At 61.4% G+C, this 109,992-nt stretch carries 112 protein-coding genes and 1 pseudogene (2 of these 113 only partly in view); 50 read left to right on the plus strand and 63 right to left on the minus strand.

The window, feature by feature from the left end:
- The 7 genes from RLEG4DRAFT_RS14470 to RLEG4DRAFT_RS14505 all read right to left on the minus strand — a co-directional run.
- Nucleotides 1-522 carry the 5' portion of an ABC transporter substrate-binding protein gene (locus tag RLEG4DRAFT_RS14470; RefSeq protein ID WP_003577629.1) on the minus strand. 414 nt of this gene lie to the left of the window's left edge, so 522 of the gene's 936 nt are visible here — the first part of the coding sequence; the start codon lies at nt 520-522; the stop codon falls past the left edge of the window.
- A gap of 69 nt (nt 523-591) precedes the next feature.
- Nucleotides 592-1,536: an ABC transporter substrate-binding protein gene (locus RLEG4DRAFT_RS14475; RefSeq protein ID WP_003577630.1), complete on the minus strand. Its 945-nt coding sequence runs from the start codon at nt 1,534-1,536 to the stop codon at nt 592-594.
- Between the two features lie 93 nt (nt 1,537-1,629).
- Entirely contained in the window at nt 1,630-3,405 is a 1,776-nt protein-coding gene (locus RLEG4DRAFT_RS52960) for an amino acid ABC transporter permease/ATP-binding protein (RefSeq protein WP_003577631.1), read from the minus strand.
- A 36-nt stretch (nt 3,406-3,441) separates the two neighbouring features.
- Nucleotides 3,442-3,993, minus strand: coding sequence for a GNAT family N-acetyltransferase (locus tag RLEG4DRAFT_RS14490; RefSeq protein WP_085061903.1), 552 nt, complete (start codon nt 3,991-3,993; stop codon nt 3,442-3,444).
- Nucleotides 3,994-4,001: 8 nt separating this feature from the next.
- The gene (locus tag RLEG4DRAFT_RS14495) at nt 4,002-5,201 is read right to left on the minus strand and encodes a M20 aminoacylase family protein (RefSeq protein WP_003577633.1); all 1,200 of its coding nucleotides are present in this window, start codon (nt 5,199-5,201) and stop codon (nt 4,002-4,004) included.
- A gap of 17 nt (nt 5,202-5,218) precedes the next feature.
- Complete coding sequence (locus RLEG4DRAFT_RS14500) at nt 5,219-6,568, minus strand: LLM class flavin-dependent oxidoreductase (RefSeq protein ID WP_003577634.1); 1,350 nt, start codon at nt 6,566-6,568, stop codon at nt 5,219-5,221.
- Between the two features lie 23 nt (nt 6,569-6,591).
- Nucleotides 6,592-7,584, minus strand: coding sequence for an MsnO8 family LLM class oxidoreductase (locus tag RLEG4DRAFT_RS14505; protein WP_003577635.1), 993 nt, complete (start codon nt 7,582-7,584; stop codon nt 6,592-6,594).
- 218 nt (nt 7,585-7,802) lie between these two features.
- Between RLEG4DRAFT_RS14505 and RLEG4DRAFT_RS14510 the strand changes: the two genes are divergently transcribed.
- Nucleotides 7,803-8,084: a type II toxin-antitoxin system Phd/YefM family antitoxin gene (locus RLEG4DRAFT_RS14510; RefSeq protein WP_003577636.1), complete on the plus strand. Its 282-nt coding sequence runs from the start codon at nt 7,803-7,805 to the stop codon at nt 8,082-8,084.
- Nucleotides 8,084-8,407 (plus strand): type II toxin-antitoxin system RelE/ParE family toxin, encoded by a 324-nt coding sequence (locus RLEG4DRAFT_RS14515; RefSeq protein ID WP_003577638.1) that lies wholly within the window; start codon nt 8,084-8,086, stop codon nt 8,405-8,407. Before RLEG4DRAFT_RS14510 ends, RLEG4DRAFT_RS14515 begins: the two co-directional genes overlap by 1 nt.
- 3 nt (nt 8,408-8,410) lie before the next feature.
- Here RLEG4DRAFT_RS14515 and repC read toward each other — a convergent pair whose 3' ends face one another.
- The 5 genes from repC to RLEG4DRAFT_RS14535 form a co-directional block, all read right to left on the minus strand.
- Entirely contained in the window at nt 8,411-9,712 is a 1,302-nt protein-coding gene (gene repC / locus RLEG4DRAFT_RS14520) for a plasmid replication protein RepC (protein ID WP_003577640.1), read from the minus strand.
- Nucleotides 9,713-9,911: 199 nt separating this feature from the next.
- On the minus strand, nt 9,912-10,901 hold the full coding sequence (repB, locus tag RLEG4DRAFT_RS14525) for a plasmid partitioning protein RepB (protein WP_003577642.1): 990 nt from the start codon (nt 10,899-10,901) through the stop codon (nt 9,912-9,914).
- Nucleotides 10,898-12,115 carry a plasmid partitioning protein RepA gene (gene repA / locus RLEG4DRAFT_RS14530; RefSeq protein ID WP_003577644.1) on the minus strand — a complete coding sequence of 406 codons (1,218 nt, stop codon included), beginning with the start codon at nt 12,113-12,115 and terminating at the stop codon, nt 10,898-10,900. The genes repB and repA overlap by 4 nt, the downstream gene beginning before the upstream one ends.
- Nucleotides 12,116-12,409: 294 nt before the next feature.
- A complete protein-coding gene (locus RLEG4DRAFT_RS40840; protein ID WP_171898201.1) occupies nt 12,410-12,586 on the minus strand; it encodes a hypothetical protein in 177 nt (58 codons plus the stop codon).
- A gap of 495 nt (nt 12,587-13,081) precedes the next feature.
- On the minus strand, nt 13,082-14,167 hold the full coding sequence (locus RLEG4DRAFT_RS14535) for an ROK family protein (RefSeq protein ID WP_003577646.1): 1,086 nt from the start codon (nt 14,165-14,167) through the stop codon (nt 13,082-13,084).
- Between the two features lie 123 nt (nt 14,168-14,290).
- On the opposite strand from RLEG4DRAFT_RS14535, the gene otsB reads away from it, so the two are divergent.
- The 7 genes from otsB to RLEG4DRAFT_RS14570 all read left to right on the plus strand — a co-directional run bounded on the left by otsB (nt 14,291) and on the right by RLEG4DRAFT_RS14570 (nt 21,181).
- The gene (gene otsB, locus RLEG4DRAFT_RS14540; protein ID WP_171898202.1) at nt 14,291-15,070 is read left to right on the plus strand and encodes a trehalose-phosphatase; all 780 of its coding nucleotides are present in this window, start codon (nt 14,291-14,293) and stop codon (nt 15,068-15,070) included.
- A 201-nt stretch (nt 15,071-15,271) separates the two neighbouring features.
- Nucleotides 15,272-16,156, plus strand: coding sequence for a helix-turn-helix domain-containing protein (locus RLEG4DRAFT_RS14545; protein WP_003577649.1), 885 nt, complete (start codon nt 15,272-15,274; stop codon nt 16,154-16,156).
- A gap of 248 nt (nt 16,157-16,404) precedes the next feature.
- The gene (locus RLEG4DRAFT_RS14550; protein WP_171898203.1) at nt 16,405-17,478 is read left to right on the plus strand and encodes an ABC transporter substrate-binding protein; all 1,074 of its coding nucleotides are present in this window, start codon (nt 16,405-16,407) and stop codon (nt 17,476-17,478) included.
- 66 nt (nt 17,479-17,544) lie between these two features.
- Nucleotides 17,545-18,366, plus strand: a complete 822-nt coding sequence (locus RLEG4DRAFT_RS14555; RefSeq protein WP_003577651.1) for an ATP-binding cassette domain-containing protein — start codon at nt 17,545-17,547, stop codon at nt 18,364-18,366.
- On the plus strand, nt 18,363-19,622 hold the full coding sequence (locus RLEG4DRAFT_RS14560) for a sugar ABC transporter permease (protein ID WP_003577652.1): 1,260 nt from the start codon (nt 18,363-18,365) through the stop codon (nt 19,620-19,622). Before RLEG4DRAFT_RS14555 ends, RLEG4DRAFT_RS14560 begins: the two co-directional genes overlap by 4 nt.
- Before the next feature lie 26 nt (nt 19,623-19,648).
- Nucleotides 19,649-20,377 (plus strand): SDR family oxidoreductase, encoded by a 729-nt coding sequence (locus tag RLEG4DRAFT_RS14565; protein WP_003577653.1) that lies wholly within the window; start codon nt 19,649-19,651, stop codon nt 20,375-20,377.
- 39 nt (nt 20,378-20,416) lie between these two features.
- Nucleotides 20,417-21,181, plus strand: coding sequence for an SDR family NAD(P)-dependent oxidoreductase (locus RLEG4DRAFT_RS14570; protein ID WP_003577654.1), 765 nt, complete (start codon nt 20,417-20,419; stop codon nt 21,179-21,181).
- A 65-nt stretch (nt 21,182-21,246) separates the two neighbouring features.
- On the opposite strand, the gene RLEG4DRAFT_RS14575 is transcribed toward RLEG4DRAFT_RS14570, so the two are convergent.
- The 6 genes and pseudogenes from RLEG4DRAFT_RS14575 to RLEG4DRAFT_RS14595 all read right to left on the minus strand — a co-directional run bounded on the left by RLEG4DRAFT_RS14575 (nt 21,247) and on the right by RLEG4DRAFT_RS14595 (nt 26,040).
- Nucleotides 21,247-22,254, minus strand: a complete 1,008-nt coding sequence (locus RLEG4DRAFT_RS14575) for a sensor histidine kinase (RefSeq protein ID WP_003577655.1) — start codon at nt 22,252-22,254, stop codon at nt 21,247-21,249.
- The gene (locus RLEG4DRAFT_RS14580) at nt 22,254-22,958 is read right to left on the minus strand and encodes a response regulator (protein WP_003577656.1); all 705 of its coding nucleotides are present in this window, start codon (nt 22,956-22,958) and stop codon (nt 22,254-22,256) included. The genes RLEG4DRAFT_RS14575 and RLEG4DRAFT_RS14580 overlap by 1 nt, the downstream gene beginning before the upstream one ends.
- A 47-nt stretch (nt 22,959-23,005) precedes the next feature.
- Nucleotides 23,006-24,503 (minus strand): annotated as a pseudogene (locus RLEG4DRAFT_RS14585) (DUF4153 domain-containing protein).
- On the minus strand, nt 24,500-24,670 hold the full coding sequence (locus RLEG4DRAFT_RS40845) for a hypothetical protein (RefSeq protein WP_003577659.1): 171 nt from the start codon (nt 24,668-24,670) through the stop codon (nt 24,500-24,502). The pseudogene RLEG4DRAFT_RS14585 and the gene RLEG4DRAFT_RS40845 overlap by 4 nt, the downstream one beginning before the upstream one ends.
- 293 nt (nt 24,671-24,963) lie before the next feature.
- Nucleotides 24,964-25,152, minus strand: coding sequence for a hypothetical protein (locus tag RLEG4DRAFT_RS38860; RefSeq protein ID WP_003572146.1), 189 nt, complete (start codon nt 25,150-25,152; stop codon nt 24,964-24,966).
- 171 nt (nt 25,153-25,323) lie between these two features.
- Nucleotides 25,324-26,040, minus strand: coding sequence for an Ig-like domain-containing protein (locus tag RLEG4DRAFT_RS14595; RefSeq protein WP_003577661.1), 717 nt, complete (start codon nt 26,038-26,040; stop codon nt 25,324-25,326).
- Nucleotides 26,041-26,487: 447 nt separating this feature from the next.
- On the opposite strand from RLEG4DRAFT_RS14595, the gene RLEG4DRAFT_RS40850 reads away from it, so the two are divergent.
- The 3 genes from RLEG4DRAFT_RS40850 to RLEG4DRAFT_RS14605 all read left to right on the plus strand — a co-directional run bounded on the left by RLEG4DRAFT_RS40850 (nt 26,488) and on the right by RLEG4DRAFT_RS14605 (nt 27,171).
- The gene (locus RLEG4DRAFT_RS40850; RefSeq protein ID WP_003577662.1) at nt 26,488-26,640 is read left to right on the plus strand and encodes a hypothetical protein; all 153 of its coding nucleotides are present in this window, start codon (nt 26,488-26,490) and stop codon (nt 26,638-26,640) included.
- Between the two features lie 39 nt (nt 26,641-26,679).
- Complete coding sequence (rpsU, locus tag RLEG4DRAFT_RS14600; protein ID WP_003577665.1) at nt 26,680-26,913, plus strand: 30S ribosomal protein S21; 234 nt, start codon at nt 26,680-26,682, stop codon at nt 26,911-26,913.
- Nucleotides 26,914-26,976: 63 nt separating this feature from the next.
- On the plus strand, nt 26,977-27,171 hold the full coding sequence (locus RLEG4DRAFT_RS14605; RefSeq protein ID WP_003577666.1) for a hypothetical protein: 195 nt from the start codon (nt 26,977-26,979) through the stop codon (nt 27,169-27,171).
- A 251-nt stretch (nt 27,172-27,422) separates the two neighbouring features.
- Here RLEG4DRAFT_RS14605 and RLEG4DRAFT_RS14610 read toward each other — a convergent pair whose 3' ends face one another.
- Entirely contained in the window at nt 27,423-28,334 is a 912-nt protein-coding gene (locus RLEG4DRAFT_RS14610; RefSeq protein ID WP_003577667.1) for a LysR family transcriptional regulator, read from the minus strand.
- Between the two features lie 96 nt (nt 28,335-28,430).
- Here RLEG4DRAFT_RS14610 and RLEG4DRAFT_RS14615 point away from each other — a divergent pair, with 96 nt between their 5' ends.
- Nucleotides 28,431-29,306: an aldo/keto reductase family oxidoreductase gene (locus RLEG4DRAFT_RS14615; RefSeq protein WP_003577668.1), complete on the plus strand. Its 876-nt coding sequence runs from the start codon at nt 28,431-28,433 to the stop codon at nt 29,304-29,306.
- 159 nt (nt 29,307-29,465) lie between these two features.
- On the opposite strand, the gene RLEG4DRAFT_RS14620 is transcribed toward RLEG4DRAFT_RS14615, so the two are convergent.
- The 10 genes from RLEG4DRAFT_RS14620 to RLEG4DRAFT_RS14665 all read right to left on the minus strand — a co-directional run bounded on the left by RLEG4DRAFT_RS14620 (nt 29,466) and on the right by RLEG4DRAFT_RS14665 (nt 39,246).
- A complete protein-coding gene (locus RLEG4DRAFT_RS14620; protein WP_003577669.1) occupies nt 29,466-29,657 on the minus strand; it encodes a hypothetical protein in 192 nt (63 codons plus the stop codon).
- Between the two features lie 119 nt (nt 29,658-29,776).
- Complete coding sequence (gene ppk2 / locus RLEG4DRAFT_RS14625) at nt 29,777-30,691, minus strand: polyphosphate kinase 2 (RefSeq protein WP_003577670.1); 915 nt, start codon at nt 30,689-30,691, stop codon at nt 29,777-29,779.
- 82 nt (nt 30,692-30,773) lie between these two features.
- Complete coding sequence (locus tag RLEG4DRAFT_RS14630) at nt 30,774-31,613, minus strand: helix-turn-helix domain-containing protein (RefSeq protein ID WP_037093632.1); 840 nt, start codon at nt 31,611-31,613, stop codon at nt 30,774-30,776.
- A 78-nt stretch (nt 31,614-31,691) separates the two neighbouring features.
- Nucleotides 31,692-32,081, minus strand: a complete 390-nt coding sequence (locus RLEG4DRAFT_RS14635) for a hypothetical protein (RefSeq protein WP_003577672.1) — start codon at nt 32,079-32,081, stop codon at nt 31,692-31,694.
- A gap of 221 nt (nt 32,082-32,302) precedes the next feature.
- Nucleotides 32,303-33,955, minus strand: a complete 1,653-nt coding sequence (locus RLEG4DRAFT_RS14640) for a GMC oxidoreductase (protein ID WP_003577675.1) — start codon at nt 33,953-33,955, stop codon at nt 32,303-32,305.
- 84 nt (nt 33,956-34,039) lie between these two features.
- Nucleotides 34,040-35,122 carry an ABC transporter ATP-binding protein gene (locus tag RLEG4DRAFT_RS14645; RefSeq protein ID WP_003577677.1) on the minus strand — a complete coding sequence of 361 codons (1,083 nt, stop codon included), beginning with the start codon at nt 35,120-35,122 and terminating at the stop codon, nt 34,040-34,042.
- Between the two features lie 7 nt (nt 35,123-35,129).
- Entirely contained in the window at nt 35,130-36,014 is an 885-nt protein-coding gene (locus RLEG4DRAFT_RS14650) for a carbohydrate ABC transporter permease (protein ID WP_003577678.1), read from the minus strand.
- Nucleotides 36,014-36,901 (minus strand): carbohydrate ABC transporter permease, encoded by an 888-nt coding sequence (locus tag RLEG4DRAFT_RS14655; protein WP_003577680.1) that lies wholly within the window; start codon nt 36,899-36,901, stop codon nt 36,014-36,016. Before RLEG4DRAFT_RS14655 ends, RLEG4DRAFT_RS14650 begins: the two co-directional genes overlap by 1 nt.
- Before the next feature lie 99 nt (nt 36,902-37,000).
- Nucleotides 37,001-38,233, minus strand: a complete 1,233-nt coding sequence (locus RLEG4DRAFT_RS14660; protein ID WP_003577682.1) for an ABC transporter substrate-binding protein — start codon at nt 38,231-38,233, stop codon at nt 37,001-37,003.
- 59 nt (nt 38,234-38,292) lie between these two features.
- Entirely contained in the window at nt 38,293-39,246 is a 954-nt protein-coding gene (locus RLEG4DRAFT_RS14665; RefSeq protein WP_003577684.1) for a sugar phosphate isomerase/epimerase family protein, read from the minus strand.
- A 222-nt stretch (nt 39,247-39,468) separates the two neighbouring features.
- On the opposite strand from RLEG4DRAFT_RS14665, the gene RLEG4DRAFT_RS14670 reads away from it, so the two are divergent.
- Nucleotides 39,469-40,539 carry a LacI family DNA-binding transcriptional regulator gene (locus RLEG4DRAFT_RS14670; protein WP_003577686.1) on the plus strand — a complete coding sequence of 357 codons (1,071 nt, stop codon included), beginning with the start codon at nt 39,469-39,471 and terminating at the stop codon, nt 40,537-40,539.
- 43 nt (nt 40,540-40,582) lie between these two features.
- Here RLEG4DRAFT_RS14670 and RLEG4DRAFT_RS14675 read toward each other — a convergent pair whose 3' ends face one another.
- Together RLEG4DRAFT_RS14675 and RLEG4DRAFT_RS14680 are read right to left on the minus strand one after the other, a co-directional pair.
- A complete protein-coding gene (locus RLEG4DRAFT_RS14675) occupies nt 40,583-41,014 on the minus strand; it encodes a type II toxin-antitoxin system VapC family toxin (RefSeq protein ID WP_003577687.1) in 432 nt (143 codons plus the stop codon).
- Nucleotides 41,011-41,265, minus strand: a complete 255-nt coding sequence (locus RLEG4DRAFT_RS14680) for a type II toxin-antitoxin system Phd/YefM family antitoxin (RefSeq protein WP_037093691.1) — start codon at nt 41,263-41,265, stop codon at nt 41,011-41,013. Before RLEG4DRAFT_RS14680 ends, RLEG4DRAFT_RS14675 begins: the two co-directional genes overlap by 4 nt.
- 341 nt (nt 41,266-41,606) lie before the next feature.
- Between RLEG4DRAFT_RS14680 and RLEG4DRAFT_RS14685 the strand changes: the two genes are divergently transcribed.
- From RLEG4DRAFT_RS14685 to RLEG4DRAFT_RS14740, 11 genes are all read left to right on the plus strand, one after another.
- Entirely contained in the window at nt 41,607-43,481 is a 1,875-nt protein-coding gene (locus tag RLEG4DRAFT_RS14685; protein WP_003577689.1) for a TPR end-of-group domain-containing protein, read from the plus strand.
- Nucleotides 43,482-43,597: 116 nt separating this feature from the next.
- The gene (locus RLEG4DRAFT_RS14690) at nt 43,598-44,929 is read left to right on the plus strand and encodes a hypothetical protein (protein WP_003577691.1); all 1,332 of its coding nucleotides are present in this window, start codon (nt 43,598-43,600) and stop codon (nt 44,927-44,929) included.
- A gap of 20 nt (nt 44,930-44,949) precedes the next feature.
- Nucleotides 44,950-45,537 (plus strand): hypothetical protein, encoded by a 588-nt coding sequence (locus RLEG4DRAFT_RS14695; protein ID WP_003577692.1) that lies wholly within the window; start codon nt 44,950-44,952, stop codon nt 45,535-45,537.
- A gap of 32 nt (nt 45,538-45,569) precedes the next feature.
- Nucleotides 45,570-45,908, plus strand: coding sequence for a hypothetical protein (locus tag RLEG4DRAFT_RS14700; protein ID WP_003577693.1), 339 nt, complete (start codon nt 45,570-45,572; stop codon nt 45,906-45,908).
- A 382-nt stretch (nt 45,909-46,290) separates the two neighbouring features.
- Nucleotides 46,291-46,722: an acetyl-CoA carboxylase biotin carboxyl carrier protein gene (locus tag RLEG4DRAFT_RS14710; RefSeq protein ID WP_003577694.1), complete on the plus strand. Its 432-nt coding sequence runs from the start codon at nt 46,291-46,293 to the stop codon at nt 46,720-46,722.
- Nucleotides 46,722-48,116 (plus strand): acetyl-CoA carboxylase biotin carboxylase subunit, encoded by a 1,395-nt coding sequence (accC, locus tag RLEG4DRAFT_RS14715; RefSeq protein ID WP_003577695.1) that lies wholly within the window; start codon nt 46,722-46,724, stop codon nt 48,114-48,116. The genes RLEG4DRAFT_RS14710 and accC overlap by 1 nt, the downstream gene beginning before the upstream one ends.
- On the plus strand, nt 48,113-48,538 hold the full coding sequence (locus RLEG4DRAFT_RS14720; protein WP_003577698.1) for a hypothetical protein: 426 nt from the start codon (nt 48,113-48,115) through the stop codon (nt 48,536-48,538). The genes accC and RLEG4DRAFT_RS14720 overlap by 4 nt, the downstream gene beginning before the upstream one ends.
- Entirely contained in the window at nt 48,535-49,242 is a 708-nt protein-coding gene (pxpB, locus tag RLEG4DRAFT_RS14725; RefSeq protein ID WP_003577700.1) for a 5-oxoprolinase subunit PxpB, read from the plus strand. The genes RLEG4DRAFT_RS14720 and pxpB overlap by 4 nt, the downstream gene beginning before the upstream one ends.
- Entirely contained in the window at nt 49,239-50,234 is a 996-nt protein-coding gene (locus RLEG4DRAFT_RS14730; protein WP_003577703.1) for a biotin-dependent carboxyltransferase family protein, read from the plus strand. Before pxpB ends, RLEG4DRAFT_RS14730 begins: the two co-directional genes overlap by 4 nt.
- A 21-nt stretch (nt 50,235-50,255) precedes the next feature.
- Nucleotides 50,256-51,023, plus strand: coding sequence for a 5-oxoprolinase subunit PxpA (locus RLEG4DRAFT_RS14735; protein ID WP_003577705.1), 768 nt, complete (start codon nt 50,256-50,258; stop codon nt 51,021-51,023).
- 60 nt (nt 51,024-51,083) lie between these two features.
- Nucleotides 51,084-52,286, plus strand: a complete 1,203-nt coding sequence (locus RLEG4DRAFT_RS14740) for a pyridoxal phosphate-dependent aminotransferase (RefSeq protein ID WP_003577709.1) — start codon at nt 51,084-51,086, stop codon at nt 52,284-52,286.
- 15 nt (nt 52,287-52,301) lie between these two features.
- Here the strand turns inward: RLEG4DRAFT_RS14740 and nac are convergent, their stop codons facing one another.
- Nucleotides 52,302-53,207 carry a nitrogen assimilation transcriptional regulator NAC gene (gene nac / locus RLEG4DRAFT_RS14745; RefSeq protein WP_003577711.1) on the minus strand — a complete coding sequence of 302 codons (906 nt, stop codon included), beginning with the start codon at nt 53,205-53,207 and terminating at the stop codon, nt 52,302-52,304.
- Between the two features lie 231 nt (nt 53,208-53,438).
- Between nac and RLEG4DRAFT_RS14750 the strand changes: the two genes are divergently transcribed.
- The 7 genes from RLEG4DRAFT_RS14750 to RLEG4DRAFT_RS14780 all read left to right on the plus strand — a co-directional run bounded on the left by RLEG4DRAFT_RS14750 (nt 53,439) and on the right by RLEG4DRAFT_RS14780 (nt 59,347).
- Nucleotides 53,439-54,212: an SDR family oxidoreductase gene (locus tag RLEG4DRAFT_RS14750; protein WP_003577712.1), complete on the plus strand. Its 774-nt coding sequence runs from the start codon at nt 53,439-53,441 to the stop codon at nt 54,210-54,212.
- Nucleotides 54,209-54,916, plus strand: a complete 708-nt coding sequence (locus tag RLEG4DRAFT_RS14755; protein ID WP_003577714.1) for an amino acid ABC transporter permease — start codon at nt 54,209-54,211, stop codon at nt 54,914-54,916. The genes RLEG4DRAFT_RS14750 and RLEG4DRAFT_RS14755 overlap by 4 nt, the downstream gene beginning before the upstream one ends.
- Nucleotides 54,913-55,668 (plus strand): amino acid ABC transporter permease, encoded by a 756-nt coding sequence (locus RLEG4DRAFT_RS14760; RefSeq protein ID WP_003577715.1) that lies wholly within the window; start codon nt 54,913-54,915, stop codon nt 55,666-55,668. The genes RLEG4DRAFT_RS14755 and RLEG4DRAFT_RS14760 overlap by 4 nt, the downstream gene beginning before the upstream one ends.
- Nucleotides 55,665-56,429, plus strand: coding sequence for an amino acid ABC transporter ATP-binding protein (locus RLEG4DRAFT_RS14765; protein ID WP_003577717.1), 765 nt, complete (start codon nt 55,665-55,667; stop codon nt 56,427-56,429). Before RLEG4DRAFT_RS14760 ends, RLEG4DRAFT_RS14765 begins: the two co-directional genes overlap by 4 nt.
- Before the next feature lie 32 nt (nt 56,430-56,461).
- A complete protein-coding gene (locus tag RLEG4DRAFT_RS14770) occupies nt 56,462-57,298 on the plus strand; it encodes an ABC transporter substrate-binding protein (protein WP_003577718.1) in 837 nt (278 codons plus the stop codon).
- 89 nt (nt 57,299-57,387) lie between these two features.
- Nucleotides 57,388-58,062 carry a 4-carboxy-4-hydroxy-2-oxoadipate aldolase/oxaloacetate decarboxylase gene (locus RLEG4DRAFT_RS14775; protein WP_003577720.1) on the plus strand — a complete coding sequence of 225 codons (675 nt, stop codon included), beginning with the start codon at nt 57,388-57,390 and terminating at the stop codon, nt 58,060-58,062.
- A gap of 100 nt (nt 58,063-58,162) precedes the next feature.
- A complete protein-coding gene (locus RLEG4DRAFT_RS14780; RefSeq protein ID WP_003577722.1) occupies nt 58,163-59,347 on the plus strand; it encodes a hypothetical protein in 1,185 nt (394 codons plus the stop codon).
- A 95-nt stretch (nt 59,348-59,442) separates the two neighbouring features.
- Here the strand turns inward: RLEG4DRAFT_RS14780 and RLEG4DRAFT_RS14785 are convergent, their stop codons facing one another.
- Genes RLEG4DRAFT_RS14785 through RLEG4DRAFT_RS14820 form a run of 8 tightly spaced genes read right to left on the minus strand, consistent with a single transcriptional unit; the run spans nt 59,443 to nt 67,626 of the window.
- On the minus strand, nt 59,443-60,456 hold the full coding sequence (locus RLEG4DRAFT_RS14785; protein ID WP_003577724.1) for a succinylglutamate desuccinylase/aspartoacylase family protein: 1,014 nt from the start codon (nt 60,454-60,456) through the stop codon (nt 59,443-59,445).
- 30 nt (nt 60,457-60,486) lie between these two features.
- A complete protein-coding gene (locus RLEG4DRAFT_RS14790) occupies nt 60,487-60,831 on the minus strand; it encodes a RidA family protein (protein ID WP_003577725.1) in 345 nt (114 codons plus the stop codon).
- 35 nt (nt 60,832-60,866) lie between these two features.
- Nucleotides 60,867-62,177, minus strand: coding sequence for an alanine racemase (locus RLEG4DRAFT_RS14795; protein WP_003577726.1), 1,311 nt, complete (start codon nt 62,175-62,177; stop codon nt 60,867-60,869).
- Nucleotides 62,170-63,126 (minus strand): amidohydrolase family protein, encoded by a 957-nt coding sequence (locus RLEG4DRAFT_RS14800; RefSeq protein WP_003577727.1) that lies wholly within the window; start codon nt 63,124-63,126, stop codon nt 62,170-62,172. The genes RLEG4DRAFT_RS14795 and RLEG4DRAFT_RS14800 overlap by 8 nt, the downstream gene beginning before the upstream one ends.
- The gene (locus RLEG4DRAFT_RS14805) at nt 63,123-64,064 is read right to left on the minus strand and encodes an ABC transporter permease (RefSeq protein WP_003577729.1); all 942 of its coding nucleotides are present in this window, start codon (nt 64,062-64,064) and stop codon (nt 63,123-63,125) included. Before RLEG4DRAFT_RS14805 ends, RLEG4DRAFT_RS14800 begins: the two co-directional genes overlap by 4 nt.
- Nucleotides 64,061-65,023 (minus strand): ABC transporter permease, encoded by a 963-nt coding sequence (locus RLEG4DRAFT_RS14810; protein ID WP_003577731.1) that lies wholly within the window; start codon nt 65,021-65,023, stop codon nt 64,061-64,063. The genes RLEG4DRAFT_RS14805 and RLEG4DRAFT_RS14810 overlap by 4 nt, the downstream gene beginning before the upstream one ends.
- A complete protein-coding gene (locus RLEG4DRAFT_RS14815) occupies nt 65,020-66,534 on the minus strand; it encodes a sugar ABC transporter ATP-binding protein (RefSeq protein WP_003577732.1) in 1,515 nt (504 codons plus the stop codon). The genes RLEG4DRAFT_RS14810 and RLEG4DRAFT_RS14815 overlap by 4 nt, the downstream gene beginning before the upstream one ends.
- A 21-nt stretch (nt 66,535-66,555) precedes the next feature.
- Complete coding sequence (locus tag RLEG4DRAFT_RS14820; RefSeq protein WP_003577734.1) at nt 66,556-67,626, minus strand: ABC transporter substrate-binding protein; 1,071 nt, start codon at nt 67,624-67,626, stop codon at nt 66,556-66,558.
- Nucleotides 67,627-67,847: 221 nt separating this feature from the next.
- Between RLEG4DRAFT_RS14820 and RLEG4DRAFT_RS14825 the strand changes: the two genes are divergently transcribed.
- The 5 genes from RLEG4DRAFT_RS14825 to RLEG4DRAFT_RS14845 all read left to right on the plus strand — a co-directional run bounded on the left by RLEG4DRAFT_RS14825 (nt 67,848) and on the right by RLEG4DRAFT_RS14845 (nt 73,004).
- On the plus strand, nt 67,848-68,633 hold the full coding sequence (locus RLEG4DRAFT_RS14825) for an IclR family transcriptional regulator (protein WP_003577735.1): 786 nt from the start codon (nt 67,848-67,850) through the stop codon (nt 68,631-68,633).
- A gap of 352 nt (nt 68,634-68,985) precedes the next feature.
- Nucleotides 68,986-70,338 (plus strand): LLM class flavin-dependent oxidoreductase, encoded by a 1,353-nt coding sequence (locus RLEG4DRAFT_RS14830; RefSeq protein WP_003577736.1) that lies wholly within the window; start codon nt 68,986-68,988, stop codon nt 70,336-70,338.
- A gap of 10 nt (nt 70,339-70,348) precedes the next feature.
- Nucleotides 70,349-71,200, plus strand: a complete 852-nt coding sequence (locus RLEG4DRAFT_RS14835; protein WP_003577737.1) for an ABC transporter permease — start codon at nt 70,349-70,351, stop codon at nt 71,198-71,200.
- A 40-nt stretch (nt 71,201-71,240) separates the two neighbouring features.
- Nucleotides 71,241-72,224, plus strand: a complete 984-nt coding sequence (locus RLEG4DRAFT_RS14840; RefSeq protein WP_003577738.1) for an ABC transporter substrate-binding protein — start codon at nt 71,241-71,243, stop codon at nt 72,222-72,224.
- Between the two features lie 9 nt (nt 72,225-72,233).
- Nucleotides 72,234-73,004, plus strand: coding sequence for an ABC transporter ATP-binding protein (locus RLEG4DRAFT_RS14845; RefSeq protein ID WP_003577739.1), 771 nt, complete (start codon nt 72,234-72,236; stop codon nt 73,002-73,004).
- 31 nt (nt 73,005-73,035) lie between these two features.
- Here RLEG4DRAFT_RS14845 and RLEG4DRAFT_RS14850 read toward each other — a convergent pair whose 3' ends face one another.
- The 3 genes from RLEG4DRAFT_RS14850 to RLEG4DRAFT_RS14860 form a co-directional block, all read right to left on the minus strand.
- A complete protein-coding gene (locus RLEG4DRAFT_RS14850) occupies nt 73,036-73,458 on the minus strand; it encodes a type II toxin-antitoxin system VapC family toxin (protein WP_003577740.1) in 423 nt (140 codons plus the stop codon).
- A complete protein-coding gene (locus RLEG4DRAFT_RS14855) occupies nt 73,455-73,721 on the minus strand; it encodes a type II toxin-antitoxin system Phd/YefM family antitoxin (protein ID WP_003577741.1) in 267 nt (88 codons plus the stop codon). Before RLEG4DRAFT_RS14855 ends, RLEG4DRAFT_RS14850 begins: the two co-directional genes overlap by 4 nt.
- 143 nt (nt 73,722-73,864) lie before the next feature.
- Complete coding sequence (locus tag RLEG4DRAFT_RS14860; protein ID WP_003577742.1) at nt 73,865-75,676, minus strand: chloride channel protein; 1,812 nt, start codon at nt 75,674-75,676, stop codon at nt 73,865-73,867.
- Between the two features lie 245 nt (nt 75,677-75,921).
- Here RLEG4DRAFT_RS14860 and RLEG4DRAFT_RS14865 point away from each other — a divergent pair, with 245 nt between their 5' ends.
- Complete coding sequence (locus tag RLEG4DRAFT_RS14865; protein ID WP_003577743.1) at nt 75,922-76,356, plus strand: MarR family winged helix-turn-helix transcriptional regulator; 435 nt, start codon at nt 75,922-75,924, stop codon at nt 76,354-76,356.
- 18 nt (nt 76,357-76,374) lie between these two features.
- Here the strand turns inward: RLEG4DRAFT_RS14865 and RLEG4DRAFT_RS14870 are convergent, their stop codons facing one another.
- From RLEG4DRAFT_RS14870 to RLEG4DRAFT_RS14890, 5 genes are all read right to left on the minus strand, one after another.
- Nucleotides 76,375-77,283 carry a homocysteine S-methyltransferase family protein gene (locus RLEG4DRAFT_RS14870; RefSeq protein WP_003577745.1) on the minus strand — a complete coding sequence of 303 codons (909 nt, stop codon included), beginning with the start codon at nt 77,281-77,283 and terminating at the stop codon, nt 76,375-76,377.
- Between the two features lie 119 nt (nt 77,284-77,402).
- Nucleotides 77,403-78,092 (minus strand): ABC transporter permease, encoded by a 690-nt coding sequence (locus RLEG4DRAFT_RS14875; RefSeq protein ID WP_003577747.1) that lies wholly within the window; start codon nt 78,090-78,092, stop codon nt 77,403-77,405.
- A 12-nt stretch (nt 78,093-78,104) separates the two neighbouring features.
- On the minus strand, nt 78,105-78,830 hold the full coding sequence (locus RLEG4DRAFT_RS14880) for an ABC transporter permease (protein WP_003577748.1): 726 nt from the start codon (nt 78,828-78,830) through the stop codon (nt 78,105-78,107).
- Between the two features lie 12 nt (nt 78,831-78,842).
- Nucleotides 78,843-79,616, minus strand: coding sequence for a transporter substrate-binding domain-containing protein (locus RLEG4DRAFT_RS14885; protein ID WP_003577750.1), 774 nt, complete (start codon nt 79,614-79,616; stop codon nt 78,843-78,845).
- Nucleotides 79,617-79,661: 45 nt separating this feature from the next.
- Nucleotides 79,662-80,441, minus strand: a complete 780-nt coding sequence (locus RLEG4DRAFT_RS14890; protein ID WP_003577752.1) for an ABC transporter ATP-binding protein — start codon at nt 80,439-80,441, stop codon at nt 79,662-79,664.
- A gap of 161 nt (nt 80,442-80,602) precedes the next feature.
- Here RLEG4DRAFT_RS14890 and RLEG4DRAFT_RS14895 point away from each other — a divergent pair, with 161 nt between their 5' ends.
- From RLEG4DRAFT_RS14895 to mctP, 5 genes are all read left to right on the plus strand, one after another.
- The gene (locus tag RLEG4DRAFT_RS14895; RefSeq protein ID WP_003577754.1) at nt 80,603-81,067 is read left to right on the plus strand and encodes an Lrp/AsnC family transcriptional regulator; all 465 of its coding nucleotides are present in this window, start codon (nt 80,603-80,605) and stop codon (nt 81,065-81,067) included.
- Nucleotides 81,068-81,142: 75 nt separating this feature from the next.
- On the plus strand, nt 81,143-82,528 hold the full coding sequence (mctS, locus tag RLEG4DRAFT_RS14900) for a sensor histidine kinase MctS (RefSeq protein ID WP_003577756.1): 1,386 nt from the start codon (nt 81,143-81,145) through the stop codon (nt 82,526-82,528).
- The gene (locus RLEG4DRAFT_RS14905) at nt 82,525-83,196 is read left to right on the plus strand and encodes a response regulator transcription factor (RefSeq protein ID WP_003577758.1); all 672 of its coding nucleotides are present in this window, start codon (nt 82,525-82,527) and stop codon (nt 83,194-83,196) included. Before mctS ends, RLEG4DRAFT_RS14905 begins: the two co-directional genes overlap by 4 nt.
- A 246-nt stretch (nt 83,197-83,442) precedes the next feature.
- The gene (locus RLEG4DRAFT_RS14910; protein WP_003577760.1) at nt 83,443-83,640 is read left to right on the plus strand and encodes a DUF3311 domain-containing protein; all 198 of its coding nucleotides are present in this window, start codon (nt 83,443-83,445) and stop codon (nt 83,638-83,640) included.
- Entirely contained in the window at nt 83,630-85,105 is a 1,476-nt protein-coding gene (gene mctP, locus RLEG4DRAFT_RS14915; protein WP_003577763.1) for a sodium:solute symporter family monocarboxylate transporter, read from the plus strand. The genes RLEG4DRAFT_RS14910 and mctP overlap by 11 nt, the downstream gene beginning before the upstream one ends.
- Nucleotides 85,106-85,173: 68 nt before the next feature.
- On the opposite strand, the gene RLEG4DRAFT_RS14920 is transcribed toward mctP, so the two are convergent.
- Entirely contained in the window at nt 85,174-87,144 is a 1,971-nt protein-coding gene (locus RLEG4DRAFT_RS14920; protein ID WP_003577764.1) for a HAMP domain-containing methyl-accepting chemotaxis protein, read from the minus strand.
- A 503-nt stretch (nt 87,145-87,647) separates the two neighbouring features.
- Between RLEG4DRAFT_RS14920 and RLEG4DRAFT_RS14925 the strand changes: the two genes are divergently transcribed.
- Nucleotides 87,648-89,324 (plus strand): GGDEF domain-containing protein, encoded by a 1,677-nt coding sequence (locus RLEG4DRAFT_RS14925; protein ID WP_003577767.1) that lies wholly within the window; start codon nt 87,648-87,650, stop codon nt 89,322-89,324.
- 39 nt (nt 89,325-89,363) lie between these two features.
- On the opposite strand, the gene RLEG4DRAFT_RS14930 is transcribed toward RLEG4DRAFT_RS14925, so the two are convergent.
- The 7 genes from RLEG4DRAFT_RS14930 to RLEG4DRAFT_RS14960 form a co-directional block, all read right to left on the minus strand.
- On the minus strand, nt 89,364-89,702 hold the full coding sequence (locus RLEG4DRAFT_RS14930; RefSeq protein ID WP_003577769.1) for a hypothetical protein: 339 nt from the start codon (nt 89,700-89,702) through the stop codon (nt 89,364-89,366).
- 96 nt (nt 89,703-89,798) lie between these two features.
- The gene (locus RLEG4DRAFT_RS14935; protein ID WP_003577772.1) at nt 89,799-90,896 is read right to left on the minus strand and encodes an ABC transporter substrate-binding protein; all 1,098 of its coding nucleotides are present in this window, start codon (nt 90,894-90,896) and stop codon (nt 89,799-89,801) included.
- Between the two features lie 49 nt (nt 90,897-90,945).
- Nucleotides 90,946-91,986 carry an ABC transporter permease gene (locus RLEG4DRAFT_RS14940; protein ID WP_003577774.1) on the minus strand — a complete coding sequence of 347 codons (1,041 nt, stop codon included), beginning with the start codon at nt 91,984-91,986 and terminating at the stop codon, nt 90,946-90,948.
- An 18-nt stretch (nt 91,987-92,004) separates the two neighbouring features.
- Nucleotides 92,005-93,501: a sugar ABC transporter ATP-binding protein gene (locus tag RLEG4DRAFT_RS14945; protein WP_003577775.1), complete on the minus strand. Its 1,497-nt coding sequence runs from the start codon at nt 93,499-93,501 to the stop codon at nt 92,005-92,007.
- A gap of 108 nt (nt 93,502-93,609) precedes the next feature.
- A complete protein-coding gene (locus tag RLEG4DRAFT_RS14950) occupies nt 93,610-94,503 on the minus strand; it encodes an NAD(P)-dependent oxidoreductase (RefSeq protein WP_003577779.1) in 894 nt (297 codons plus the stop codon).
- A complete protein-coding gene (locus tag RLEG4DRAFT_RS14955; RefSeq protein WP_003577781.1) occupies nt 94,493-95,047 on the minus strand; it encodes a gluconokinase in 555 nt (184 codons plus the stop codon). The genes RLEG4DRAFT_RS14950 and RLEG4DRAFT_RS14955 overlap by 11 nt, the downstream gene beginning before the upstream one ends.
- Before the next feature lie 13 nt (nt 95,048-95,060).
- A complete protein-coding gene (locus RLEG4DRAFT_RS14960) occupies nt 95,061-95,825 on the minus strand; it encodes an SDR family oxidoreductase (protein WP_003577783.1) in 765 nt (254 codons plus the stop codon).
- 135 nt (nt 95,826-95,960) lie between these two features.
- Here RLEG4DRAFT_RS14960 and RLEG4DRAFT_RS14965 point away from each other — a divergent pair, with 135 nt between their 5' ends.
- Both RLEG4DRAFT_RS14965 and RLEG4DRAFT_RS14970 read left to right on the plus strand, forming a co-directional pair.
- The gene (locus RLEG4DRAFT_RS14965; protein ID WP_003577785.1) at nt 95,961-96,902 is read left to right on the plus strand and encodes a 2-hydroxyacid dehydrogenase; all 942 of its coding nucleotides are present in this window, start codon (nt 95,961-95,963) and stop codon (nt 96,900-96,902) included.
- 10 nt (nt 96,903-96,912) lie between these two features.
- Nucleotides 96,913-97,944, plus strand: a complete 1,032-nt coding sequence (locus tag RLEG4DRAFT_RS14970; protein WP_003577787.1) for an L-idonate 5-dehydrogenase — start codon at nt 96,913-96,915, stop codon at nt 97,942-97,944.
- Between the two features lie 16 nt (nt 97,945-97,960).
- Here the strand turns inward: RLEG4DRAFT_RS14970 and RLEG4DRAFT_RS14975 are convergent, their stop codons facing one another.
- Complete coding sequence (locus tag RLEG4DRAFT_RS14975) at nt 97,961-99,034, minus strand: LacI family DNA-binding transcriptional regulator (RefSeq protein WP_003577789.1); 1,074 nt, start codon at nt 99,032-99,034, stop codon at nt 97,961-97,963.
- A gap of 180 nt (nt 99,035-99,214) precedes the next feature.
- Between RLEG4DRAFT_RS14975 and RLEG4DRAFT_RS14980 the strand changes: the two genes are divergently transcribed.
- The 3 genes from RLEG4DRAFT_RS14980 to RLEG4DRAFT_RS14990 all read left to right on the plus strand — a co-directional run bounded on the left by RLEG4DRAFT_RS14980 (nt 99,215) and on the right by RLEG4DRAFT_RS14990 (nt 101,489).
- On the plus strand, nt 99,215-100,141 hold the full coding sequence (locus RLEG4DRAFT_RS14980; RefSeq protein ID WP_003577791.1) for an SMP-30/gluconolactonase/LRE family protein: 927 nt from the start codon (nt 99,215-99,217) through the stop codon (nt 100,139-100,141).
- A 293-nt stretch (nt 100,142-100,434) separates the two neighbouring features.
- Nucleotides 100,435-100,896, plus strand: a complete 462-nt coding sequence (locus RLEG4DRAFT_RS14985) for a mobile mystery protein A (protein ID WP_003577795.1) — start codon at nt 100,435-100,437, stop codon at nt 100,894-100,896.
- Nucleotides 100,893-101,489 carry a mobile mystery protein B gene (locus RLEG4DRAFT_RS14990; protein WP_003577797.1) on the plus strand — a complete coding sequence of 199 codons (597 nt, stop codon included), beginning with the start codon at nt 100,893-100,895 and terminating at the stop codon, nt 101,487-101,489. Before RLEG4DRAFT_RS14985 ends, RLEG4DRAFT_RS14990 begins: the two co-directional genes overlap by 4 nt.
- A 101-nt stretch (nt 101,490-101,590) precedes the next feature.
- Here RLEG4DRAFT_RS14990 and RLEG4DRAFT_RS14995 read toward each other — a convergent pair whose 3' ends face one another.
- Together RLEG4DRAFT_RS14995 and RLEG4DRAFT_RS15000 are read right to left on the minus strand one after the other, a co-directional pair.
- Nucleotides 101,591-103,711, minus strand: coding sequence for a VWA domain-containing protein (locus tag RLEG4DRAFT_RS14995; protein ID WP_003577800.1), 2,121 nt, complete (start codon nt 103,709-103,711; stop codon nt 101,591-101,593).
- On the minus strand, nt 103,708-104,232 hold the full coding sequence (locus RLEG4DRAFT_RS15000; RefSeq protein WP_003577803.1) for an RNA polymerase sigma factor: 525 nt from the start codon (nt 104,230-104,232) through the stop codon (nt 103,708-103,710). Before RLEG4DRAFT_RS15000 ends, RLEG4DRAFT_RS14995 begins: the two co-directional genes overlap by 4 nt.
- 264 nt (nt 104,233-104,496) lie before the next feature.
- Here RLEG4DRAFT_RS15000 and RLEG4DRAFT_RS15005 point away from each other — a divergent pair, with 264 nt between their 5' ends.
- Nucleotides 104,497-105,408 (plus strand): alpha/beta hydrolase, encoded by a 912-nt coding sequence (locus tag RLEG4DRAFT_RS15005; RefSeq protein ID WP_003577805.1) that lies wholly within the window; start codon nt 104,497-104,499, stop codon nt 105,406-105,408.
- 105 nt (nt 105,409-105,513) lie between these two features.
- On the opposite strand, the gene RLEG4DRAFT_RS15010 is transcribed toward RLEG4DRAFT_RS15005, so the two are convergent.
- The 4 genes in view from RLEG4DRAFT_RS15010 to RLEG4DRAFT_RS15025 are tightly spaced (at most 16 nt apart) and all read right to left on the minus strand, a layout consistent with a single transcriptional unit that may run on beyond the window.
- Entirely contained in the window at nt 105,514-107,517 is a 2,004-nt protein-coding gene (locus tag RLEG4DRAFT_RS15010; protein ID WP_003577807.1) for a CocE/NonD family hydrolase, read from the minus strand.
- 16 nt (nt 107,518-107,533) lie between these two features.
- On the minus strand, nt 107,534-109,165 hold the full coding sequence (locus RLEG4DRAFT_RS15015; RefSeq protein ID WP_003577809.1) for an ABC transporter ATP-binding protein: 1,632 nt from the start codon (nt 109,163-109,165) through the stop codon (nt 107,534-107,536).
- Complete coding sequence (locus RLEG4DRAFT_RS15020; RefSeq protein WP_003577811.1) at nt 109,158-109,985, minus strand: ABC transporter permease; 828 nt, start codon at nt 109,983-109,985, stop codon at nt 109,158-109,160. Before RLEG4DRAFT_RS15020 ends, RLEG4DRAFT_RS15015 begins: the two co-directional genes overlap by 8 nt.
- Nucleotides 109,982-109,992 carry the end of an ABC transporter permease gene (locus RLEG4DRAFT_RS15025; protein ID WP_003577813.1) on the minus strand. The gene runs 997 nt beyond the window's last position, so only the last 11 of its 1,008 coding nucleotides appear in the window; its start codon lies beyond the right edge, outside the window; its stop codon occupies nt 109,982-109,984. The genes RLEG4DRAFT_RS15020 and RLEG4DRAFT_RS15025 overlap by 4 nt, the downstream gene beginning before the upstream one ends.

Raw genomic sequence — 109,992 nt, forward strand, 5'->3', positions numbered from 1 at the left:
GATCCTGAGGCCGGCGGCATCCCTGGGTTCCTTGATTGAGGTGACCGGGCTGTCCGATTTCACGAAGAAGCCATGCAGGCCCTGACGGTAGGTGGAGAAATCGAACTTCTCTTTGCGCTGTTCGGTGACTCCGACATTGGAGATGACGGCATCATACTTGCCCGAGGCAAGGCCGAGCGGCCAGTCGATCCAGGCGACGGGCACGATCTCCAGCGTCAGGCCGAGGCTGTCGGCGATGGCATAGGCATAGTCTGGATCTGCGCCGACCACGGTCTTGGCGTCGGTGGCATAGGTCGCAAGCGGAGGACCGCCCGGACTGACGGCGATGGTGAATTTACCTGGCGTGACGAACTTGAATTCCCCAGGGATCGCCGCGATCGCCGCATCGTTCCTGGCAGCATGAAGCCGGCCCGGCTGCTGCGGGCTGAGGTCAAAATCTTCGGCCGCCTGAGTAGCGCCAAAGGAAAGGCCGGACGCCATGGCGGCAATCAGCAGGGTCCGGAATGCCGGAAAGGCGAGCATCGTCTTCAATCTCCAAATTGTCAGGCTGCGGGACGGCCGGCAGCAATGCTGCCGGCCCGATGGCAATGATCAGGAACCACTCTTCGGCAAGCCGGGCGGATTGGTCTGAGCCTTGTCGATCGCTTCCGGACCGAGATTCCATGTATCGAGAATTTTCTTGTAAGCGCCGCTGGCGATCAAGTCGTTGACAACGTCGGTCAAGGGCGCCGCCAGGCCGCTGCCTTTGCGCGTGGTAACCGCAATCTCGGCGGTGATCGGCCAACCGCCGCTGACGGTGCCGACGAGCTTGGTCTTGCCATTGATACCCGCCGAATAGGCCTGCGTCGCGTTGACGCTGAAAACGGCGTCGGCTCTGCCGGACTGCACGGCAAAATCCTTGACCGCGTCGTCATCGTAATACTGCACCTCGATCGGTTTGAGGCCGGCCGCGACGTTTTCCCGGTCCCACTCCAGCAGGATCTTTTCCTGGTTAGTGCCCGCATCGGTGATGACCTTCAGACCGGCGATATCCTTCGGCTGTTTGAGCGCCGTGATCGGGCTGTCGGCTTTGACGTAGAAGCCGAGCTCATCCTTCCGATAAGTCGAGAAATCGAATTTCTCCTTGCGTTCCTCCGTCACGGTCACGTTCGAGATCACCGCGTCGAACTTGCCCGAAGTCAGCCCCAGCGGCCAATCGGCCCAGGCAACGGAAACCAGATTGAGCTTCAGGCCCAGGCTGTCGGCAATGGCCTGTGCCAGATCGACGTCGTAACCGATGACCGTCTTGGAATCGGAGGCATAATCATGCAGCGGCAGATTGCCGCTCGAACTGATGCCGACGGTGAAGACGCCGTTTTCGACGAACTTGAAGTCCTTGACCTCAGCAACGCGCTTCTCGTTCTCTTCCACCCGCAGCCGGTTCGGCTGCTCGGGGCTGAGATCGAATTTCTGCTGTGCCTGCGCGGAACCGAAGCCGATCGCGGCAATGGTGACGGCTCCTGCTATCAGAAGCCTTGCCCTATCTGTAAATGTCATTTCCCCTTCTCCATTTCATCTTCTGGTTGTGGTCTTGGTCGTTCGGCCGGCGCAGCCCGTCGCGGCCCGGCATTTCACCAGCGCTATCAGGCGCTAGAGAACCTTGGCGAGGAATTCCCGCGTGCGGGGATGGTCCGCTTGGGTGAAGATTCGCGCCGGCGGACCGGCCTCCAGAATACGGCCGCTGTCCATGAAGACGACGGTATCGGCGACTTCGCGAGCAAAACCGATTTCATGGGTGACGATGACGAGCGTCGTGCCGGTGCGGGCCAGTTCCTTGATGACATCGAGCACCTCACCGACGAGTTCCGGATCGAGTGCGGAGGTCGGCTCGTCGAAGAGCAGCACCTTGGGGCGGAGCGCCAGTGCGCGGGCGATCGCCACACGCTGCTGCTGACCGCCGGAGAGCTGGCGCGGATAGGCATTGATCTTGTCGCTGAGCCCGATGCGAGCCAGCAGCTCCTGCGCCAGTTGCACGGCATCCTCGCGGCCGAGGCCGCGAACCTGTATGGGTGCCTCGATGAGGTTTTCGAGCACGGTCAGATGCGGGAAGAGATTGAAGCTCTGGAAGACCATGCCGATATCGGCGCGGCGTTGGAGGATCTCCTTTTCCTTGAGCTCGTAGAGCGTGTCGCCCTTCCTGCTGTAACCGACGAAATCGCCGTCGACGGAGATGAAGCCCTCATCGACTCGCTCCAGATGATTGATGGCGCGCAGAAGTGTCGACTTGCCGGAGCCGGAGGGGCCAAGGATGGCGGTTACGCTGCCGGCAGGCAGGCTGAGCTCGATCTTATCGAGCACCTTCAGAGAGCCGAAACTCTTCGAGATGTTTTGGATGCGCACCGCGCCGCCTGCGGCCCGCAGGACCGCTGCATCCCGGAAGCCGACCTTACGCACGCCGTCTGTCGCCATATCGAGCACAGGAAGCGGACGGCGGAAGCGCTCGAAAAATGCCTGAAAGGGCAGCGGTGTCGGATTGCGCACGGCGCCCTTGGAGAAATAGCGCTCGATATAGCGCTGGGCAACCGACAACACCGTCATGATGATCAGATACCAAACGGTCGCAACCATCAGCAGCGGAATGACTTCGAGATTGCGGCGATAGATCACCTGCACCGTATAGAAGAGCTCCGGCAGCGCCAGCACGTAGACCATCGATGTGCTCTTCGCCAATCCGATGAGTTCGTTGAAGCCGGTCGGCAGGATCGAGCGCATGGCCTGCGGCAGCACGATGCGGAAAGCCTGGCGGCGGCGCGGCAAGCCGAGTGCGGCGGCGGCTTCCAGCTGTCCATGATCCACCGAAAGAATACCGCCGCGGACGATCTCGGCGAAGAACGCCGACTGGTTGAGCGTGAGGCCGAGGAAGGCCGCGGCAAAGGGCGTCAGCAGCTGCACCGTCGGATAGTCGATGAAGACCGTATCGGTGAAGGGAATGCCGATCTTGATCGTTTCGTAGAGATAGCCGAGATTATTCAATATCAGCAGCAGCACGATGACCGGGATCGAGCGCAACAGCCAAATATAGCCCCAGGAAAGACCGGAAAGCAGCGGCGACCTGGAGACGCGCGCAAGCGCCAGAGCCGTTCCCAGAATGGAACCGGATATGGCGGCAAGCACGGTCAAGAGCAACGTCCTGCCGAGGCCGACGAGCACCGGCTCGGCAAAGAACCATTCGGCAAAGACACCCCAACCCCAGCGCGGATTGGTGAAGGTCGAATAGAGCACGGCGATGATAACGAGCGCGGCGAAGATCGTGCCCGCCAGACGGCCGGGATGGCGGGCCGGCACGATGCGGTAACGGGAAAGATCCTGCTTTTCGGCCGTCCTGCTGCCGGGCTCGATGCCCGAAAGTTCGGTCGTCAGTGCCATTGTGCTTCCCTTTAATGATTGTCGGTCTTTCCGTTTTCAGTAATTGGCGCCGGCCACCCGCAAATGCGGCTCGGCGGCCTCGTCTTCGCGAGCCGGCTGAGCGAGATGGGTGATATCTTTCTCGAAGGGCAGGCTCTTGTAGATCTCGGGATCTGCTGTTGTGTCGAAGAGAGCGGTGTAGCCATAGTTCAGGTAGAGCCCGACCGCCTCGGGCTGACGAAACCCGGTCGTGAGGTAAATGCGGGCATAGCCTTGGCGGGCGGCCTGAGTTTCCAGTTCCACCAGTACCTTGCGGGCAAGGCCCTGACGGCGCAGGTCGGAGCGTGTCCAGATGCGTTTGAACTCGGCCGTGCGCTCGTCATAATGCTTGAAGGCGCCGCCGCCGATGGTTTCGCCATTGCGGATCAGCAGCAGAAAATTGCCGTAAGGCGGCGTAAAAGCTTCGGGCGGATAGCGGGTCAGCTCGGCTGCTGCGCCTTCGGCGTTGAAATAGGTGCCGTAGCGGCTGTCATATTCGTGGATCAACTCATCGATCAGCGGCTTGGCGCGCGGATCGAGAGCGCTCGTGTAAAGAAACATATCGCTCATATCGTTCATCACCCGTTGTCATCAGTGAGAAAGGTTTCGGCGAGCCGCACCCAGTAACGGGCGGCGGGCGCGATGATCGCGTCGTTGAAATCGTAATGGGCGCTGTGGAGAGGCGCGCTGTCGCCATTGCCGACGAAAAGGTAGCTGCCGGGATTGGCCTGAAGCATGAAGGCGAAATCCTCGCTCGCGGTTCTCGGCCGGAAATCCTTCTCGACCGCCGCGAGCCCGAGTGCGTCATAGGCGACATCACGGGCAAATGCCGTTTCTTTGGCGTGATTGACCAGCGCCGGGAAACCGAGGCGGTAATTCACATCCGCCTCGGCGCCGAAGCTCTCGGCCTGGGCGCGGGCAAGGGCAGGAATACGCTCCTGCAGCAGCTGGCGAACCGTCTCGCTGAAGGCCCGCATGGTGAGCTTCATCTCCACGCTTTCGGGGATGACGTTCGAAGCCGAGCCGGCATGGATCGAGCCGACGGTCGCGACCGCCATGTCCTGCGGATCGACATTGCGCGAGACGACGCTTTGCAGGGCAGTGATGAAGGAGGCGGAGGCCAGCACCGGATCGACGGCGCGGTGCGGCTCGGCGCCATGACCACCCTTGCCGACGATCTTGATGACTGCCTGATCGACCGAAGCCATGGCCGGGCCGGTGACGAAACCGAATTGCCCCGTCGGCACACCCGGCCAGTTGTGCAGCCCGAAGATTGCGTCGACGGGAAAACGTTCGAACAGACCTTCCGCGATCATCTTGCGGGCGCCCGCGCCGATTTCCTCGGCGGGCTGGAAGATCAGCCGGAGCGTGCCGCTGAAATTGCCGCTTTCCGAGAGATAACGGGCGGCCGCCAGCAGGATCGACGTATGTCCGTCATGGCCGCAGGCATGCATGACGCCGGGATTGCTGCTGGCATAGGCAAGTCCGGTCGCCTCCTCGATCGGCAGCGCATCCATATCGGCACGGATACCGATCCGCTTCTTGCCTTCGCCGCGCTTGAGGCTGGCGACGATGCCGGTGCCGGCAATACCCGTCGCCACCTCGTAGCCCCAGGAGGAAAGGCGGGATGCCACGAGTTTGCTAGTCCTGAGTTCCTGAAATGCAAGCTCGGGATATTGGTGCAGGTCGTGGCGAAGCGCGATGATCTCGTCGAGATAGGCGGCGATGCCCTTTTCGACCGGATCGTTGCTGCGCGGATTTCGAGCGATGATGTCCATGACCGTTCCTCAACGCCTCAAGCGCCGACAGCCTTTCCGTGCTCGACCTGGTCAACGCCAACCGCATACCGGCTTTCACGGAAGGGCAGCCCCAGGTGATCGCGCAGCGTCGCGCCCTTCAGGACGGGATCGAAATAGCCGCGCTCCGTGAGGATTGGCAGGACGTATGTGGCGAAGTCGTCAAAGCCTTCAGCGATGACGGGAAAACCGAGGATAAAACCGTCGGCAGCACCATGGTCCACCCAGCGGATGATCTCATTGGCAATATGCTCCGCCGTACCGATGAAGGCCGCGCGGGGCGTCGCAACATCGAGCGCGATCTCGCGCAGCGTCAGGCCCTTTTCGCGCGCCGTCCGCTTGATGCGGTCGGTGGTCGCCCGGAAGCTGTTCTTGCCGATATCGCCGAGATCCGGGAAAGCCTCATCAAGCGGATAGGCGCTAAAGTCGTGGTGATCGAAGAAGCGGCCGAGATAGGCGAGCGCCTCCTCGATGGTGACGAGATTGCGGATCGCCTGGTACTTGGCTTCCGCCTCGTCAGCCGTCGCACCGACGATCGGCCCGATACCGGGATAGATGCCCACTTCCGCCGCCGGCCGGCCATGCGCAATCACGCTGTCCTTCAGCTGCCGATAGAAGGCCTGTGCCTCCTCGAACGGGCCGCCATTGGTGAAGACGGCATCGGCATGTTTGCCGGCAAGCCTGATGCCGGAATCCGAAGCGCCCGCCTGGAAGACGACCGGCTGGCCCTGCTTTGAACGGCTGATGTTGAGCGGCCCCTCGACACGGAAGAAACGGCCCTTGTGGTTGAGGCGATGCATCTTCGTCTTGTCGGCATAGACGCCGGTTTCGCGATTGCGGACGAAAGCGTCGTCATCCCAGGAATCCCACAGGCCCTTGATCGCATCTATATAGTCCTCGGCGATCTCGTAGCGCAGTTCGTGTTCGGGATGTTCGCGGCTGTAATTGCGCCCCGAACCTTCGAGCGGCGAGGTCACCGCATTCCACCCTGCCCGGCCGCCGCTGATGAGATCGATCGACGCGAACTGGCGGGCGATGGTGAAGGGATCGCTGTAGGAGGTCGAGACCGTGCCGACGAGGCCGATTTTCGACGTCGAGGCGGCGAGCGCCGAGAGGATGGCGATCGGCTCGAACCGGTTGAGGAAATGCGGGATCGACTGCTCGTTGATATAGAGCCCGTCGGCGACGAAGGCGAAAGCGATTCCGGCCGCCTCCGCCTTGCGCGCCGTCTTGACGAAGAAGTCGAAATTGACACTGGCATCCGCCGGTCCGCTCGGATGCTTCCAGGCGTTCATATGACCGCCGGGACCCTGCAGCATGATGCCAAATGTGACGTGTTTCTGAGCCATGGGATCGATCTCCTTGAAAATGGTCAGGCGACGAGGGAAAGCCGCTCCTCGGCGAGCAGCTCGATGGAGGCCAGGCGCTCGGCGACCGAAAGCGCCGGCGTGTCGAGCACGAACTCCTTGACGCCGTAGCGGCGGTGAAGCTCGTCCAATTCCTTGCGGATCTGCTTTGCCGTGCCGTGCAGCACGCTCGGCACTTTCTCTTCGGTGCGGTAATCGCTGACGCCGGCCTGGCGGGCGAATTCGGCCGCCTGCTCCTCGCTGCCGACATTGACGGTCTGGTCATTCGGCAGGAACACCTTGACGATGCGCAGCTGGCCGACGCGCTCGCGGGCATAGTCCTCGCTTTCGGCGGCAAAGGCCGCGAGCGCCAGGATCGGCCGTTTGCCGCCGGATGCCCGCTCATAGGCCTCGAAGGTCCGGCGCAGATTGTCCGGATCGCCGTTCAGGTGACCGGCAAAAACGAGCTCCCAGCCCTTCTTCGCAGCAAGTTCGGCGCTTTCGACGCTGGCGCCGAGCAGAAAACGCTCAGGAGCCGTCGGCGGGAAAGGGGTCGCCTGCGCACCGTCGTAATTCGGATCGGCAGCGAGATAGATGTTGAGATCGGAAAGCTGGTCGGCAAAATCCGGCTTCCTGGACGGATCGACGGCAAGCTGCAAAGCGCGCGTCGAAAGCGGAAACCCGCCCGGCGCCTTGCCGACGCCGAGATCGACGCGGCCGGGCGCCAGCGATGCCAGAAGATTGAAGGTCTCGGCAACCTTGTAGGCGCTGTAATGCTGCAGCATGACGCCGCCGGAGCCGATCCGGATCTTGGAGGTCCTGGCAAGAAGGTAGGCGATCAGCGCCTCCGGCGCAGAGCTCGCCAGGTTAGACATGTTATGGTGTTCGGCCACCCAGAAACGGTGATAACGGAGTTCCTCGGCTCGGGCGGCAATCTTGACCGTCGCCCGCAACGCATCGGCGGCGGTGAAACCCTGTTCGATCGGGCTTTTGTCGAGAAGGCTGAGGAGATAGGTCATGACATCACGATCCGATCGCTGGTTGCAAATCTTAATCTATAAAATCAGTAGACAACCTTCGTTATAAGAAATGCCATTCTCTTTCGCAGAGGCTGCGTGAAAAAAAACGCCGCGCGTGAACTGGAAAGTTGGACGTCCCGAACATCGGGACCGACGTTGAAAGTTGTCTTTTAATCGACCATTTAATGATCTATATTCTGGTCGAAAGGAGGAGCCGCATGAAGCTGTCAGAACAGGTCAAGCCAATCAGCTATCTCAAGGCGCATGCGCCCGAGATCATCCGGACGCTGAAAGATAACCCGCAGCCAGTGGTCATTACGCTGCACGGAGAAGCGAAAGCCATTCTTCAGGATGTCGGACAATATGAAGAAACGCAGGAGACCCTGGCGCTCCTAAAAGTACTGGCGCTGACCAACCGGCAGGTCGAGGAGGGCAAACTGCGCCCTGTTGCTGAATCCTTCGCGCGCATCCGTAAACGTCTGGCCGATGGCCAATCCTGATGGCATATCGTGTTCTTTTCGCCGAGGACACGGAACGCGACATCGAGGATCTCTATCGCTTCATCGCCGGCCGCAACGGCGCCGAGACCGCGGAACGCGTTCTAACTGAAATCGAAAGCGCCTGCGCCGATCTCGAAGAATTCCCAGCCCGCGGAAATATTCCGAAGGAACTGGCGACTATCGGAATCTCAGAATATCGCGAACTCCACCACAAGCCATGGCGCATGATCTATCGCATCCTGGGTACCGACGTCATCGTCTACTGCGTCGTAGACGGACGTCGCGATATGCAGACCTTTCTGGAGCGAAGGCTGATCCGCTGAAGACTATCCGACTTTCCGGCCCACCGCCGCATTGGCCCGCAGAAGCGACATGAGCATCGGGCCGATCGCGAATTCTCCCTTTTCGCTTCGCCGCGTCAGGTCGCGGAGGTAACCACCGGCCGAATTGATATGACCGCCGCGCTCCAGGATACATGCCATCACCGTCGCGGCATTTTCCGGTCCCATCGCATTTGCGGCCTCCTCGTAGGCTGACGGACTGACGCCCAGCATCGATCGAACCGTCACGGCAGCGGTCATCAGCTCGCGCCAGTTGCGAATTTCGCCATTTGGCCCGTAGGCCAGGATTTCAGGGCAGGCCTGCAGAACCAAGCCGAGCGGGAAGGATTTCAGCCCGCCGGCATCATCGCGCGCCCTCGGCCGTCGACCTTGCCCCTCCTGCCTGCTCGGGGGGGCAGTCTCATCCCTCCCCTCTTCCAGCGTCACGGCCCCTCGCTCATTGTCTTGCTCCGGCTTTGCGCCCTGCTTCGTTTCGAAGCTTGGTTCAGATTCAGAAATGGATTCGGGGTTTGAATTCTGTATGTGACGCTCGATATAATTGGCATTGCCGCGCTCTTTTGTCGATTTAATCCGATTTTCCAACCGGTTAAGGATGTCTGTACGCAGAGCGGTCAGCTCGTCCAGCAATTGTTCTAGCTGCGCTGTCGTCGGCGACCGCGGCAGGCCGTCGATCAGATCCCGAAACTCAAGGTAAAGCCCTTGCCAATCCCCCGGGACGTCTTCTTCGACGGCCGCTTCGATGAGCTTTGCGATATCGCGGCGGCAAAGGGTAATGCGTTCGCGCAGGCGCTGGACATGCAGCCGCTCGGCTATCACCTCGGCCGCCAGCTGCTCGATCTCCTCGGCACGGGCAAGCAGTGGCGCCAGCGAAAAGCCGAAGGCGTCGTTGACCTCCCCTGCCCTGTCCCTGCGGACATAACGCTTGCCGTTGGGGCTATCCTTGCGCAGCAGAAGCCCCGCCTCAACGAGTGCGGCAAGATGGCGCCGCACGGTCTGTTCGGCCATGCCATGCGTCCTCAGCGAAAGCTGGACATTCGACGGGAACACGATCAACCCGTTTTCCTGGGCCAGCTCGTTCTTTGGATAAAAGCTCAACAGCGCGTTGAGCACAGCTAGCGCCCGATCGCTGATGTTGAGCAATGGCTTTGCTTCACACAGCGCACGAAACAGCTTCCATTTGTCGACCGACTGATTAGGCTTGATCTCTCCAGCCATGACCTGGCTTGCAAGCATGCCAAGCGTCATCGCCCGCCGCCCGAAGGGCGTCGTTATACTTCCGGTTTCCATCTCTTCCACCTCGACGAGGCAAAAGAAATCCGCCCGCCTAAACGGCGCCAAAAACTCTTGACAGCGATTCTCGGAAGTGCGATTCTCGGAGGTGTTCAAGACTACGAGGAAAGCTTCCGTGACGGTGACGTTCGGGGGCTTTTTTCTTTTGCGCGTTATCTCCCATCCGAATTGTCAGCTGACAATCGGTCTAATTGCCTCATTTTCCCTCATTTTCCTCTTCGAACTCCGCGGCGAGGCCGACCAACCGCTGAGCTAGGAAATCCGAAAACGCCGCCGATTTGACGGTGATACGAAAGGTTTTGCCGGAGCGGGTCACCGAAGCAAGCGTGCCGCCGTTCTCCGTCCGAAGCGTCTGCTCGGCCCGCTGCGGCGCGCTCTTCTCCTCAAGCGCCTTCCAGATGAGATCGAAGCGGCTATTGCTCTCCAACGCGTGGAAAGCTGCGGCGCCGATTGCGGCCTGCGCCTTCTTCTGTCCGCCGGCCTCCCTGAATTTCTCGGCAAAGGCCAACCAGCGCGGGCGCCCGACCTTGGGCGCCGGTCCGATGGCGAGAATGATCTCCGGATCGATCGTCTGCGCCACCTGAAGAAGCCTGGACGTTTCCGGCTTGTCCGTCGCCAGCGCCTGGGCAATCATGTCACGGCTGAAGCCATGTTCGTCCATGCGCCGCGCAAACAGAGCCCGTTCGATAAAGCTCAAATCGACGCGCGGGCCGTTCTCCTGACCTTGCGCGAGGATCAGCTCTTCGTCGGTGAGCTTGCGCACCACGGCCTTGATCGGAGCGCCGATTTCCGCCGCCGCGCGCAGGCGCCTATGGCCATAGGCGGCCTGGTAGTGCCCGGCCTTGACAGGATCCGGCCGCACCAGGATCGGAACCTGCTGTCCACTTTCCTGGATCGATCGCTTCAACCGTTCAAATTCAGGGTCCTTGTCGACGGGAATGCGGTCGCGGATAAAGGACATTTCGACGGTTGCCGGATCGATCTCCAGCACCTTGTCGCCCGAGGCCAGCGATTCGCGCAGCGCCTTGGCGGCTGCGGCTTCTTCACCCAGCCGCCCAAGTGACAGGTTCATCGCCTTGACAGCGCCCGAGGGCCGATGCGGTGGTTGTGCGCTCGGCACTTCCGGCCGTGTTGGCTCGACGGCACCGACCATGCTCTTCAGGATATCGCGACCTTTTGGGCTCATGTCCTGCTCCATGCACTGCGAATGAGTTGCTCGACCTCGGCATTGACGTTGTCGACGGACTCGACGCCGCGGTCATAGGTCTGGCGATGCATCGTCTCGCGTCCGGCCTCGTAGATCGTCTGCTTGGACAGGCCGGCATCCGAAACCGCAGTCGACTTGACCATCATCGAGGTCAGCACACGCTCGCCGAACAGGCTGCGCAGGAACGCGACGATCTGCGCCTGCGGACCATCATTGGCCTCATAGCGGGTGACCAGATAGCGCATCCAGTCATAGTCGAGATTGCCGCCGGCCTCCTTGACCACGGATAGAAGGTCGGAGGTCATCGTCAGGAACTGATTCATCGACGCAACGTCGAGCATCTGCGGATGAACGGTAATCAGCACCGAGGTAGCTGCGCAGAGCGCAGACAGCGTCAGGAAGCCGAGGGTAGGCGGGCAATCGATGATGACGACATCGTAGCTCCCTTCCAGCGAATGCAGCGCATTGCCGACCCGCATGAAGAACATGTCCTTGTCGTCGCGGTTGGTGTCGGCCAGCGCCTTTGGCGTATCGTGTTCGAACTCGTGCAGTTCGAGATTGCCGGGGATGAGATCGAGCCCGGGGAAATAGGTCTGGCGGACAATATCGCCGACGTCGCGGCGCGTCTCATCATATTTGATGGCACCGTAGAGCGTCTCATTTTCACCGACGTCGAATTCGGGCTGATATCCGAGCATCGCAGACATCGACGCCTGCGGATCGAGGTCAACGGCGAGCACACGATAGCCGCGAAGCGCCAGGAACTGCGCCAGGTGGATTGACGTAGTCGTTTTGCCGGAGCCGCCCTTGAAATTGGTGACGGCGATCACCTGGAGATGGTCGCCCGCCCGGCGCATCGGCAGATACGACGGTTTGGTGCGCCCGAGATGCTGGCGCATCGCATGGATTTCCTCGAGCGAGAACACCCGGCGCCCGGAGGCCGTCTTTCCGGGATTGATGCTTTCTACCTGGGCGGCGAGGTGGCGAACATAGCTGTCGGTGACGCCGAGCAGCTTGGCAGCCTCGGTGCTGCTGAACCGACGTAGCGATTTGCGGGCATCGGGCGAAAACAACCGCTCGAACAGTACCTGCAGCTGGCTGCTGAGCATGGTCGAGTCCTGCGCAATCGTCTCATCGATCGAGACTTGACTCGCTCTCTTGGCTTTCTCAACAATCGCGGCCTTGGTCGGCATTCACGCAAATCCTGATAAATCGGGTAATTTTGCGCAAATGATCGTGAGTCTGGCAATGACGTCAAGCGGTTTCTTGGTTAGCGAATGGATAACAAACCGGATTCGACGAAAAAATCATGTGCAATTCCGGAATCTTAGCGCAATTGTCAGCTGACAACAGCCGCTTTCTCGCATCCGCCGAAGCCAGGCCTTCGAAAAATACCGGGACATCCTCGATGCGACTCAGCTTGGCCCCGACTCACCGGAGACCGATTTCCGCCGCTGGGCGCGGACCGGATTGAGCAATCGTCTCTCTCATTTATAGGCGAACGAATGATACAGGTTTTCGGCTTCCGACCCGCGGACGGGTCCGTTGCCGGAAGACTTGACGTTTGCATCCTGGGTTTCAGGATCGCGGCGTGACGGGGCAAGGCCGAGCATTTGTTCGAGACGACCGGCATTGAGCGGCGCGCTTATTCCCTTGAAGTTCATAATCCATCTTTCGTCTGCGCATGGCTTGTTTAACGTTGCAGAGATAAGCGCAATTTGAACCCGCCGAGAACAACCCGTCGGGGTTATCACCATCTTTTCCGACGCGAAGAAGGAAAGGGGAGGGGAGGGCCCTCCATCGCTCTACTGGCGCCACGCATGTGGCATCCAAAGGCTACGCCGGGTCTGGGATCAGACTTCCCACATGTTGCCAGTTGAGCGCGAGGCGACATCCCGAGGCGTCATGATCCCATCAACTGCAAGATCACAGTGGCGCATGCTAGGCGAATCAGGCCTCGGTAGATATGTTGGCTGCGTTGTCTGATTGCGGTTGCCGCCTGCCGTTCGACTTGATCTCATGCTCAACCCGGCAATCTTCCTAACGGAACTTATGGGTGAGTTCGCTTCCGCCTACGGAATTCGCTCTTATTTACCTGATATTTACCATAAATGCTCCGCAGTGCAGACCGAGGGCGGAGCATGAGTGGGGAGTAGAGCTTATTGCGGCTTCGTTGCCTCGCGATTGGTAAAATGCGCGTTGCCCAATCCTGTACCGATCGTCAACACGGCCCATCGCGACACGTCGGTCATAAAAGGGATCTGCGACAATCCCTGCACGACGGCGTCGTTGTGCATCATCACGAATGTGCTGTCGTCGCCGATCTCAGGAATGGCCTTCATCAGCGCGACGGGAAGGTTGAAGCTGTCGCTCTCCCAGTTTCCTCCCGGCAGGTTCTGCCCGCCGCGTTCAATGGAGCCATCGGCTTTGATGATACCGGGGCAGGCGATCCCGATGATGGGCGCGGGTTTGAGGTTGGCCTTTTCGGCCTTGCCGATCAATTCGTGCAACATCGCGGCCAACCTCTCGATGGTTGCGGTGCGGCTCGGCTCGTCGTCGGCATGACGCCAGATAGTTGATTCCCACACGCTCGCATCCGCAAAGTTCGGCACGTCGCCCTTTCCGAATTTAACGACGCCGGCGCGAACGTTAGTGCCGCCGATATCGACGGCTAGGATCGCCTCGTGGCCTTTGAACATCCAGCGTGGCATCAGGTGGACCGAGCCGATCAGTCCGGCCTCATCAGGGTGGTGAACGATCGGCACGATCTCGACGTCGATGCCGGCCGCCTTGAGAATAACCATGGTCCTGGCGATCGTCAGCTCGCCAAAGCGGCTATGCCGGAAGCCACCGCCAACGACGATACGTTCCGTCTTCCCCCAGCGCTTGTCCTTCATGAACTTTCCAATCACGTCGGCAAAGTCCTGAGCGAAGTCCTCCACCGCCCCCATGACCAATGCCGCTGCCTCCATATCGTCGCCCTTCAGAAAGGCATCGATCTTTTTCTTGGAAAGCTTCGCCGTCGCGGTATTGCCGAGCGGGTCGTCTCCGACTTTGCGGATGCGTTTCCTCCAATCGTCGAGTTTCATTTGAAAAGTCTTCTTGTTGGCGTTGTCGCCAACGAAACCATCCTTGTCACGCAGTTCATTGTTGTAATCGTCGATCGTCACCAATGGCAGGTTCAACGCGCCATGCGCCAACGGGGCATTGACCTCTTCACGGGGCTCGGAACTGCTTTTGGCCATCAAGGTACCTTCTACGGCGCGAGGGCTCGAACGGGCGGCGAGATACAACGCAGACTAACCCCGGATGTTCCGGCGTCTAAAAGGTCACCTTGCCCTCGTCGGTCGGTGACCTAGCTTCAATGATTGCAGAGTTTGGAGAATGCCGTGCAGGAAGACGCCGCTACCCAGGAAATGCTTTCACTCGTTTTGGAAGAGCCGGAGCGCTGGGCAATGTTTCTCGACATCGACGGAACGTTGCTCAACCTTGCGCCCACGCCGGATGCGATCGAGGTCCCGGAGGCTCTTCCCGAACAACTTCATCGTTTGTCGAACAAGCTCGGCGGCGCCTTGGCGCTGGTTACAGGACGGTCGCTTGCCTATGCAGACGCGTTGTTCAAACCCTTTGCATTTCCGACGGCAGGTCTTCACGGCGCGGAAATCAGGAGTGCTGCCGGAATGCACACAGTCGAGGCAACACCGGAGTTTCAGGCGCTCAAGCATGCGCTGACAGCGGAAGCCGAGCACTATCCCGGCGTCCTCATCGAGGACAAGGGTGCGGCCGTTGCCGCGCATTATCGGCTCGCGCCCGACTATGAAAAGGTGCTCGAAGAGCGGATGCATCATTATGCGGAGCTCGCCGGGCCGAATTGGGCATTGCAGCTCGGCAAGAGAGTCTTTGAGCTGCGCCCGGCACGGTCGAGCAAAGGCGATGCGCTTGAGCGGTTTTTCCAGGCCGACCCTTTCAAGAACCGCAGCCCGATCACTATCGGCGATGATCTGACCGACGAGTCGATGTTTGCAATCGCCAATGCACGCGGCGGCGTTTCAGTGCGTGTCGGCGCCATCGGCGCCCCAAGCTGCGCCACAAGCCGGCTGTCCTCGGCTGCGCTGGTCAGGAACGTCATTGCCGCCCTGGCCGCCTAAGATACGTGATTACCTAATATCGGCTGCACGTTGCTGCCGTCTTTACGCAGGATGCGTGGCGCCAATCGTCAAAAAAGTATCAGTTTTGACCGGGAATCGTGGTGGCGGGCGCGAGGCGAGCCCACTACACTCCCCTTAACAATAAAGCCAAAACGGGAATTTGGCACGCGGGCTTGGAACCCGCCCTCGGAGGAGGACACTATGGAACCTGACTTGGAAGTCATTCAGATCAGGCCGGGCGAATCCTTCGCAACGAAGGCGCATGGCTATCCCTATCATACGGTTCGCTGGCACTTTCATCCGGAATACGAACTGCATCTCGTCGTGGCAACAACCGGGCGCTATTTTGTCGGCGACTTCATCGGCGAGTTCGAGCCGGGCAATCTTGTGCTTGCCGGCCCCAATCTTCCCCATAACTGGATTAGCGATGTCCCGAAAGGATCGAGCATTCCGCTTCGATGCCAGCTCATCCAGTTCAGCGAGAATTTCATCAGCGACACGATGAAGGTGCTGGCAGAACTCGGCCCCTTCGAACCGGTCCTTGAAGCCTCCCGCCGCGGCGTGCTCTTCGGCGCCGAGACCAGTCGTCAGGTCGCGCCGCTGATGGAGGAGGTGCAGCAGGCGCATGGGGTGCGTCGCATCGAGCTTTTCATGATGATCGTCGGCCTGCTCAGCCGGGCGCAGGACGCTCAACTTCTCGCCAGCCCGAATTATCTGCCCGATCCGTCCGGTTATATGTCGGCCGGCATCAACAAGGCGCTCGCCTACATCAGGGAGAACCTGACGCGATCCTTCGATGAAGCCGATCTCGCTGAGATTGCCGAACAGTCAACAGGCGCTTTTTCGCGCGCCTTCCGCCGCCATACCGGCATGTCGCTGGTGCAGTATGTGAAACGCCTGCGCATCAATCTCGCTTGCCAGATCCTGATGAGCGACGACCACGCATCGATCACCGATATCTGCTTCGAGGTCGGCTTCAACAATCTGTCCAACTTCAACCGGCAGTTTCTCGCGGAAAAAGGCATGACGCCTTCCCGCTTCCGGCGGTTGCTGGGTGACAATATCAACGTGGCGAAGGCAGCTTGAGCGAGCCGGACGAGCACGGTTTCAGGGAGAACGAAGCAACGATCCGCCGAAGGCGGCAATAGGGAGGACGAGGAGGAGAAACCGAAACCGACACTGTTGAACGTGAACGCGCAACGAGCGGTTCGCGAGAGGAGACGCTTGTCCGCTAAAACGGCAAACCGCCGGGACAGGCGCGGCGTTCGCTCAGCCGAATGGCCGCGGCAGAACGCTACAACGACGAAGCTACACAATTTTTCCAATGGGAGGAGATGGAAATGATGAAATTCTCGACAAAAGCGGCAGGCGCCGCGACACTTGCCCTGGCCTTGCTGGGCGGCACGTCGGCCTTCGCGCAAACGGCAGTTGCGGATGCGACGGTCGCTTTCCTCATGCCCGATCAGGGCTCGACCCGTTACGAAGAGCACGACCATCCGGGCTTCGTCGCGGAAATGAAGAAGCTTTGCGCATCCTGCAAGGTGCTCTATCAGAATGCCGATGCCGATATCGCCAAACAGCAGCAACAGTTCAATTCGGCTATCACCCAGGGCGCCAAGGTTATCGTGCTTGACCCGGTGGATTCGGCAGCCGCCGCTTCTCTCGTCCAGCTTGCCCAGAGCCAGGGCGTCAAGGTCATCGCCTATGATCGCCCGATCCCGAAGGGCAAGGCCGATTTCTACGTCTCCTTCGACAACAAGGCGATCGGCAAGGCGATTGCGGAATCCCTCGTCCAGCATCTGAAGGCCAAGAATGTACCGACCGATGGCGGCGGCATTCTGCAGATCAACGGTTCGCCGACCGATGCGGCCGCCGGGCTGATCAAGGACGGCATTCATGAGGGGCTCGCCAGCGGCGGCTACAAGACGCTGGCCGAATTCGACACGCCGAACTGGCAGCCGGCGAATGCCCAGCAATGGGCCGCCGGCCAGATCACCCGCTTCGGCAAACAGATCGTCGGCGTCGTCGCCGCCAATGACGGCACCGGCGGCGGTGCCATCGCCGCCTTCAAGGCAGCCGGTGTCGATCCCGTGCCGCCGGTGACCGGCAATGATGCGACGATCGCCGCGTTGCAGCTGATCATATCGGGGGATCAGTACAACACGATCTCCAAGCCGAGCGAAATCGTCGCCGCGGCCGCCGCCGATGTCGCCGTCAAGCTGCTGGCAGGCGAAACGATCAAAGCCGAAATGACGCTTTACGACACACCGGCGCAGCTCTTCGTGCCGGCCGTCGTCACTGCCGAAAACCTCAAGGCCGAAATCATCGACAAGAAGATCAACACCGCCGAGGAGTTGTGCACCGGCCGTTATGCCGACGGCTGCAAGAAGCTCGGCATCACCAAGTAACCAGCCAAAGGGAGCGCGGCCGGCCGCCGGTCGCGCTTCCGGTTCTCGCTTCGGAAAGGCCAGGCGATGTCTGAAACCTCTCATCTTCTTGACGGCTCCCGCCAGCCTGTCCTCAGCCTGCGCGGAATATCGAAGAACTTCGGGGCCGTGTCGGCGCTCGCCGATATCGAGCTCGACGTGCATGCGGGCGAAGTCGTGGCGCTCGTCGGCGACAATGGCGCCGGCAAATCGACGCTGGTCAAGATCCTGGCCGGCGTCCACCAACAGAGCTCGGGCACGATCCTCTTCGAGGGCAAACAGGTAGATCTGTCGAGCCCAAGTGCGGCCCTCGACCTCGGCATTGCGACCGTCTTTCAGGATTTGGCTCTATGCGAAAATCTCGACGTCGTCGCCAATATCTTTCTCGGTAAGGAGCTCAACCCCTTGCAGCTCGACGAGGTCGCGATGGAGATTCGCGCCTGGAAGCTGCTGAACGAGCTTTCGGCCCGAATCACCAGCGTCCGCGAGCCCGTCGCCTCGCTCTCCGGCGGACAGCGCCAGACGGTGGCGATCGCCAGATCGCTGCTGCTCGAGCCGAAGCTGATCATGCTCGACGAACCCACAGCAGCGCTTGGTGTCGCCCAGACCGCCGAGGTCCTGGATCTGATCGAGCGGGTGCGCGAACGCGGCCTCGCCGTCATCATGATCAGTCACAATATGGAGGATGTGCGTGCGGTCGCCGACCGTATCGTCGTCCTTCGGCTGGGACGCAACAACGGCACCTTCATGCCCGATGCCTCCAACGAAGAGCTTGTCAGCGCGATTACCGGCGCATCCAACAATTCCGTCTCCCGCCGCGCGATGCGCCGCAAGGCGCAAAGCCAAGAGAACGAGGAGGGCAGGGCATGATGAAGACCTTGCAGAATGAACCGGCGGCACCGGCACTTCTCGACCGGCGTGACGAAAGAGTGCACCATGACGATAGCCTTGCCGGCTCGATCCGCGCCTTTTGGGATCGCGTCCGCTCCGGCGATCTCGGCTCGCTGCCGGTCATTGTCGGCTTGGCGATTATCTGGACGGTGTTCCAGGCGCTCAATCCAGTGTTTCTCTCCAGCGCCAATCTCGTCAACATGCTGTTCGACTGCTCGACGGTCGGCGTCATTTCGCTCGGCATCGTCTGCATCCTGATGGTGGGGGAGATCGATCTTTCCGTCGGCTCGGTCAGCGGCTTCGCCTCGGCGCTGGTCGGCGTCTTCTGGGTCAACCAAGGCTGGCCAGTGGTGCTGGCGGTCCTCGCCGCGATGATCGTCGGCGCCCTGATCGGCGCGCTCTACGCCTTCTTGTTCAACCGCTTCGGCATGCCGAGCTTCGTCTCCACCTTGTCGGGGCTGCTCGCGGTTCTCGGCCTGCAGCTCTATATTCTCGGAGCGACCGGTTCGATCAATCTCCCCTACGGTTCCTGGCTGGTGAATTTCGGTCAGATCATGGTCATGCCGGACCCGGTCGCCTATCTGCTGGTGGCGCTTGCCGGCATTGCCTTCTTCTTCGCGAGCTACCGCACATCGGCGCGCCGGCGGGCGGCCGGGCTGTCGTCGAAATCGGTCGGCGGCCTGCTTCTGCGCGCCATCGTCATCACGCTCGCCCTGGAGGCGGTTGCTTTCTATCTCAACCAGTCGCGCGGCATTCCCTGGATGTTCGGTCTCTTCGTCGGGCTCGTCGCCGCCATGAACTATGCGCTGACGCGCACCAAATGGGGACGATCCATGCATGCCGTCGGCGGCAACAGGGAGGCCGCCCGCCGCTCGGGCATCAACGTGTCGCGCATCTATGCGAGCGCCTTTGTCACCTGTGCCCTGCTTGCGGCGACCGGCGGTGTGCTCTCGGCCGCAAGGCTGGCGACCGCAAGTCAGCAGGCCGGCACCGGCGACGTCAATCTCAACGCCATCGCCGCGGCGGTCATCGGCGGCACGAGCCTGTTCGGCGGCCGCGGCAGTGCCTATTCGGCCCTTCTCGGCATCATCGTCATTCAGTCGATCGCCAGCGGGCTGACGCTTCTCGATCTGTCGTCGTCGCTTCGATATATGATCACCGGAGCCGTTCTTGCCGTTGCCGTCATCGTCGACTCGCTGGCACGCCGATCGCGCATTTCGCACGGCCGGGCCTAAACCACTCGAGAAAACAGAGGAAGAAAATGGGACAGGATCTGTCTGGAAAAGTCGCGGCCGTCACCGGGGCGGCATCGGGTATCGGTCTGGAATGCGCCAAGGCCCTGCTTGCCGCCGGCGCCCGGGTCGTACTGGTCGATCGCAACGAAGAAGCCTTGAAGGAAATCTGCTCGAAACTCGACGCGAAGGCTATTCCGCTAGTCATCGATCTGACGGATCCGCAAAGCGTAGCCCGGATGATGCCGCAGATTCTAGAGAAGGCTGGCCAGTTGGACATCTTCCACGCGAATGCCGGCTCCTACATCGGCGGCGAGGTGCTGGGCGGCGACCCAGACGCCTGGGACCGGATGCTCAATCTGAATGTCAACGCCGCCTTCCGCTCGGTGCACGCCGTCCTGCCGCATATGGTCGCGCGCAAGACTGGGGATATCATCCTGACGAGTTCAGTGGCCGGCATGGTCCCCGTCGTCTGGGAACCGATCTATACGGCCTCCAAACATGCGGTTCAGGCATTCGTCCATACGCTGAGACGCCAGGTGGCCAAACACGGCCTGCGTGTCGGTGCCATTGCCCCAGGCCCGGTTGTCACCGCGCTTATCAGCGATTGGCCGCAGGAAAAGCTGGACGAGGCGCTTGCCGCAGGTGGCCTGATGGAGGCCAATGAAGTGGCCGAGGCGGTGCTCTTCATGCTGACCCGCCCGCGCAACGTCACGATCCGCGATCTCGTCATCCTGCCGCAAAGTACCGACATCTGATCAGCGCTTGCCGCCTTCGCAATCCGGAAAGGAACCGCCATGATCTTCGATAGATTTCGCCTGGAAGGGCAGGTAGCGCTGGTAACCGGCGGCACCCGCGGCATCGGGCTTGCGATCGCCGAGGCGCTCGGCGAGGCGGGCGCCAAGGTCATCATCACGGGCAGGGCGCGCAATGCGACGGCAGAAGACCGGCTCGCCAAAGCCGGTGTCGATTGCGATTTCATCGCGGCCGATCTGACGAAGGACGATGCCGCCGACGCGCTCGTCGCAGAGACGCTCTCACGGGCCGGCCGGCTCGACATCCTCGTCAACAATGCCGGCATCGCCATTCATGGCGACAGCGGCGAATTTTCCGATGCCATCTGGCACGAGATCATGACCGTCAATGTCGACGCCGTCTTCCGCGCCTGCCGCGCGGCACTCGCCCCCATGCGGCGCCAGGGCGGCGGCGTCATCCTCAATATTGGCTCGATATCGGGTATCGTCTCCAACATTCCGCAGAACCAGGTCGCCTACAACACTTCCAAGGCGGCCGTTCATATGATGACCAAGAGCCTGGCGAGCGAAGTCGCCGCCGAGAACATCCGCGTCAACGCCATTGCGCCGGGCTACATCGAGACCGATCTGTCCCGCGGCGGCATCGACAATCCCGACTGGTTCCCGACCTGGCGCAGCATGACTCCGATGGGCCGCGTCGGCCAGCCGGAGGAGGTGGCGGGTGCTGCCTTGTTTCTGTGCTCGGCGGCGGCAAGCTATGTCACCGGCGAAGTGCTTGTCATCGATGGTGGCTATACCACGCGGTAAAGCGCGGACAATGGGTCGGGGAGGGCGGTTCGTCGCCTCCCTGAGGTCTGCCAGTCATAAGAGAATTACACAGGCATGGTGATTTCGAACGCGGTGCCAGCATCCGCCGTCTGCAGCAGACGGATCGTACCGCCATGGGAGCTCAGCATGGCGTGAACGATGCTGAGACCCATGCCTGTGCCGCCTTGTTCGCGGCGGGTTGAAAAGAACGGCTGAAAGACACGTTGACGATTTGCCTCGGAAATACCGCCGCCGTCGTCACGGACAAGAATGACGGCTGTCCGGACATCGGCTGACACGCTGAGCTCCAATAGCGTGGCGCCATGCTGCAGGGCATTCTCGGTAAGGTTGGCAAAGACAATGCCGGCTGCTTCCTGGGGAAGAGCAACCGATATGTCCGTATCGCCTTTGCCTGAGATATCGAGGGCCGGAAATTGTCCGCGTAGAGAGGATAGGATGTCGAGGATGCTGCTTCTGCCTTGGGCTAGCGGGGTTTCCGCTTGCGCAAGTTCCCGCAGCCGCAGCAACAACGAATCGAGCCGGGCAGCATCGGCGACGATATTATCGAGAAAGTGCAAACGCTCTGCCTTCGTCATCGGCCTTTCAACACCGTCGTCGCGCAAAAGCTCCGCCGCACCGCGAATGGCCGTCAGCGGCGATTTCAGTTCGTGGGAGACATGGGCTGCAAAGGAGCGGACATACTCGGTGCGATCGACCAGTTTTCCGGCGAGATCGAGGAAGCTTTGCGACAGGACTGCGATCTCGCGGGTTCCATAGCTTTCCAGTGGCTGGATTGCTCCCTTGCCGCCGCGGGCGATCTCTTCGGTGCGGGCGATCAAGGCGTCGACCGGACCGGTGATGGTCCGCGTCAGCACATAGGCAATGCCGAGCGTCAACATGGCGACAACCGCGAGAGCGGCGATTTCTGTCGGCGCCATCCGGTTCGAACTCGCCTCGACGGCGCGAAACCAGATGACGATCAGGATCGGCAGCGCCATGACGGCGAGCAGCACTGCATAGACGATCAGCGCCAGCGTCGGGCGCCATTTCGTTCTGACTTTCGGCGCCGGCATCAGGCCTTCCTCCCGATTTCACCGCCGAGTTTGAAGCCGATTCCATGAACCGTCGCGATGATCCCCTGGCCGCCGGCCGCCAAGAACTTAGCCCTGATGTTGCGGATATGGCTGTCGATCGTACGGTCGGCGACATAAGTTCCGGCGCCATAGGCCGCCTCCATCAGTCGTTCGCGACTGAAGACCATGTCGGGGCGTGACAGCAATGCGTCCAGGATGGCGAATTCGAGCGCCGTCACCGTGATGGCGCTTTCGCCGAACATCACCGTCCTGCCGTGGCGATCCAGGCTGAGTTCGCCGGCGGCAAGGGTGGCACGGCGCCTGTCAGGCTCCGCTCCGTTGCCGCTGCGCTTCAGGATCGCCTTGACCCGGGCGACGAGTTCGCGCGGGCTGAACGGTTTGGTGACGTAGTCGTCGCCGCCGATTTCGAGCCCCGAGATCCTGTCGATCTCCTCGTCGCGCGCCGAAAGGAACAGGATCGGCAATTCCGAGGTCTTGCGGATCTGGCGGCAGACCTCAAGGCCATCCATATCGGGCATGCCGATGTCGAGAATGATCAGATCGATGTTGCCGCGGCGGAAGGCCCCCATCGCCTCGGTGCCGCTGCGAACTGGTGTCGATATCAGATCGGCGCGCTCAAGAGCGAAACAGATCACGTCGCGGATGTGAGGTTCGTCATCGACGACAAGAATGCGGGGCGCCATCACCGGTCTGTGCTTGGTTTCTCCAGCTTGTTGTCATCGTTCTCGTTCTATCTTGCAATGGCTGCAGGAGACAGAAGATAGCTCTCCAGCCGTGCTGACCGAAAGGTCCAGCTCCGCCAGTCGCGCGGGCGCATCTCGAAATCCCTGACGAGGTAGTCGCGAATTGTTACCGCTTTGCTCTTCTGGTCGATCAGGTGGCTCGGCAGAACCTGGAGATAGAGATCGAGCGCCGGAATGACGGAAGGGCCGAGCGAGGAGAGATAATCGAGGTCGAGCGGCGGGCCTTCCTGGCTGATCTCCTGGCTGTGGGCGACATTGAAGCGGGCGATGAAAGCCGGGAAATCGATGAAGGAACCGATGTAGAGGACCATAAGAAGGGAGGCGAGGTTCACAGCGACCAGCCACTGGTTGGATCGGTTGAGCAGAATGCGCAGCAGGATCAAGACAAGGCCGATGGCGACGATACCCGTCCAGAGACCGGCGGCGACGCGCAGTTCGGTCAGCGAATAGACCTCGACATAAAGGCCAAGCCGCAGCATCGAGGACAGGCACAGCAGGACATTCTGGCCGATCCAGGCATGCACGAGGCCGCGGATCAGCGGACTGTGATCGCCGGGGCCGCCGCGCCGCATGGCGAGAAGCACGAAACCGGCGGCAAGAAGCGCTGTGGCAATCAGCGGATAGGCGCCCCGATGGGCATACTCGGCATGGCTCATGTGCTCGGGCAGATCTGCACCGCCCCAGAGATAGACGAGATCGAGAAGCGTCTGCACGGCAAAGAGCGCGTTGAACAGGATGAGCAACCGCAATAGCGAGGCATGGCCGAACGGCGCATTCCTGGTGGGCACGATCATGAACCTCCTGTTGGCCGGTGACCTCTTCGCGCGATGCTTGAGGCGCGGCCGCAACATTGCCCAGACCACAATGGCGGTTATCATCCAGAAACCGATCCGCCAAAGATCGAAAAAACTGCAGCAGCACGGCAAAATCAATGCTGCGCAGCGCGATTTCAATAAGCGGGTTCGCAGTCGCAAAGAGAGATAAGAAGACCGCCGCGAGGATGAGCGGCATGATCCAGAGACCGATGACCTGTCGGGCCACGGTGAAAGAGAAGCGTTTCCCCGGAACCGCAAGAGACTTTCTGATATCTTCGGCAAGCCGCAGCGGGATGACAAGAGCGAAACGAAAGAATACGAGGGGCAGGGCCGGGAGGCGACGGGGCAGGAGCCTGGCGCTGATGAGCGCAACCGACAACAGCACGCCGAGGCAAAGGGCAGCGCCGGTCAGCGAAGGCGATTCCATCAGAGGCGCCGACGCCAGAACCGAGAAGCCAAGTAGGAACGCCGCCATCGAAAGCCGAGGTCTCCTCCTGGCCGAAAGCAGAATGCCGGCGCAGACGGCAAGCGCAACAAGGTAGAGATTTATCCCGAGTTCCTGGCCAAAAATCAGAAAATCCGCAAGTCCCACCAGCGCAAGCAGCGCGACGGTCTGGCCGCTGCCACGTCTGATCGGCATCGGTTCTGTCAAACTAATGGCTGTATTCATTGCTGCTCCTCTTGCAAATGCTGCGTTTCGATCACGATGAGCCTGCTTCCCAACGTCGGCACGTCGGGGGCGTCCTGAAACTCCTGCGAAAGCCACCACCCGTCATTGCGCAGGCGTTCCGGCAAAATGGAGGGTGCGAGACGGGGCTGGACGTCGTTCTTGCTCATGGCGGGAACATGCCGCGCCGGATTGCAGATTTTGTGCAGATCGTGAGGAGCAATTCAGGAATCGCCCGCGGCCCGAAGATACGGAAAAGGCGCGCGAAGTCGTGCCGAGCGTGAAGACGGCTTTGTCATTCACGCTTCTCGCGAAAGGCGCGCTCCCCATTCACGGGGATGGCGCGGCATTTTTTGGCAATCGGGTGACATGCATCACCCAATCAGGCGATGCCTGGCGCAGCCTCGCTCACCGAGCGGCCAGTTGTATTTTCGAGAAGATCAACGAGGAAATAGAGAAGCGCTCATCTGAATCGTGGTGCGCGCTTGGCGTTGTGGAGTAGTTCGCAGGCTGTCGCGAATGGCCCGAAAAGTTTAAGCAACAGCGCCTGTTCCTCGGCATCTATCCGATGGCGAGCACAATACTCGGTGACGGACCAGACTTTCGTCAGATCATCCGTTTCGATTTGCTTGGGTTCGATGTGTTCGGTCAAGGGCGTGTCCTCCGAATATCGAGACTACGCCTCCCCGGCATATATAAGAACTAGCTAAAAAGTATTATAAGGGCATTCGACCGGATATTTCAGCCACACCGTAGCCGAATATACGAAAACGCCCGCCGATTGCGCGGCGGGCGTTGTGTCTCACTGATCTATTGCCGTTGATCAAGCAATATGGGTAGCATCAAAATCCGTGCCGGTGATGTTGAGCGTCACCTTGGCGGTGTCCGTGTGGCCTTCGCCATCGGAGATCTTGTAGTAACGGAGAACTTCCGTGACCTGATCGCCGGCAGCGATATCGTGCGTCAGCTCATAGGTGAACGAACCATCCGCCTTGACATGGAATGTGCCATAGGTGCCGGCAACGTCGGTAACAGCGTCGGCGTTAGCGTTGACCTTCTCAGTCAGGAACTGACGGAGGAACATCTTGCCGTTGTCGCCGGCAATGTCGTTATCCAGAACGTTGCCGCCGATAGCGTGGCCTTCGGTAAAGCTGAAGACATCGTCGACAGCGACCGGCTTAATCTGGGTCACGCCCTGAATGTTCAGGGTGAACAGGCCGACGTCGGTATGGCCGCTACCGTCGGAGATCTTGTAGGAGACCTTTTCCTGGTAGGATTCGCCGTTGGCGAAGCCGATCTTGGCGGCATCGCTCAGGACATAGGTGTAGCTGCCGTCCGGCTTGACGAAGAACGTGCCGTAATCGCCGTGGATTTCGGTGACCTGGCTGTTGCCGCCTTTGGCGCCAACCGTCGCGCCGTCGAAGGCGCGCAGGAACAGGTGGCCATTATCGGAGGAATCGTTGGAAAGGAGATTTCCGGAAATAACATCAGTTTCTAGAAATGTTGCACTATCATCGGTTGCGTGTATCGGCGAAGCCATTGCTCTCTCCTCAAATTGTTATAAGCGGGTCAGTTTCGACCTCAGCGAGCGGCTCCTTTAACAATGCATTAATACTGCAAGTCAATGGGTTATTTAACGAAAGGTTAATGACAAATCCGATTTGTCCGTTGCTTCATGACCGACGGAATAATGTCATTTTTAGGCAAAATTGAAGAAAATCGGGCGAAAACTATACCCGGATAACTTGAAGATCGACGACAAATATATCTAAAGGTGATTCGAGACGCCGGAAGTGTGCCGTCCGGCCTATCGTTGCAATCTCATCCCGACACGACTATTTTAGGGCTATAACCGATCCGAGCAGAGCCCTGACCGGCTTGTCAATGAGACTCTTTATCGGCTGAACCGCCGCGCGCCTTTGAGGCTGCGACAGGCAATCCCACAAACAATTAATGACGCGGGCCGCGGCCGGCGAAGGATTTCTTTTTGAACGACATACACACAGCCACCGCGGTCGCGGCGGTCAACCCGCGTGAGCGTGACGAGGCCACCCGCCGTGCTGCCAGGACCTGGAAGCCGTCTCCGCGCCTTCTCACCCGCCGCGAATTGCAGGCCCTGATCGCCGAGCAGCTCGGCTGAATGGCGATCGGCTCATCAACCAGACAAGGAGAATTCGAAATGCAGGTACTCGTCAGAGATAATAATGTCGACCAAGCGTTGAGGGTTCTGAAAAAGAAAATGCAGCGTGAAGGGTTGTTCCGCGAAATGAAGGAACGGCGCGCCTATGAGAAGCCTTCCGAACGGCGCGTCAGGCAAAAGGCGCAGGCGATCAGCCGACATCGCAAGGCTGCCCGCAAGAAGATGCAGCGCGAAGGCCTGATCGCCGGGCCGAAGCGGCCGGCCGCCCGTTAGCGACGCCATCTCGACCGGCCTTCCCAGGCTTCGACGGTTTACATTCCCCGGAAAGGACAGACAATGGACGAACTCAATAGCCTCACCGTTTCAGAAGAACGCCTCGAGGATTGCCGCGATGTCGTGGAGCCGGATCTGCAGGATCTGATCCAACGCGCATTGTCCTCCGGCTTTTCCCGCGAGGAAATCCTCATCGCCGTCAGCGAACTGGTGGCCGAAGACTTCGCAATGGTCATGGAAATCCCAAGCGTGCATTGAGGCACAATCGTGTGAAGGTGGCTGCACTGAAGGATCTTTTTGGTGCGCCCGACGAGCCACTCCCCGAGGGCTTTCGATATTCTCCTGATATCGTTCCCTCAGATCTTAAACGTTCGGTTCTGAAGGCAATCCCCACGCTTGCCTTCAAAGCCTTCACCCCATCTTCGGCAATATCAAAATGGCGGCTGCAGCAAACCTGATATGGGCGGCAATGCCGCGGTCAAGCTTTGACGCATCGCAGCCGGGAGACATCACGCCTGCTTGGCTGGTCCCTTGACGAAATCGATGAATGCCCGAAGCGGCGCAGGCACCAGTCGCCGTCCGGGGTAATAGAGGAACGGCCCGGAAAAGCGCTGCCACCAGGGTTCGAGAATGGGCTCGAGGGCGCCGCTGTAGAGATGCGGGCGCAGCCAGTCCTCGAAAACGCAGATGATCCCCGTGCCCGCTATCGCTGCGTCGACGGTTAGATCGGTCGCCCCTCCGACCCTGACGATCAGTGGCCCTGAAGGCTCCACCCGCACCACTTCGCCCTCTCGTTCGAACTCCCATGGCGTCGTCAGCGCGCCGCTGGCAAAGCGGCCCAACAGACAGGAATGGCCGAGGAGTTCGCTTGGATGTTGCGGCCGGCCATGGCGGTCGAGATAGGCAGAGGAGGCGGCGGTGGCAAAGCGCTGGATGCGCGGGCCGATCGGCACGGCAATCATATCCTGCTCCAGCCGCTCGTCATAACGGATTCCGGCGTCGCAACCGGCAGCGAGCACGTCAACGAAACTCTCCTCGGCGATCACCTCGAGGCGAATGTCGGGATAGGCAGCGAGGAACGGCGGAACGATCGCGGGCAGCACCAGCCGCGCTGCGCTGACCGGGACATTGAGCCGCAGCAAGCCGGCTGGCCTGTCGCGAAATCCGTTGACCACGTCAAGCGCAGACTCCACCTCGCTCAAAGCCGGGCCGAGCCGTTCCAGCAAGCCCTTGCCCGCTTCGGTCGGGACGACGCTGCGTGTCGTGCGGTTGAGCAGCCTGACTCCGAGTTCGGCCTCCAGACGACGCACCGCCTCGCTGAGAAAGGATGCGCTGCTGCCGCTGACACGCGCACCCTCGCGAAAACCGCCGGCCCGCGCCACGGCTACAAAGGCGTTGAGATCACCGAGGTCTGCCTTCACTGTTCGCCACTCCGCACGGCCCGTGCGGATTGTACCTGATTATCACGCGCGTCAACAACGCCTATCTTGGTCGCATCTCTTGAAAGGAGCGAGATCATGACCACCAACAATCAGTCCGGAACTTTCAAACTCGGCGACTTCAGCGTGAGGCGGCTCGGCTATGGCGCCATGCAGCTTGCCGGGCCTGGCGTATTCGGCCCGCCCAAGGATCATGGCGCAGCCTTGGCCGTGCTGCGCGAGGCGATTGCATCAGGCCTAAACCACATCGACACCAGCGATTTCTACGGTCCGCACGTCACCAACCAGATCATCCGCGAAGCGCTCCACCCCTATCGCGACGACCTCGTCATCGTCACCAAGATCGGCGCACGGCGCGGCACGGACGGATCATGGATTCCGGCGTTCTCGCGTGAAGAGTTGACGGCGGCGGTACACGACAACCTCCGCAATCTCGGCCTGGATGTGCTTGACGTTGTCAACTTCAGGATTGCGTTCGATCTGCATGGCCCTGCCGAAGGGTCGATCGAAGCACCGCTGACGGTGCTTGCCGAATTGCAGCGGCAGGGCCTGGTCCGCCATGTGGGCTTAAGCAACGCCACATCGAGGCAGATCATCGAAGGTCGCGGGATCACCGACATCGTCTGCGTGCAGAACCAGTACAATCTGGCGCATCGGGCCGACGATCGCCTGATTGACGAACTCGCGCGCGACGGTACCGCTTATGTGCCGTTTTTCCCGCTCGGCGGTTTCACGCCGCTGCAGTCGTCGACCCTGTCCGATGTCGCCGCACGCCTTGATGCCACGCCCATGCAGGTGGCGCTCGCCTGGCTGTTGCGTCGCGCGCCGAACATCCTGCTGATCCCCGGCACCTCGTCGGTCGGCCATCTCAGGGAGAACCTCGCCGCTGCCGAGCTTATTCTGCCGGATGATGCCGTCGACGAATTGAACCGTATGGCGGAGATCGCTGCCTGACGGCTTCTGAGCGTGTCATGTTTTCCCGCCCGGCCCACGGCGACCGCCGGATCGGGCAGACGAGTGATTTGCAGGCTGGACGAAACTGACAATAACGACCGGGAATCGTGCCTCCCGGCCGTTGAAAAGGTCAAAGGTTTTTCATGTCGGACAACAGCATCAGGATGGCTTCCTTGTGAAAAGCTCATAGGCCACGAAGGCCAATGACATCGCCAGAAAAACCACAATTGCCAACGGATAATTGGCACTCGCATTCGGATCGGCCAGCTTGGGAATGCCGATGACAGTGCCGGCCGCCAGGACAGCCGACAGCGCGACCTCCTGAGCGATCAATTTCGAAAAGCGCGTCATGACTAGCCTCCCGTCGCCTCGGTCCTTCAGCGTAAATACCGTGCCCGGAACCTCACTCTGACAGCGAACCTAGCGTCCGCCGGGATATGATCCAGAGGTACCGGGCCACGACTGCGCTTTCAATAGCGCTCCGGCACGTGCATTTCAGGCGGAACCGGCGCTCTGTTGTAATCGGCATGACGGATACGGTCCGGCAGTTCGATCTCCGGCTTCGGAACATCCTCGTAGGGAACCTGCTCGAGGAGATGGGCGATGCAGTTCAGGCGCGCGCGCTTCTTGTCCACGGCCTGTACCACCCACCAGGGCGCTTCCTTGGTGTGGGTGCGCGCCAGCATTTCCTCCTTGGCTTTGGTATATTCCTCCCAGTGGACCCGGCTTTCCATGTCCATCGGTGAAAGCTTCCATTGCTTCAGCGGATCGTGGATGCGCATCTTGAAGCGGAATTCCTGTTCCTCATCGGTGATCGAAAACCAGTATTTGATCAGCACGATGCCGGAACGGACGAGCATTCGTTCGAATTCCGGCACCGTGCGGAAGAACTCCTCGAGTTCATCAGGCGTACAGAACCCCATCACCCGCTCGACGCCGGCGCGATTGTACCAGCTGCGGTCGAAGAGCACCATTTCGCCCGCTGTGGGAAGATGCGGGACATAACGCTGGAAATACCATTGATGGCGTTCCCGCTCGGTCGGCGCAGGCAGCGCCACCGTCCGGCAGACACGTGGATTGAGTCTTTGGGTCACGCGCTTGATCGCGCCACCCTTGCCGGCCGAATCCCGGCCTTCGAAAAGCACGACAACCTTCAGCTTCTTGTGCTGCACCCAATCCTGCAGCCGCACTAGTTCGTGTTGCAGCCGGAAGAGTTCGCGGAAATAGATCTTTCGTTCGAGCGTCTGCTCGGCCGGTTCCGACATTCCCTCGGCGACCAGATCGTCCAGCCGGTCCTCCTCCATCTGCATTTCCAGCTCCTCGTCGAAGCTGTCGGCGATCTCGGCCTTAATCCGGTTGAGCTGATCCTGGTGTGATTGAGACATGGCCTTTTTCCTTTTGCTTCTTTTGACAGGAGCATGTCAGTGCGAAGTTTGTGTGACGACCATTCATCCAAGGCTGAAACGGTTACTCGCGTCTCTCGTTCCCGCGCTTCATCAGCTTGGCATATTCGACCTCAGTCACGTCATCCAACGGGAACATGCACTCGATCCGCAGTTCCTGGGTCGTTATCGTCTGTGCGGTGCCAACCGTGGTCACCAACGAGAAAAACTTTAAAACCTGGCCGTTCTTGACGAAGGACAATGGGATCACAGGCGTGCTGTCGGCCGTCGTGGAGATGGTCCAGGCAGTATCGACGTCGGGATAGGCGAGGAGGGTGCCCATGAGCGCCTTGGTCCGCGCGTCGATGACGCGACCGACGGACTCTCTGAACACCCGCGCCATAAGACTCTTTGCCGTTTCCTCCCAATTGGGGATGAAAGGCCGTAATCCTGCCGGGTCGAATATCAGGTGCAGGAGATTGCGTGGCTTCTCACGGGCCGCCATGTCGATGAAGCTATTGAAGAAACGCAACGTTGCGTCGTTGGTCATCGCGACATTCCAATACCGGTCCATCACCACCGCAGGAAACGGTTCATGCTGGACGAGCATGCGCTTCAGCGCATCCCTAACGCTTTTCATCTCCGCATCTTCAATGCCGCCTTCGGTGTAAATGGGTGCATAGCCGGCGGCGAGCAGCAACGTATTGCGCTCCCGGAACGGCACATCGAGTGCGTCGGCGAGATGCAGTAGATTATGGCGGCCAGGCGTGCTCCGGCCACTTTCGATAAAGCTGATCTGCCGCTGCGATATGCCGGTGTCGAGCGAGAGGTCCAATTGGCTCTTGCCCCGCGTACCCCGCCAGGCGCGCAACTGAGCGCCAAGCTCGTTCGAGATCGGACTTAAATGAATGTGCATCGGGCTCATCCTGTGGCGATTCCCGTGATGATGGCTGGCGGGAGAACAAATACTCCCGCCAGCGATAATGTCGATTGCGCCGCCGTGTTAGAAAGCAACGGGACCGACAGACCCGTACCAACGGCCGACCTTGGTTGGTTCTCGTTCATCCATGTAGAAGAAATGCGTCATCACCGGCTTCACGGCCGGTTGGGTCTGGTCGTGGGGTGTCATCGTGACCGTCCCGCGAAAGACTTTGAGTGACCCGGCATCCCAATATTCGGTCACATCGTGAAGTGCCGTGAAACCGGTATCGATGAAGGCGCGCAGGTTCTCGCGAATGGTCTCCCGACCCTTCCAGTCGGCAACGCCCAGATTGCAGGTGGCGTCCTGCGCCAGGCAATCGAAGCCGGCGCCGAAGGTCTTGTCATCGATCTCCTTCCAGAAGGCCAGCAGCCATGCAGGCGGCTCCCGCCTGGTAAAACTCATTGTCATCATCTTAATTCTCCTCGGCCACCGCACAGCCGACGGCGACTTGGCCATCGACATCATCAGGGCTGGCCACATCTTGTTGAAGGACTGAATGTTCCTCCTGCAGGAAGGCCATTTCTGGATACGCCGGAGAGGGAATGGGCTCAATTACATCGGGTGTAATAGAACGGGGTCGAGCTTTCAGGCCGGACTCGACCTGAAATCATCTGATCGTGGCGACGGCGCGCCTAAAGCTGCCCTGTCCGGTATTGGTCGACAAGGTTCCGGGAGGCGCGGATCGTCAGGGCCATGACGGTGAGCGTCGTGCCGGCGATGCCGCTGCCGGGAAAGGCGCTGGCGTCGGTGACGACGAGGTTCGGAGCATCCCAGACCTGATTATAGGAATTGAGCACCGAAGCCTCCGGGCTTTCGCCCATGCGTGCCCCGCCCGTTTCATGGATTGCCGCGCCCATGCACATCGTCTTGCGGAACCATTGACGGAACATGAAACGGCTGAAGACATCGGCGTCGGGAAAGGCGCCCTTGCCCATCTCCTTGAGGCCGGTGGGCGAGCCGATGAATTCGAGTTCGCCGCCGACCTCTCTGATCATGGCGATCAGAGTCTCCTCCTGCCTTTCAAGCAGCGCCTGCTCCTCCGCCTGCATGACGCAGCGGATATGCGGCACGGGAATGTTCCAGGCATCCTTGCGCCTGAGATCGAGCGTGATGCGATTGTCGGCATAGGGCAGCATGCGGCCGAAGCCGAAGAAGGAGAGACGCGCATCGGTGTGGCCGGAGACCGGCGCCCGGCCGACGCTGCCCTGGTAGTCGAAATCGCCGCGGGCAGCGTCGCTCTCGCCGAAGCGGGGAATGAAGATCCCGCCCGACGGATTGTAGAACGGGTCGGTCGGAGCGGATTCGTCCGGCGCCCAGCCCTTCGCCTTCGAAAAGGAGCCGAAGGCGAGGCAGGGAAGCTGGTCCATGAAATAGCGGCCGAGTGCGCCCGAGCTGTTACCGAGGCCATCAGGATGTCTTGCCGAAGCCGAATTCAGGAGCAGCCGCACGCTCTCTATCGGCGAGGCTGACAGAACCACCGTTGCGGCCCGAGCCGTCGAAACATGGCCCGTATTGCGATCGATGAACTCCGCGCCGGTGGCGCGGCCGGTTTTCTCGTCGGTGGTGATGCGGCGGACGACGGCGTCGTAGCGGACTGTCAGGCTGCCGGTCGCCTTGGCGTCCCGCAGCGGCCGCGGCATGCGTTCGGCGTCCGGCGCGATGTAGCGCCAGGAGACGACGTGCCTCTCCGGCCAGCGGCTTTCCACCGCCTGCTTGAAGATCTGTTCGGCGGGCGTCAGGCTTGCCGGTTTCGCATAGACGCCGTCCGGCAGGGTCGGCACATTGTCCTTGTTGCCATAGAGCCCGAGATAGGTCTCCACCTCGTCATAGAAGGGCATGAGTTCGTCATAGGAGACCGGCCAGTCCACGCCTTTGCCCGTGCGCGACCGGATCTTGAAATCGTCGTCGGTCCAGCGCAGCAGCACCCGGCCGAAACTGTGCAGACGTCCGCCGCCCTGGCGGCCGCGGATCCACAGGAAAGGCTCGCCCTTCGGGGTCGTATAAGGATTCTTGCGGTCGTTGACGAAGAAGTGGCTGAAGCGCTCGGTAAAAAAGGCCGCCCGCGCCTGGATCGGCTGGCCCCTGATGGTGGCCCGGGCGCGCTCCCAGATGTTGATGCTGCTTGCCGGCGCCTTCTTGCGCGCGGGGTCGAAATCCCCAGGCCCGACGGCGGGACCGGCCTCCAGCAGCAGCACCGACAGCCCCTGTGCCGTCAGTTCTTTGACCGCGAAAGAACCCGCCGCGCCGGAGCCGATCACCAGCGCATCATAAACGATCTCAGACATGTCTTTCCAATTCCTGTCCTGGAGCGATTGCTCAAAATGGCGCGTGGCGCGCCGGCAATTGCGAGAAAACAAAGGGGCGGCGCATCAGAGCCGCGAGCCGTCGGCGCCGAACAGCGACGCCTTGGCGATATCGAGGCCAGGAGCCACGGCGTCCTCCGGCTGCAGCGCCACGTCGCCCATCAGCCGGAGCGAGAGGCTTTGCTCCGCCCAGTCGAACCAGACGACAGCGTCCGACCCCATTGGCTCGACGACGGAAACCCGCCCTGGAATGGTGGGCAGGCCGCTCGCTGCTCCTTCGAGCACGAGATGCTCTGGGCGAAAGCCGAGGGTTGCCGGTCCTTCCGCTGCGGCCAGGCTGAAGGAATAGCCGGAGAGATCGACGGCAAGCCCTTTGCTCAGAAAAACCGGCGAGGCGCCGCCGCGCTCGATCCGGCCTTCGACGAAATTCATCGCCGGAGCGCCGATAAAGCCGGCGACAAAGAGATTGGCCGGGCGGCGGTAGATCTCGGCCGGTGAGGCGAGTTGCTGGATCACGCCGTCCCGCATGATGGCGATGCGGTCGGCAAGCGTCAGCGCCTCGACCTGGTCATGGGTCACATAGATCATGGTGTTGCCGAGGCGCTGATGCAGCTTCTTGATCTCGACGCGCAATTCGTTGCGCAGTTTGGCGTCGAGATTGGACAGCGGTTCGTCGAACAGGAAGACATCCACTTCGCGCACCAGCGCGCGGCCGATGGCGACGCGCTGGCGCTGGCCGCCGGAGAGTTCGGCAGGGCGCCGGTCGAGCAGCGTGTCGAGATGGAGGAGGGCGGCGGTGCGGGCGACACGGGCCTCGATCTCGGCCTTCGGCAGGCCGGCGACGCGAAGTCCGAAGGAAAGGTTCTTGCGGACCGACATGCGCGGGTAAAGCGCGTAGGATTGGAAGACCATGCCGATGCCGCGGTCCTTCGGCTCCTCCCAGCTGACGTTCTTGCCTGATATCCAGACCTCGCCTGCTGTAATGTCCTGAAGGCCGGCAATGGCGTTCAAAAGCGTGGACTTGCCGCAGCCGGAAGGGCCGAGGAGCACCAGGAACTCTTGCGGCGCGATGTCGATCGACATCTTCTCGATCACCGTGTGGTCGCCATAGGCGATCTTCAGGTCTTTGACGGAGACGGCAGATTGCATGGAAGCATTACCCTTTGACTGCGCCGGCGGCGATACCGCGCACGAACCAGCGGCCGGACAGGAAATAGATGGCGAGAGGGACGACGGCGGTCAGGATCGTCGCCGCCATGTTCACATTGTAGGTCCGCTCGCCCATCGTGGTGTTGACGATATTGTTGAGCTGCACCGTCATCGGCAGGTTGTCGCGCCCGGCAAAGACGAGGCCGAGCAGGAAGTCGTTCCAGATGCCGGTGAATTGCAGCATGGAGACCACCACCACCATCGGCACGGCGATCGGCAGCATGATCTCGAAAAAGATGCGCCAGAAGCCGGCGCCATCGACGCGCGCCGCCTTGCAGAGCTCCTCCGGCACGCTGACGAAATAGTTGCGGAAGAGCAGCGTCACCAGCGGCAGGCCGAAAATGACATGGACGAGAATGATGCCGGCGAGCGAATTGTAGAGGTCGATATTCGCCATCGCCCGCACCATCGGATAGAGGAAGATCTGGTAGGGGATGAGGCCGCCGGCCATCAGCAGGCCGAAGAGCAGGTTTGCCCCGCGCGGCCGCCAGAGCGACAGCGCATAGCCGTTGACGGCGCCGATGAAGACCGAAAGCGCGACGGCGGGAAGGGTGATCGCCACCGAATTCCAGAAGCCGCTGCGAATGCCGACACAGACCGTTCCCATGCAGGCGCCCGACCAGGCGGTCGCCCAGGCGGAGAAATCGAGCCTGCCCGGCAGGGCGAAGATCTGCCCGAGCCGGATTTCATCCATCGACTTCAGCGAGGTGACGACCATGGTGTAGAGCGGCAGAAGGAAGAAAAGGGCGGCAATGACAAGAAAGGCATAGAGGCCGACGCGCCCAGCTGTCAGGCGTGCCGGCTTCGGGCCGTTCGGATGAGGGCGGGCCATCACGCGGCTCCCTTCGCTCTGTTGCGCATGTGTATGGCGTAGCGCAACGGGGCGACCGCGATGATCACACCGAGGACGAGCACTGTCGCGCCTGCCGTGGCAAGGCCGAGATTCTGGCGTCCGAACAGATTGTCCATGATGAATTTTGCCGGCACCTCCGTCGCATTGCCGGGCCCGCCATTGGTCATGGCGACGACGATGTCGTAGGTCTTGATCACGCCCATGGCGAGCAGCATGCCGGCCGCCGCCAGCGCCGGCCCGAGCTGGGGCAGGATGATCGAGACATAGATCCGCCAGACGGGAATGCCGTCGATGCGCGCCGCCTTCCATTGCTCGGCCTCGATGCCACGCATGCCGGCGAGCGCAATGACCATGACCAGCCCCGCGCCCTGCCAGACGCCGGCGAGCACCAGCGCATAGATCGCCATATCGCGATTGACCACCCAGTCGAGGACAAAGCTTTCCCAGCCAAGCGAACGCACGCTCGCCTGAATGCCGAGCGTCGGATTGAGCATCCATTGCCAGATCAGCCCGGTCACCACGAAGGACATTGCGTAGGGGTAAAGGAATATGGTCCGGAAGGCGCTTTCGAAGCGGATCTTGCGGTCCAGCGCCGCCGCCAGCAAGAAGCCGAGCAACAGGCAGCCTGCGACATAGAGCACGCCGAAAATCAATACGTTCTGCAGCGAGGCGAGCCATTTGGCGGAGGAAAAGAGCTTCGAATACTGCGCGAAGCCGACATAGGTCGAGGACGGAAAGAGCGTCGAATTGGTGAAGGACAGGCGGATCGACCAGGCCATGGTGCCGATGAAGACCGCGACCGCAACGAACCAAGTCGGCAGCAGCGCGATGGTGGCGGAAAGATTGGGCTTGCGTTTGATGGACATCGGCCAGCTCGTTGACGGATGAAAAGTGGGAGCCGCGCCGCCACGCGAGGCGGCTGGCGGCTATGGCGTCGGGATCAGGCCGACGCCACAGGCACGATCCTACTCGAAGATGGCGAAGAAGTTTTTGGCCGCGGAACCTGTATCGTCCGAGCCGCCGCTCCAATATTCGTCGACGAAATCGTCGAGCGCGCCGACCTGCTGTGGCGTCAGCACAATCGCCTGATCCGGCACGATCGCACCCGCGGCCATCAGTTCGACGCCCTTCTGGGCGCAGACGTCAAGCTTCGACTTGTCGACGTCGGAGCGCATCGGGATCGCGCCCTTCTTCAGGGCGAATTCGACCTGGACGGCCGGATCCATGACGACTTCGGCGAGAAGTTTCTGCGCCTTGTCGGTCCCGGCATTGTTGGTCTTCGGGAACCACAGGGAGTCGGCGATATAGACCATGCCCTTGGATTCCGGCACGATCATGCAGCCATAATCCTTGCCCGGTTCTTTGCCGGCGACGGTGAATTCGCCCTTTGCCCAGTCGCCCATGAACTGCACACCGGCTTTGGCGGTGATCAGCATGGCGGTCGCGTCGTTCCAGTTGCGGCCGGCAGCACCCGCATCGACATAGCCGCGCAGCTTGCCGAGGATTTCAAGGGTCTTCGTCACGCCCGCGACTGACGCGTCGCTCTTGTCCTTGTCGACGTAGATTTTCAGGAAGCCGTCGATCCCGACCTGCGAGAGAAGGATCATGTTGAAGACCTTGGTCTGCTGCCAGGGCTGGCCGCCCCAGGCGACCGGAACGATGCCGGCAGCCTTCAGCTTGTCGAGGTCGGCGAAGAATTCCTCCCAGCTCTTGGGCTCCGCTGCGATGCCGGCCTTGCCGAAGGCGTCCTTGGAATAGAAGACCCAGCTTTCACCATGGGCGCCGGTCGGCGCGAGATAGACCTTGCCGTCATAAGAGATGAGATCGTAGATCGATTTCGGCAGGGCGTCGGCCCATTTGCCGGCGGCAGCGACGTCGTCGATCGGATTGAACAGGCCCTGGCTGACGAAATCTGCGGCTGCGAGACCGATGACGCCCTGTTTGGCGCCCGGGGCGTCGCCGGCGACGATCCTGTTTTGGAAGGCGGCATCGGCTGCGCCGAAACCGGCAATCGAGGAATCCTTCCAGACGCCGCCGCGCTTTTCGAATTCGGTCTTGATGACGTTCAAGGCCGCCGCTTCGCCGCCCGATGTCCAGGACGACATCATCTCGATCGTCGGCTTGTCCTCGGCCTGCGCCGAGGCGAAGAGACCGGCGAATGCCACGCCGGCAAGAAAAAGCTTCATCATGGTTTTCATTTGTTCCACCTCTTGAAAATGCCCTCTTTGCGGGGCGTTCGTTGTCTTGGGAGTGACTTTCAGCGATAGATCGGCAGGAGCGCCTGCCGGACGAGCGTCAGCCCGTTGGCGATGTCGCGGACGGGATCTGGCGCGGCATCGAGTTCGAGGATCGCCCAGCCTTCATAGGCCCGGTCGCGCAGCAGCCGTATCCAGGCCGGCCAGTCGACCCGTCCAAGACCGAAGCTGCAGAAATAGGGCTGGTGGCGATCATGGATATGTTTGTCGATCGGTGTGTCGGCGGGCATGGGCCCGATCGCATCCTTCCAATGGGCGATGATCATCCGCTCGTGATGGCGATCGACGAGCTGGACGGGATCAGAGCCCGCAACGATGATATGGGCCGTGTCCGGGCACATATGCACATAGGCGGGGTCGGTCAGAAGCATCATCAGGTCGACGTCACGCGCGCCTGCAAAGATCGAATGCGCCTCGGTGTGCAGCGCCAGCCGCACGCCCCTGGCATGGAGGGTCGCTCCGAGCCGGTTCAGGAAATCGGCGATCACCTTGGCACGGTCGAAATCATAAAATTGCACCGGTTGAGCACCGAGTGTCTGGCGTAAGGGCGCGCCGATCACCATGATGTCGCTGCCGCAGGCTTTCAGGAAGTCCGCATAACGCTCCGCCTTGTCGATCAGCGCGCGCTGGGCTTCGACTTCCGTGAAGTCGCCCGCCGCCTCCAGTTCCGCGAAGAAACCGCTGCAGAGCGTCAGCCCGCGTTTTGTCAGTTCGGCTGCGAAGGCATCGACGGAGCCATAGGTCTTGATCGCGTCCTGCCAGTTGAACGGAGAGAAGGTCAGCTCGACGCCGGTGACGCCGGAAGCCTGGACGCTGTCGAGGATCTTGTCCCAGAAGGCGCGCGGTTCGGTGCGCGCATGGTCGACGATCGCGTCATGGCCATCGACACCCCAGAAACCAGGATGGAAGAATGTCACGAGATCGACGCCGAAGCGCAGCCTGTCGCCAGTAGCCATAACCTGTCCATTTCTCAAGGCATGACCTACCCGCCGGCGGAACCTCAGTTCCACATCCAATAAGTCATGGATTTTCAACGCATTAAGGAATGGCAATCGTTTGCCATGCCTAGATGATAATCAAGCTGGTTTTTTAAGCAAGCGATTTTTGGCAAACGTTTGCTATAAATCACGGCCTGTCTTAAAGTTGCAGACCGAAGCATCTGGGGGAAGAGACAAAACGTGAATAAAAACAAGGATGTGATCGGAGAGGACCAATCGGGTGCGTTGATGGCCGATGTCGCGCGCCTTGCCGGTGTTGCGATATCGACGGTCAGTCGCGCGCTCGCCAATCCCGGACGGGTCAATGAAAAGACGCGCGCCAAGATCAACGCCGCCGCCAAGCAGCTCGGCTACACTCCCAATGCGATGGCGCGCGGCCTCAGGGTCGGCAAATCCAACATCATCATGATCATCCTGCCCGGATCGCTCTATTACGGCGTCTCACAGATCATTCCGCAGGTCCTCCAGAGCATCAACAAATCGCTGATCCAGGGCGGCTACAATCTGATGATCGCCAACCTCGACCGCGACGAGATTTCCGAGCGGCACATTCTCGATCTCGCCTTCGGCGGCAGCGTACGCGGCGCCATCATTCTGTCGTCGAAGCTTCCGGAGGTTGACGGACGCTCGCTGGCAAATTCCGGCCTGCCGATCGTTTCGATGCTGCTCGACATGAGCGATGCCGGTCTGCCGAGCGTCGTGACGAACGACCGCGAGGCTGTGCGCAACGTCACGGCCGAACTGATCCGTTTGGGCCATCGGCGGTTCTTCTACCTCGCCGGACCCGAAGGAAATTATCATGACGTCGAGCGTTATGGCGGTGTACTCGAGGCGCTTGCGGCAGCCGGTCTATCGAAGGAGGCCGTGCACCGCTCGGGCGGTCGTCTCGATTATCAGCACGGTTTCGACATCGGCGTCCAGGCGGCAGCCGATTTCGCCGAGTTGGCCGAGAAGCCGACGGCGGTCATCGCCACCAGCGATGACATGGCCATTTCATTCGTCAGTTGCATCAAGCGCGCAGGCCTGAGCATTCCCAATGATCTATCCGTCGTCTCCTTCGACGGCTCTCCCGTCTGCGAATTCTCCTCCCCACCGCTCTCGACAATCGAGCAGCCGGTGGAAGAGATGGGCCGCGCGGCGGTGGATCTTCTGCTCGACGCCATTGGCCAGACGCAAAACCCGGGCTCCGTGCGCACCATCATCCGCAGCAAGCTTATCCCGCGGGAGAGCATCGCCCCTCCGAAGAGCTGACGAGGCCTGAACTGGACGTTCCGATCTGAATCTATGCAAGCACCTACGGTTCTCGACCTTGCCAAGGATCGACAACGACGACACCGGTGCCGTCGAAATCTCTCACGTTTCGCGTGACCACGGTAAGATTGTGAACAAGTGCGGTCGCAGCAATCAACGCATCTGCCTCGTTGCGCCGGTCGGGAATATGCAAATGCGCGCAACGCGTTGCAATGGCATCGTCGATCGGCAGGATCCGGCCGGCGAATTCCGGGCGCACATGGTCGTCCAGCCATGTACGCAGGCGTGAACCTTGGCGCGCATCTCTTCGCTGGATGGCAAGCACGCCTCGTTCCAATTCGAAAATGGTGATTGCAGAGAGATAAAAGTCTGAAGCGTTCGCGGTTTCGATCCATGCCACGACTTGAGGATCAGCCTTGCCATCACCAATCTTGCGCAGCTCCGAGATGACATTCGTATCCAGCAGATAGCTCAAGACAAGTCAACTCCGCGGGTTTTGATCTCGACCCGCGTTGGCATGAAGTCGATTTCCGATAGGCCCGGCATGGAAAGCCCATCGACCAGGCTTTGGCGGCTGCCGGAAAGACGTTGAAATTCTTCATATGTCAGAAGGACATGGGAAGGTTTGCCGCGGTCAGTGATGATGACCGGCCCCTTTTTTGCAGCTTTCTTCGCACTGCTGACATCGTGATTGAGCTCGCGGCTGGAAAGCGTGGTAACGGTCATGACATGCCCCATGTAGGTATTTACCTACATATAACACTGCCGGCCGTCAGAGCAAGCATTGTGGGCTCATTGAATTCATTCTCAGCGGGGGCGCTTAAAGTAGTGCTGGGATTATCTTTGACTAAACAAGCCTCATGGCGTTGCTGGCTTCCTCAACCTCAATGATGACCCTAGGGCAGCTTCCAACTTCTCGCTGGCGTAATCCGCTATTTTGAGCGGCTCCGAGAGTTCTTCCGGGCAAGAGGGAGATTTTAGTTGTCAGTAATACAATCGTCCGGCAACATTACGGGCTAGCTTTTAGAATTGGATAGTATTGCCACCAGCACGTTGGGGAGACGGGCATGTGTGCAGAGCTTGTCGAGCGACGCTTGACGGCCATTCTGGCCGCCGATGTGGTGGGGTACAGCCGTCTCTTAGAGGCCAACGAAGAGGAGACGCTTAATGCCCTTCGGCAGCATCGCCGCGAGCTCTTCGAACCTGCTGTCACGACCCACGACGGGCGCATAATCAAGGTGATGGGTGACGGTTTCCTGGTCGAGTTCGGTAGCGTGCTTAGTGCTGCACGATGCGCAGTCGAAATCCAGCGCGGCATGCTGGAGCGCAACATGGGGATTCCAGCCGACAGGCACTTCGCGTTTCGAATAGGCTTGAATTTGGGCGACATCGTCTTCGATGCGGATGACTTTCATGGAGATGGCATCAATGTGGCGGTCCGCCTTCAAGCCCTTGCAGCTCCGGGCGGCATCGCCTGTTCGGCTGCTGTGCGCCACGAAGTCGGAAACAAGCTCGGCCTCGATTTCGCAGACCAGGGTGAAAAGACCGTCAAGAACATTTCCCGCCCGGTGCATGTCTATTTTGCCGATTGGGGCAACGTCGCCTCCGGCGTAGAGGTGACGTCTGCTGCAAGTGACCACACGCGGGCACCCGTCAACAAGCCATCCGTTGCAATCCTGCCATTTGCCAACATCAGCGACGACCCCGCCCAAGAGTTTTTCAGCGACGGCATCACCGAGGACATCATCACCGATCTATCGAATGTTTCAGGCTTATTTGTACTGAGCCGCAACACTGTCTTCACATGGAAGGGCCGGAGCGAGAACCTGCAGCGCATAGCCAGGGAGCTCGGGGTTGCCTATATCGTAGAGGGCAGCGTCCGCAAGGCGGGTAACCATTTGAGGATCAATGCTGAATTGATCGACGCTGCCAGTGACGGCCACGTCTGGGCCGCGCGTTATGACCGCGACCTCACCGATATCTTCGAAGTGCAGGACGAGATCACGAAGGCAATTGTCGAGCAACTGAAGGTCAAGCTGCTCCCGGAGGAAAAGGAGGCGATCGAGCAGGCGCCGACGGAAAGCGTCGAAGCTTATACGCACTTCCTGCGGGGACGCGAGTATTATCACATTGCCTCGCGCTCAAACCATCTCATGGCCAGGCAGAGCTTCGCGAGAGCCATAGAATTGGATCCGGACTACGCTCGCGCCTATGCGGGAATCGCGGTCTGCGATTCCCGCCTTCGGTCTCAGTTTGGTGTGCGGATTCCGGTAGAGGACATCCTCGCGAACACAGCGAAAGCGCTCGCTATCGATCCCAATCTGGCAGAGGCCCATGCCGCCAAGGGGTTTGCGTTGGCGGTCGCCGGCAATCGCGCCGAGGCGGTTTCTTCGTTCGAACGGGCTTTATCGCTCGACCCCAATTGCCATGAAGCCAATCGATATTATGCAGAGTTTTGTGTTACCAATGGCCATTTTGAGCTAGCGGCGACGTACTTTATGCGCGCGTCGGAAATCAAGCCTGCAGACTATGGCGCGCCGACCATGCTCGTGAATGTCTTTCGGTCACTCGGGCAGTTGGACAAGGCCGAGAGCTATGCTCGAATCGCGATAAAAAAGGCTGAGGACGAATTACGGCGACATCCGGAGAATGCCAACGTTGCCTGTCTTGGAGCGACCGTGCTGGCCTTTCTCGGCATCAGAGATCGGGCGTTGGTGTGGTTGGCCCGCTCCCTGGCGACTGATCCCAGCGACATAAACATTCAGTACAACGCCGCCTGCACGTATGCGTTGCTTGGCGAGATTGACCAAGCGATCGACGTCCTCGAGGCCTGGATGCCTCAGGTCGGGGCCGAGATGCGGCTGTGGTTCAAGAATGATTCCGACCTCGATTCCATTCGCAGTCACCCTCGCTATTCGAGATTGCTTGAGCTGTCTGAATAACGCCCCGTACATTTGGTAGGCTAGCTCTAATACTATTTTATTACTTGCTAAAATTCTTGGGAGCGCTGAAAGTCAACTTAAACTGGCAATCATAAAAGTCTTTTGAGGGGGAGCGGATGGGCGCCCGGTTCAGACTTTTTGTACAGCCTCCATTTGAAGATGCTCGATCTCGTCCCGAGATCGTGGAAGTTTCGTCGCCGTTGGGTAGCCTGACAGCTGGCCCGGCCGATGATCGCATGTTCGTTGTGGAGCCGGTTGGCAAGACCGGTCCCTACGGTGTGAACCGCGGGCCGCTCGGAACGCCGTACATGTCCCTGCCGCCCTGGATCGGAAAAATCCTCGAGCCCGCCATCCCCGACGAGTGCGGCAATTTCGACTATCTCCGACCTTCGATGGCTGGGTTCGAAGCCGCGCATGTTTTTGGATGCGTGCGATTCACACTGGATGTTTGGGAGCGCTATCTCGGCCAGCCACTCACCTGGCATTTTCGGGATCATTATGACCGCCTGGAAATCTCGATCCTGCCGCAATGGGACAACGCCCAGTACGGCTATGGTTTCCTCGAAGTCGGGAGCCAGTTCGAGAACGACGGGCGCGTCCTTCCCTTCAGCCTGGATTTCGACGTCGTCGCGCATGAGGTCGGGCACGCGATCATCTTCAGCATCTTGGGCGTGCCGCGCCCGGGAACCGAGTATCCCGAATACCTTGGCTTTCAGGAGGCCTTTTCCGACTGCGTGTCGCTGATTGCGGCCATGCATTTTCCGTCCGTGATCAACAATGTTCTCGCGGAGACGCGCGGTAACCTCTACCGCGCAAACCGCCTGTCACGCTTTTCGGAATTTTCGCCGCATCGCCAGATACGGTCGGCAAACAACAAACGGACGATGGCCGAGTTTGCGCGTGGATGGAAGAACGAGCACGAACTCTCGCAGCCGCTCACCGGCGCGATATTCGACATCCTCGTCGATATTTTTCATGAGAGCCTGGTGGCGCGCGGCTTGATCTCGCATGCCGTTGAGGACCTCGCAGATATTGCCGAGTTCGATCCGGCTGCCGAGGCGCCGGTGCAGCATGCTTTCGACCGCGCTTTCACACAGAACGCTGATGGGTTTGTCCAAGCACTGCTCGACGCACGCGATATCGTGGGGACGTATCTGGCGGAAACCTTGTGGGCTCTTGCGGCAGACTTCCTGGACTACGGCGACGTCGCGAGAACGACGCTTGCGATCGATCAAGACGAAAGTGGCGGTCAGTTCGCACGGATCATCGACAGAAACTTCAGGCGACGCGCGATTGGTGAGCTGCACGCGGGCCCGCACCTCAAAGGCGGCGAGCATGACAGTCATGTCCACTCTGCTCGGACGTTATTGCCGATAGACTATCTGGAGCTTCCGAAGATGAACTATCGCGAGAAAGTTTTGCTGTCGAAATCAGGCATCAGTCAATAACCAGGTAGATGGAGGGAAACGTGGCACACCAGGAAAACCTACTCAGCATATCATCCGTGTATTTGTTTGGACGTGAACTTCAAGACGTTGTTCTTAGAGGCGGCACCTCTGGCCCTTTAGGCCCGCGTCAAGCAGGTGCGAACAATTTCCTGAGGAACCAACTCGCTGAGCCGGGCGCGACACTCGCGCGCATCTACGCTTTCTCTTTCGAAGGAGCTTTTATTGAACTGACCAGGCCAGCAATCTTTCTTGTCCACGGCGACGGCATGGTTCCTGACAACTCTCCTCCGAGGAACGCCGAAGGTGATATCGAATACGCAAGACTATACCGATCTCCTGGCGCAAGTGCACTAACAGGCCTCGGCTCCCAAATTGGAGCTCTCGCCGAGGATATTAGGGTCTGGATCTACGAGAAGGACGATCTCTCGATGAGGCTCGATGCCCAAACCGGAACCTTTGAACAAATCCTGCTCTCGGCTGAGGTCTCTGCTGATCCCAGAGGAATGGCGACTGGAATGTCCAGATCGGGCGGAGCCTTGTCCCGCTCCGGCGGGGTGATGTCGCGATCGGGTGGTTTCATACCTCGCAGATCGAGCGATAGTGATTGATTTGTGGATACGGACGAACAAGGGAGGTCAACATGCCTGCAAAGTCTGATGATCAACATGAAATTGACATTAAGTATCTGAGCGACAACCCTGTGAAAGCTGCAACTGATAAGAGTACTCGTTTTTCACTTGGAGGCACCGGCTTTATTCAGGGTATGATTGTGTATATAGCGCGTAACTCGGACGGCACCGGTAAGGTTGCAGTGGAAATATGTCCTGATCCGGATGCCATAAGTACGGACAAGTTATGGTCGGTTGTTGCCACGCCTGCTCATGGCCTTGATCCGACCAACTCCAAAGATCCCTTGTGGGTTGCTGTTAAACTGAACAATCAGTTTAAGGACGCTTACCAGGGATTCTTGGTCGTCTGATTCTCGAAAAGATCACGTCCATTCGAGCTGATGATCTAGGACTTGGCCGGCCATTGTCTTCATGCAGTCTGCCTGTCGGTCGCGCCACCTGTCGGACGCGCCCGTCAGACAGACCGGCGAGAAAAGCGGGTATGATTCATTTCGGAGGGAGGCACCGCTTCCAAAAACGCTTTGCTCGTCGATGGATTCTATTTCGGCCTCGCCGGCGCGCGGGCTCCATCCAGGGCGTCCGGCGGCGACCTGCCCATAGGACGCGGGATTGCGCTCCATCAAAACTTCGTCTGACCCCATCAGCCCGCACGTCGTGCTACGAAAATCACGACACCGGGCGATGTGAACCTTCAGGTCTGCGCGGTGGAATTTTGAAATTCCGAGTACGCACATGGACCTCTCGAAGATCAAGACGCTGATCGACTTTGTCGGACGATCGAATATTACCGAGCTGACCGTGACGGAAAAGGACGTGACGGTTCGGATTTTCCGTACGTCGCCGGGGGAGGCAGCTTGCGCCGAGCCCTCGCAAAAGCCGGAATCGACGATAAGCCTCGTCTCCGATGCGCCTGCGAGCGCCGAGAAAATCTCCTATGCTGTCAAGGCGCCCGTCTTTGGCGTTCTGCACCGGGCGCCAGCGCCCGGCGAGCCGCCGTTCGTCGCGATCGGTGACGCGGTAGAGGAGGGGCAGACGCTTTTCATCATCGAGGCGATGAAGGTCTTCAATACGATCGCCGCGCCGCGGTCCGGGCGCATCACGCGCCTGACCGATATCGACAATGGCGAGGTCGAGACCGGCGACCTGCTGGCGGAGATCGCCTGATGCAGGAAACATCTGAACAATCCGCTATCTCAGGGCGCCGTTTCGATACCGTCCTCATCGCCAATCGCGGCGAGATCGCAGTCCGGATAGAGCGGGCCTGTCGCGAGCTCGGCCTGAAGACGGTCGCCATCTGCTCCGAGGCGGACAGGCAAGCGCCTTATATCAAGACCGCGGACAATTTTCTCTGTATCGGCCCGTCGACCGCGGGCAAGAGCTATCTCAATCAGGATGCCATTCTTCTCGCCGCACGCCTGACCGGCGCGGGCGCCATCCATCCCGGTTACGGCTTTCTGTCGGAAAACGCCGTTTTCGCCGATGCAGTCGAAAAGGCCGGGCTGGTCTTTATCGGTCCGACGGCTGCATCGATCGCGACCATGGGCGACAAGATCGCGGCAAAGCGGGCGATGATGGCGGCTGGCGTGCCCTGCGTTCCCGGTCCCGATAGCGCGCTGGCCGACGACCCGGCCGCAATCGAGCGCGTCGCGCTGGAGATCGGATATCCCGTCATCGTCAAGGCGGCAGGCGGCGGCGGCGGACGCGGCATGCGCGTCGTGGCGAAAGCCGACCAGCTACATGAAGCGATCGCGCTGACGCGGGAAGAGGCGCGCAAGGCCTTCGGCTCGCCCGCGCTCTACATGGAGAAATTCCTCCAGCATCCTCGCCACATAGAAATACAGGTCGTTTGCGACGATCACGGCAATGCCGTTTGGCTGGGCCACCGGGATTGCTCGATGCAGCGCCGCCATCAGAAAGTGGTGGAAGAGGCGCCGGCGCCCGGGATCGCGCCCGACATCATCCAGCCGGTCGGCATGGCTTGCGTCGAGGCCTGCCGCCAGATCGGCTACCGCGGCGTCGGTACCTTCGAATTCCTCTATGAGGACGGCGCGTTCTTTTTCATCGAGATGAACACGCGGCTTCAGGTCGAGCATCCCGTCACCGAGCTGACGAGCGGGGTCGATATCGTCCAGGCGCAGATAAAGGCGGCCCAGGGTGACGTTCTGGACCTCACCCAAGATGATGTGATCTGCGAAGGCCACTCTTTCGAATGCCGCATCAACGCCGAGGATCCCGAGACTTTCCTGCCGTCGGCAGGCGTCGTAACCCATCTGGCTTTGCCAGAGGGGCCGGGCATCCGCGTCGATACGCATATTCATCCCGGCTACAGGGTCTCACCCCATTACGACTCGTTGATCGCCAAGCTGATCGTCCACGCGCCGACTCGGGCGAAAGCCATGGCCAGAATGTGCGAGGCGCTTGCCGGCACTGAGATCGAGGGCATCGCCACCAATATGCCCTTCCTGCGCGCCCTGTTCGAGGATCACGCATTCGCCCGCGGCGAAACGGATATTCACTATCTCGAGCACTGGCTGAAGCTGCGGAGGGTGGCGGCATGAGCGCCTTCGATCTCAGCGATCCCGCAACCATCGCATTCCTCACCGACGCGCTGACGGTTGCCGGCGTGGAGGGGCTCGAAATCTCGCGGCCGGACGGGCAGCTTCGCATCGTCGTTTCAGAGGAGGGCGGCACCCGGATCAGTGCGACGGATGCGACGCTCTGCGCTGCCGGTTCCGCACCTGTCGTCGTGAAGGCGCCGATGGCCGGACATTTCTGTGCAGAGCATCCGGCCGCCGCTGCCATGTCGCGAACTCTGCCGCGGTCCATATCCGATGCCGGCATCCTCGGCTTCGTCAGGGTAGGGCAGGTGCTGCTTCCCCTTCGCGCCGGCCATTCCGGTGTTTTGACCAGGCTGCTCGCCGAGCCCGGCGCGCTGGTCGGCTTCGGTGACCCTCTGTTCGAAATCGAGCTGCCATCATGATCGTCACGACGAACAGACATGCCTCGCAACGCGAAATCGTTCCGGCCACCCAAAGCCGGGCGCGGGTTTCCTCAATCGGCGCAAGATCCTTCCTGCTCGAGGCGCCAGGCGATTTCGATCTCATCGCGCAGCGGCGGATCTGGGCCCTGTCCCAGACGATGAAGGGCTGGACGGACATTGCGGAAAACATTCCGGGGATGACCAACCTGCTGGTGATCCTCAGGGAGGCGCCCGAAAATCCCGATGCGGTGGTCGCCCGGCTGCTGGAGGCTTGGGAGAATGCGCGGAGCATCGATCTCAACGGCAAGACCATAGAGATCCCCGTTCATTACGGCGGCGAACATGCGACCGATCTTCCAGCCCTTTGCGATCTCTCGGGCTTAAGCGACCGGGAGGTCGTCCGCATCCATCATCAAGCCACCTATCGGGTCTTCGCCTTGGGCAGCGCGCCTGGTTTCGGCTATCTGCATGGCCTCGATCCGCGCATCTACATGCCGCGAAAGACCGTGCCCTCGCTGAAGATGGCGAAGGGCTGCGTGACCATCGGCGGCATGCAAACCGGCGTCGCCATGCTCACCGGTCCCAACGGCTGGAATTCCATCGGCTTCGCGTCGCTTGAGATGTTCGACCCGACCTCGCCGACCCCCGCGATGATGGCGCCCGGAGATACGGTGCGGTTCTTGCCGGAAAGGATCGAACTATGATCGAGGTCCTTGAAAGCGGCCCTTTCAACACTGTGCAGGATCTGGGACGTCCCGGCTACCGCGACATCGGCGTTTCGGCGAGCGGCGCCATGGACCCGTTGGCAGTCCGGATCGGCAATATTCTCGTCGGCAATGACGAGAATGCGGCTGTGATCGAGGTGCAGACCTTCCCGTTCAGCCTGCGTTTCGAGCGTCGGACTGTCTTTGCCGTGACCGGCGCCGACGGCCATCCTCACCTCGACGGATCGGAACTCATTCCCTGGTGCGCCTATACGGCAGAGCCCGGACAGGTTCTTCAGCTGCTGCAGCCCCCGCGGCTGGCGCGCTCCTATGTTTCGGTCGGAGGCGGGCTGGATATTCCTGTTGTCATGGGATCGCGAAGCACGTCGCTGCGCGGCGGCTTCGGCGGCAATGCCGGCCGGCCGTTGGCGAAGGGCGATCGGATCGCCGTCGGCGAGGACGCGGAGATTGGCATGCTGCCGGCCACGGGCCTCGCCGTCGTCGAGCCGGCCGTGGCGCTCCGCGATGTCTTCCCGGCGCCCGTCGACGGCGCCTTGCCAATCCGGGCGCTGCCTGCCGGCGAGCATGAACTTTTCGCCGGAGACGGCGAAGCCTTCTGGGGCCAGACCTGGCGGATTTCCTCGCGAAGCGACCGGACGGGCTACCGCCTCTCCGGCGAGCCGATCACGCCGACCGCATCGATCGAGATGCGCTCCCACGGCGTCGTGCCCGGCGTGATCCAGGTTCCTCCCGGCGGCGAACCGATCGTGCAGATGAGCGAAGCGAACACTGCCGGCGGATATCCGAAGGTCGCCGGCGTGATCGAATGCGACCTCTGGCGGCTCGGACAGGCCCGCATCGGCGCCCGCCTGAAATTCGTCCGGTCGACGCATGCGGAAGCGCGCGCGGTCGAACAGGCCGTCGCCCGCTATGTCGAGGATGTCAGGCAAACATCCCAAATGGTCAAGCGCGCCCTGAAAGCGATGGCCTAAGGCCATTGAAAGGAGGAACTGATGAAGATCGATCTGAATTCCGACATGGGCGAAGGATTTGGTCCCTACCGGCTGTGCGACGACGAAGCGATGATGAAAATCGTCTCCTCGGCCAACATCGCCTGCGGTTTTCACGGCGGTGACCCCGATACGATGGGCCGCATGGTGCGGCTGGCAAAACAGAATGGCGTCGGCATCGGCGCCCATCCAGGCTTGCCCGACCGGCTGGGGTTCGGCCGGCGCGAAATACCTTTCCAGGCGGACGAGCTTCGCCAGCAGATGCTTTACCAGCTCGGCGCCCTGATGGCGATCGCCAGAAGCGAGCGCGTCACCGTCTCCCATTTCAGCTTCCATGCCGCCATGGGCAATATGGTCAACCGTGATCCTGTCCTCGCCGACCTGATGATGGATGCGATCGCCACCGTCGACGCCAATCTCGTCGTCTTCGTCACGGCTGACAGCGAGATCCAACAGGCGGCCAAGCGCGCGCGTCTGAAGACGCTGGCGCTTTTCCTCGCGGACCGGGCCTATGACGCCAGCGGCAAACTCGTCGCACGCGGGCTCCCCGGCGCCGTCATCAAGGGCGAAGCCGCCGTGCGCGCTCGCGTCCGAAAATTCCTCGTCGATGGAACCGTCGAGACGATCGACGGAGCCGTGATCGCGATGCCGGCACGCTCCATCCTCGTCCATAGCGACACGCCCGGCGCCCTCGACCTTGCCGGCATCGTGCGCGGCGAAATCGAAGCCACGGGCGCGACACTCGCTCCCGCCGCAGAACTCGCCGACTGACGCAATCCCGATCGCCCGCCGGCGGCCTTAATTCCAATCTCTCATCGAAGGACCATGCCGATGTCCGTCATCGCAGACCGCCTGAAAAACGTCTCCATATCCGCATCCGCCGCCATGACCCAGCGCGCCCGGGAACTGGCCGCCCAAGGGATCAAGGTCGTCAGCCTCTCCTCCGGCGAACCGGATTTCCCCACACCGGCACACGCGATCGAAGCGGCGTATGCGGCAGCGCTTGCCGGCGATACGAAATATCCGCCGATGGACGGTACGCCGGCGCTCAAATCCGCCATCATCCGGAAATTCAAACGCGACAACAATCTCGATTATGATGCCAGCCAGATCGTTGTCTCGGGCGGCGGCAAGCAGGTGATCTTCAACGCCATGCTGGCAACCTGCAATCCGGGCGACGAGGTCGTCATCCCCACGCCCTCCTGGGTCAGCTATGCCGACATCGTCAAATTCGCCGGCGGCGTCCCGGTCGCCGTCCCCTGTTACGAGCAGAACGGCTTCAAGCTGCGTCCGGAAGATCTGGAGGCGGCGATCACGCCGCGCACCAAATGGCTCTTCCTGAATTTCCCGAACAATCCGACAGGAGCAGCCTGCTCTCGGGCCGAGATGGCCGCCATCGCCGAGGTCATGCTGCGCCACCCCAATGTCTGGATCATGACCGACGACATTTACGAGCATCTGGTCTATGACGACTTTCAGTTCTGCACGATCGCGGAAGTCGAACCCAGACTATACGATCGTGTCCTGACGATGAACGGTGTCTCCAAGGCTTACGCGATGACCGGCTGGCGGCTCGGCTTCTGCGCCGGCCCAAAAGAACTGATCTCGGCCGTCAGCAACGTCAACGGCCAGAATGGCGGCGGCATCGCGACGCTCACCCAGGCAGCCGCGACCGCAGCGCTCGACGGGCCTCAGGATCTCTTGAAGGAGCGGGCGGCGATCTACAAGACGCGACGTGACTTCGTTCTCGACAAATTGTCGGGGGTGGAAGGGCTGCGCTGCCATCGGCCCGAAGGCGCCTTCTATATCTATCCCAACATATCGGGACTGATCGGCAAGACCAGCAAGGGCGGGCGCAAGATCGAGACCGACGTCGACTTCGTCATGGCGCTGGTGGAGGAACATCACGTCGCGACCGTGCAAGGCGCGGCTTACGGAATGAGCCCTTTCTTTCGCATTTCCTACGCGACAAGCATGGAAAAACTCGGCGAGGGCTGCGCCCGCATCGCTGAGTTCTGCAACGATATGCGCTAACCGGCAACCGCGCTTTTAACCCTTCAACCGCGCCGTCAATTCGAGGAGGATGTCGCGGACGGCAAGCGCCGGTTCCGACAGGGGATTCTGGTCGGAAACGCAAAGCGACAGGGTTTCCTCGATCCTGGGCGAGACGAGCCGGCAGATCAGCGGCTCGCTCGATTCCGAAACGATGCGATCGGCTATGGCTTTCGGCATGATCGTCGCACCGAGACCGCTGCCGACCGCGCGGGCGAGCGTGCGCACGATTTCGACTTCCGCCACGACCTTCAAATTGGTGCGGGTGCGGGTGAAGGCGGTATCGACCGCGCGGCGGACGAAATTATAAGCCGGCGGCAACAGCAGTGGTATTCCGTCGAGAGCGTTCACGGACACGGGTTTTGCATCCGCTTCGATCGCGAAGTCGCGATGCGCCACAAGGAAAAACTCTTCGCTGAGGAGCGGTTCGAACCGCACGCCCTTGATCGGCCCGGTCCCATGCAGAAGCGCCATCTCCAGCCGGCCGTTCATGATCATCTGGCTATAAGTCTGACCGACGCTTTCGGTCAGATGCAGCAAAATACCGGGATGGCGTTTACGGGTCTCCGCTAGCAACTCGACCGACAGCGTCGCGGCACTGCTGAACGGCACTAGACCGACCGACACGCGTCCGGCAAGAGAATTGCCAGCCGCCGATGCATCGGCTTGCGCCTGCTCCATCTGCCGAAGGATGATCTGCGCATGGCGATATACCGCGTGTCCCGCATCGGTCATGCTGACGCCCTGCTGGCTGCGGATCAACAGCTTGTGGCCGAAATGCTCTTCCAGCGCCGCAAGCTGCTGGCTCAGAGCCGGCTGGGCGATATGCAAAAGATCCGCCGCTCGCGTGATGCTGCCGCTGTCGACGATCACGATGAAAGATTTGAGGCGTCTGATGTCCATGGGGATCGGGGTACCATTCTGATCTGCGGATGGCATGTTTGCAGAGGCGCATTGCTTTTGCAACGCGACCCGGCCTGAAGCGAGGCTGCGAGCGAATGCCGGCATCGCCGCTTTCTCTTCTTCGGCAGGCGCACCCGCTCCATAACCGTTGCTTATTGCTCCAAAGATAATCGGTCTTAGGCAAGGGGTTAAAGCTTCGCTACTGTCTCGAACAACAACAAGGGAACGACAATGCCATTCTCCGACTACAAGACCGCACTGGTGACCGGCGCCTCCTCCGGTATCGGCGCAGCCGTCGTTGAGCGGCTTTGCCGAGAGAATATCGAGGTCCACGCGATTGCCCGGAGCGCCGAAGCGCTGCAACAGTTGGCCGCGCGGACGGGCTGCATAGCCCACGTCATCGATGTGACGAACCGTCAGGCAATCGCTGAGCTCACACGTCGCGTGGACTTCGATATTCTCGTCAACAATGCCGGTGTCGACCGGCCGAAGAAGTTCCTGGAAGCCGACGAGGGCGATATCGATCTCATCGTCGACGTCAATCTGCGGGCGGTCCTGCACATTTGCCGGCTCGTGGTGCCGGGCATGGTGGCGCGCGACCGCGGCCACGTCATCAACATCTCTTCGATCGCGGGCGCCTATAATTTCGGCGGCAACTCCTCCTATCACGCCACCAAGGCCGGGGTGAGCATGCTGTCCAACCAGCTGCGCATCGACGCTTTCGGCAAGCGCGTGCGGGTCACGGAAATCTGCCCCGGCCGGGTCGCCACAGACATTTTCAATCACGTCCACGGCAATGATCCCAGCATCCGGGAACGGTTCATCGACGGGTTCGAACTGCCGCAGGCAACCGATATCGCCGACGCGATCGCCTTTGCCATATCAGCTCCCGTCGCCGTCAACATCGGGCATATGGAAATCACGCCGACGCTGCAGGTCATGGGTGGCCTGCAGACCGCCAAGCCGCAGCCGAAGACAGATCCATCCGGGGAGCCAACGCCGTGAGCGGTTTCGACCTTTCGGCAATCCTCGGAAATCCCGAATATGCGGCCATGCTGCTGCATGGCATCGAGATGACCTTCATCATTTTTGCCGGATCGTGGTCGCTGGCGATGGCGCTCGCGTTGCTGCTGCTCTGTATACGCCTGTCGCCCTTTCGCTTCGGCGATCCGTTGGTCGCCGCTTACGTATCCTACCACCGCAACGTTCCCACCCTGGTTCAGCTAATGCTGTGGTATTTCGGGATCTTCACCCTGATGCCGAGCGGGTTGGCGACATGGCTCGCAAGCCATAACGCCGAGGCGATCTTTGCGGTGATCGGGCTCGGGCTCTGCCAGGCAGCCTATTTCAGCGAAGATCTTCGTTCGGGTGTGCGCTCGGTCGGTCCCGGCCAGATGGAGGCATCCCGTGCTCTTGGCCACGGTTATGTCTCGGCGATGCGTTTCGTCATCATGCCACAGGGCGTGCGCAACGCGCTGCCGCCGCTCATCAATCACAGCGTCTCCCTGTTCAAGAACAGTAGTCTCGCCGTCGTCATCGGCGCGTCGGAACTGACGCATGCCGTCAAGGAAATCGAAAACCTCAGCTTCCGCACCTTCGAGATCTACCTCGTCGGCACGGTTCTCTATCTCTTCTTCTCGCTCGTGATCATGAGCATCGGCGCCTATCTGTCGATGCGCGCCGATCCTGCCAGGAGTGCGCGCGCATGATCCAGGACATGATCGCCATCGTCCGAGACTACTGGCTGCTGCTCTTGATCGGCCAATATCCGAACGGACCGCTGGGCGGGCTCGCCAATACGCTGATCCTTTCAGCACTCAGCATCACTCTCGCCTTTCCGGCCAGCATCCTCTTCGCACTGGCGCGGCTTTCCAAATCTCCGCTGCTGCGCTGGCCGGTCACTGCACTTGTATATTTCACGAGGGGCGTGCCGCTCTTGATGCTCATCTTGTGGAGCTATTTCCTGGTTCCGCTGCTGACCGGCGCCGACGTGCCGAGCTTCGTCACCATGCTGACGACGCTCGTGGTCTATCAGAGCGCGTTCCTCAGCGAAGTCGTCCGTGCCGGCATCGTCGCACTCGGGCCCGGCCAGATGGATGCGGCGCGTGCGCTCGGCCACGGTTACATGGGCGCGATGCGCTTCATCATCTTGCCGCAGGCACTCTACAACATGATCCCGAGCATCCTTTCCACCTTCGTCTCGACGATCAAGGACACGACGCTCGGCTATGTGATCAACGTGCCGGATCTGACCTTTGCGGCAAGCCAGGTCAATAACCAGCTCCTCACCCAGCCCTTCCAGGTCTTCCTCATCCTGGCGATCGTCTATTTCGCCATCTGCTGGACGCTGACCTACTTCGCAAATCGCCTCGAGCGTCGCATCACGCGGCGGCGTGCGGGACTGCTCAACGTCCCCGCCACCGTGGTCACGCCGTCGAAAATCATATCGGAGCAGCTATGACCATGTCCGTTTCAACGCAGGAATCGCAGACGATCCGGCTTTCGCAGGTCTGCAAGAGCTACGGCGATTATCCGGTTCTGAAGAACATCGATGCGCAGGTGGCGCGCGGCGAGGTCGTGGTCATCTGCGGACCTTCCGGCTCCGGAAAATCGACGCTGATCCGCACGATCAATCGCCTCGAAGAGATCAACAGCGGATCGATCACCCTCGACGGCCAGAACATTCATGCCTCCATGCGGGCAAAGGCACTCAACGCGATGCGCAGCCGGATCGGCTTCGTATTTCAGAACTTCAACCTGTTTCCGCATCTCTCGGTCGCCGAAAACGTGTCGATGTCGCCGATCCGGGTGAAGGGCGTCGCGGCCGATGTCGCGCATGAAAAGGCGCTCAAGCTCCTCGATCGGGTCGGCCTCGCCGACAAGGCCCGCGCCTATCCCGGTCAGCTTTCAGGCGGCCAGCAGCAGCGGGTGGCAATCGCCCGCGCCCTCGCCATGGAACCGCCGGTGATGCTGTTCGACGAACCGACGAGCGCGCTCGATCCCGAAATGGTCGGCGAGGTACTCGCCGTCATGAAGAGCCTGGCGTCCGAAGGCATGACCATGCTCTGCGTCACCCACGAAATGGGGTTCGCGCGCGACGTCGCGGATCGGATCTGGTTCATCGATGCGGGCCAGATCATCGAAATGGCGACCCCCGAAGAATTCTTCAGCAATCCACGCCATCCCCGGGCTCAGCGTTTCCTCGCTGATCTCAGGCATTGAAAACTAAGCACCAAAAACAAAGGAGAACAGCAATGAACTGGAAATACCTGACCCTCACCGCCGCATTTGCCGGCCTCGCAGCCGCCGCACCCGCGAAGGCCGATCAGCTCGACACCATCATGTCGGCGAAGACCTTGCGCTGCGCGACTTTCGCCGACGTTCCTCCCTTCGCCTCGCCGGATCCGAAGACCCGCGAAATGGCCGGTTTCGACGTCGATCTCTGCGGCGCCATCGCCGAGGAATTGGGAGTCAAGGCCGAAATCAAGCCGGTCTCGGTTGAAGCACGCGTACCCGAGGTCAAGCTTGGCCGCGTCGACATCACCGTTGCCAACCTCGCTTACACGCTGAGCCGCGCCGAGCAGATCCAGTTCAGCGATCCCTATTATCTCGCCAAGGAAATGCTGATCGTGCCGGCCGACGATGCCGGCAAGATGAAGGCCGATTACGCAGGTCAGCGCCTCGCCTCGACTAAGGGTTCGACCTCGGAAATGTCGATCAAGCTCAACAAATCCGACCCGGTGACATTCCAGGACACGGCCTCGGCCTATCTTGCCGTCCAGCAGGGTAAGGCGCGCGGCATGGTGGCCAACACCATGACGACGACCAAGTTCGTCAATGAATCGAAGAGCAAGGGCAAGGAAATGCGGATGATCGAGGAGCCGATGCTCTACCAGCCGATCGGCATCGGCATGGCCAAGGATCAGCCGGCGCTGACGGCCAAGATCAACGAAATCCTGCACAAGCTCGACGCATCAGGCGAGATCAACAAGATCTGGGATAAGTGGCTCGGCCCGAACACCGAATACAAAATGACCCGCACAGACAAAGTCGTGCCGCTCACGCAGCTGAAGTTCGACCCGATCCCGTAGACCGAGCGGTCTCGGAACCTCCCGAGGACAATGCAACCGAGATAAGACGGCGGGACTTGCCCGCCGTCTGCCAACGATGTGAGGCATCCATGATCCATATAAAAGATATCCCCGAACGGCCCAGCAAAGCTGACATCGAGGCCGTTTCCAAATTTTCGCCGGCGACCATCCACGAAGCGCAAGGGCGCCGCGGCGCACTTTCCTCGCGACTCAAGCCCGTCGACTACCGCATGAAACTGTGCGGTCCGGCCTTTACGGTCAAATGCGCGCCGCGCGACAACATCATGCTGCAGCTCGCCATCAACTACGCAAAGCCCGGCGATATCATCGTCGTCTCGGCCGGCGAATACGAAGAAGCCGGATCCTTCGGCGACGTGCTTGCCAATGCCTGCCTTGCCAAGGGCATCGGCGGTCTCGTCACCGACACCGGCGTGCGCGACACGCTGCAGCTTAGAGAACTCGGTTTCCCCGTCTTCTCGCTCAGCGTCTGCATCAAGGGCACGGTGAAGGAAACCATTGCGGCGGTGAACGACACGATCATCGTCGGCGGTGAAACCATCTATCCCGGCGACATCATCGTCGGCGATGCCGACGGCCTGGTGGTTGTACGCAGGCAGGAAGCGCAGGAAGCCGCCCGATTGTCGCAGGCTCGCGAAGACGCCGAAGCCGGCTATATCGCCGCCTACAAGGCGGGGAAATCGGTCATCGAGGTCAGCAATCTGGCACCGGTGCTGAAAGCCAAGGGGCTTGTCGTCGACATCTGACAAACGAGGGAGGTCTGCAAGGGCTCACGCTCTAAGATCAGTCTGGACACTATTATGGACGCATGTTCTATAAAGCGGACAGACCTGACCGGAGCACGCCATGCATCTTTCCATGTGGACCTATCCCTGGGACGTCCAGGACCAGGGGCTCGACGCGTTTGCCGCCGAGCTTGCCGGCCGGGCGGGGCTTAACACGGTCAGCCTGGCGACCTCCTATCATGCCGGTCGGTTCCTGCAGCCGCGCAGCCCGCATCAGAAGGCCTATTTTCCCGAGGACGGGACAGTCTACTTCCGGCCGGATGAAAGCCTGTGGCAGGACAAGGTGATCCGGCCGCTGATGGCCAGCAATGTGAGCGAGCGCGGCGATATGCTGGAAGCGCTCGTCAGGGGACGCGAGACGACGGGTCTCAAGGTCTCCTGCTGGACGGTCTGCCTCCACAACAGCCGTTTCGGCATGCTGCATCCCGACCATGTGACGCGCAACGCCTTCGGCAATCCCAACTATTACAATCTCTGCCCCTCCAGCCCGGCAGCGCGCGCCTATGCCGTCACTCTTGTCCGCGACATCACGGTGAATTACCGGCCCGATATGGTGGAACTCGAAAGCCCGAACTTCATGGGCTTCGCGCACGAATATCATCACGAAAAAGACGGCGTCGGCCTGAACGCCGAAGACGATTTCCTGCTGTCGCTCTGCTTCTGCGACCATTGCACGGCGCGCGCGGCAAAGGCCGGCGTGCCGGTCGGAGGCGCGCGCCGATCGGTGGCGCGCTTCATTGCCGAGCTCTGCGAACGGGCGGTGCCCGAACGGCAGTTTCCCGATTTCCCGCCAGCCGGTATCGATGCGTTTCGCGACCATCCCGATCTGCATGCCTATCTCACTTGGCGCAGTGAACCGGTGAGCAGCCTGATCGGCGAGATCAAGGCGTCGGCCGAACCGGCGACACGCATCGTCCTCATCGACCTGAAAGACGGCTGGCTCGGCGGCGTCGATCTCGCCGCGGTCGCCAAACTTTGCGACGGGGCGATCCTCTGCTGCTACGACATGGAACCCACGGCGATCGGCGATGTCATCCGCACTGGCCGAGCGACACTTGGATCGGAAAAATTCCTCGGCGTCGGCCTGCGCGTCTTCTATCCCGAGGTCGGTGAAGCCGACGTGCTGGCGGCCCGCGCCAAGGCCGCCGTCGATGCCGGCGCTGATGGCGTAAACTTCTACAATTACGGGCTCATCCCGGCCAAGCGCCTCGACTGGGTCAAGGCGGCGGTCGGCGCGATCAGCTAAAGCAATTCCAGGAAAGTGCGAAGCGGTTTTCCGTCCGGAATTGCGTAAAAACAAAAATCGGAGGGTTCTGCGTTTCCAGGAAAAGCTGAACCGCTCTACTCCGTGATCGGTTCAGCGACCTGGATCAGGCAGTCGCCTGCCTGACTGTCGCAATGCAGCCGATGCGAAATGACGATGCCGTCCTCGGCAAAGCGCAGTTCTTCCTCCTGCTGCTCCAGGCATTCCAGGTCATGGTACCATCCGGCGAGATCGCCGGCCGAGACGGTGGCACCAAGGGCAGCGGCCGGCTCGAACCAGCCTCTGCGGTTGGCATAGATGCCCTGGCTATGCCGGGACAGCGAGAGGAGCTGCAACGGTACTGCTTCGCCAAGGGGCGCACGCGACAGCACCGGGTGCTCGACGATACCGAGCGTCACCAGCAGCCGGTCGATCGCCGCCGCCGTGAAGGCCATTGACTGAGGCGTCACGGTTCCGCCGCCGCCGAATTCGCCGGAAAGACCGATGACGCCGGCCCTTGCCGCAGCCCCCATCGATGTCGGCGCCGCCGGGCCATTGTCGGCGATGAAGGCATGCGACGCGCCCATCGCCCGCATCAGCGAGACCGCCCGCTCGAAACGGGCGGCGTCGGCCTGCCGCTCGATCAGCGTGCAGGGCAGATGCGCCATCGTCGTGCCGCCCGAATGCAGGTCGAGCATGACGTCATGGCGCGGAAAGAGTTCGTGTTCGAGGAAATGCGCAAGTCGTGCCGTCGGCGACCCCATGGGATCGCCGGGAAAGGCCCGGTTGAGATTGCCGCCATCGAAGGGCGAGCACCGCTTGGCCGCCATCACCGCCGGCAGGTTTGCCATTGGCAGAATGGTGACCGCACCACGGATTGCCTTGACGTCCAGCAGGCGCATCAGCCGGGAAAGCTGAAGTTCACCTTCGTATTCATCGCCATGGTTGCCCGCCATCAGCAGCAAAGACGGCCCCTCGCCATTCTGCAGGCGAAGGATCGGCATGCGGATCTGATAATAGGGCGAACGGTCGATCGAATAGGGAATGGCGAGATGGCCGGCCTGCCGGCCCTCGCGGGAAAAGTCGATCGGGTTGACGAGGCCGCTATGCATGTTGTCTCCAGTGCGGGCGGTTGCCGGCGTCTACAGCGCCGCGACCGCGGTCATTTCGACACGTAGATCGGGATCGGCGAGGCGGGCTTCGGTGCAGGCGCGCGCCGGCGGATTTTCGATGTCGATCCAACTGTCGTAGACGCCGTTCATCGCCTCGAAATCGGTAATTGCCGGCAGGAAGACGTCGACGGCGAGGAGGCGTGAGCGGTCCGTGCCGGCCTCCTTCAAAAGGGCGTCAATCTTGGCGAGCACGTCGCGAGTCTGGTCCTCAATGCCCGCCTTGCGGTTTTCCGCGACCTGGCCGGCAATATAGACGAGGCCGCCATAACTGACGGCTTGGCTCATACGCGAGCCCTTCTGGTAACGCTGGATCATGCAGCTTTTCCTTTTCTTGCTTTTAGAGGGAGAATTCAGCCGAAGCTGGTGAGGTAGGCCGCCGTCACCGAATGATCCGGGTCGAGGCCATAGAGGATCGCATGCCGGTCAAGGCAGGTGCAGGGATGCGAGATGCCGAACTCGATCACATCGCCGACAGAGACGTCGCTATCATCGTCAAGTGTCAAGAAGGCATGCTGATCGTTGAGACGGAAAACGTCGGCGTTTTCGAGGTCGGTGAGATAGGCGCCATTGCGATAGAGCGCCAGGGGCCGCGGCAGGCCCTGGTCCATCGCCACGTCGCGCATGCCCATGCCTGAGATCGCCAGCCGCGGCTCCGGCCGCGAGAGGACTTCGGCCCAGAGCCTGAGCGCCGGACGGAAACCGGCTGCTGCGGAAATCGTCTTATCGCCGATGCGCAAGCCGCACCGTGCGTCGAGGCCGGCAAGGCCGCGCTCGTAGATGCCGTGATCGTGGAAGAAGATCGCGCCGCTGCGCAGCACCAGCCGACAGGCGGGATCGGCCGCGACGGCGGCTGAAAGCCGCGCCACCACTACGTCGAAAAACACCGAACCGCCAGCGGTGACGAAAAGCGGCCGCTCCCTGCCGATGCAGGTGCGGATCGTCGGCAGGAAATCTGATATCATCGCCATCAGCGCGTCGATACGAAGCAGCGTCTCTTCCGGATCGGCGGTGGCGGCCGCGCCCTCATAGGCAGCAATGCCGGTCAGCCGGAAGGCCGGCGTCTCCACGGCCAGGATCGCATCGAGAGTTGCCACCGCGGCTTCGGCGCTGCGCAGACCCGCGCGGCTGGCGCCGAACTCCACCAGCAGCCCGAGAGGCGGCAGATCACCACGCTCCTGCCATGCGGAGCGAAGCGCCTCGACCAGCGCTGTCGAATCCACGAAGATATGGAGTTCCGCATCAGGGTAATGGCCGAGCAGGGCCGCAAGCCGGCGGGCGGCGGCGACCCCGCCGATTTCGTTGGCGAGGATCAGGCGGCGCTGTCCTGCCCTGAGCAGGACGGCGGCCTGACGGATGTCGGCAACGGTCGTGCCCCAGGCGCCGGCCGCAAGAAGCGCTTCTGCCAGCGCCGTCGACATCGGCGTCTTGGCGTGCGGCGCGATGTCGGCGCCATGGCTTTTCACATAGGCCATCATCAGTTCGACATTCCCGGCGAAGGCCTGTCGATCGAGCGAGATCAGCGGCAGCGCCATCCTGCCGTCATAGGGCTTCCATCTCTGCATTCCTACTGCAGCAAGCGGCAGCGGCGGATGGCCTGGCGGAAAGCCGCGCACCCGCTCGTCGATCAGGACGTTTTCCGTCGCGGCATGAAGGTCAGACATGGCGGCCTCTCCCGATCTCGGCCGGATCGGCCAATCCGAGGCGATAGGTGTCATTGGCTGTGGCAAAGAACAAGGCGCGCTGCTCGTCGAGGGAGAGCTCAGCGGCGACCATGCGGAAGGTCTGATAGACTTCGTCGAAAGAAGCGTGCAGGCCTGCGACCGGAAAATCGCTCGCAAACATCGACCGCGCCGGGCCGAAACAATCGAGGCAATGCTGGATCACCGGCCGCAGGCTTTCGAACGTCCAGTCGTTGTCGTAGGCAACGAGGTCGGAGATTTTCAAGCGTACGTTTGGCTCGCGGCCGAGCGATCGCAGCCCCCGGCTCCAAAGCGCCATGCCCTCCTGCGTACGGTCGGCGGGACTGCCGCCGTGGTTGAGCACGAAAAGCGTTTCCGGAAAATCCCGCACCAATTCGACCGCTTCGCCCATCTGCCAGGGATAGAGCATCAGGTCAAAGACCAGCCCGAGCCGCGTGGCCTCGGCCAGCCCCGCCCGCCAGGCCGGATCGCCCATGCGGTCCGGGCGCGGTGCGAAACTCTTCGCCGCATCGGGATGCCAGCTCAGAATATCGCGGATGCCAACGACGTGGGGGTTTTCCGCTTCGGCTTGGAGCAGGCGAGGGGCGTCCGGCCCGTCGAGGGGAACGCGGGCGATATAACGCCGCGCCACGCCAGAGTTGCGGTCGAGCCCGTTGAGCCATCGGCTCTCCTCGAGCGGATGCGCGTCAGACCAGCCGGCCTCCACATGCACTGTCGCGACGACGTTCTGGCGCGCGGCATCGGCGCGATAATCGTCGACGCCGTAGTCGCGCAGGATTGGCGCAAGGCTACCGAACACCATCTCTTCGCCTGACGCCCGCGCCTTCTGAAGCCAGGGATGGCGCTGCAGGCTGAGATCCCAGAGATGGTGGTGCGGGTCGATCACCGGCCCGTCGTAGCGCTCGGTCATCTGCGCGCCTCGCGGCCGGAAACGAGCAACAGGGCAAGGATCAGCGTGCCGAACATGATCGACCGCCAGCCGGGCGAGGCGTTGACGACGGTGATCAGCGCCGTCGTGGTGACGAGCAGGATTGCGCCTGGAATGGTGCCGGCATAGGTGCCGCGGCCGCCGAGGATCGATGTGCCGCCGAGCACGACGGCGGCGATCGAGGTCAGCAGATAGGGATCGCCGATGCCGACATAACCTTGCCGGTTCATACCCAGCGCGAGAATGCCCGCAAGCCCAGCGAAAAAGCCGGACAGAGTGTGGACGATCAGCGTATTGCGGGTGATGCTGACGCCGGAAAGGCGGGCAGCGAGCGGGTTCGCCCCGAGCGCCAGGAACCGGGCGCCGATCGGCATGCGGTGGACGAGCACCAGCACGACGATCGAGACGATGAGCCACAGCAGGATGCCCGCGGGAATGCCGAGCGGCCGCGCCTGCCCGAGCAGAATGACCGCCGGATTGCTGACGGTGACCGCGCTGCCGCCGGCGACGATGACGAGCAGGCCCTGCAGGAAGGTCGCCATGGCGAGCGTCATGATGATCGGCGGCACGCGGAGATAGGCCGCACCCGCGCCGTTCATCAGGCCGATGCCGGCGGCGATGGCAAGGGCTGCCGCAATGCCGGCAAGTCCGGTCGGATCCCAGGCCGGCGAAATCAGCGGCAACAGGATCGCCGTGACTGTTATAACCGCGCCGACCGAAAGATCGATGCCGCCCATCAGGATGACCAGCGTCTGCCCGGCAGCGGCAATGCCGATCACCGCGGCAAGTTCAAGCAGATAGCGCAAATGGCCATAGGCGCCGAAACCGCGCAGCGTGAAGCTTGCGACGATCCAGACGAGCGCCACCAGAAGCAAGGTCAGGAGCGGCGGATTGCGGAATGCGGACCTGATCATGTTCATCGTCTTGCCCTCCATTGCCCGAGAAGTTCCGGAACGGCGACTGCGCCCACGATGATCAAGCCCTGCGCGACATATTGCGCAACCGGCGGAAAGCCCAAGAAGAACATCACGTTGATCATCACCGACAGCAGCAGGCTGCCGCAGATCGCGCCGCGCATCGTGCCCTTGCCGCCGAGGAAACCCACGCCACCGAGCACGGCTGCGGCGATCGAGTTCAGCGTGAAGGGTGTGCCGATCACGGGATCACCCGAGCCGGTCTGCGCTGCGACGAACAGACCGGTCAGGGCGGCAAGAAGACCTGAGAGTGCAAAGGCTGCGACCTTCACCCGTTCGACCGGGACACCGGAACGGAAGGCGCCGACCGGGTTGTCGCCGGCCGCATAGATGCCGAGGCCGAGCGGCGTTGCGAGGAAGGCTTTCCAGAGCACAAGGATTACGACAAGCAGCAGGAAGGCGACGGGCGTGTGGCCGGCAAGAACCGTCGACAGCCAATCGGGAACGAACCCACCCGGCCGCGGCAGCAGAATGAGTGCAACGCCGCTGATGATGAAGGATCCGGCCAGCGTCACGATGATCGCCGGCAGCCTCAGATGCGTGACGATGGCGCCGATGACAGCGCCGATCGAAAGGCCGGCAAGCGCGACAGCCAGGATGCCGCCCGGCACGCCGAGCACCCCTTGCATCGTCGTCGCCGCGATCACCGCACCAAGGCTGACGAGCGGGCCAATCGCCAGGGTAATGCCGCCATTCAGCATGAGCAGCGCCTGCGCCATGGTGACGAGCGCGAGCGGAAACCAGTTCTGCGTGAATTTGGAAAAGCCGCCGATCGAAAGGATACCGGGAAAGAGCAGCGCATAGAGGATGAGAAAGGCGGCGACGACCAGATAAAGCCCGGCAAGGCCGCGGTTGCGGCGGAGCTGGATCGCGCCGTAGAGCCGGGATGACGAAATCGTGCTCATGCAGCCTCTCCCTGTGTTGTGGCCGCAATACCCATGGCCGCGCCGACGATCGCCCCTTCGCTGATCGCCTCCTGCGACAACGTCGCCGCAATACGCCCCTCACGCAGAACCACGACACGGTCGCAAAGATGCACGAGCTCCGGCGTATCGGAACTGGCGAGAATGACGAGCCGCCCCTCGGCGGCGAAGGCGCGCAGCATCAGGTAGATTTCACGCTTGGTCTCGATGTCGACACCGCGCGTCGGATCGTTGAGAAGCAGAACGGAGGGATCGAGCGGCAGCCATTTGGCAAGCGCCACCTTCTGCTGGTTGCCGCCGGAAAGCGCCTGTACCGGGCGGGCGGTATCGCCCTTGATCGTCAGGCGACGGGCGAGATCGGCGACCAGGCCGTTTTCCGCCGGCCGGTCGCGGAGAACCCTGCGGGCAAGGCGTCCGAGCGAGGGCAGGATGAGATTGGAAGCGATGGAGTGCGGCAGCACCAGCCCCTCGTGTTTGCGGTCGGCCGGCACATAGACGATGCCCGCCGCATTCGCCTCGCCGACATGGGCGGGCAGGCCTGACTTGCCTGAAACCTCCGCCCGGGTAGCCGACGCCGGGATCGCACCGTAGAGGCCGAGCAGCAGGTCTTCCTGCCCTTGCCCGACGAGGCCACCAATGCCGACGATCTCGCCGGCGCGGGCGGAAAAGCCGATATGGCGCACCATGCCGGCGGAAAAATCTTCCACGCTGATGCGCATTGCGCCGGGCTTGGCGGCCGGGCGCGGCGGGAACAGGTCGCCGGTCTCGCGGCCGACCATCAGGCGGACCAACCCCTCGCCGTCGATGCCGGAGAGCGACTGATCGGCCGTGACGCCGCCGTCCTTCAGCACCGTGACATGCGAGCAGAGCGCCTGCACCTCGTTGAGGCGGTGGGATATATAGAGAAGGGCGGTGCCGCGCTCTCTCAGCGTCTCGATCAGCCGAGCAAGGATGCCGGCCTCGTGGGCGGAGAGCGACGAGGTCGGCTCGTCCAGAATGAGCACGCGCGGCTTGCGGAACAGCGCTTTGGCGATCTCCACCATCTGACGGCGCCCGAGCGCGAGATCGGCAACCGGCATGTCGAGCGGCTCGGTGAGCCCGACCATGTCGCAGACATCCTGCACACCGCGATGAAGCGCTCTGTAGTCAATGAGACCGAACCGGCGCGGAAAGGCGCCGGTCCCGATGTTTTCGGCAATCGACAGATTGGCCGTCAGGCTCAGTTCTTGCTGAACCACGGCGATGCCGGCCGCGCGCGCCGCCGCCGGGCTGAAATGCCCGGCGGGCTTGCCGTCGATGAGGATGGATCCGCTGTCCGGCTGGAGGGCGCCGGACAGAAGGTTGATCAGCGTCGACTTGCCGGCGCCGTTTTCACCGAGCAGGGCGTGAACCCTGCCCGGCAGAAGGGCGATATCGACGCCCTTCAAAACGGGATTGCCGAAAAATCCCTTGAACACCTGCCGGGCTTCCAGCAGGGGCCTTTCTTCCGTCATGACGGCGTCCTCAGCTCAGGATTACTTGGCAAGCAGCTTGTCGAAGAGCGCCTGATCGTAATCCGAGTAGATATAGCCGTCAGCCGGGAACTTGTCGGCGCGGGCGAGGTAGCTGCCGATGGTGCTGTCATCGATGACGGGCAGCGGGACCTTAACGAAGGCCGGCACGTCCTTGCCTTGCAGCGCCTGCACGGCGGTATAGACGGAAAGCGCGCCGAGCCAGTTCGGCTGCATGGTCGCCCAGCCCTTCAGGCCCTTCTCCTTCCAGAGTTCCAGGAACTGTCGGGCGTTCTCGCCTGTCGTCGGCACCTGGTCGCGGCCCTGGCGCTCGAAGGCGAGGACGGAGCCGGCCGACAGCGCACCGCCGAGCGACAGCACGCCGTCGATTTCCGGATTGGCGAAGAGCAGGCTGGTCATCGCTTCCTGTGCCGGAGCGACGTTATATTCCGTGTTGGTCTCGGTGATCACCTTAAGACCCGGATTGGCATCGAGCACCGGCTGGGCGCCCTTGCGACGGTCGTCGCTGACCGAGATGCCGGCCGGGCCATTCATGATGATGATCTTGCCCTTGCCGCCGAGCTGGCTGACCATCCACTTGGCGGCGGTCGCGCCCCATTCGTTGGAATCGGTGTTGATCTTCGCCGTCACCTTGTCGGTGTTGACCAAGCTGTCGAAATTGACAACCGCGATGCCCTTGTCGCAGGCATCCGAAATGACGCGGTCGAGCGCATTGGAGGAGCCGGCGATGACGACGATGGCGTCGACATTGGCGTCGATCATCGACTGGATATGCTGGATCTGCGTCTGGGCGTTGCCCTGCGCGTCGGTAATCATCAGGTCCTTCACCAGACCCGCCTTCTTCAACTCTTCCACTTCGGCGGTGATGGTGCCTTCGGTCTGCTTCATCCAGGTCGGCACCGAATAGATATTCGCCCAGCCGATCGTATAGGGCGCTTTCCTGTCGCCCTTGATGCAATTGGCAGCGGCCGAGGCGGTGCCCGTGGAAAAGACGAGGAGGGTGGCTGCTGCGGCAGCGCCCGCGAGAAGGCGGCGGCGCAGTGAAGCGGAAATGCTGTTTTCAAAATTCTTCATGTCGATCCCCTTTTGGTGTGGCGGCGTTCACGCTTGCCATCTGTATTTGTCCAATATAATGTACATATGATCTAAATACCGGACGCGCCGATCTTATGCCGATTTTTGCACCTCGCAAGAGGGTGAAAAAAATTTTCGTTGGCGACGAATGCCGGGGTCGATTGACAGACGCGGCAGACAGCTTGAAAAGCTTGGGCCGGCATAAAACAGGGATGACAGGAATGGATGCGGTTCAGGACGAAGCAGCCGGCAAGCGCGCCAGAGGGCTCGACCGCGCCTTCGAAATCCTCGATTTCCTGCGCCAGAAACGCCAAGCCCTGAAGCCGAACGAAATCGCCGCGCAGATCGGCGCGCCGCGCTCGTCGGTCTACGAGCTGGTCAACCTGCTGCTGAGTAACGGCATTCTCGAATTCACCGGCGGTGAAGGGCGGGTCTATCTCGGCCGCAAGCTCTATTTCCTCGGCGCCGCCTATGAAAACCATTTCGATTTCACCCGCGAATGCGAGGCGACGCTGGAACGGCTTGCCGACGAGACGCGGGAGACGGCGCAGTTCTGCATGCTGGATGGAAACAGGTACACGGTCGTGCGCATGCGCGAAGGCGCGCGCCCATTCCGCATTTCGACGGATGTCGGCCAGTCGGTGCCGATCCCGTGGACGGCGTCAGGCCGGCTGCTCGTCGCGCATCTGTCGGACCAGGACATCCTGAACTTTATTCCGCCACAGGATTTCCGCCTGCCGGGTGGCGAATGGCTCGAGCCGCAGACCTTCATCGCCGAGGTGCGCCAGGCCGAGCGTGAAGGCCTCTTCACCTTCAACAGCATCGTCGACAGCTTCACCCATTGTTTTGCCGTGCCGGTGCGCGGCGAGGAAGGCCATGCAGCCGCGACGCTCTGCCTCGTCACCCCGCGCGACGACGGCATTGCCAACCGGGACCGCTATCTCGACTGCCTGAAGACGGCCGCCGCCGGCCTGGAGCATGCCCCGGCCCGGCCAAAACGAGGCTGATGCCGGGTTAGAAATGCGGGATCGATCCCAACAGCACGCACTTCGTGCCTAACCAGTCATTACGCGCATGCCCCCCTTCTTCGCCGGGCTTGCGGGATGTCGCGTCTCGGGCGGCCCGGGATCGAAGACATCGACGATCAGACGCAAGACAGGCTGCCTTCCGGTTAGCCTCCCGTCGTTGATTTCCAATTTTCTCCCGATCTCGAAAATCTATTCACTCTTACCGCCAAACTATGAAATTAAGTTTCTCTATAAAATCTATGGAGAACTTATCCTGATGGCTCGATAGACCAATTTATACCTGCCCTCGCAGAGGAGCCGGGCTGTTAAGGGCAAACGGAGAGGACGCCAAATGACGCGGAAAATCAGGCTTGGAGCATTTCTTCCCGGTGGCGGACAGCATGTCGCCTCATGGCGCCATCCAGACCAGCCGGCCGACGGCGCCACCAGTTTCGGGTTTCACAAGCAGCTGGCGCTGACGGCCGAGCGCGGCCTCTTCGATGCTTATTTCCTGGCCGACGGCCTGGCTGTCGGTTTCGGCGGAGCACGCGAAGGCGGTAACGCCCGCGTCGCCGGCTTCGAACCGGTGACCCTGTTCTCCGCGCTTGCGCCTTTCACCACCCATCTCGGCTTCATCGCCACCTCCTCGACCACCTATGAGGAGCCTTACACGACCGCCCGCAAATTCGCGTCGCTGGACCTAATCTCGCAGGGCCGCGCCGGCTGGAACGTCGTGACGACCACCGGCGATCTCACGGCGCAGAACTTCAACCGCGATACGCAGCTTCCGCATGCCGACCGATATCGCCGTGCCGCCGAGCATGTCGACGTCGTCCGTAAACTCTGGGAAAGCTTCGAGGACGACGCTTTCATCCGTGATAAGGAAACGGGCGTGTTCTTCGATCCGACGAAGCTGCACGACACCGACCATCGCGGCGAGCATTTCAGCGTGCGCGGTCCGCTCAACGTCTCGCGCTCGCCCCAGGGACATCCCGTCATCGTCCAGGCCGGCCAGTCCGAGGACGGGCGCGGGCTCGCAGCGGCAACGGCAGAAGTCATCTTCACCGCCCATCAGCACATCGAAACCGCCCAGGAATTTTACCGGGATATCAAGGCGCGCGCCCGCGGCCTCGGCCGCAACCCCGATCACATCCTCGTCATGCCCGGCGTCTCCGCCTTCATCGGCAGGACCGAAGCGGAGGCGCGCGAGAAATACGACCGCCTGACATCGCTGATTGTCGAAGAAGATGGGATCGGCCTGCTGAACGGCCTGACCGGCGGCACGCTCGACCTGCACGGTTATGATCTCGACGGCCCCCTTCCGCCGGCACCGCCGACGGAAGGCATGAAGAGCCGCCAGACCCTTATCCGCCAGATCGCCGACGAAAACAACTTCACCATCCGCCAGCTCTATCAATGGATCGCGTCGGCCCGCGGCCACTACACCATCGTCGGCACCGCCGAACAGATCGCCGATACGCTCCAGACATGGTTCGAGAACGAAGCGGCCGACGGCTTCAACATCCTGCCGCCCTGGCTGCCGACGGCGCTCGACGATTTCGTCGATCTGGTCATCCCGGAACTGCAGCGCCGCGGCCTGTTCCGCACCGCCTATGAGGGCAAGACGCTGCGAGAAAACCTCGGCCTGCCTTTCCCGAGCAATCGATGGGCAGCGGGAGACGCAGCTCTCCAGGCAGCAGAGTGAGGAGTGGATCATGGCCTATGAAATCAACCAGGTTCTTCCGAGAAGCTTCAGTCGCCTGAAAGGCGGCGAAAGCACGACTTCCATTCTGGCGTCGCAGCTGCGCGGCCTGCTCGCATCGCTTTTGCCGCGCTACGGCCTGCTCGTCAGCTTCCTGGTGCTCTGGCAGGTGTCGAGCACCAGAGGCTGGATCAATCCCGCCGTCTTCCCGCCTTTGGACGTGATCCTGTCGGCCCTTTGGACCAACCTTGCCAATGGCGCCCTGCTGGATGACATCGCCATCAGCCTGCAGCGAGCCGGAACCGCCTTCGGCTTTGCCGTCGTGATCGGCATCCCGCTCGGCCTGTTCATGGGCCAGTTTCGCGCGATCGAGCAGGCCCTCGATCCGATCCTGCAGCTCTTCCGCCAAACTTCGGCGCTGGCGCTCTATCCGATTTTCATCCTGCTGCTCGGCCTCGGCGAAACATCGAAGATCTTTGTGATCTTCTGGGCGACGCTGTTTCCGGTGCTGCTCGCCACGATCGGCGGCGTCAAGGAAGTCGACCAGAAGCTCATCGAAATGGCGCGGACCTATGGCGCCGGCGCGCCGACCATCTTTCGCCGCGTCATCCTGCCGGCATCCGTCCCTGCGATCTTCGTCGGCCTGCGTCTTTCGGCAACAACTGCGCTTCTGCTGCTGATTGCTGCCGAGATGATCGGCGCCAACAAGGGCATCGGCTTCCAGGTCATGAACGCCCAGTACAATTTCCAGATCCCGCTAATGTTTGCGGCGATCCTGCTGCTCGCCTTTCTCGGGCTCGCCGCCAATGCCCTGCTCGTTTTGCTGCAGCGCCGCCTCTGCCGCTGGTCGCAACCGAGCCGCTGACCCCACTTCCTCCGATTTTCCTCTTCCGAAAGGACACGTCATGACCTTCCACCCCCGCAACCTTCTCCTGCCGGCCGTGATCGCTCTCGGTCTTGCGACGCCGGCTACCGCCACCGATACGGTGAAGCTGCGCTACCTCGCCAGCCAAGGTGGCCTTGCCGCCCATGAACTCGCCGATGAACTGGGTTATTTCAAGGGCACCGGCATCACGCTGGAGAATGTCGGCTATGCCCAGGGCGGCCCAGCCTCTCTGATCGCTCTGGCATCCGGTGATGTTGAAATCGGCAGTGCGGCAACCTCCGCCGTCCTGAATTCTATCGTCAGCGGCAATGATTTCGTCGCCGCCTATCCGTCGAACGGCATCAATAACGAGGTACAGTCGACCTTCTACGTGCTGGAAGACAGTCCGATCAAAAGCATCAAGGACATTGCCGGCAAGAGTATCGCGGTCAATACGCTCGGCGCGCATCTCGACTATACCATCCGCGAGGCCTTGCATTCCGTCGGCCTGCCGACGGACGCGGCCAATCAGATCGTCGTTCCCGGGCCGCAGCTCGAGCAGGTGCTGCGATCCAAGCAGGTCGATATTGCCGCCTTCGGCTATTGGCAGACGACCTTCGAAGGGGCCGCACTCAAGAATGGCGGTCTGCGGCCCGTATTCGACGATACCGACGTGCTCGGCGACATTGCCGGCGGCTTCGTGGTCCTGCGCCGCGATTTCATTCGCGAGCATCCCGAAGCCGCAAAGATTTTCGTCGAGCAGTCGGCCCGTGCCCTCGACTATGCCCGCGAGCATCCGGAGGAAACCAAGAAGATCCTGGCCAAGGCGCTCAGCGAGCGCGGCGAGAATGCTGATATCGCGCAGTATTTCCGCGGCTACGGCGTGCGCGCCGGCGGTCTGCCGGTCGAGCGCGACATCCAGTTCTGGATCGACGTCCTGGTCCGCGAAGGCAAGCTGAAGCAAGGCCAGCTGGCGGCCAAGGACATCATCTTCACGGCCGACGACAAACCGGCAAGCAACTGAGGAAGTGTGATGAGCCTCGCTGAAGACATTCGCCGCGGAGAGGTGACGATCCGTCACCTCTCCAAGTCCTACACGTTGAACGGCACGCCGCTGCAGGTTCTCAAGGATATCAATCTCCATATCCGCTCCGGCGAAAGCCTCGCCATCGTCGGCGCCAGCGGTTCAGGCAAGACGACCCTGCTCAGGGTTCTGGCCGGGCTTGAGGATTCCGATACCGGCGAGGTGCTCGTCGACGGCAAGGCGATACGAGGCGTCGGTGCAGAGCGCGCCGTCATCTTCCAGGAACCGCGCCTTCTTCCCTGGCTTGATGTGCTCGACAACGTGGCCTTCGGGCTGGAAACCAGAGGTCTCACCCGCGAGCAGGCGAGGGGGCGGGCCCGCCACTATGTCAAGCTTGTCGGCCTGCAGCAATTCGAGGCCGCCTATCCCCGGCAGCTCTCCGGAGGCATGGCGCAGCGTGTGGGGATCGCCCGGGCGCTTGCCGTCCAGCCGGAGATCCTGCTGCTCGACGAGCCGCTCGGCGCCCTCGACGCGATGACCAAGATCGGCATGCAGCAGGAGCTCGCGCGCATCTGGCGCGACGAAGATGTGACGACCATTCTGGTCACGCATGATCTCGAAGAGGCGATTTATCTCGCCGATCGGATCCTGATCCTGCCGCGGGAAAAAGGCGGCGAGCCGCGCCTGATCGACATCGATCTTCCGCGCCCCCGCGACCGCAGCGCGCCGGAATTCGTTCGGCACCGCGAAGAGCTGCTGAACCTCTTCGGACTGCATTGAAGGCTGTAGCCTCCATCAGACCGGAGACTCTTCACCCGGCCCAGGGATCGATCAGTTCGATCCCAAAGCCCTCGAAATCTCTCGTGTTACGCGTAGCGAGTGTGAGGTCGTGAGCTATCGCGGTCGCAGCAATCAGGCCGTCCATTGATGACAGGCCACGGCCGCTGCGCTTGGCAAGGCCCATGAGGTCTCCCCAGGCCAGTGCAACAGGTTCGTCCACCGGGATGATGCGGGCGTCAAAGCGTTGCGTCAGGTCCTGTGCCAGCCATTCGGCCAGCGCGTCGCGTTTCCGTCCCTTGTCCATCAGCGCAACGCCACGCCGGATCTCTGCGACCGACACGATGCTGATGAAGGTACGATCTTCGTCGAGCCCATCCAGCCATTCCAAGACACGCGCATCAGGCTTTGGCTTCGTCACCTCGGACAGGATATTGGTGTCCAGCAGAAGCCTCACAGGGCCGGGTCACGCGGTTCGTCGCGTTGACGCTCGAGGTCCAGATCGGCGCCACGGAGCGGCGACTCCATCAGAAACTCGGCAAGCGTCCCCTTGCGCGCCGTCTTCCGTTGCCATTCCTCGGCAGAGACGACAACGACGCTCGGCTTGCCGTTTCGCGTAATTGTCTGAGGCGCAAATTGCGCGCGGTCGATGACCTCGGAAAGCTTCGCCTTCGCACCGGCAACGGTCCAACTTTCATCGCCTTGCCGTGATGGCCGCATTGCTCAACTCCTGACCAGAATGACTATCGTGACTATATGGTCACGATAGGTGAATGGCAAGCGGTATTGGTCGAACCGTTCAACTTGCAAAGGGCCGAAGACGCGCGGCCCCTGCATTGCGAGGAAGAAACCGGAGGCGGCCGTCAAGGTTTGCTTCTGGCTCCGGCTGTCAGATAGGGCCGCCGATCCAGTTCCGCCGACCGGTACGAACTGCGCAGCCGCAGCAGATCCTTACGGGCAATCAGGCCGCACAGCTTGCCCGAGGCGGGGTCGACGATCGGGATGCGCCCGTCGCCGGACGACAGCATCAGGTCGGCGATGAAGGCGACCGTATCGTCCGGATGCCCGACCGGACCGGAGCCGTCCGTGACGTTTTCGCCGAGCGTCTGGATGCCAATGTCCGCCTTCCCCTGCCAGAGCAGGGCATCGGCCCGCGAGACGATACCGGCCAGCCGGCCCCCAGCATCGACGACCGGGTAGATCCGATGGGTCTTCTCTTGCGAGGCGAAGAAATCGCAGGCTTCTCCGACCGTCATGGTGACGGGAAGCGTGTCGACATCGCTGATCATGATCTCCCTTGCCCGGGAGAGTTCGAACGGATCGACGCCATATTCGCGAGTAATGTGCTGACCGCGGCGCGCGATCTTCTCGGTGAGGATGGAGCGGCGCAGCAGCAGGACGGTGACGGCATAGGCCACCACCGTCGCGGCGAGCAACGGAACGAGCGTGCTGACGTCGCCGGTGATCTCCATCGCGAAGAAGGTTCCGGTCAGCGGCGCGCGCATCGTTCCACCCATCATCGCCGCCATTCCAAGCAGCGCCCAGAAGCCGGGATCATTGCCCGGCATGACGAGACCAGCCAGCCAGCCGAGCGCGCCACCGAAGATGAGGAGCGGCGCAAGCACGCCGCCGGAGGTGCCGGACGATAGGGCAAACAGCCAGATCACGGTCTTCACCAGCAGGATCGACAGAACAGCCGGAGCGAGCAGTCGATTGTTCAGCAGGCCATCGATGATGTCGTAGCCGACGCCCATCGCCCGCGGTTCGATCAGACCGCCGAGGCCGATGACGAGACCACCGAGCGCGGGCCACCACATCCAGTGGATCGGCAGGGATTCGAACAGGTCTTCGATCTTGTAGAGCAGCGTCGTCAGCAATCCCGATTGCAGGCCTGAGATGATGCCCATCGCCGCACAGGCGAAAATCCCCCACCAGGGCAAAGCCACCTGGAAATGGGTCGGGAACAGCGGGCCGGTACCGAACAGCAGTGGACGCCAGCAGATCGACACACAGGCGGCAACGGCAACGGGAATGAAGCTACGCGGCTTCCATTCGAACAATAAGAGTTCGACCGCCAGCATGACCGCGGCGATCGGCGAGCCGAAGATCGCCGTCATGCCCGCGGCGGCACCCGCGACGAGCAGCGTCTTCCGCTCGGCGGCGCTCATGTGGAAGAACTGAGCAAAAAGCGAGCCGATCGCCCCGCCAGTCATGATGATCGGCCCTTCGGCGCCGAACGGACCGCCGGTTCCGATCGAGATTGCCGATGACAGCGGCTTGAGGACGGCGACCTTCGGCGACATCCGGCTGCCACCGATCAGGATGGCCTCGATCGCTTCCGGAATGCCATGGCCGCGGATCTTCTCCGACCCGAAGCGAGCCATCAGGCCGATGACCAGCCCGCCGAGCGGCGGCACCAGCACCACCCACAGCGAACGCGGCACGGCGGCGAGAGAGGCGGGATGAATGCCGATCTGACCGAACCAGATGACATTGGTCACAAGCGCGATCAGGCTGACGAGACACCAAGCCGCAAAGGCCCCGGCGGTGCCGACGATGATGGACATGCCGACCAGGAGGAGGACCCGCCTGTCGGTGGTGAAATCCCCGGCTTCGCGCCGGGAAAGACCGCCTGTGAAATCATGCGGCCGGTTGCTGGGTTGATGCTGCGCCATAGAAGCCTCTGCTACGCGGGAATGGTATGCTTGAGGCGCGTCAATATATCGTGATACGATATAAATCAATGGACAAAACAAGAAGGCGAAAATGTCTTTGAGGATGCCTCACTTGACCGGTCGGCGGCTGCCCATCTATTTCGAGATCGGCGAACAGTTTGCGCGTAGAGGTCGCTCGTTACCCGGACCGCTAGGAATGCCAGCCGAACAGGGACGCTTCGTACAAGCGGCAGAGGAGAATGAGTGTGAAGAAAATCTCGCCGCCGCTGAGGCAGGAGGATTACGAGGCGCTCGCCGACCTCAGGTTCGCGCTTCGCCAGTTCATGGACTTCAGCGCGTCTGCCGCCCAGTCGGAAGGACTGCCCGTGCAGCAGCATCAGGCGCTGCTGGCGATCAAGGGACAGCGCGGAGAAGCCATGACCATCGGCATGCTGGCCGAGCGGCTGATCATCGCGCCCCACACGGCGACCGAGCTCGTCGGGCGGCTTTCGGATGCAGGGCTGGTCGAACGCCACGTCGATCCGGCCGACAGGCGCCGCCAGACGATCCTGCTGACCGAGAAGGCAGACGAGCTTCTAACGAGGTTGAGCGCCGTCCACCTTTCGGAAATCAGGGTGATGGCGCCGAAGCTGATCGAGCTTCTCCTCGAGCTTCAAAAGACGGCGTCGAAAGCGGGATGAACGAAGCCCTGGCGCGGCCTATCTCAGGAGCGTCTCTCTGAGGCGATGGATATGGGCAGCGCCGATGCCGCAGCAGCCGCCGATGATCGTGGCCCCGGCGTCGGCCCAGGAGCAGGCAAAGCGCGAATAGGTGTCGTCGTTCAGATCGTCGCGGGTGCCGTGAAGGCCTTCATTGGCGGGCGCGTCACCTGTTTCCCCTTCGAAGGCATTGGCGTAGACGCCGATTTCGATCTGAGCGTCCGACTTCCGGAACACCCGCGCCGCCGTCTCGACCGCCGCCTGCATGACTTCAGGCTTGCTGCAGTTGAACAGGAAGGCCGCGGCGCCCGATGACACCGCCCAGGATGCCGCCTCCTCGACACTTTCGCCGGAGCGAAGCTTCGGCTCACCGCTTTCGATGTCTGCCCCGTCATCCGCCAATGTGAACGAGATCCAGAACGGCTTGCCGGTTGCCGCCACCGCCTTGCGGACTGCCTCGCCCTCGGCGATCAGGCTCAGGGTCTCGCCGAGCCATACATTGACGAAAGGATCCAAGTTTTCGACGAGCACCTTGAGATAGTCCTGCACCCGCGAAGGCTGAAAATTCTGCGGCTCGTAGGAGCCGAAGATCGGTGGCAGCGAACCGGCGACCAGCACCTTGCGATCGGTGACGGTTTCGGCCGCCTCGCGCGCCAGGCGGCCGGCGAGACGGATCAGCGCCGCACCTTCCTTCTGGAAGCGGTCCTCGCCGATATGGAAGGGCACCAGCGCATAGCTGTTCGTCGTAATGACCTCAGAACCGGCGGCGATGAATTCCTTGTGCACCTCACGAACGATATCCGGCGCGTTGATCAGCGCCAGGGCCGACCATTCCGGCTGTTTCAGTTCGGCGCCGAGCCGCAGCAGCTCGCGGCTCATGCCGCCATCGAGGATTCGGGTCGTGCTCATAAAGGCATCTCCATTCAGGCTGCCGCACCGTCAACGGCGGCGGGCTTGTCATAACAAAGTGGGTAGGGTGCACGAGGCTCGTGTGCGAGCAAATTCATCGACGGTCCCTTTTCCTTCGGCTAACGCCGAACCGGCACCTGCGCTTCGAGACCTCGAAAGACGCGGGCGATCACGGCGGTCAGGGGGAGATAAAAGACGGTGACGACCAGCAGCGGCTCATAAACCAGCAGCGTGTCCTGGCGAACCTTGTTGGCCACGGCATAGAGATCCATCACCGTCACGGTAAAGGCGAGCGGCGTCGCCTTGAGCTGCATGACGATCTCGCCGGCAATGGTCGGCAAGGCGATGCGGATGGCCCGCGGCAGCCAGATGCGCCGGGTCAGCTTCCAGGGCGACAGGCCGAAGGCCCGGCCGGCTTCGAGCTCACCTTTGGGAACAGCAAGCAGCGCACCACGCAACACCTCCGCCTCGTAAGCCGCATAGTTCAGCGTGAAACTGACGGCGGCGAAGAAGAATCCTTCGCGCAGGATCGGCCAGAACAGGCTCTGGCGGATGCCGGGGACCATCGGCAGAAGCGAGCCGACGCCGTAATAGAGCAGCCAAAGCTGGATCAACAGCGGCGTGCCGCGGAAAAAGGTGCAATAGCCGCGGGCAAGCAGCCGCGTCAGCCTGCCGCCGCTGACCTGCGCGAAGGCGAGACCGATGGCGATGACGAAGCCGAACACGACCGAGATGACCAGCAGGGCAACAGTCTGCCAGGCGCCGGTCAGAAGAAGCGGCCAGTAGGAAGAGATCCAGGTGAAACTCATGGGGCGCTTTCTTCAGGCAAGGCGCGGCTGTCCCCGCCGCACCCGTCCTTCGATCAGTTTGAAGGCGACGTTGGAAACGAGCGTGATGGCGAGGTAGAGAAGGGCCGACGCCAGGAAAAACACGAAGTAATGTTTGGTGCTTGCCCCGGCGAGGCGGGTGGCGAGCGCCAGTTCCTGATAGCCGACGACCGCGACCAGCGCGCTGTCCTTGGTGACCGACATCCACAGATTGGCAAGGCCCGGCAGCGCGTTCGGCAAAAGCGCCGGCAGCAGGACACGGCGGAACCGCAGCATCGGTCCCATGCCGAAGGCCTTGGCCGCCTCGATCTGACCGACGGGAATGGCGAGGATCGCGCCGCGCAGCACCTCCGTCATATAGGCGCCCTGCACGAAGCCGAGCACGGCGACGGCCGCTATGAAACCGTTGACATTGATCGGCGGCAGGTCGAATGCCGCCAGCAGCCGGTTGAGACCGTCGGTGCCGGCATAATAGAGCCCGACGATCAGGATCAGCTCGGGAACGGCGCGGATCAGCGTGGTGTAGAGATCGAGCAGCAAGCGGAGCGCGCGATTGCCGGAAAGCTTTCCCAGCGCGCCGCCGGTGCCGAGCACCAAGCCGATCGCGAAGGCGCAGGCCGAGATGGCGACCGTGGAGACCGCACCCGCCAAGAGTACGCCACCCCATCCCGGAGGATAGGGAGACAGCAGGTCCAGAATACCTTGTTGCGCGGTCGCCATCGTCGAGACTGCTTACTTCGCGCCGTAGATGTCGAAGTCGAAGTATTTCTTGGTGATGGCGTCATACTGGCCGTTGGCGCGAACCGCAGCGATCGCCGCATTCAGCTTGGCTTTCAGCTCGGTATCTTCCTTGCGCAATCCGCCCGAAACGCCGGCTCCGAGAATTTCCTTGTCGTCGGCGACGTCGCCCATGTTGGCGCAGCAATCCTTGCCGCCGTCACTTTTCAGGAAAGCATCGAGTGCCAGCGAATCGCCGAAGACGTAGTCGATACGGCCGGAGGCCAGATCCTGGAAAGCCTCGTCCAGCGTCTGGTAGGTCTTTTCCTCGGCGGCGCCGGCAAAATATTTCTTGTAATATTCAGACTGGATCGTCGACACCTGGATGCCGATGGTCTTGCCCTTCACGTCCTCGGCAGTGGCGCCGGGCTTCTGGTCTTTGGGACCGATCAGGGTGCTCGGCGTGTTGTAGTACTTGTCGGTGAAGTCGATCACCTTCGAGCGTTCCGCCGTGTTCGACATCGACGACCAGATCACGTCGAACTTCTTGCTCTGGAGCGCCGGAATGAGACCGTCCCAGGAAATGTCGACGATCGAGCATTTCTCCTTCATCTCTGTGCAGACGGCGTTCATCAGGTCGATTTCCCATCCGTGCCACTCACCCGAGGCGTCCTTGGCGAAGAAAGGCGGATAGGATTCGTTCATGACGCCAAAGCGGACTTCGGCCTGCGCGGTGACCGCGGAAAGCGCAAGTGCCGCGCCGGCGAAAAGCATGGGGAGCAGTTTCATTCGCAGGAGTCTCCTGGTTCGTGTGTTGTCGATGATGGATGGTGATCAATGGGCGCTAAGACGCGTGAATTCCCGGCAGCGGGCGCTGACCGGTGCCCCGAATATTTGTTCCGGCGGTCCTTCCTCCTCGATCCGTCCCTGATGCAGGAAGAGAACACGGCTCGAAACATCCCGGGCAAAGCGCATTTCGTGAGTGACGATCAGCATGGTCCGGCCTTCTTCCGCGAGATCGCGGATGACTTTCAGGACCTCGCCGACCAGTTCCGGATCGAGCGCCGATGTCGGCTCGTCGAACAGCATGACGGCGGGGTCGACGCAGAGCGCCCTTGCAATCGCCGCGCGCTGCTGCTGGCCACCGGAGAGGAAGGCCGGAAAGGCGTCGCGTTTGTCGAAGAGCCCGACCTTATGGAGTAGGGCGTCGGCCTTTTCGATCGCCTCGCGCCTCGGAATACCCATGACATGCACCGGCGCTTCGATGACGTTTTCGAGCACGGTGCGATGGGCCCAGAGATTGAAACTCTGAAAGACCATCCCGAGCCCAGTCCGCAGCCGTTCGATCTGCCGCCAGCTCTGCGGCTGCAGCCGCCCGCCGCGACCGGCTTTCAGCGCGACTTCCTCGCCATTCACGGCAATGCGGCCGCGATCCGGCGTTTCCAGGAAATTGATGCATCGAAGGAAGGTGCTCTTGCCGGAACCTGACGAGCCGATGATCGAAATCACATCCGACTTGTGGGCCTCCGTCGAGATACCCTTGAGAACCTGTTGCGAGCCGAAGCTTTTATGGAGATCTTCGACGCGAAGAGCAGGAAAGGGCTGATCCGACATGCATGGGTCCGGCTGAACTGAGTTTGCAAAGGATAATGATAAAAGAACGCGGTTTTTTCGCGCAATTATCACCTATTTTGCATATTATGTGCAAAATAATCTTCCTCGTGCATCGAATACGGCAGAATCTATAAAGTGCCACAACTGGAATTGGACTGACAATGGAACAGCTGGATCGTTTTGACCGTGACATTCTCGATATCGTTCAGCGTGACTGCCAGCTGAAGGCTGAAACGATCGCCGAACGGGTCGGACTGTCGGTCTCGGCCGTGCAGCGGCGGCTGAAGCGGCTGCGCGAGGAGGGGATCATCAAGGCGGAGGTCGCCGTCGTCGATCGCAAGGCGACCGGAACATCGATGGTGTTCATCGTCGGGATGGAAATCGAGCGGGACAATTACGATGCGCTTGCGAAGTTTCGCGTCTGGGCGGAAAAGCAGGATCATATCCAGCAGGTCTACTACGTCACCGGCGCGGTCGATCTGATCGCGATCGTCACCGCCCGCGACGTTGAGCATTATGACGACATCGCCGCCCTGATCATGGCTGACAATCCGCAGATCCGCCGCATGCACACCAACGTCGTGCTGCGCGACGTCAAGCTCGGTCTCTTCGTGCCGCTGGAATAGCGCCGGACAAGCCGCTGGACTCGCCTTCGGCAAAGGGCATAAATTCCGGGCGCAAATTCTCGGGAGGAACGGTCCTTGACGCTACGACACCAGATCATCGCGTTGGCGATCGTCCCGCTCGTCATCTCGATCCTTGCGATCACCACCTTCATTACCTGGCAATCGGCAAACCTTGCCAAGAACAGCATCGACACGTTCGAGCAGAACATGTTGAAGACCAAAGAAGCCGAGATCCTCAATCTGACCAACCTTGCTCTCTCCGCCATCCAGACGATCTATGAGAAGGCCGGACCAGACGACGAAGCCGCCAAGCAGCAGGTGGCTGAAATTCTCACCTCGCTCGACTACGGCAAGGACGGATATTTCTTCGTCTACGATTACGACGGCAACAATATCGTCCATCCGCGCCAGAGTTTCCGGCACGGGCACAATTGGCTCGATCTCACCGATCCTGACGGCGACAAGGTCATCGCCGAGCTGATCGCCACGGCAAGAGCGGGCGGCGGCCTGCATCAGTACAAATGGCAGAAACCATCGACCGGGCAGATCGCCGACAAGCTCTCCTTCGTCGTCAGCCTCGACAAATGGCACTGGGTCGTCGGTACCGGTGTCTACCTCGACGATGTCTTCGCCCAGAGCGCCGCCGCCAACGCCGTGATGCGCGCCAACATCAGGCGGACCTTCATTATCGTCGCGCTGATCGCCGTGCCTTCGGTGCTGGTCGTTTTCACCACCTGCATGCTCTTGACGTTCCACGAGCGCCGCATGGCCGATAGCCGGCTCAAGGCGTTGACGCAGCGCGTCATCGACACCCAGGAAGAAGAGCGCGCCCGTCTTGCCCGCGAATTGCATGACGGGATTTCGCAGAATCTCGTCGGCGTGCGTTATGCGATGGATCTCGCCGGCCGCAAGGTCAGGACCAATGTCGACGATGCGGCGCTGACCATCGAGCGCGGCGTCGAGGCGCTGAACGGCGCCATCAAGGAAATCCGGCGGCTCTCGCACGATCTGCGCCCGCGCGTGCTCGACGATCTCGGCCTGACGGCGGCGCTGGAGGCTCTCTGTTATCATTTTGCCGAGCGGACGGGGATCGAGACTGATATCGACGCTTCAGGCTTCACCGGCACGCTGAAGGCCGAGGCCAGCACCGCGCTTTATCGCGTCGCCCAAGAAGCCTTCAACAATGTCGAGCGGCACTCGGGCGCCTCGAAGCTTTCGGTCAAGCTGTGGAGCGACGGCGGCCGCGGCCGCATGACGATTTCAGACAACGGCACCGGCTTCGACGGCAGCAAGGACGGCGCATCCGGCAGATCGGGCCTCGGCCTGCGCAACATGCAGGAGCGGATGGCCCACTTCCGCGGCCTGCTGCTGATCAACAGCAGCGAGGCCGGCACGACGCTGACGGCGATGATGCCGAGATCGGCCAATCTTACCGCCAACAAGCAGGCGGAAGCCGCATGACGGAACGACCGAAAATCAAGGTTCTCCTGATCGACAACCATCCGCTGGTGCTGGACGGCTTGAAGGCGGTGCTGGAAACATTCGACCATATCGAAGTCGCCGGCACCGCGGGCTTGGCGCAAACCGGCCTCGACATTGCCCGGCAGGTCCAGCCGCAGGTGGTGCTGATGGACATCAACATGCCGAAGCTCAACGGCATCGATGCGATCGAATTGTTCAGGAACGAATGTCCGCAGACCCGCGTCGTGATGCTCTCCATGCATGACAGCCGGGAATATATTTCCTCCTCGGTCATGCATGGCGCCGCCGGCTACGTCCTCAAGGACGTCTCGACCGACGAGATCGTCGCAGCCATCGAAACCGTCGCCGACGGTGGCACCTATTTCTCGTCGGGCGTCTTCGACGCGCTGATGGGCGAACGGGTAGAGGAGGGGAGTGATCCGTTGACGCCGCGTGAGCGTGACACTCTCGGATTGATCGTTGCCGGCAGGAGCAACCGCGAGATTGCGGAAGTGCTCGGCATAAGCTCCGCCACCGCCGAAACCCATCGCAAGAACCTCAAGAAAAAGCTCGGCATCGCCACCACGGCGGGTCTCATCCGCTATGCGCTCGACCACGGCATCGTCGCAAAAGTCGACGCGAATTCGCGCCTACCCACTTCTGGGTAGACGCCGGTGTTTCGCCTCTGCGCCCATCTTGTGGGGATAAAACCAACGCCCTAGGACTCCATTCACGGCTGGCCAAGTGCTGGCCGTTGGGAGGAATTCACATGCGTTACATCAGCTTCCGATCCGCCGGAAAAGCTCGAGCGACCCGAACCGGGCCTGCTGCCGCCGCCGGCTGACAGACCTGCCTTCCACGCCGACAACTGGAACATGGCGACCGCCATCGCGGCGCCTGAAAGGTATTCCGACATGGAAAAACCACGTAGCAAGGCAGCGCTCTGGCTGCTGATCATCCCGTATATAGGTCTGCTCTGGCCATCATTTTACAATGTCCGCGAGCCGTCGCTTTTCGGCTTTCCCTTCTTCTACTGGTATCAGCTTCTCTGGGTACCGATCACGGCGACGCTGACCTGGATCGCTTATCGGAGCGTTCGCCATGACGACTGATATCAACGGCACGGCGCTTGCCGTCTTCATCTTCTTTTTCGTCCTCGTCACCGTCATGGGCTTCGTCGCCAGCCGCTGGCGCAAGCCCGAGACACTCGCCCATATCGATGAATGGGGCCTCGGCGGCCGTAACTTCGGCACCTGGATCACCTGGTTCCTCGTCGGCGGCGATTTCTATACCGCCTATACCGTGATCGCCGTCCCGGCGCTGGTCTATACGGTGGGCGCCTACGGCTTCTTCGCGTTGCCCTATACAATCGTCGTCTATCCCTTTGTCTTCATGGTCATGCCGGTGCTGTGGAAACGCGCCAAGGATTTCGGCTATGTGACGGCGGCCGACGTCGTCCATGGTCAATACGGATCGCGCGGCCTCGAACTCGCCGTCGCAGCAACCGGCGTCATCGCCACCATGCCTTACATCGCCCTCCAGCTCGTCGGCATGACTGCGGTCTTGAAGGCGCTCGGGCTGCATGGCGAACTGCCGCTTGCGATCGCCTTCATCGTACTGGCGCTCTACACCTATTCGGCGGGTTTGCGCGCCCCCGCCCTGATCGCCTTCGTCAAGGACATCATGATCTATATCGTGGTGATCGCAGCCGTCGCGCTCATCCCGTCGAAGCTCGGCGGCTATGCCAATGTCTTTGCCTCAGCCGATGCGGCTTTCCAGGCCAAGGGCTCCGGCAACCTGCTGCTCGGTGGCAATCAGTATGTCGCCTATGCCACGCTCGCCCTCGGTTCGGCGCTCGCGGCCTTCATGTACCCGCACACGCTGACCGGCATCTTTGCTTCCAACAGCGGCAAGACGATCCGCAAGAATGCGATCATGCTGCCCGCCTATACGCTGCTGCTCGGCCTTCTGGCGCTGCTCGGCTATATGGGCCATGCCGCCAATCTGAAGCTCGACAGCGCCAATGACGTCGTTCCGACGCTGTTCAAGACGCTGTTTTCGGGCTGGTTCTCCGGCTTTGCCTTTGCAGCGATCGCCATCGGCGCGCTGGTGCCGGCGGCAGTGATGAGCATTGGTGCTGCCAATCTCTTCACCCGCAATTTCTGGAAAGCCTATGTCGATCCCAAGGTCAGCGATGCAGGCGAGGCCAAGGTTGCGAAAATTACGTCGCTGGTGGTGAAGGTCGGAGCGCTTCTCGTCATCATCTTCCTGCCGACGCAGTTCGCACTCGACCTGCAGCTGCTGGGCGGCATCTGGATCCTGCAGACGCTTCCGGCGCTGGTCTTCGGCCTCTATACCAACTGGTTCCGAGCACCCGCTCTGCTTGCCGGCTGGTTCGTCGGCTTCTGCGGCGGCACCTTCCTCGTCTGGGATGCCGGCTGGAAGCCGCTGCACCTGATCAGCCTCGGCGGCGAGCCCTTCACCGTCTATACCGGACTGTTGGCGCTTGCGGCGAATATCGGCGTCGCCGTCGTGATCAACGCCCTGCTTCCAGCCAAGGCTCCGGCTCGGGCGTAAGACAAAAATGCGAAGGGCAGCAACGCTGCCCTTCGTTCTTTTATTTTTCAGCCGGAGAGGTCGGGCGATCAAAACTCTTCCCAATCGCCAGCCACTGCCGCATTGCCCTGGGTCGCCGTCCCCTGGAACGACCTGCCCACCTTGGCGATCATCTGGCGCGCGGGCGAGGCTACGGGTTGAGCATGCTGTGCCACGGCGGCCGGCTGCTGTATGCGCTTGGATGCCACCGCTCCGCCAATGTTGAACTGGCTGAGCAACTGGAACAATGCATCGGCTTCCTTGGCGAGGTTGTGAGAGGCGGCTGTCGCTTCTTCCACCATGGCAGCGTTCTGCTGTGTGCCCTGGTCCATCCTGTTAACGGCGGTATTGATCTCTTTCAGCCCGGTCGCCTGCTCCTGCGAAGCGCCGACGATGGCGCCCACATTGCCGTCGACCTGCTGCACCTGCGCCGCAATCTCCTGCAGGGCTTTTCCGGTCTCGCCAACCAGGGCGACGCCGTTTTTCACATGGCCGTTCGATGCGTTGATCAGTTCCTTGATTTCCTTTGCCGCCTTGGCGGAGCGCTGGGCAAGCTCGCGCACTTCCTGAGCGACGACGGCAAAACCCTTGCCCGCTTCGCCGGCGCGCGCGGCTTCGACACCGGCGTTCAGCGCCAAAAGGTTGGTCTGGAAGGCGATCTCATCGATGACGCCGATGATGCTGCCGATTTCGGTGGCGGAGGATTCGATCTTGCCCATGGCGTCGACCGCATCCCGGACGACGCTGCCCGAGCGGTCCGCATTGTCCTTGGTCTTGCGAACCAGCTGGCCTGCTTCCTGAGCCTTGTTGCTCGAGTCGGCGACTGTGGTGGTGATCTCCTCAAGGGCAGCGGCGGTTTCCTCGACGGAGGCGGCCTGCTGTTCGGTCCGCTTGGCGAGATCGTCCGAAGCGGAGCGGATCTCCTGCGCGCCGGCCGCGATGGCGCTGGCGTTCTGAGAAACCTTCTGCATGGCGGCGCGCAGCTTTTCCACCGCGGAATTGAAGTCGGCTCTGAGCTTTTCCAGGGACGGAATGAACGGCGTGCCGATTTGCTGCGTGAGATCGCCGTCAGCCAGCGCCTGCAACGCATCGCCTAGCTGACCGACCGCCTTATCCGTCTGCTCGGCTAGGGTGCGGCGTTCGTCGGCATCCTGTTCGAGCCGATGCCGTTCCGCAACCGCCCGCTTGGCCTCCGTGTCGGCTTCCCGCTCCGCCTTTGCCGAAATCGCGTCGCGCAGGCCGGCCACGGCGCGCGCAAGCTTGCCGATCTCATCACCGCGGGCTTCGAGGCGACGATCGCCGTCGAGATTGCCTTCCGCCATCGCCTTCAGCGAAAGCTGCAGCTTTGCCAGCGGGCCGACGATCGTGCGCGCGGTAATCGCAGCGGCAACGATCGAAAGAAGAGCCGCGATGCCGAGCGCCGTCAGGACGATCGGCTTGAAGCCGCTTGCCGTGCTGCGAACCTCGCCGCCAATCGATTTGTTCAGTGCTTCCTGGTAGTCGATAAATTTGTTGATGGCACCGAGCCAGGCAACGAAGGCCGGCCTTGCCTGTTCGAGCAGGATCTTGCGGGCTGCCTCGCCATCGCCTTTTTCCTGCAGCGCAATGATCTGAGCGACCAGAGGATTGGTTTTCGCCTGTATGTCAGCGATTTCGCTGAGAATGGTCTTTTCCTGATCCGTGGCACCTGCCGGCGATGCGACCATCTCCGCCATGCGTTTTTCATTTTCGGCATAGGAGGCGGCCAGTTTTTCGATCAATGCCTCGGCCGCCTTGCGTTCATCGGCGGAGGTCACCAGGGTCACATCGCGAATGGCGATCGCCCGATCATGCACGCTGCCGCGATAGTTGATGGCAAACCGCTGCTTGACGCTGTTGACGTCGTTGATCGTCCCGAGATTGTTGTTGATCTCCGCGACCTGCACGGCCGAGTAGATGCTCAGGCCGGCCATCAGCAGGATCAGAAAGCTGAAACCAAGGGCGAGACGCATCGCGATCCCGAAACTCTTAATGCTGTTCATTCGCGCTCTCCATCGTGTCGGCGAAGTTTAAAGGTGTCTGTGACCAGGGAATCTGTCCCCGAATGTGTCGCCGGGGCACCACCGCGCGTCGCATCCAAAGCGGGGCGAGCGTCAGGGTAACAACGTCGATTTCATGGGAGATTTCGGGATACCTTGGCCGGCCATCATGGCGTAGGTGACGATCCTCAGAACGTCGCTCCGATACTCTTAAAAATAGGAGGAGATATTTTAGAGAGTGTAAACGAAGCCGAGAGGACGTCATTATGCTGCGCTTTTTGTATATTTTGTCGCATTTTTCGTCCTGATAACCCCGACGCTCGCGCCGGAAAGAGTACGTCAAGTTGTTGGTTTGAATTGGCACACATTTCCTTTTGCAAACGGGCCGTTTGAATCCACTTGCCAGCATCGATATTCAGCGACGAAGTTCGCCGTTAAGCGCAACTCTTTGAGAATTGTTAGAAGTTCTCGCAGACTATGCGGGTGCGGAAAGGAATAGGGCAGAGGTGGCAGGACAGGCTTCTTCCAAGTCAAAGCAAGATCGGAACCTGGCAGCGAGCTGGCAGGAACTGCTGGACAGTGCCGTGCGCCTGGACTGGGAATGCCGCACCGGCGAAGCGCTCGAGGTTGCAGAAGCGGCTTATGAAGCAGCCCTCGAGACGGGCGACGTTGCCGGGGCCTTGCGCGTCTCGCATCGGCTGGCGCTCATCCATTTCAACAAGGAGACCTTGGCTGAAGGCCTGAAAATCTGCCTTCGCGCCGAAACCTGGCTCCGATATTGCCAGGATCAGGCTGCAATCATTTCGCTGCAGTCGGTCCATGGCGGCATCCTCGTGGCGCTCGGCGATCTGGAAACCGGCTTCGCCTTGCTGACCGACTGCCAGAAACGCACCAAATCCTGCCCGGACCCCCTGGCCAACTGGCGGGCGCGCACTGCCTATGCGGTGGCCCTGTTCGATTCAAATGATTTCGACCGCGCCGCCGAGGCGGCGGCCGAGAGCCTCAATTATGCGGAGACGAGCGGCCTGGCGAAGGGCTCAGTGCTGATCGCCCGTTCGATTGCCAGCCGCATGGCGGCGCGCGCGCTCGGCGAACATCGGCTGGCACGACGGGAGATCGACGACCTCCTGCTTGCCCGCATGGCAGAGCAGCTGCATTCGATTCTCACAGAAGCTCAGGATGAAGACCTGAGCTATGAGATTGCCGAATGCCATTGTTATCTCGGGCTGCTGGCTTGGACGCGCGGCGAAGACGCGGTGGCAGCGGGCCGCTATATCGCCGCGATTGCCGCCTCTCAGGTCGCGCAGGACGAGGTGCTGCTGGCGGAGACTTCCTATTGGTACGCCTATCTGCTGGCGGGGCAGGGCGCTTTCGACGAAGCGCAGTCGCTGCTTGCCGGCATCGAGGCGATGGAGCAGGTTCTGGCCGTGCCGCGCATGAAGCTGCGCCATTTCGACATGCGCTTCCGGATCGCCGAAATGGCCGGCGACTGGAAGGCGGCCTTCGACTACCACAGGATCTATCATGGGCTGGTGGTCGAGGATTATCGGCGCCTTGCCTCGGCGCGCGCCTATACAATGAAGCTGGCGCTCGATCTGGAGACGATGCGCCGCAAGGAAGACAGCGCCCGTCTGGAACGCGAGCGGCTGCTGGAGGAAAACCTGCGGCTTGCCTCCGAACAGCGCGACGCGGTGCTGGCATCGCGCACCGATCCGCTGACCGGTCTCGGCAATCGGCGCGAGTTGCAGCAGCGTTGCGGGGATTGGGCCGAGACCGGCGTGACCCATGCGGCCCTGATTTTATGCGACATCGACCATTTCAAACGCATCAACGATGTCTTTTCCCATTCGATCGGCGATATCGTCCTCTCCCGCGTTGCCGGCTTCCTCAGCGATGCCGGAGCGGAAGGCAGCCTGGCGATCCGCATGGGTGGCGAGGAATTCCTGCTCTTGCTTCCCGGCACGACGGCTGCAGACGCCTTCGCCGCTGCCGAACGGCTGCGCCTGTTGGTGCAGGATCACGACTGGTCGCAGGTGATCCCGCAGCTCGCGGTCACCTGTTCCATCGGCCTGGCAGATTGGTCCTTAGCCGATCGTCTGGAGGCCGCACTGCATGTGGCCGACGCCAACCTCTACGTCGCCAAGAATGCCGGCCGTAACCGATGCGTGGCGACGGCGAGCTGAGGTCGCCGTCGAGATATTCACTGCGCAAATCGCCTGATGTCAGGCACTATGCGGCGCGTATTCGTTGGCCTGGAATACGTGATGATGCACCTTGCCGGTGAAGAGCTGCAGGAGTTCGCCGGTGACCTCGCGGCTCTCAAACCGCACATCGGACAGAAGCGCTGCCTTCACCGCATCCATATCGGGATAACGGATAGCGAGCGCCATGGCATAGACCGGGGCGCCTTCGTCGCGCTCCATTCCATCCAGCACCCGGACTTCCTCGGCGCCCGGAAATTGCGTCCATAGCGGGACGAGCCGCTGCTTCACAAAATCGCGGAACTCCTCTTCCCGACCGGGATGGATTTCGCCTTCAAACAAAGCGTAACGAATGATCATGGGTTCTCTTTTCCAAAACTCGCGGAGCTGGATCGATGTTGACGTGCGTGTATGGAGGTGGGGCGTATCGGCCGACACGCCCCCCGATCGTGAGGCTTATTTGCCCCAGATTTTCTTGTACTGATCGCGATAGCCGTTGTCGGGATCGAAGCTGTTCTTCGGTCCGCCGTCGAATTCGACATTCGCACTGGTCACCACATGCAGCGGCGACACATAGCCCGACCAGGCGACACCCGCGAAAGCGCGGTTCAGTTCGTCGACGAGCTGCCAGCCTTGGAGATTGAGCGGCTCGGCGACTGTGACGGCCTGGAACTGCTTGGCGCGGATACGCTGATAAGCACTCTCCGAACCGTCGCCGGCTGCGACGTTGACCGGCTTTCCATCACCGGCGATACCGGCCGAGGCGAGCGACGGCCCCATGAAGTCGTAATAAAGGTCGTTGATCGCCAGCGAATGCGTCCACTTCGCGCCATACTTCTGCAGAAGCGAGGTGGTGAGCTGCGGCATGCGCTGAGAGGTTTCGGCAATCGGCGTGTCGACATATTCGAGCACGGTGCCGCCGAGATCCTCGATCTCCTTCTTCATGCGATCGGCCTTGGCAATCGCGATCGCATAGGTGGAATCGGTGAAGATGATGACCCCCGGCTTGCCACCGGCATCGACGAAGGCCCAGTCTGCCGCGGACTTCGATACTTCCATCGCATCGGTGGTGACATTGGCGAAGACGCCGACGTCGGCAACCGGGCCGACGGCCGAGGCGGCGTGCCAGGAAACCATCGGAATGCCCGCAGCCTTGGCCGCTTCCATCGCCGGCTTCTGCTCGACCGCGTCGAAGCCGTTGATGATGATGCCATCCGGCTTCAGCGCCATGGCCTGGCCGAATGCCGCCGTCCGTCCCCCGATCGAACCGGCGCCGTCGAGCACTTTCACCGTCCAGCCGAGCGCGCCTGCCGCTTCCTGAACGCCGTTGGCCACGCCGAGGATGCCGCCGTTCTTCATGTCGCCGGCAAGGATGACGATGTTCTTGCCCGCAGCCGCCTTGGGGCCGCTGGTCGGGCCATCCCATGCGCTTACCTTGGACGCATATTTCTCGACCACCGCTTTGGCGTCAGTCATGGAATCGGCCAATGCCGGCATGCTCAGCATAACGGCGACGGTTGCGACCGTTGCCTGCAATAAAGTCCTGCGTTTCATGTTCACTCCTCCATTTTGTTTATCGTGGAATGCCGGTGGACCGGCATCCTCATTTGTATGCGGGTGTGATCCTCCTCACGGCCCCGCGTTTGCGCTGGGCGTAGCCTGCTATGCCGATGGCAATCAGCAGGGTCACGCCGTTGAACAGCGGTTCGACGAAGAACGACCCGCCGAATTGCTGAATTCCCGATATTCCGACCGCCAGGATGATGACGCCGATCAAGGTGCCCCAGACGTTGACCCGGCCCGGCTTGATCGTCGTCGATCCCAGGAAAGCGCCGACGAGCGCCGGGAGGAGATATTCAAGGCCGACGCTCGCCTGGCCGATGCGCAGCTTCGAGGCGAGGAGAACTCCCGTCAGAGCCGCCAGCAGGCCCGATGTGACGAATGCACCCATCACGAACTTGCGGACCGGAATGCCATTGAGCGCAGCGGCCTTGGGGTTGGCGCCGATGGCGTAGAGATAGCGGCCGATCGGCAGGTATTCGAGCACGATCCACATGCAGATCGCGATCAGCAGCACGTAGAAGCCGGTAATCGGCAGGCCGAACAGCATGGTGCCGTTCAGCGCGTAGAAACCTTCAGGCAGGACGCCGACCACCTGCCGCCCGCCGGTGTGCCAGAGGGCAAGCGCGTAGAGGACCGTTCCGGTGCCGAGGGTGGCGATGAAGCTGTCGATCTTGGCGACCTCGACCAGCAGGCCATTGATGAGGCCGGTGAATACTCCGAGGGCGAGAACGATGACGACGGCGACCGGCCAAGGCAGGCCGTAGACCGTCTGCAGGCTGATGGCGAGAATGTGCCAGAGAACGATGCCGTAGCCGACGGTCAGGTCGATACGGCCCGATGCCATCGGGATCATCGCAGCGAGCGACAGGAGGGCGATGATCGCCTTGTCGGAAACGATCGAACGGACGTTCAAGACCGTCGGAAACGTATCCGGCAGCATGATCGAGAAGAGCAGGATCAGGCCAACGGTCAGGATCACCAGTCCATAGACGGGGATCAGGCGTCCGATCTTCTGTCCTGTGGACAGGCCGGCCATTTCGCTCTTGGTCGGCTCCAGCGCCGTGGATTCAATGGATTGCATGGCTGTTCTCCCGATGGCTCAAGCGGCTTCCGATGCGGATGCGGCCGTGATGACCGCCTCCGTCGTCAGAGCGCTTCCAGTCAGTTCGCTGACGATTTTGCCGCGCGAGAAAACCAGCGCGCGGTGGCAGATATGGGCGATTTCCTCGAAGTCCGTCGAGACCACGACGACTGCGAGACCAGCTTCCAGCGCCTGCGTGATCAGGCGGTAGATCTCCGCCCGCGCGCCAATGTCGACACCGGCGGTCGGATCTTCCGCGATCAGCAGCTTGCGGCCAGTCGCCAGCCAGCGGCCAACGACGACCTTCTGCTGGTTGCCGCCGGAGAGCGCCTCCACCGGCAGATCCGGATCGTTTGGCCTGAGGCCGACGGACTGGCCGATCGCATGGGCAAGGTCGGCTTCGCCACGCGGCGACAGGAAGGAAAAAAGCCCGCGTCCGACGGCTCCCGGGTTGATATAGGTATTTTCCCGAATGGACAGCGAGAGCGCGACGGATTCCTCCGTCCGGTCACGGGCGATCAATCCGATACCCGAGGCCATCGCCCTGAGCGGGCTCGAAAGGTCCGGGGTCTCGTCATGCAGCAGGATCGTGCCGCCGAAGGGCTCGCAGCCGAACAAGGCGCGGCCAATCCGTTCCTGACCGGCGCCGCGCAAGCCGGCGAGGCCCAGAAGCTCGCCCTCGCGGATATCGAAGGATATCGGGCTCGTGCCGGCACAGACGAGGTCACGCACCTTGACGATCGCCTTGCCGGGCTTGATCTCGGTTTTGGAAAAGAGACTGTCGCCGCTGCGGCCGATGATCATCGTCACCAGTTCGTCGGGGGTGGTCTCGCTGACCGGTTTCTGCCCCACCATGCGCCCGTCACGCAGAACGGCGACCCGATCGGCGATGCGGAAGATCTCGTCGAGCCTGTGAGAGACGTAGATCATGCCGACACCGCGATCCTTCAGAGGACGGATCGCATTGAACAGCCGGTCGACTTCGTCGGCGGGCAGGCTCGCGGTCGGCTCGTCGAGCACGAGGACGTCGGCCTCGACGGCAAGCGCGCGGGCAATGGCGACGAGTGATTTTTCCGTGCGCGACAGCGCCGAAACCCGGGTCGTCGGATCGAAATCACAGCCGACCAGCTTCAGGGCTTCCCTCGCGCGCGCCTGTGTCCGGTTCCAATCGATCAGGCCGCCGCGCATCGAGAACCCCTGCGACAGGCCCATATTTTCGCCGACCGTCATCCACTCGATCAGACCGAGATCCTGGTGAATGAAGGCAACCGGCTGCCGCTCGTTCGGCTTTGGCGGGCGGTGGTGATAGCTCTGGCCGCGAAAAAGGATGTCGCCGCCGTCGGGCTTATAAATACCCGCGAGGGTCTTGATGAGCGTCGATTTCCCGGCTCCGTTTTCGCCGAGCAGCGCAAGGATTTCACCTTCGCGCAGATCAATCGATACGTCACGCAGCGCCTGCGTGCCGCCGAAGCTCTTGGTGATCGATTGGAACTCCAGCAGTCTCTTGGCTTCCACCGTGGCTCCTCCCAAAGCTGCAGTTGTTATCCTTAACCTATGTTATCGATAACATTCATGGATGGTCAAGCGGAAAGATGACGATCGCGAATTTCCCGCAAGAGATTTTCAGCCGGCCTGAAATCCGTCGAGAAGACGCATCATCTGGGCCGAGTCCTTCGGCCCGAGGCCGGCCGCGCAGAGCAGACGATGGATTTCGACCACAGCACCCGTCATCGGCAGCGGCGTCTTCGTCTTCAGCGCAAAGGCCTGAAGCGAATCCAGGTCCTTCAGCATGTTGTCGATCCTGCCTGTCGGCGAGAAATCGCGAGCGGCGAATTTTGCCATGAACTCCTGCATGATACGGCTGTCAGCACGCCCGCCGGCAAGCGCCGCCGGAATTGCTGAGGGATCGACGCCGCCGGCTTCCGCGAGCTTGACCGCTTCCGCGACCGCCTGAAACAGCACAGCGCAAAACAGCTGGTTGATCAGTTTCGTCGTCTGGCCGGCGCCGGATGCGCCCATCAGCGTGTAATTGGCGGCAAGATGACGCATCACCACACGCGCCCGCTCGAAATCCTCGGGGCTGCCGCCGGCCATGATCGTCAGCTTGCCGCCAAGTGCGCCGGGCACGCCGCCGGACAGCGGGCAATCCACCCATGCCATCCCCGTTTCCCGCCGAAGTCGCGTCGCCATGTCGGCCGTCTCGGCGGGATCGATGGAGGACATATCGATCAGCAGCTTGTCGGCGTTTGCCGCCGCCGCAACACCCTTCTCGCCGAAAACGACAGCGCGCACGATGTTGGCGTGATTGAGGCTGAGCACGCAGAATTCCGAGGCCGAGACGGCATCCGCCACGGAGTTCACGGCATTGGCACCCTCGGCCGCCAATGCCGCGACCTTTTCGGCATCGAGATCGAAAACCGATACTTTGTGGCCGGTCTCGATCAGTCGGGTGACGATCGCCGTTCCCATGATGCCGGCGCCGATGACGGCGACATCTGCTCTAAAATCATCCTGCATGAAACCCTCCCTTAATGGCCACGGCTCTCAGCTCCTCACAAGCCAGCGCCACCATATCATCCAAAACACCATCGATCGCGACCGTCACGACACCGGGCTCACCGGTCGGCGGCTCCAACGTCTGCAGCTGGCTGTCGAGTAGCGACGCCGGCATGAAGTGGCCTTGGCGAGCCTGCATCCGCGACAACAGAAGCTCGCGCGATCCTTCGAGGAAAACAAAAGCCAGGCGCCCGCCCGCCGCCTGTCTCAACCTGTCCCGATAGCTTCTCTTCAGCGCTGAGCATGAAATCACCAGGCCTTGCGATCGGTTTTGCGCAGCCCTTATTTCCTCGCCGATCCGGTCGAGCCAGGGCAGACGGTCGTCGTCGGTCAGCGGTATGCCCTCAGCCATCTTTTCGACATTGCCAGCGGGGTGGAGTTGATCGCCCTCCACAAACGTCAGGCCGTTTTGAGCGGCGATGCCCGCTCCGACCGAGGATTTGCCGCAACCGCTGACGCCCATGACGACGACGGCCAGAGGCAGCGCTTCTTTTTCGAGCTCCATCGTCGCGTCTCTATCAGAGGCAGGTGGTGATGCCGCCGTCGACATAAAGCGTATGGCCGTTGATGAAGGACGAACCGCGGCCCGAGAGGAAAACGGCGGCGCCCACCAGTTCCTCGACATCGCCCCAGCGTCCGGCCGGCGTCCGCTTCTCGAGCCAGGACGAGAATTCGGGATTGTCGACGAGCGCCTGATTGAGCGGCGTCTTGAAATAACCCGGCGCAATCGCGTTGATCTGCAGGCCGTGCTTGGCCCAGTCGGCGCACATTCCGCGCGTCAGATTGCGCACCGCGCCCTTGGTCGCCGTGTAAGGGGCGATGCCTGGACGGGCGAGCTCGCTTTGAACGGAGGCGATGTTGATGATCTTGCCCTGGCCGCGGGCGATCATGGCTTTGGCGGCTGCCTGACCGACGTAAAACACGCTCGAAATATTGGTGGTCAGCAGCAATTCCCATTTGTCCGCCGGAAAATCTTCCAGCGGCGTGCGAAACTGCATGCCGGCATTGTTGATCAGAATGTCGAGCGGCCCGATATCGGCCTCGATTGCGTCTATGCCCTGTTTGGCGTCGTCCTTGCTGGTCACGTCGAAGATGGCCGCATGGGCAGACAGGCCTTGAGCCTTAAGGCTCTCGACCGCCCGCTTGACACTTTCGGGGGTGCGGCCGTTGATGATGACCTCGGCGCCATGCTGCGCCAGACCTTCGGCCAGCGCATAACCAATTCCCTGGCTCGAGCCGGTGATCAGGGCAAGCCGCCCCGTCAGATCAAACAGATTCTTCATGAAAATCACTCCTCCGGTGTCGCTGCGAATGAGGGCTTATACCGCTACTCGCGGTGAAACTCACTTGACATCGCTCTTCCGAATTATATGTTATCGATAACATAATCAACTGTCAAAATGCGGGATGGAAACGGAATGCCTGAGGTAGAGATCTTGATGACCGGAGCCTATCCGGAATGGGATATGGTCGATCTGGAGGCGAAGTATCGCGTCCATCGGCTGTGGGAGGCAGCAGACCGGCAGGAACTGATCGCAAGGGTCGGCAAGGATATCCGCGCCATCGCGACGCGTGGCGAACTCGGCGCCTCCGCCGACCTGATGAAGCAATTGCCGAAACTGGAGATCGTCTCCTGTTACGGCGTCGGCACCGACGCCATCGACCTCGCCTATGCCCGCGCCAACGGCGTCCGCGTCACCAATACCCGCGATGTGCTGACCGAAGATGTCGCCGATATCGCTATCGGACTGTTGCTTGCGACGGCACGGCAGATTCCGCAGGCCGATGTCTTTGTCCGCGCCGGCCAGTGGGGCAATGTCGCCATGCCGCTGGTTACGCGGGTCTCGGGCAAGAAGGTGGGGCTCGCCGGCATGGGCCGGATCGGCAAGGCAATCGCCAAACGGGCGGCCGCTTTCGGCTGCGACATCTCCTATTTCGCCCGCAACGAACATCAGGACGTTGCCTATGCCTACCAGCCGGACCTCGTTGCACTTGCCGATTGGGCCGATTTTCTGATCGTCATCGTCCCCGGAGGGCAGGCGACCATGAAGATCATCAACGCCGATGTGCTCAAAGCGCTCGGTCCGAACGGCATGTTGATCAATGTCTCGCGCGGGACGACCGTCGACGAAGAGGCGCTGGTCGCAGCCCTTCAAGACGGCACCATCCAGGCGGCCGGCCTCGATGTCTTCCTGAACGAACCGAAGATCGACGCGCGTTTTCTGACGCTCCAAAATGTCGTGTTGCAGCCCCATCACGGCTCCGGTACCGTCGAAACCCGCAAGGCCATGGGCCAGCTGGTCAGAGACAATCTCGCGGCGCATTTTGCCGGCAACCCGCTTCCAACTCCCGTCGTGTGAGGTTCCCGATATGAAAGCCATAGTCATTCATGCCGCCAAGGATCTGAGGATCGAGGAGCGCGAGCCGGAGGTTGCGGGAGAGGGGCAGGTGGAGATTGCCATCGAAGCCGGCGGTATCTGCGGCTCCGACCTGCATTATTACAATCACGGTGGTTTCGGCACCGTTCGGCTGCGCGAACCGATGATCCTCGGCCATGAGATCGCCGGCACGGTCAAGGCGCTGGGTACCGGCGTGAGCGACCTTGCAGTCGGCGACCGTGTCGCGGTTTCTCCGAGCCGGCCTTGCAATCACTGCCAATATTGCCTGAAGGGACAGCAGAACCACTGCCTCAACATGCGGTTCTACGGCAGCGCCATGCCGATGCCGCATATTCAGGGCGGCTTCCGCCAGCGGCTGGTGGCGGAGCGTTGGCAATGCCACAAGGTCACTGAGGGCATTTCCATTCATGAGGCCGCCTTCGCCGAACCCTTTGCCGTGACGCTGCATGCCGCAAACCGCGCCGGGTCGCTGCTCGGCAAACGGGTGCTCGTCACCGGTTGCGGCCCGATCGGCATGCTGGCGATCGTTGCCGCCCGCGTTCTCGGCGCCCGCGAGATCGTCGCGACCGATGTGACCGACAGCGTGCTGGCGATTGCCCGCACCAGCGGCGCGGATCGCACCATCAACGTTGCCACCCATGCCGCCGACCTAGCGGCTTACAGCGCCGACAAGGGATATTTCGACGTCATGTTCGAAGCGTCGGGCAATGAGCGGGCGGTGCGCGCCGGGCTGGAGACGCTAAAGCCCCGCGCCGTTCTCGTGCAGCTCGGCCTCGGCGGCGATGTCTCGATCCCGCAGAACATGATCGTTGCCAAGGAAATCGAGATGCGCGGGACATTCCGCTTTCACGAGGAGTTCGGGCTCGCCGTCGAACTGATCAACGCGCGCCGCGTCGATCTGAAACCGCTGCTGACCGGTGTTTTTGCCATCGAAGAGGCTGTCGCCGCCTTCGAACTGGCAAGCGACCGCAGCAAGTCGATGAAGGTGCAGATCGCCTTCTGACGCCGGCCTTGGCCGCTTATGGGGCGGCGGCGCGATCGGTGCTTTCGCGCAGAACGACCCGGTAGCCCGTCAATGTGATCTCGTCGCCGGTCGCCTCGCCGCTGCGCTGCAGGGCATTCAGCAGGCGGGCGGCGGCCTGACGGCCGATGCCGTAACAGTCGACATTGATGGTGGTGATGCTGGGATGACAGATCGACGAGATCTCGTAATCGCCGAAGCCGGCGACCGCGATATCACCCGGCACGCTCATTCCCCTGCGTTTACATTCCATGATCGCGCCGAAAGCGGAAAGGTCGGAGACGCAGAGAACCACCTCCGTATCCGGCCAGCGCTCCAGCAGACTGACGATCGCCTGGCCACCCTGTTCCATGGTGATCGGCGGCACACCGAAGGAAATCATCCGTCCCGGCCCCAAGCCGAGTTCTTCGAGAGTCTTCTGAAACCCACTTCGCCGCTGGCTGCCGCGCGTATCGCGTGCCGTCGTTCCGCCGATATAGCCGAATTTCCGGTACCCCTGGCTGGCAAGCGTCCGCACCAGTAGGGACATCGCCTCGCTGTTGGAAAAGCCGACGACATGGTTGATCGGCTCTTCCGGAAGTTCCCAGGTCTCGACAACAGGAATGCCGGCTTTTGCCAGCATCCGCCGCGCCCGCGCGGTGTGCGATCCACCCGTCAGGATGATGCCTTCAGGCCGACGGCGCAGCATCGCCTCGATCAACTCTTCTTCTTTCTCCGCGGAGTAATCGGTATAGCCGAGAAGAAGCTGCAGGCCGGTATTCTCCAGCGCATCGGTAATCCCCCGCGCGGTATCGGAGAAATTCGAATTGTTGATGGAGGGCACCAGCGCCGCGATGAAGCCGCTGCGCCGCGACGAAAGACTGCCGGCAGACAGGTCGAGCACATAGCCGAGCGCATCGACGGCTTCCATGATGCGCTTTCGCGTCTCTTCGGAAACACTCGCATCTTGGCGAAAGGCGCGCGAAACGGTCATGGCGGAGACGCCGACATATTTGGCGACCTCGGCCATCGTCAGCTTTTGCGCGTCTCCTCCCTTGAAACGCTTGCCTTTTGGCTCATCCTCGTTTTTCACTGATCTCCGCTTTCAAACAAGCTTGCGAGCTGGGCACTCAGGATAGGATAAAGTTATCGCTATCATCGCACAATCGATATTATTGCAGGAACGCAGCGCTCCACAATCCATCGATCTCTGGACGAAAGCCGCAAAGTAGGACAGAATGGTATCGATAACAATTTGAGATGAGGGAGCATCATGTTCGGGGAAATCGAGGGTACGGGGTTCGAGGTTCTCGATCCGCGGTTTGAAAGCTGCTTCGTCGGCCACGCGCGCATCGAACGGCTCTGGACGGGTGGCCGCTGGCTGGAGGGACCGGCCTGGTTTGCCGCCGGGCGTTATCTGGTCTTCTCGGATATCCCGAACAATCGCATGATGCGCTACGATGATACCAGCGGACATACATCGGTATTCCGCTCGCCCAGCAACAATTCGAACGGCAACACGGTCGACAATCAGGGCCGGCTGATCACCTGCGAGCATCTGGCGCGCCGTGTCACGCGAACGGATTTCGACGGCGGGGTTACCGTGCTGGCCGATCGCATTGCCGGCAAACGGCTGAATTCTCCCAACGACGTCACCGTCAAATCCGATGGGACCATCTGGTTCACCGACCCGAGCTACGGCATCCTTCACGATTATGAGGGTGACTACGGCGACGAGGAAATCGGCGGATGCCATGTCTACCGGCATGATCCGGCAACAGGCACAACCGACCGGGTGGCGTCCGATTTCGTCAAGCCGAACGGGCTGGCTTTCTCGCCGGATGAGTCGGTGCTCTATATCGCCGATACCGGCGGCACGCACCTGTCAGGCGGTCCGCGTCATATTCGAAAACTCGCTGTATCCGGTGAGGGAAAGCTGACCGACCTCGGTATTTTCGCCGAATGCACTTCAGGCTTTTTCGACGGCTTTCGCGTCGACCGGAAGGGCAGGATCTGGACGAGCGCCGGAGACGGCGTGCACGCTTACGATCCGGATGGCACCCTGCTCGGCAAGATCCATATTCCCGAGATCGTCTCCAACGTCGCTTTCGGCGGCGAGAAATTGAACCGTCTTTTCATCACCGCAACCACGTCGCTCTACGCTGTCTATCTCACGGCCAATGGGTCGAGATTGGGATAGAAGCGCGCGGTCGTTCCCGTCTCGGCCAAAGCATTGTGTGCAGTGGTCGGCTTGCAGAATATGTGCTCGGCGATGCCCTCGGATACCTTGCCGATCCGAGGGGGCATAAGTGGGCTCCTTTCTCTGGAGGGACCCGCGGCTTAGCCTCAAAATCAGCCCATGGCCTGTGTTTTGTAATTATTTTTCATATTGTAGACTGATTTTATTGCGTTGATCATCAGCCCATAGACTGATATAGACTTGGCTTCGATCAGCCCAGAAGCTGATTTGTGGTGATCAAGAGGGTTTGCGTGATGAAGGGCGAGGCGCGAAAGCGAGCCCGGAAACGGCTTGACGAACGTCTTCGGGCGCTGCAACCCGCGGAGAATTTCAGGGCGCCCCCAAAAGGTTGGGTTCGCGCGTTGCGAGACGCGCTCGGTATGACCGGGGCGCAACTCGGCTTGCGGATGAAGATCCGACCGCAAACAGTGGAAGCGATCGAGAAGTCGGAAGCATCAGGAACGATCCAGCTTAACACTCTGCGGCGCGCGGCCGAGGCGCTCGACTGCACCCTTGTCTACGCGCTGGTCCCGAACACGTCGCTCGAAGCTACGCTCAATGAGCGAGCAAAAAAGATCGCGTTGCGTGAGCTTCAGCGGGTTGCACATACGATGCGCCTGGAGGCGCAGGGAACCGATGACGCCGATCTTGAGCCCCGTATCCAGGCCTACATCCGCGACCAGCTGTCCGAGCGCGATCTCTGGTCAGAGAAATGACCGACCTCTTCCAGGAACCCGAGGACGGAACACCGCTCGAGCCGCAGGAGCGGGAGGGCCTGCTGCAAAGCTGGATCACGCATCGAAACGACCTCAACGAGGCCGAACAGGAGAATATCGTCAAGGGCGCAGCCTGGACCCGCGGACGACGGCGCATGCCGGTCGACAGGATGCTGACGGAAGACTTCATGCGGACATTGCATCGACGCATGTTCGGCGAGGTCTGGCAATGGGCTGGTAGTTTCCGCACGACTGAGCGCAATATCGGCATCCAGGCCTACCGAATTCCGGTCGAACTCGCGGGTTTGCTTGCCGACGTGCGGTACTGGATCGAGCATGAGACCTTCGCGGCGGACGAGGTTGCAATCCGATTTCACCATCGTCTGGTCGCCATCCACCCGTTCCCAAACGGCAACGGGCGCCACGCGCGACTGGCGGCCGATCTTCTCGTGGAAAAGCTGAGCGAAGAGCCCTTCAGTTGGGGGAGCGGGAGCCTCAGCAATGTCGGCGAGTTGCGCACGCAGTATGTCGCAGCACTTCAGGCCGCCGACAATCATGACATCGGTCCCCTTCTCGAATTTGCGCGCAGCTGAACGCGAAGCTCCTCGTTTCACTGAAAATTCCGGCTCTTGATCTTCAAACGCCAAAGCAGAGGCTGCCTTCCCAGGCGACCTCTGCTTTGCGGGCTTCTCTCTTATCGTTGGCCGAGGCTGTCCGCCAACCTGACGAGACCGAGGAAATCCGATCTGTAGCCGAAACTATCCATCCCCCGCGACCCTGCGGCGAGATCGGCAATCGCCTGATAGGAATAGGCATCCAGCGCTGCGGTGTGGCTCAGTTTCTGGCCGAAGGCGGCGACGGCCACCGAGAAGCGGACATCCCCAGGCGCGGCGTCGACGCTGGCGACCGCGTTGTCGTCACCGACAGGCGTGGTGATGAGGGCGCTCTTGTCCTCAGCCGGGCGCTTGTAGCGCATCTTGACGAAGGCAAGTTCACCCTGATGCGCGTTATCTGAAGTCGCGACCGGCGCCTTCTCAGCTGTGCCGTAGCGCAGGTCGTCATTCATGACCGCGGGGCTTCCCTTGGGCGTAATTTCGTAGATTGCCGTGACGCTGTGGCCGGAACCGATATCGCCGGCATCGACCCGGTCATTGTTGAAATCCTCGCGCTTGAGGGCGCGCGTCTCGTAGCCGATCAGCCGGTATTCGGCGATCCGTTCCGGGTTGAACTCGACCTGGAACTTGACGTCCTTGGCGATCGGAAACAGGGTCGACCCGGCTTCTTCCACAAGCGTCTTCTGCGCCTCCGCCAGCGTGTCGATATAGGCAGCACTGCCATTGCCGTTCTGCGCCAGCGTCTGCATCAGAGAATCGTTGAGATTGCCGCGCCCGAAGCCGAGAACGGTGAGGAAGATGCCGTCCTTGCGTTTTTCTTCGATGATGCGCTTCAAGTCCTCGTCGCTCGACGGGCCGACATTGAAGTCGCCGTCGGTCGCCAGCATCACCCGGTTGACGCCGTCCTTGACGAAGGCCTGTTTGGCAAGGTCATAGGCCGCCTCGATGCCTTCGGCGCCGCCGGTCGAGCCGCCCGGCTCCAACTTGTCGATTGCCGAGAGGATCTTCGATTTTTCCGCCACGCGCGTCGGCTGAAGTACCGGGCCGGCATTGCCGGCATAGGTGACGATCGAGACGGTATCGTCGGCCTTCAGCCTGTTGACCAAGAGGCGGAAGGCGCTCTTCAGCAGCGGCAGCTTGTCCGGCTCGTCCATCGAACCCGAGACGTCGATCAGGAACACCAGATTGGCATGCGGCGTCGTTGCCGGCGCGATGTCGTAACCCTTGATCGCCACATGCATCAGTTCCGTGTTTTGGTTCCACGGTGTCGGCATCACGGTCACGGTCGCCTTGAAAGGCTGGTCGGCATTGTCGGGACCCGGCCAGTCATAGGGGAAATAGTTGATCAACTCCTCGACGCGAACCGACTGTGGATCGGGCATCGCCCCGCCGGTCAACGATCGGCGGACGAAGGAATAGGACGCGCTGTCAACATCGGCGGAGAAGGTCGAAACCGGATCGGTCGCCACGCTCTTGATCGGATTTGCCGCGGCATTGGCAAACCGCTCGCGAATGGGATCGCGCTGAATCTGGGCCTGTCCTTCCGCCGGCGGGGCAGGCGAGGGGGCGATGGCCATCGGTTCGGCCAGTAACTGCCCTTGAGCCACCATGCCGGGAGCGGCCGGTGCAGCGCGTTTGGCCATCCCGAGGGTCGCCGCGGAATCCTCCGACTTGTTCTTAACAGCGGCGCTCTCGCCGGCATCGAATTCGGAGGGCTGCGGCGCGTCGGGCTTAGCAGCCTGCGGCTCCTCGTTCTGCAAGGCTTGCGCGCCGCCGGCGGCCGACGACTGAGCCAGCCTATTCTCTTCGGTGATTGCCTCAGGAAGCTGAGGTGCGGCCGCCGGCTGATCGGCCGGCTTCGGCGCGCTATTTTGCGAAACATTGTCCGCGATCTTTTCCTGATCGATGATCGGCAATTGGTTGCGGGTCAGCTCGAAAGTGAGATAACCGGCAGCGGGGATGACGAGCAGCGTTGCAAGGGCTGAACCGGCGAGGAATTTCTTGTTCACGGCAGGGCTCCATATCCAGTTGATGATGGAGCTTTGACGCCAGCTTTTCGCATTTCCTTGGGCCGCCGCTGCATTATTTTCCGCACTGTCGAAGGCCTGCATCGCCGCGGCAAGCGCGCGCGCGCGCGCTTCCGGATCGGCGGCCGGCGGGGTGAGGCGGGAGAGTTTTTCCAGTTCCTTATCCACGGTCATACCTCTTCCTTGCCGAGCATGGCCTTCAGCCTCTTGCGCGCCTCATGAACCTGCCAGGACACGGTGGTTTCCGAGCAACCCATGACATCAGCGGCGGCCGAATGGCTGAGACCTTCGCCATAGACGAGCAGCACGGCATCGCATTGCCGTTCCGGCAAGGCGCGCACAGCCGCCCATAATTCGCTCGATAGCTCGTCGTCGTTTCCGCTCCTAGCCTCCTGCTGCGGTTCGGCGGCGTAAGCGCGGAATGTCTGCTCTTCCCGCGCAAGCTTGCGTCGATGGTCGCGGGCGGCGTTGAGCGTCAGCGTGTAGAGCCATGTCCTGAAACGGGCGGCGCCGCGAAAGCCGCGAATGGCAACGCCGAGCTTGACGCAGACCTCCTGGGCGATGTCGTCGGCGTCGGTCGAACTGCCCGACCACCGCCACGCCGTCGCATGGACGAAATCATAGTGGCGCGAGACCAGTTGCCCGAAGGCCTCCCGGTCGCCGCCCTGCGCTCGTTCTATGAGCTCCGCATCCAATGCGCACCTACCCCAAGCTATCCAGCACGATGCTATTTCGAGATTGAGACGTTTCTCCGATGGCTTTCCTTGGGTCGACGATGAAAAAATTATCGAATTTTTTTGAAGAAGTGGCAAAGCCTGGAAATACAGAATCAAAATAGGCAAGCATCGCGACATCCTTGGGTCGCGGCCAGACAGATTGCTTCCATCGCAAAGGCGCATGATGAGGTCAGAATCGGCCAGGGACATTCATCCGCATGTCCCAAATCGAAAGGACCCTGCATGTCCGCTCCCACGCCTGTGCCCACAGAAAAGGGCATCCTGCAGTTTCTCGAGATTTGCGACAGATTCTATCCTGCCGATGCCGTCGAAGCCTCGGTCGAGCAACAGCGGCATTGGTACGATGCCCTTTGCGCGCGCTTCGACCGCCCGCTGCCCCCGGAGATGATCTTTGCAGACGGTATGGTCCAGCGCATACCGATCAGGCGCTACCGTCCGCGCAAGATCACCACCCGGACCGTTCTGCTCTACCTCCATGGCGGCGGCTTCGTCGTCGGTTCGCTTGAGAGCCATCATGCCATCTGCGCCGAGATCGCCGATTTCGCCGGCGCGGAACTTGTTTCCGTCGATTACCGGCTGGCCCCCGAATATCGATGGCCGGCCCAGACGGATGACGGCTTCGCAGTGTTGAAGCATCTGCTTGCCGCCGACAACAAGGTCGTGCTGATCGGCGACAGCGCCGGCGGCAATCTTGCGGCGGGCCTTGCATTGCGGGCGCGCGACGAAGAGCTATCGGGCATCGTCGGCCAGGTGCTGATCTACCCCGCGCTCGGCGGCGACCTGATGGCCGGCTCCTATGTCGAGATGGCCGCGGCGCCTGGCCTGACGACGGCTGACGTCGCCTATTATCGCAAGATCCTGCAGGCGCCTGATGGAAATGCGATCGCCGAGCCGCTGCAGGCATCGTCCGTTGCCGGACTGCCGCCGGCCTTCATCACCGTCGCGCATTTCGATCCCTTGAGAGACGACGGCCGGCAATACGCCACTCGGCTCGCCGCTGAAGGCATCGAAGTCTGGTTCCGGGAGGAGCCGCAGATGGTGCATGCCTGGCTGCGCGCCCGTCACATGAGCGAGGGCGCACGCGACGGGTTCCACGCGGTCTGCGAGGCCGTCCGGCATTTTGCGGCAGCCTAGAGCAAATTCCAGGAAAAGTGCGAAGCGGTTTTCCCTCCGGGATTGCGCAAAAACAAAAGGTTAGAGCGGTTCGGCGCTTCCGTGAAACCTGAACCGCTTTAACGATCACATCAGGTCACGTGCGATCCGCTTTTCCGCAAAGTCCTTTTCGAAGATCTGCACATCGTCCTCAAAAGCGGTCACCACGGCGCTGATGATCCACTCGGTCTTGGTGCAAGCAATGCGCGCGGTCGCAACGGTGCGCACGAACCAGCCGGGGCGGCGCATATCGCAGATCCAGGTCGACGTACCCGTCATTGACAGCGGATCATCCGGTGAAATCGACCAGACTTCCTCACGCAACTGCCGGGTCGACAGGCCGGTCTCAGGATGTTCGTGGAGCCCGGTATCCTCGTGGATGCGATAGTCCGTTCGGTTGGCCGAAAGGTTGCGGACGACCTGCCGCTCCGTTACAGCTGCCGCATGTTCGACATATGTCGGCAGCGGATCGGGATTGGCCGGCTCCTTGATTTCGATCCTCTGGTGCTCGCCAAGCACCGGCAGCGCCAGGCCGAGCGCCGCCATATCGATCTCGATCCCCTCATCCTCAGGTGGCGGCAGGATCATCGGCCAATAGGCAGTGGAAAGCGATAGGCGGATGCGATGCCCTTTGCGGAAACGATAGCCGCAGGCATCGAGCACGAGCCGGATCGACACTTTCTCGCCCGGGACGAGCGGTTTAGGCTCCGCATTGCCGTCGCGATGAGTGAGATTGACGACGCCGAAGGCGACACGCGTTGCGGTGCCATCCGGATGGACGTCGATGAGCCGGGCGCAGAGATTGCCACCCGCCGCCCGAGAGCGCAACGCCAGCGTCAGCACCGGCCGGCCGAGATAGTCACAATCGCCGGCGAGCGGTATCGTATCGAAGACCAGCGAGCCGGCATCGTCCGAGCGTTGATCGATCGCCATTTCGGCGTCCGGCTTCAGCGTGAAATATTCGCCGGATGCCGTCCCGGTATCGAGCGGGGATCTCACATAGACGGGATGTTCGGGCGCATGCGGGATCGGCATGCCTTCCGTCAGCCTGCCGAATTGCTCCACATAGAAGCATTGCATGTGCGGCGGCGACCAGACATCCCTGGCGACCCAGAAACCGGGGTCGCTGTCACGGCGGGGGGCAGGGCGGACGGCATCGAGAATATAGGCGCGGGCCTGCGGCAGCCTGTCGATGCCATTGTCCTCGCCGCGCAGCCATTTGTTCCACCAGGCGATCGCTTCGCCATGGAAATCCGCCCGCGGTTTCGGCCAGGCGAAGTGCGGATATTTGTGCACCCATGGGCCGATCAGCGCTTTCGCTTTCTCGCCCAGGCCTTCGACCGCCATCAGCGGCGTATTGCGGTAACCGTCGGCCCAGCCGGCGATCACCAGCGTCGGGATCTCGACGCTGGAAAAGTCCTCCGAGATCGAACCATGGCGCCAGAACTCGTCGCGCCGCTGGTGGGCCAGCCACTCCTCCATGAAGAAGGGTTCGCCTGCCAGCCGTTGCAGCCACATCTCTTTCCAGCGCTCACCGACAAGCGCGGGATCGGGCGAGCGCGACTGGTAGCCGAGCATAGTCGCCGCCCATGACAGCTGGGCGGAGAGATGACAGCCGTTCTTGTAGTGGATGTCGTCATTGTAGCGATCGACGGTCGAGGCGATCGAGATGATGGCCTTCAGCGCCGGTGGGCGCAATGCCGCGACCTGAAGGCTGTTGAAGCCGCCCCACGAGATGCCCATCATGCCGACCGCGCCGTTCGACCACGGCTGTGCTGCAATCCAGGCAATCAGCTCGCAGGCATTGGCAAGTTCGAGTTCGGTATATTCGCCATCGATAACGCCGTCGGATTCTCCCGAGCCGCGGATATCGACGCGCACCCCGGCAATGCCTGCGGCGGCGAAGACCGGATAGGTCGACTCGTCCCTGAGGCTTGTTCCGTCGCGTTTGCGATAGGGCAGGAATTCGAAGACGGCGGGAACCGGGTCTTCCGCCGCGCCGTCGGGCATCCAGATGCGCGCAGCAAGTCGCGTTCCGTCCTGCAGCGTAATCCATTCATTCTCGATGGTGGTGAATCCGCGCGAGGTCATGCTCATTCCTTCACGTTCAGTTGCCGGCGCTCTCCATGCGCCGCGTGGCGAGCACACGTTCCAGCCAGCCGATTTCCATTTCCGGGACCGATTTCAACAGCAGGTCGGTGTAGTCGTCAAAGGGCGGCGAAAGCGCCGTCGACTTCGGACCGAACCGAACCAGCTTGCCACGATGCATCACCGCCACGCTATCGGCGATCGCCCGGACGATTGCGATGTCGTGAGTGATGAAGACGTAGGACAGCTGCTCTTCTTGCTGGAGGCGGAGCAGCAGCTTGAGGATACCCTCCGCCACCAGCGGGTCGAGCGCCGAGGTCGGCTCGTCGCAAAGGATGATTTCAGGCTTGGCGGCAAGCGCTCTGGCGATCGCCACACGTTGCTTCTGGCCGCCGGACAGTTCGGCCGGATAACGATCGACGAAACCATTGCCCATTTCGATCTGGTCGAGCAGTTCCTTGACGCGGGCGGTCTTTTGAGCGCCCCGAAGGCCGTAATAGAAAGTCAGCGGGCGGCCGATGATGTCGCGGACCGTTTGCCGCGGGTTCATCGCCGTATCGGCCATCTGGTAAATCAGCTGGATGCGCCTGAGGTCGTCGTTCGGCCGGCTCTTGAGAGCCGGCATCAGCGGCTTGCCGTCAAAGACGATGCACCCATTGCTCGGCGGCAAGAGGCCGGTGATGACGCGCGCCAGCGTCGATTTACCCGAACCGGATTCACCGACGACGGCGAGCGTCTGCCCCTTGGGCACATGCAGCGAGACATCATGCAGCACCTTGAAACCATTGGAATATTCAGCGCTGACATTCTCTACCTTGAGAAGCGCTGCCGACTGGTCGGCGGCTTCCTCGCGGTAGGCTTGCCGGACATTGACGAGGGCCCGGGTATAGTCCTGCCGCGGCGCCTCGATGATCTGCTGGACGCTGCCATACTCGACTTGGCGGCCATGGCGCAGCACCATGATGTCGTCCGATATCTGGGCGACGACGGCAAGGTCGTGGGTGATGTAGAGTGCGGCCGTGTGGGTTTCCTCGATGGCATGCTTGATCGCCGCCAGCACGTCGATCTGCGTGGTGACGTCAAGCGCCGTGGTCGGCTCGTCGAAGACGATCAGTTCGGGATTGGAGCAGAGCGCCATTGCCGTCATCGCCCGCTGCAGCTGACCACCGGAGACCTGGTGGGCAAAACGCTCGCCAAAGGTTTCCGGATTGGGCAGACCGAGGACGCGGAACAGGTAAAGCGCGCGTTTGCGCGCCTCGTCCTTGCTCATCAACCCATGTTTGAGCGAGGCCTCGATCACCTGGTCGCCGAGCCTGTGTGCCGGATTGAAGGCGGCGGCGGCCGATTGCGCGACGTAGCAGACCCGAGCGCCGCGTATTTTCCGGATGCCGTTCGTCCCGAGCGCCAGGATATCGGTGCCGTCGAGCAGCACCTCGCCGCCGGTGATTTCGGCGCCGCCCCGGCCATAAGCGAGCGCAGAAAGCCCGATCGTCGACTTGCCGGCGCCGGATTCGCCGATCAGGCCGAGAACCTTGCCCTTCTGCAGGTCGAAGGAAACCCCGTCGACGATCGTCACCCGCTTCGGCGGTTCGCCAGGCGGGTAGCTGGTTGCCTCGATCTTCAGATTGCGAACGGAAAGAAGCTCAGGCATCGCCGCGCCCTCCCTTGAGGCTGGATGTGCGTTTCAGGAGCCAGTCGACGACGAGGTTGACGCAGATGGCAAGCACGGCAATCGCCGTGCCCGGCACCAGGGCGGCCGATATGCCGAAGATGATGCCGTCCTTGTTGTCCTTGACCATGCCGCCCCAATCGGCCGCAGGCGGCTGGATGCCGAGGCCGAGGAACGAAAGCGTCGAGAGAAACAGGATCGAGAAGGCAAAGCGCAGGCCGAATTCGGCCAGCAGCGGCGACAGCGTGTTCGGCAGGATCTCGCGGAAGATGATCCAGAGCTTGCCTTCGCCGCGCAGCTTGGCCGCCTCGACGAATTCCATCACCGCGACATCGAGCGCCACGGCGCGGCCGAGACGGTAGACGCGGGTGGAATCGAGGATCGCCATGACAAGGATCAGGACGATCAGATTTTGCGGCAAGACCGCAAGCACCACGAGCGCGAAGATCAGCGTCGGGATCGACATCATCAGATCGTTGAAACGCGAAAAGACGGTATCGATGATCCCCCGCGAGACGGCGGCGGTGAAGCTGAGGATTATGCCGAGCGAGAAGGAAATGATAGTCGCGGCAGACGCAACCAGAAGCGTCGTGCGCGCGCCGTAGATCAGGCGCGAGAGGATGTCGCGGCCGAGATTGTCGAGGCCGAAGATATATTGATTGTCAGGCAACTGCCAGACGTCGCCGACGACCTGGGTTTCGCCATAGGGGGCGAGCCAGGGTGCAAAGAGCGCGAAGATGAAGGCGACGGCGATGCCGATTATGCCGATCCAGGCGGTGATGGGGATATCTCTCATTCTCATCGCGGAT

The sequence above is a fragment of the Rhizobium leguminosarum bv. trifolii WSM2297 genome (genome assembly GCF_000271845.1).

What these genes read in the sequence shown, in the direction of transcription:
- RLEG4DRAFT_RS14615 (WP_003577668.1), top strand. Translation starts at nt 28,431, where the DNA reads ATGACCACCAACAATCAGTCCGGAACTTTCAAACTCGGCGACTTCAGC.
- RLEG4DRAFT_RS14680 (WP_037093691.1), bottom strand. Translation starts at nt 41,265, where the DNA reads ATGACCGTTACCACGCTTTCCAGCCGCGAGCTCAATCACGATGTCAGC.
- RLEG4DRAFT_RS14800 (WP_003577727.1), bottom strand. Translation starts at nt 63,126, where the DNA reads ATGACCGAGCGCTACGACGGGCCGGTGATCGACCCGCACCACCATCTC.
- RLEG4DRAFT_RS14970 (WP_003577787.1), top strand. Translation starts at nt 96,913, where the DNA reads ATGAAAGCCATAGTCATTCATGCCGCCAAGGATCTGAGGATCGAGGAG.
- RLEG4DRAFT_RS14555 (WP_003577651.1), top strand. Translation starts at nt 17,545, where the DNA reads ATGTCTGAAACCTCTCATCTTCTTGACGGCTCCCGCCAGCCTGTCCTC.
- RLEG4DRAFT_RS14930 (WP_003577769.1), bottom strand. Translation starts at nt 89,702, where the DNA reads ATGATCATTCGTTACGCTTTGTTTGAAGGCGAAATCCATCCCGGTCGG.
- RLEG4DRAFT_RS14545 (WP_003577649.1), top strand. Translation starts at nt 15,272, where the DNA reads ATGGAACCTGACTTGGAAGTCATTCAGATCAGGCCGGGCGAATCCTTC.
- nac (WP_003577711.1), bottom strand. Translation starts at nt 53,207, where the DNA reads ATGGACATCAGACGCCTCAAATCTTTCATCGTGATCGTCGACAGCGGC.
- RLEG4DRAFT_RS14840 (WP_003577738.1), top strand. Translation starts at nt 71,241, where the DNA reads ATGACCTTCCACCCCCGCAACCTTCTCCTGCCGGCCGTGATCGCTCTC.
- RLEG4DRAFT_RS14855 (WP_003577741.1), bottom strand. Translation starts at nt 73,721, where the DNA reads ATGCGGCCATCACGGCAAGGCGATGAAAGTTGGACCGTTGCCGGTGCG.
- RLEG4DRAFT_RS14685 (WP_003577689.1), top strand. Translation starts at nt 41,607, where the DNA reads ATGTGTGCAGAGCTTGTCGAGCGACGCTTGACGGCCATTCTGGCCGCC.
- RLEG4DRAFT_RS14765 (WP_003577717.1), top strand. Translation starts at nt 55,665, where the DNA reads ATGACCATGTCCGTTTCAACGCAGGAATCGCAGACGATCCGGCTTTCG.
- RLEG4DRAFT_RS14690 (WP_003577691.1), top strand. Translation starts at nt 43,598, where the DNA reads ATGGGCGCCCGGTTCAGACTTTTTGTACAGCCTCCATTTGAAGATGCT.
- RLEG4DRAFT_RS14535 (WP_003577646.1), bottom strand. Translation starts at nt 14,167, where the DNA reads ATGGCCAAAAGCAGTTCCGAGCCCCGTGAAGAGGTCAATGCCCCGTTG.
- RLEG4DRAFT_RS14860 (WP_003577742.1), bottom strand. Translation starts at nt 75,676, where the DNA reads ATGGCGCAGCATCAACCCAGCAACCGGCCGCATGATTTCACAGGCGGT.
- RLEG4DRAFT_RS14750 (WP_003577712.1), top strand. Translation starts at nt 53,439, where the DNA reads ATGCCATTCTCCGACTACAAGACCGCACTGGTGACCGGCGCCTCCTCC.
- RLEG4DRAFT_RS40840 (WP_171898201.1), bottom strand. Translation starts at nt 12,586, where the DNA reads ATGAACTTCAAGGGAATAAGCGCGCCGCTCAATGCCGGTCGTCTCGAA.
- RLEG4DRAFT_RS14710 (WP_003577694.1), top strand. Translation starts at nt 46,291, where the DNA reads ATGGACCTCTCGAAGATCAAGACGCTGATCGACTTTGTCGGACGATCG.
- RLEG4DRAFT_RS40845 (WP_003577659.1), bottom strand. Translation starts at nt 24,670, where the DNA reads ATGAGCAAGAACGACGTCCAGCCCCGTCTCGCACCCTCCATTTTGCCG.
- RLEG4DRAFT_RS14780 (WP_003577722.1), top strand. Translation starts at nt 58,163, where the DNA reads ATGCATCTTTCCATGTGGACCTATCCCTGGGACGTCCAGGACCAGGGG.
- rpsU (WP_003577665.1), top strand. Translation starts at nt 26,680, where the DNA reads ATGCAGGTACTCGTCAGAGATAATAATGTCGACCAAGCGTTGAGGGTT.
- RLEG4DRAFT_RS14785 (WP_003577724.1), bottom strand. Translation starts at nt 60,456, where the DNA reads ATGCATAGCGGCCTCGTCAACCCGATCGACTTTTCCCGCGAGGGCCGG.
- RLEG4DRAFT_RS14565 (WP_003577653.1), top strand. Translation starts at nt 19,649, where the DNA reads ATGGGACAGGATCTGTCTGGAAAAGTCGCGGCCGTCACCGGGGCGGCA.
- RLEG4DRAFT_RS15015 (WP_003577809.1), bottom strand. Translation starts at nt 109,165, where the DNA reads ATGCCTGAGCTTCTTTCCGTTCGCAATCTGAAGATCGAGGCAACCAGC.
- RLEG4DRAFT_RS14985 (WP_003577795.1), top strand. Translation starts at nt 100,435, where the DNA reads ATGAAGGGCGAGGCGCGAAAGCGAGCCCGGAAACGGCTTGACGAACGT.
- RLEG4DRAFT_RS14575 (WP_003577655.1), bottom strand. Translation starts at nt 22,254, where the DNA reads ATGCCGGCGCCGAAAGTCAGAACGAAATGGCGCCCGACGCTGGCGCTG.
- repA (WP_003577644.1), bottom strand. Translation starts at nt 12,115, where the DNA reads ATGCCGACCAAGGCCGCGATTGTTGAGAAAGCCAAGAGAGCGAGTCAA.
- RLEG4DRAFT_RS14825 (WP_003577735.1), top strand. Translation starts at nt 67,848, where the DNA reads ATGGATGCGGTTCAGGACGAAGCAGCCGGCAAGCGCGCCAGAGGGCTC.
- RLEG4DRAFT_RS14965 (WP_003577785.1), top strand. Translation starts at nt 95,961, where the DNA reads ATGCCTGAGGTAGAGATCTTGATGACCGGAGCCTATCCGGAATGGGAT.
- RLEG4DRAFT_RS52960 (WP_003577631.1), bottom strand. Translation starts at nt 3,405, where the DNA reads ATGGCACTGACGACCGAACTTTCGGGCATCGAGCCCGGCAGCAGGACG.
- RLEG4DRAFT_RS14815 (WP_003577732.1), bottom strand. Translation starts at nt 66,534, where the DNA reads ATGACGGAAGAAAGGCCCCTGCTGGAAGCCCGGCAGGTGTTCAAGGGA.
- RLEG4DRAFT_RS14700 (WP_003577693.1), top strand. Translation starts at nt 45,570, where the DNA reads ATGCCTGCAAAGTCTGATGATCAACATGAAATTGACATTAAGTATCTG.
- RLEG4DRAFT_RS14730 (WP_003577703.1), top strand. Translation starts at nt 49,239, where the DNA reads ATGATCGAGGTCCTTGAAAGCGGCCCTTTCAACACTGTGCAGGATCTG.
- RLEG4DRAFT_RS14655 (WP_003577680.1), bottom strand. Translation starts at nt 36,901, where the DNA reads ATGTCCATCAAACGCAAGCCCAATCTTTCCGCCACCATCGCGCTGCTG.
- RLEG4DRAFT_RS14645 (WP_003577677.1), bottom strand. Translation starts at nt 35,122, where the DNA reads ATGCAATCTGCCGTCTCCGTCAAAGACCTGAAGATCGCCTATGGCGAC.
- RLEG4DRAFT_RS14550 (WP_171898203.1), top strand. Translation starts at nt 16,405, where the DNA reads ATGGAAATGATGAAATTCTCGACAAAAGCGGCAGGCGCCGCGACACTT.
- RLEG4DRAFT_RS14495 (WP_003577633.1), bottom strand. Translation starts at nt 5,201, where the DNA reads ATGGACATCATCGCTCGAAATCCGCGCAGCAACGATCCGGTCGAAAAG.
- ppk2 (WP_003577670.1), bottom strand. Translation starts at nt 30,691, where the DNA reads ATGTCTCAATCACACCAGGATCAGCTCAACCGGATTAAGGCCGAGATC.
- RLEG4DRAFT_RS14500 (WP_003577634.1), bottom strand. Translation starts at nt 6,568, where the DNA reads ATGGCTCAGAAACACGTCACATTTGGCATCATGCTGCAGGGTCCCGGC.
- RLEG4DRAFT_RS14940 (WP_003577774.1), bottom strand. Translation starts at nt 91,986, where the DNA reads ATGCAATCCATTGAATCCACGGCGCTGGAGCCGACCAAGAGCGAAATG.
- RLEG4DRAFT_RS14630 (WP_037093632.1), bottom strand. Translation starts at nt 31,613, where the DNA reads ATGAGCCCGATGCACATTCATTTAAGTCCGATCTCGAACGAGCTTGGC.
- RLEG4DRAFT_RS14770 (WP_003577718.1), top strand. Translation starts at nt 56,462, where the DNA reads ATGAACTGGAAATACCTGACCCTCACCGCCGCATTTGCCGGCCTCGCA.
- RLEG4DRAFT_RS14490 (WP_085061903.1), bottom strand. Translation starts at nt 3,993, where the DNA reads ATGAGCGATATGTTTCTTTACACGAGCGCTCTCGATCCGCGCGCCAAG.
- RLEG4DRAFT_RS14990 (WP_003577797.1), top strand. Translation starts at nt 100,893, where the DNA reads ATGACCGACCTCTTCCAGGAACCCGAGGACGGAACACCGCTCGAGCCG.
- RLEG4DRAFT_RS14810 (WP_003577731.1), bottom strand. Translation starts at nt 65,023, where the DNA reads ATGAGCACGATTTCGTCATCCCGGCTCTACGGCGCGATCCAGCTCCGC.
- RLEG4DRAFT_RS14570 (WP_003577654.1), top strand. Translation starts at nt 20,417, where the DNA reads ATGATCTTCGATAGATTTCGCCTGGAAGGGCAGGTAGCGCTGGTAACC.
- RLEG4DRAFT_RS14910 (WP_003577760.1), top strand. Translation starts at nt 83,443, where the DNA reads ATGGAAAAACCACGTAGCAAGGCAGCGCTCTGGCTGCTGATCATCCCG.
- RLEG4DRAFT_RS14660 (WP_003577682.1), bottom strand. Translation starts at nt 38,233, where the DNA reads ATGAAAACCATGATGAAGCTTTTTCTTGCCGGCGTGGCATTCGCCGGT.
- RLEG4DRAFT_RS14830 (WP_003577736.1), top strand. Translation starts at nt 68,986, where the DNA reads ATGACGCGGAAAATCAGGCTTGGAGCATTTCTTCCCGGTGGCGGACAG.
- RLEG4DRAFT_RS14760 (WP_003577715.1), top strand. Translation starts at nt 54,913, where the DNA reads ATGATCCAGGACATGATCGCCATCGTCCGAGACTACTGGCTGCTGCTC.
- RLEG4DRAFT_RS15005 (WP_003577805.1), top strand. Translation starts at nt 104,497, where the DNA reads ATGTCCGCTCCCACGCCTGTGCCCACAGAAAAGGGCATCCTGCAGTTT.
- RLEG4DRAFT_RS14920 (WP_003577764.1), bottom strand. Translation starts at nt 87,144, where the DNA reads ATGAACAGCATTAAGAGTTTCGGGATCGCGATGCGTCTCGCCCTTGGT.
- RLEG4DRAFT_RS14805 (WP_003577729.1), bottom strand. Translation starts at nt 64,064, where the DNA reads ATGAACATGATCAGGTCCGCATTCCGCAATCCGCCGCTCCTGACCTTG.
- RLEG4DRAFT_RS14665 (WP_003577684.1), bottom strand. Translation starts at nt 39,246, where the DNA reads ATGGCTACTGGCGACAGGCTGCGCTTCGGCGTCGATCTCGTGACATTC.
- RLEG4DRAFT_RS14605 (WP_003577666.1), top strand. Translation starts at nt 26,977, where the DNA reads ATGGACGAACTCAATAGCCTCACCGTTTCAGAAGAACGCCTCGAGGAT.
- RLEG4DRAFT_RS14895 (WP_003577754.1), top strand. Translation starts at nt 80,603, where the DNA reads ATGGAACAGCTGGATCGTTTTGACCGTGACATTCTCGATATCGTTCAG.
- RLEG4DRAFT_RS14740 (WP_003577709.1), top strand. Translation starts at nt 51,084, where the DNA reads ATGTCCGTCATCGCAGACCGCCTGAAAAACGTCTCCATATCCGCATCC.
- RLEG4DRAFT_RS14995 (WP_003577800.1), bottom strand. Translation starts at nt 103,711, where the DNA reads ATGACCGTGGATAAGGAACTGGAAAAACTCTCCCGCCTCACCCCGCCG.
- mctP (WP_003577763.1), top strand. Translation starts at nt 83,630, where the DNA reads ATGACGACTGATATCAACGGCACGGCGCTTGCCGTCTTCATCTTCTTT.
- RLEG4DRAFT_RS14620 (WP_003577669.1), bottom strand. Translation starts at nt 29,657, where the DNA reads ATGACGCGCTTTTCGAAATTGATCGCTCAGGAGGTCGCGCTGTCGGCT.
- RLEG4DRAFT_RS14635 (WP_003577672.1), bottom strand. Translation starts at nt 32,081, where the DNA reads ATGATGACAATGAGTTTTACCAGGCGGGAGCCGCCTGCATGGCTGCTG.
- RLEG4DRAFT_RS14890 (WP_003577752.1), bottom strand. Translation starts at nt 80,441, where the DNA reads ATGTCGGATCAGCCCTTTCCTGCTCTTCGCGTCGAAGATCTCCATAAA.
- RLEG4DRAFT_RS14560 (WP_003577652.1), top strand. Translation starts at nt 18,363, where the DNA reads ATGATGAAGACCTTGCAGAATGAACCGGCGGCACCGGCACTTCTCGAC.
- RLEG4DRAFT_RS15020 (WP_003577811.1), bottom strand. Translation starts at nt 109,985, where the DNA reads ATGAGAATGAGAGATATCCCCATCACCGCCTGGATCGGCATAATCGGC.
- RLEG4DRAFT_RS14505 (WP_003577635.1), bottom strand. Translation starts at nt 7,584, where the DNA reads ATGACCTATCTCCTCAGCCTTCTCGACAAAAGCCCGATCGAACAGGGT.
- RLEG4DRAFT_RS14935 (WP_003577772.1), bottom strand. Translation starts at nt 90,896, where the DNA reads ATGAAACGCAGGACTTTATTGCAGGCAACGGTCGCAACCGTCGCCGTT.
- RLEG4DRAFT_RS14955 (WP_003577781.1), bottom strand. Translation starts at nt 95,047, where the DNA reads ATGGAGCTCGAAAAAGAAGCGCTGCCTCTGGCCGTCGTCGTCATGGGC.
- RLEG4DRAFT_RS14835 (WP_003577737.1), top strand. Translation starts at nt 70,349, where the DNA reads ATGGCCTATGAAATCAACCAGGTTCTTCCGAGAAGCTTCAGTCGCCTG.
- RLEG4DRAFT_RS14880 (WP_003577748.1), bottom strand. Translation starts at nt 78,830, where the DNA reads ATGGCGACCGCGCAACAAGGTATTCTGGACCTGCTGTCTCCCTATCCT.
- RLEG4DRAFT_RS14595 (WP_003577661.1), bottom strand. Translation starts at nt 26,040, where the DNA reads ATGGCTTCGCCGATACACGCAACCGATGATAGTGCAACATTTCTAGAA.
- RLEG4DRAFT_RS15010 (WP_003577807.1), bottom strand. Translation starts at nt 107,517, where the DNA reads ATGACCTCGCGCGGATTCACCACCATCGAGAATGAATGGATTACGCTG.
- RLEG4DRAFT_RS14845 (WP_003577739.1), top strand. Translation starts at nt 72,234, where the DNA reads ATGAGCCTCGCTGAAGACATTCGCCGCGGAGAGGTGACGATCCGTCAC.
- RLEG4DRAFT_RS14510 (WP_003577636.1), top strand. Translation starts at nt 7,803, where the DNA reads ATGAAGCTGTCAGAACAGGTCAAGCCAATCAGCTATCTCAAGGCGCAT.
- pxpB (WP_003577700.1), top strand. Translation starts at nt 48,535, where the DNA reads ATGATCGTCACGACGAACAGACATGCCTCGCAACGCGAAATCGTTCCG.
- RLEG4DRAFT_RS14720 (WP_003577698.1), top strand. Translation starts at nt 48,113, where the DNA reads ATGAGCGCCTTCGATCTCAGCGATCCCGCAACCATCGCATTCCTCACC.
- RLEG4DRAFT_RS14650 (WP_003577678.1), bottom strand. Translation starts at nt 36,014, where the DNA reads ATGGCCCGCCCTCATCCGAACGGCCCGAAGCCGGCACGCCTGACAGCT.
- RLEG4DRAFT_RS14885 (WP_003577750.1), bottom strand. Translation starts at nt 79,616, where the DNA reads ATGAAACTGCTCCCCATGCTTTTCGCCGGCGCGGCACTTGCGCTTTCC.
- RLEG4DRAFT_RS14790 (WP_003577725.1), bottom strand. Translation starts at nt 60,831, where the DNA reads ATGATCCAGCGTTACCAGAAGGGCTCGCGTATGAGCCAAGCCGTCAGT.
- RLEG4DRAFT_RS14735 (WP_003577705.1), top strand. Translation starts at nt 50,256, where the DNA reads ATGAAGATCGATCTGAATTCCGACATGGGCGAAGGATTTGGTCCCTAC.
- RLEG4DRAFT_RS14775 (WP_003577720.1), top strand. Translation starts at nt 57,388, where the DNA reads ATGATCCATATAAAAGATATCCCCGAACGGCCCAGCAAAGCTGACATC.
- repC (WP_003577640.1), bottom strand. Translation starts at nt 9,712, where the DNA reads ATGGAAACCGGAAGTATAACGACGCCCTTCGGGCGGCGGGCGATGACG.
- RLEG4DRAFT_RS14875 (WP_003577747.1), bottom strand. Translation starts at nt 78,092, where the DNA reads ATGAGTTTCACCTGGATCTCTTCCTACTGGCCGCTTCTTCTGACCGGC.
- accC (WP_003577695.1), top strand. Translation starts at nt 46,722, where the DNA reads ATGCAGGAAACATCTGAACAATCCGCTATCTCAGGGCGCCGTTTCGAT.
- RLEG4DRAFT_RS14905 (WP_003577758.1), top strand. Translation starts at nt 82,525, where the DNA reads ATGACGGAACGACCGAAAATCAAGGTTCTCCTGATCGACAACCATCCG.
- RLEG4DRAFT_RS14640 (WP_003577675.1), bottom strand. Translation starts at nt 33,955, where the DNA reads ATGTCTGAGATCGTTTATGATGCGCTGGTGATCGGCTCCGGCGCGGCG.
- RLEG4DRAFT_RS14515 (WP_003577638.1), top strand. Translation starts at nt 8,084, where the DNA reads ATGGCATATCGTGTTCTTTTCGCCGAGGACACGGAACGCGACATCGAG.
- RLEG4DRAFT_RS14950 (WP_003577779.1), bottom strand. Translation starts at nt 94,503, where the DNA reads ATGCAGGATGATTTTAGAGCAGATGTCGCCGTCATCGGCGCCGGCATC.
- RLEG4DRAFT_RS14580 (WP_003577656.1), bottom strand. Translation starts at nt 22,958, where the DNA reads ATGGCGCCCCGCATTCTTGTCGTCGATGACGAACCTCACATCCGCGAC.
- RLEG4DRAFT_RS14820 (WP_003577734.1), bottom strand. Translation starts at nt 67,626, where the DNA reads ATGAAGAATTTTGAAAACAGCATTTCCGCTTCACTGCGCCGCCGCCTT.
- RLEG4DRAFT_RS14795 (WP_003577726.1), bottom strand. Translation starts at nt 62,177, where the DNA reads ATGTCTGACCTTCATGCCGCGACGGAAAACGTCCTGATCGACGAGCGG.
- RLEG4DRAFT_RS14960 (WP_003577783.1), bottom strand. Translation starts at nt 95,825, where the DNA reads ATGAAGAATCTGTTTGATCTGACGGGGCGGCTTGCCCTGATCACCGGC.
- repB (WP_003577642.1), bottom strand. Translation starts at nt 10,901, where the DNA reads ATGAGCCCAAAAGGTCGCGATATCCTGAAGAGCATGGTCGGTGCCGTC.
- RLEG4DRAFT_RS14870 (WP_003577745.1), bottom strand. Translation starts at nt 77,283, where the DNA reads ATGAGCACGACCCGAATCCTCGATGGCGGCATGAGCCGCGAGCTGCTG.
- RLEG4DRAFT_RS14980 (WP_003577791.1), top strand. Translation starts at nt 99,215, where the DNA reads ATGTTCGGGGAAATCGAGGGTACGGGGTTCGAGGTTCTCGATCCGCGG.
- RLEG4DRAFT_RS14475 (WP_003577630.1), bottom strand. Translation starts at nt 1,536, where the DNA reads ATGACATTTACAGATAGGGCAAGGCTTCTGATAGCAGGAGCCGTCACC.